We start from the raw sequence: 115,343 nt of genomic DNA on the forward strand, positions 1-115,343 counted from the left end.
ACCTCCTAATTGTTCTCCACTTTTATATGTATGCAAAAAGCGCCCAGGGGTTTCATTTTTATGAAAACTTTACGATTCCCGGTGATGAACACAAAAAAAAACGGCTCCGGGAATGGTATCCCGAAGCCGTAGCGCGTTGAATTATCCCAACACGTGATAACCTGAATCTACATGAAGGTTCTCTCCTGTGATCCCTCTTGAGTAATCACTGAAAAGGAATACCGCCGTATCACCAACCTCTTCTTGTGTTGTATTGCGGCGCAGTGGAGCACGCTCTTCGATTTCTTTCAGAATGCTGTTGAAGTCCCCTACACCTTTCGCGGACAGGGTACGAATCGGACCTGCAGAAATGGCATTCACACGGATGCCATGCTTCCCAAGGTCGCTCGCAAGATATTTCACACTCGCTTCAAGGGAAGCTTTGGCCACACCCATCACGTTATAGTTCTGCATGACTCTCTCTCCACCGAGGTATGTCATGCTAACGATGCTTCCGCCTTCTGTCATTAGATCCTTGGCTACCTTCGCAACCGCAGTCAATGAGTAGGAGCTGATATTGTGAGCAAGCAGGAAACCGTCCCGAGTCGTATTCATATAATCGCCTGCCAGCTCTTCCTTGTTGGCAAACGCGATACAATGAGCCAGTCCATGAATGACACCGACTTCTTCCTTGATTGCTGTGAAGCATTTTTCAATGTCTTCATCACTTGTTACATCACATGGCAGAACGAGTGAATCTTCTCCGCCCTCCAGTGTTCCGGCAAGATCCCTGACACCTTTTTCAAAACGCTCACCTGCATATGTAAAAATCAACCGTGCACCGGATTGATGCAAAGAACGTGCAATCCCCCACGCGATACTGCGCTTATTCGCAACTCCCATCACGACATATGTTTTACCTTTTAATGAAAGAGTCATTATTATCCTCCTAATTAATACATGTTATTAGTACCTACTACTAATTCTACCGCAATCGACTGTAAAAGAAAAGAAGATTCCTACCCAATTCTCTTTTTAACATCTGCAATTTGCAGTAAATGCCTTTGTTCATGCTTCCCGAGCAGCTCAAGCACCTGCCAGATCGGCATCTCCCCAAAGCGGTGATGATGCATGGATTGCCGGTCCAATCCATCTTCTGTGTATTCCTCAAGAAATTGTGTCGTAAGGGAACGGGACTCATCAAGGGCTTTCATCAACTCTTCCCTGGTTTTTGGATCAGAAGAGGGCTCGATGGGTGCTTTTAGTTTTTGGGCTGGATCATCGAATACGGACAAATCGACGTCAGTTCCGCTTCCCCCCGACTGGTTTTCGGCCGATTCAAGGGCAAGGGTCAAAAAGCGGGTTTCCGCACCTGCGAGATGAAGGACGATTTGCGCGATGCTCCATTCCTGTGGTGAAGGTTTTTGGTTCAGTTTTTCAAATGATAAACCCTCGAGACTTTCCTTTACCTTTTCCCTGATCTCCACTATTTTCGTTTCCCACATTTACATTCCCTCCTGAATTTTTTATTTTATAGTATCTATTAAGTGATGAGAGTGAAAACTCCTCTTTAAAATAAAACTTCCCAAGAAAAAGTTTTCTCGGGAAGCAGGGTTCATGTTAGCAGTATTCACAGAATTCGAGTTCTCGTTTGAGTTCGTCCACGTATTCTTTTGAGCCTGTGACGATCAGGCGGTCATTCATGTGAAGCTCTGTATCCCCATGGGGAACGATGGAATCTTTCCCCCTGAAGATCCTGACAAAGATGACATCACCCGTGAACGGGAATTTCCGGAGAGTCATGCCTTCAAACTGGCTGTTCAGCATTCGGATCTCATATAGGGATGTTTCCTGATTCGTCAGGATGCTCATAACGGACGGTGACTCGATGAGCGCACGTAATAAAGCTTTCGTTGATAAGAACACAGAGTATACCTCGATATCCTGTTCACGCAGGCTCTCATGCAGATCAGGGCTTTCCACCCTTACGATCACACGACCTACACCATACTCTTTTGCCGTGACTGCGAGTGTGGCATTCACTTCTTCATCACCTGTGGAGATCACAATGATATCCGACTCAAAGATATTCTTGTCTTCGAGTGTACTCAGTTCATAATCATCGATCTCATTGATCGTGAACAGGGAATCCGTGATGCTCCGATCTGATTTATCCTGCTTGGTATGATAAAGCACAGGTTCATATAAGGAGGATTGAAGTTCCCTGGAAACCGGCATGGTTAATTGATTTGCACCCAGGAACGTGATTTTCAGCTTCTTCTCTTTTGCACTTTCCCTTGGGAAAAGCTTTTTGAAGATGATCGGTGTAATGATACAGGTAATCACGGCAACCAAAATGAGTGTACCACTCATTTGAGGTGTAATAATTTCGATTCTTTCTGCGATTTTTGCAGCAGCAATCACCAAGGATAATGTTGATGTAAGTAAAAATGCTGAGGCAATCGTTGTTTTCGTATCATACCAGTATCTCAGTAAGTATACGGGTATGATTTTGGAAACCAGGAATGCCAGAACCAAAAACGGAATGAGTAAGAGCATCTTCTTGTCACTAAGTAGTGACCCAAGATCCAGCTCCACCCCGATCATCACGAAGAAAATCGGGATGAGAAATCCATATCCAAATGAATCAAGCTTGTGGACCATTTCCTGATTTGGGGCAAGCAAGGATACAAGCACACCAGCCAGGAACGCCCCCAGGATGTTTTCCGCTCCCACCGTTTCAGATACTGCCACAAGCAGCATGATCAGTGTAAAGACAGCACGGGTGCCGATTTGGACGGTCCCCGTCGATAAACTTTTGATGAACGGATTGTTCTTTAATCTCTTTGCCAGGAAGTACAGCATCAGCCCGACCCCGAACAGGATCAGAAGGAGCCACATATTTCCGTGCCCTTCCCCGTAAAGAGACACGAACACAGCAAGCAGGATCATAGTCACAAGGTCTGCAATGACCGCTACGAGCAATATGATCTGCCCGATGGCACTCTTCATGATATGGGCTTCCTTTAGGGTAGGGACCACGACACCAAGGGAGATTGTCGAAATGATCAATGTCATCAAGAATGCATTATCTATGAGTCCAAATAAGACAAATAAATAAGAAAGCCCGAGTGATACAAAGAAAATACCGATAAAAATGATAATGGCCAATTTCAAACGATTCGGTTCTTCTTTCCCACTTGGCAAAATCTCTTTTTTCTTTTTCCCGCCTGAAAAAGCAGTGAAATCAATTTCAAGACCGCTTAAGAACATGAGGAAAATAAACCCCAGGGTAGACAATGTCTCAAGCCACATGTCCTGATGAACGAGATTAAACCCGCTCTTTCCTATAACCAATCCCATTATAATTTCCGCGATGACGACCGGGATAAAATTCAATTTGAACCGATGCAGCAATATGGGAGTTAAAAAAGCTACAAGAATTACAATGACAAGCGATGCAACGGATGCATGTTGTTCCATTCATTCCTCCCCCTCTTCTCTCTATATTAGGTAATTCATAAACATGGTCGCTAAACCAAGATAAATCAATGTACTGATGATGTCATTAATCGTCGTGATAAAAGGACCGGACGCGACAGCCGGATCTACTTTTAGCTTGTGCATAATAAGGGGTACTAATGTACCGGCGAGGGTTGCAACGAATAATGAGATTAAGACGGATACGCCTACAAGGATGCCTAAGAAGAACTCACCCTTCCACACATACACGACGATACTGACAACGACTCCGCAGGTTGTTCCGGTGATAAGACCGGTCCCCGCTTCACGGATGACCAGGGACATCTTGTTTTCTTTTTCCAAATCCCCGGTGGCAATCCCCCTGACGGCAACGGCCAGCGCCTGAGTCCCTGTATTTCCCGCCATCCCGGCAATCAACGGGATGAATACGGCAAGGATCGCAACTTTATCCAAGGTGTCTTCAAACCGGCCGATGAGGCTTGCCGTGAACATCCCAAGAAATAATAAAGCAATGAGCCACGGGAGGCGCTTTTTCGCTGCATTTATGGGGCTTCTGTCAATGGAATCCAAATCGGCGATACCGGCAAGTTTGGAGTAGTCATCGGAAGCCTCTTCTTCCATGACGTCCATGATATCATCGACTGTAATGATCCCGAGTAGATGGTGCTGAAAATCAACAACTGGCAGGGCAAGGAAGTCGTAATCCTTCATTTGCCGTGCCACCGCTTCCTGATCTTCGCTCACGCCCACACTCATCACACGGCCACTCATGATTTCCCCGATCATGACATCATCATGGCTGATGATCAAATCTCTAAGGGAAATGACCCCTACAAGTTTTTTATCATCATCCACAACATATATATAGTAAATCGTTTCCGCATTCGGTGCTTCATTTTTCAATATATACATAGCCGATCGTACGGTCTGATTTTGCGAAATGGCCACGAACTCGGTGGTCATGATACTACCGGCTGTATATTCTTCATAATGCAGTAATTCTTTGATTTCTTTCGCCGATTCATCATCCATGATCGTCAAATAGCTGACAACCTGATCTTTATCGAGTTCATTCAAGACATCCACAGCGTCATCGGCATACATATTGGAAAGCATTTCAGCGGCATATGTAGGGTTCATTTCGGCTAAAATATCCTGATAGTCCTCTTCATCGATATCCAGGCTTTCAAACAGCTCTGCCATTTCTTCCGGAGAAAGATAATGGTACAGACGGCTTCGTAAATCTTCATCTATTTTAGAGAAAAACTTCGCTTGGTCATAAGAGTGTAATTGAACGAATTCTGAACGGAATAAATCCAGATCCTCTTCCTGAAGGGCTCTAATGAGAAGGTCTTCATCGTACATTTCTTTTTCCTGTTTATCTCTGTCTTTTTCCTGATCTTGAGTTACCTCAGACATCAAGTACACCCTCCTTCTTATCGTAAATTGAATATAGTCGTAATAATACTAGCAAATCTCGAGGCGATTGTCTCTTATGAAATCATAACCATTCATGCATTCTTTTGCTTTATACTATACAAAAAACCTTTAATGAATATTTAACCGTCCGATATGAAAGACTGAATCATTAATATGTCATAAAAATCGGGAAAAGAAAAGAAAAAAGGCACGTTGGGAAGGAAGTGCAGGGATGAAAATCGATATAATCGGTGATGTTCATGGCTGTTATGAAGAATTGAGAAAGTTGACGATAAAGCTTGGGTATGATTGGAGTACCGGCCTCCCCGTTCATCCGGAAGAGAGGAAACTTGGATTCGTGGGGGACCTGACCGATCGGGGACATCACTCCCTGCAGACGATATCCATGGTCCACTCTCTCTTTCAAAACAATTCTGTTTATTATGTGCCCGGGAATCATTGCAATAAGCTTTACCGCTATTTCTTAGGGAACAATGTAAAAATCCTTCACGGTCTGGAAACAACCGTCGCAGAACTCAGTGCCCTCACAGAAAAGGAAAGAAACAGATATCGGGATATGTTCATTGAACTGTATGAACAATCCCCCCTGTACCAGGTATTGGATGAGGGCAGGCTCATCCTCGCACACGCAGGCATAAAGGAGGAATTAATCGGAAAAAAGACGAACCGGGTGAAAACCTTCGTCCTGTACGGGGACATTACAGGGGAAAAGAATGAAGACGGAACACCCGTCAGAAAAGATTGGGCCCGTGAATATAAAGGAGACGCCTGGATTGTGTACGGTCACACACCTGTGAAAGAAGCACGCTTCGTCAATAGAACCGCCAACATCGATACGGGGGCTGTGTTCGGCGGAAAGCTTTCTGCGCTGAAATATCCTGAAATGGAGGTCATCAGTGTACCATCGAGTATGCCTTTTGTGGAAGAGAAATTCCGTGGATAATCGTTCTTGATCAATCATAAAAAAAGAGACCCTGATCAAATTGATCAGGGTCTCTTACTGCCTGTCAAGCAGCATCTTCATATCACACGGCATTCCGGCCTCTAACTCCAACCATTCCTTTGTAATAGGATGGAAGAAGTGCAGCTTTTTGCAGTGCAGGGCCTGCCTCCCGATGAGCTCTATACTGCCTCCATATAAATCATCTCCGGCGAGAGGATGCCCGATGAACGACAGATGAACCCGGATCTGATGGGTTCTGCCTGTTGCAAGCTTCAACTCCACGTGGGAAAATTCCGAAAACTGCTTCTTCACTCTGTAATGGGTCAAGGCATATTGTCCGTCTTCTCTCACTTCTCTTTCGATGATGCTGTCGGACTTTCGGCCAATCGGCTCTTCGATCATACCAAACTCATTCATCACACCCTCTGCGAAGGCTTCATACGTCCGCTTGATTTCCCTTCCCTTCTGCTGAAGGCTGAATAGATGATGGACATGCCGGTGTTTCGCCACAAGGACCAAACCGGATGTGTCTTTATCCAATCGGGTAACGATATGAACCGTTGACGAAATGCCCTTTTGAGTGAAATACCCGAGAATGGCATTTGCGAGGCTTCCTGTCGGCTCTTCTTTCGTGGGGATCGTTTTCATTCCCCACGGCTTATCAACGACAAGGACGTCGGCATCTTCATATACGACTGAAAGAGGGGTTTCTTCCGCGATTAACGTTTCACTCGGTTTTTCTTCAGGGAATCTCACCTGTAGCACGTCCCCTTCAGAGAGGGGATAACGGACATTTTCTTCGTTTCCATTGATCGTGATGCTTCCTCCGTCAAATTTGACAGCCGTCAGTGTCCGCTTTGACAATTTTTGATCGATCAAAAACTCCCTCATCAGCTTCCCTTCATAGCTTGACGGAATGGTCCATGTAAGAGTATAGCCTTTCACCTGCAAAACCTTACTCATCCGCTACAAACGAATCATGCACCCGTTTCCAGAACGGGAAAGGGCGGAAGCGGGCAAAGCGGATCTTTTCATCCGCGACACGATATTGAATGCTTTTCACATCTTTGTGAAGGAGTGAAAGATGATCGATCGTCACCAGAAAATCCGGGCCATTTACAGGCTTCAGCATGCATGTATGATGCGCTGGTAATATCAGAGGTGAACCGATGGTACGGAACACCCTATTATTGATGGAAGCCATTTCAGCGAATTGGATGGCGGGTAAAGACGGATGAATGATCGCCCCTCCCAGTGCCTTATTATAGGCGGTACTGCCGGATGGAGTGGATAGGCAGAGTCCATCTCCCCTGAACCGTTCAAAATGTTGACCCCTGATTTCCACGTCCATGACAAGGGTACCCTCCACGCTCTTAACCGTTGATTCATTTAAAGCGAGATATCGGGTTTCCTTTCCTCCATGCTGATAACGGATGATCGTTTCCAATAGAGGATACTCAATGATCTGATAAGGCGTCTTCGCAATGGCAATGACAAGTTTCTCGATCTCTTCAGGCACCCAGTCGGCATAAAAGCCGAGGTGACCCGTATGTACGCCGACAAAAGCCGTCTTATCAAGCCTTGACCTATAGCGATGAAAGGCATAAAGAAGCGTTCCATCCCCTCCTACGGAAATGACGATATCCGGTTGATCTTCATCATAGGTCAGGTTGAAATCCTGCAGATAGGTCCTCATTTTGTGCATTAATGTATTGGACTTTGAATCACCTTTTGATGTAATCGCGAATTTCATTCGTTTACCCCCTTCAAATCACTGTTGTTTTGGGTCGGAGCCCCGCTGATCCTTTTCCTTTTTATTTGTGAAAATGACCTGGGCTTCCTGTATTTCTTCCCTGATCAAACTCATTTCTTCATCGAGCCTGAATGCTGCCTCTGCAGCACTTTGGAGGCGATGACGAATCTGTTCAGGAATTTGTCCACTGTACTTATAATTCAACGAATGCTCGATCGTAGCCCAAAAATTCATCGAAAGCGTACGGATCTGAATTTCGACCAGGATATTCTTTTCACCGTGAATCGTTTGTACCGGATAGTCGATGACCACGTGGTAGGAGCGGTATCCGCTTTGTTTCTTATGGGTCACATAATCTCTCTCTTCAATAATCGTAAAATCCCTGCGACTGCGAAGCTTTTCTACCACCACATGGATGTCTTCCACAAATTGACACATCATCCTGAGTCCGGCAATGTCCTGCAACTCTGTCCCGATATTTGATAGCTTGATCCCTTTTTTATTCGCTTTGTCCAGGATACTCGCGATAGGCTTCACTCTGCCCGTCACGAATTCAATGGGAGAATGGGTATTATGGAGTTCATATTCTCCCCTCATCCCCTTAAGCTTAATCTTTAATTCATCGACCGCCTGCTTGTAGGGAGCTAAAAATTGTTCCCAGTGATTCATTCCCCTCACCTCTACACGCCTACTTTTCAAGAAATACACTCTCTACCTTTTTAACCATTTCGTCACCGTAGTTCCCGTTTCCTTCTATATTATCAACGAGATAGTCGAGTTCCTCAGTGAACTGATTCAATTCAAGGGTATAGTCTTCACTTTTAGCCACGACCGCCGCCTTCTCGTCGAGGGCTTTTTTCAACTCAGGCCAGATGGATTCTTCCAGGTATAAGTATACATATTCCTCTTCATTTTCAGCCAGGTATACGAAAGCATAGCGATCGGAATCTGCAATGATCTGTCCGGCCGCTGTCGTGTCTTGTAAGAGTTCCGTCTGGTCCGTATGTAAGTATAATGTACCGTTTTCGTATGTTGTGTGTTGAAATTGAACAATTTTCCTCATGCGTTTCTTCATCCTTCCATTAAACAATCAGTATCATTTTAACATAACACAACCATTTCATCTAAATATTGAAGTCCTCTTATATTGGGGCTCACTTAATTTATTTTCTGGATAAGTAGTAGTGTGAAAACATAGACCGTTCCTTTCCGCTCCAGGCACTTGCTTTCCGCGGGGAGGAAGTCGAGCCTCCTCGGGCATAGCCCTGTGGGGTCTCGACCTTTCCTCTATATCCCGCAGGAGTCAAGTGCCTTCCGCTACAATCCACTCTTAGCTTCTATTCTATACATTCTGCTTAAACAATTTTTCAAAGTTTTAGTACAGGCTTAATTCAATCAGTAGTTTTTTTAATCTTTAATTTCATTTAATACTATTAAGGTGAGCTGAGAAATGTATTAAATAATGTTTACCTTTTAGCTCTGTCAGAAAACCTCACCCTCCATACACACACTAATTGACAGAGCCAATGTAGACCTTATATCAAAAAAGGATATTTTGCTAAAAGAGTCTATTAAAGAGATAATAGAGACAGTATGCAAGGAAAGGATGCTTGTGATGACACAGGAAATTGAGATAGAATTTAAGAATCTTGTAACAGAAGATGAATTTATCCGCTTAACCTCCCATTTTCATATAAAAGAGGTAGATTTCATTTCTCAGGATAATCACTATTTCGATACGTCTGATTATCGATTAAAAGAAAAACAATCCGCCCTGAGGATACGGGAGAAAAACGGTGGGTATACATTAACGTTAAAGACCCCTTTAAACGAAGACCTCCTGGAGACGAACCAAACCTTATCCAAACAGGAAGCCCATTCCCTACTACACGAAGGTACATTTCCTCAAGGAGAAGTAAGTGATGCACTGGAGTCCCTTTCCATCCCACGCGCATCCCTTCAACACTTTGGAACGCTCTCTACCAGCAGGGCTGAAATCGATTATAGGGACGGACTACTGGTCTTCGACAAAAGCTCTTATTTACAAAAGGAAGACTACGAGCTCGAATATGAAGTGAAAGAACGGACATCTGGTGAAGCGATTTTCCTGGAATTACTGAAGGAACACCACATCCCACTCCGTAAAACGGAAAATAAAATCAAACGTTTTTACTTAGAGAAATTAAAACAGGATGAATCGTGACCGATATACTATAGGAATAACTGTAAAAAAGAGGAGTCATACACATGAATGTTCAGCAGCTGAAAACGATGATGGAGCTTCAGGCCCTGAACAGCCTGGGTTCAGTATCGTCCATGCAAAATACTACTCGTCAATCCAATGACTTGTTTCAACAGCTTCTCAATCAAGCTCTTCACACAAGCCAATATAACGGAGATATGAATCAAACCCTGGGGGCCGTCAATGAAGCATGGAGATCGAACCCTTCTTTACCGGTGACCGCAGGCATCCCGCAGATTTCCAGTATAAACAAGCCGCATTGGAATGCGCCTCAGGAAATCGACGAGATCATCTCCCGTGCAGCGGATCATTATGGCCTGCCTAAAAAGCTGATTCAATCTGTCATTAAACAGGAATCCAATTTCAACCCGGACGCCGTCAGTCCTGCAGGTGCAACAGGGTTGATGCAGCTCATGCCGAGTACAGCAAGGGGGCTTGGTGTGAACAACATCTTTGACCCGGAAGAAAATGTATTCGCCGGCACAAAATACTTAAAGCAAATGCTCGATAAATACAATGGGGATATCCACCTTGCACTGGCAGCCTACAATGCAGGTCCTGGAAATGTCGATAAATATAACGGCATCCCACCGTTCAAGGAAACCACCTCATATGTAAAAAAAGTGACGGATCGCTATTTCGCCTGACGATCCTCTTCTCTATTAAGGCCGGCCGCCCAATTCAGGGCGGTCTTTTTTATTTGGATCCTTGTGAAATGGTCCGATAGACCCCCACCTGTTCCACGGCTCTCAAATCCTTCTTTTCCATGAAATTCAGGATAGAGAAAACAAAGAAGGCAACACTAATTCAGGAATACGCAGGCATTGTAAGGCGATTTGTTTGAGATATGGATGAATGCTTGCTAGAATGAACATACAATCTAAGTAAAAAGGAGTCATTCTTATGGTCGAGAAACCACAATTGCCTTATGATCTTATCGGCGAAAAGAAACTCTCCATGCTCGTTGACGCTTTCTATAATAGAGTATCAAATCATCCCGGATTGGCACCGATATTTCCGGATGATTTAACCGAGACGGCTCGGAAACAAAAACAATTTCTAACGCAATATTTAGGCGGTCCAGCCCTTTACACAGAGGAGCATGGACACCCTATGCTGCGTGCAAGGCATCTGCCCTTTCCGATCACGGAGGACCGGGCCAAGGCCTGGTTAAGCTGTATGCATGAGGCAATGGATGAAGTCAATCTAGAGGGTCCAGTAAGAGATGACTTTTTTCACAGACTCGCATTAACCGCCCATCATATGGTGAATACAGAAACACCTAAGGGTCATACCATTGACTAGAACGAATAGCTGGCATCACCTTAAAGGGTGTGGACGTGACAAGAAACCTCTGGAAATATATATGTTTGTTGACCCTCTCTGCCCGGAATGCTGGGCGCTTGAACCAGTCTTAAAGAAATTGCACATTGAATACGGACAATACTTCCGGATCCGCTATATTCTAAGCGGCCAGCTCTCCTCCCTGAACCTTGCGACGAAACGCAAACAGGAAGATCTGGCTCAGCAATGGGATAAAACAGCGAGCCGCTCCGGAATGTCGTGCGATGGAAGCTTATGGATCGAGAACCCGATTGATTCTCCCTATCTCGCTTCATTCGCCATCAAAGCAGCAGAGCTGCAAGGAAAGCATTCGGGAATCCGCTTTTTACGGTTCTTACAGGAACGATTATTCCTTGAGAAACAGGACATCTCGGACATTGAGGTCCTGAAGGAATGCGCTCGGGCTGCCAAGCTTGATATCAATGAATTCATGAACGATATTAACTCATCTTCTGCATCCAAAGCGTTCCAATGTGATGTCAAGATCACGTCGGAAATGGAAGTGGAAGAAATTCCAACGCTCGTCTTCTTCAATGAGAATATTGAAGATGAAGGCCTGAAGATTACAGGATTGTATTCCTATGAGGTGTATGTTCATATTATTGAAGAAATGCTTGCGGCAAAGCCTGAAAAGCAGCCATTGCCTCCTCTGGAAGTATTCATGAAGTATTATCGCGTGGTCGCATCGAAGGAGATAGCCGTTGTGTACGATCTATCAATAGAAGAAGTAGAAAAGCAGATGAAGAAATGGACACTTCAGCAAAAAGTAAAAAAGCTCCCTGCCAAACACGGAACCTTTTGGAAATATATCAGTCAATAAGTATTTCAATATAATTAAAACCTCATAAAACAAGAAAAGCCGATGTTGTTTCCAACATCGGTTTTTCAATACGAACAAAGGGGATGGGAGAAATTTTTCACGGTCAAACAAAGGGGTATATGTTTGCTTGTGATCAACTTCACACTGATAATATACCATGGGTCCACTTGTATTGGCAAGTTGTTTGTATGGTATTTCACAATATTGTCAAAATCGAAACATGTTATCTCCACCCTCATCATATACATAGGAATAAGACAACTTACGGAGGGAATAGCTATGCTCGTGAAAATGAAATATGGAATCCTCCTCCTTTTGATCCTGATCAGCTTCTTCATCAATATCCTCGGCCTCATGCACCTGGTTCCGGTCTATATCACATCCCCCATCCTCTTTCTCTCGCTCCTCCTCTTCTTCCACTCACTCGGAAACCGAAATCGTTTTAGAGGATTCAAATCGATGAAATGAGGGACGGACCTTAACGATCAACATGCCATAAATATAAAACACCCCGCCTGAAGTATTCAGGCGGGGTGTTTCTTTGAATCCATTTATTGGAGTTTCTCTAAAAGCTCTTCCATTTCATTCAGCTTTTCCTCAAAGACTTTACAAGCGTCTTCCACCGGTTTGGATGTCGTCACATCCACTCCTGCCTTCTTCAACACTTCAATAGGGTAATCTGAACTTCCTGCTTTCAGAAAATCGATGTAGCGCTCGACTGCAGGCTCCCCTTCATCCAATATCTGTTGGCTAAGGGCGGTTGCCGCCGAGAACCCTGTTGCATATTGGTAGACGTAGTAATTGTAATAGAAATGTGGGATACGCGCCCATTCCAAGCCGATTTCTTCATCGATCGAAATATCTTCACCGAAATATTTTTTATTCAATTCATAGTACTCTTTTGTTAAGAATTCTGAAGTCAGGGCTTCTCCTTCTTGTGCTTTCTTGTGGATGAGATGTTCGAATTCTGCAAACATCGTTTGTCGGAAAACGGTTCCTCTGAATCCTTCCAGATAATGATTCAAGAGATACAACCGTTTCTTCTCATCATCGATCGTATTTAACAGGTAATCATTCAATAAAGCTTCATTGCACGTTGATGCCACTTCAGCAACAAAGATGGAATAATGACCATACGTGTACGGTTGGGAACCGCGTGTATAATAGCTGTGAACACTGTGTCCAAATTCATGAGCCAGTGTAAATAGATTGTTTACATTATCCTGCCAGTTCATCAGGATATAAGGGTTTGTGCCGTATGCTCCAGATGAGTAGGCACCGCTTCTCTTCCCCTTATTTTCGACTACATCCACCCAGCGGTTTTCAAATCCCTCTTTCAGGACATTGGCATATTCCTCACCAAGTGGCTTTAATCCATCAAGAATCATGTTCTGTGCTTCGTCATAGCTTATATCCATTTTGACTTCCTTTACAAGGGGCGTATACAAGTCATACATATGGACCTCATCCAACCCCAGCACTTTTTTGCGGAGCTTCACATAACGCTGCAGCAGATGAAGGTTCTTATTGACGGTATCAACGAGGTTGTCATACACTTGTTCCGGGATATTGTTGTTGGACAATGCCGCATGCCTCGCAGAATCGTAGTGTCTGACATTTGCAATGAAATTATCCTTCTTCACTGCACCGCTTAAAGTGGAAGCAAATGTGTTTTCAAATTTACCGTACGTCTCGTATACCTTTTTAAAGGCTTCTTCCCGGACACGGCGATCGCTGCTCTCCAGGAATCGGATAAAACGGCCGTGGGTAATATCCACTTCTTCCCCGTTCTCGTCTTTAATGCTCGGAAACTCGAGATCCGCATTGTTCAGCATCCCGAACGTATTACTTGCAGCACTGAACACTTCAGATGCCTGCGCCAAGAGCGCCTCTTCTTCAGCTGAAAGAACATGGGGACGCTGCAGATTGATTTCCTCCAAAGCATGCTTATACTTCTTCAGTTCTTCCTTCTCCTCAAGAAACGTTTGAAGCTTCTTCTCTTCAATGGAAAGCACTTCAGGCACCAGGTAAGCAAACTTACTTCCTAATTGTGTATAAAGACTTTTGGCACGGTCGTCGAGTCCCTGATAATAGGAATTGGTTGTATCCTGGTCATAGCGCATATGAGAATATGTATACACCTTCCCCATACGTTCCATCATTTCGTCTTGAAAGGCAAATGCTTTGTAAAGCTGATCCGCACTATCACCCAATGTTCCCTTGAATTCATCTGCTTTCTTTGTTAACTCTTTGATTTCTTTATATTCTTCTTCCCATGCATCATCACTTGCGAAGATATCTTCCAATCTCCACGTTAACTTCTCCTCTACCTCTTTTCTACCAGGCAGACTTTTAGTAGCTGTATCTTTTGACATATATATCCTCCATTCTGAAATCCACAGAAAATTCCTTATAGTTACATTCTCTCTTATCTAAGAATTTCCTGCAACAATACAATCTTAGTTATAGCTTTTTTAATATATGCTTCCATACAGGAAAAAAATCCTCCCGATGCTGTTCAAAGGCAGAGAAATGATCCGGGCAGCTCCAAGGCTCAGAAAGCTGAAATTGATTCTTACTCACTCTGCTAAGCACTTTCATCTCTTCAAGAATCCATACATATCCCCTTGCGATTCTCATCATCACTTCATCCTCCTTCACGAACGGTAAAGGACGGAGCTCGATATGTCCTTTAGTAAGTCTTCTATTCAACGCCATGTACACACTCTCTTCAGAGAAAAAGCGATCCCTTTTCAAGCAGTCTTTCCATATATAGTATTGCCATTCCACCACATGATTTTTAATATGAATTCCATGAGGGATGAGGGGGAGACCAATATAAAGAGGCAGATACAGGAACGTGTCCCCAGACCCATACACTTCCCGTAGAAATCCATCTTTTCTTGGCTGTTGATAATGTAGTTTATTGTATATCCACTTGGTTCTATAGTAGTTCCAGTTCTTAAATTGGTATGGTTGATGGAATGTGGTGTCAGGAATGGAGGGCGGCAGGGTAAATCGCCCAAGGGGAATGGTAATGGGTGCTGGACTCATAAATGTCGAAGCTGTAAGGGGCAGCAGATGGTGGAATAATTGAAAACTGCCCTTCTCAGGGAGAAATTGGAGCAGATGATAGTCTAAATGCGGTGAGTACCGGATGAAAGACTGTTGAAAGGAAGATAGAGTCAGAAGATCATTGTACTTTACGGGCTGAGTCAAGATCCAAAACGGGATGATCTTCCGGCTATGATAACCCCGTGTCCGATTTTGGATTTCAGGGAGCGGGATGGTAGAACACTGGATTTCGATGGCAATTTCCCTGGTAGCTGTTTTCACATAAATATCAGCGATCTGCTTAAGCTCTTTTACATAATGCTCTAGCTTTACGTCTGTATAGAGGGAGTTTATCCTGTCATATAAGAGCTGTTTACCTAACAGATGTTCTGGGGACTCATGCTTCACCACCTCACAATCAGAGTGGGACACATGGGCAAAATGGGGTATGTTTTGACTTCCGATGCGCAATCGTAACCTGGAAGAACAATGGGGACAATGAAAAGCGTGCCCCTTACTTCTTAACACCTTCAATTCTTCCCTGCTATAATGGATCGTTGTAAAGGCCTGCTGATTGAATAAAGCTGTTAACATAGAACACCTCCTTAAAGAATCATTCGCTATAAATCGGGAAATTCCTGCAAAAAAAAGCCTTCAAGCAAAAAATCACTTGATGGCCCTTTTTTATAATAGAGGGGACATTAACCGCGAAGTGGACTCAAGAATCCTGTATCCAAGATGTCTCTTTTGGAACTCTTCCAGCTGTAGTTCTTCTGAATCATCTAAATCATGGAGATATTCCTTCACAATCGACGAAGTACTTTCCGTTTTATACAGGAATGCATTCACTTCAAAATTCAAATGAAAGCTTCTCATATCCATATTCGATGTCCCGATCGAAGCCATTTCTTCATCGACGATCACGATTTTACTATGCATGAACCCCTTCTGGTACTCAAAGATACGGGCCCCTGCCTCAAGGAGATCAGGGAAATAGGAACGGGAAGCATGAAAAACAATTCGCTTATCAGGTTTATGAGGAACGAGCAACCTTACATCCACACCACTTAAAGCTGCAATCTTGAGAGCTGAGAAAATGTCTTCATCCGGAACGAAATAAGGGGAGGCAACCCACACACTCTTTCTCGCCGAGGTGATCATCGAGAAGAAAATATTCTTCAATACGCTCAACTCATTGTCCGGTCCCCCTGCAATCATCTGAACTCCGCCGTCATGTGTATTTTCAAGGGGGTCAGGACTTAAGTATCCAGGGGTGAGAAAATCATCGTTCGTCATATAATACCAATCCTGAAGAAAGATCAACTGCAATGTGCGCACCGCTTCTCCCCTGACAAATAGATGCGTGTCCCGCCAAAAACCGAAATGTGGATTCTTGCCCAAATATTCATCCCCGATATTAAGACCTCCCACAAATCCGATACTGCCATCGATCACAATGATCTTTCGATGATTTCGAAAGTTGAACTTGTTATTTAGAACGGGGATTTTCACAGGACCGAACGCAACCACTTCGATCCCCGCATCCTTAAGTTCAGTTATATAATCCTTTGATAATTGCCAGGCACCGACCGCATCGTACAGGAAACGGATTTTGACACCGTTATTGGCTCGTTCAATGAGGATATCCTTAATCTGATTTCCTATTTCATCATGACGTACAATATAGTACTCCATATGGATATGATGCTTCGCAGTCTTTAACCACTTTAGTATTTCTCCAAATGTTTCCGTACCATTTGTCAGCAATTTCGTTTCACTTGAAAACGATATGGCGCTGTTCCCGATTCTCTGCGCAAGCTGAAAATGCTTCTCCTGAAATAAGCCAAACATATCGGCGTTTATCTCCTTTGGACCGGGCTCAAATCTATTATAGGTTTCCTGATCCAATATGTACTTCTTCTTATACATCTTTTCTTTACGATAATTTCGGCCAAATAATAAGTAAAAAATGAATCCCAGAAACGGAAAAGCGCCCAACACGACCAGCCATGTCAAGGTTTGGGTAGGATGGCGATTTTCAAAGAAAATGAGAAACCCAATGACAATGACGGAGAATGTAAATACAATACTTATGTATTTCACCATCCCGGAAAGATATTGATCAAAATAGAAAATATAGCTTAGTACAAGAACGGCAATAAATAATAGGACCCTTACTGTGTTTTTCATACGTTTAACACCTTCCACCGGCTTAATGATTCCTAAATTATGAAGCTTTGTCATAGATGAATGAAAATCGTCCCCTGTCACGATAAGGGACAAGGCGGTTTAACTGAGAAATAAATATAAAAAAATACCGATTTCTAATTGAAACCGGTATTGATCCTTACGAGAAGTGTTCACTTAATGTCTCAAAGACATGTTCGTGAATGACCACTTTTCCATACTCTTCAAGGCGATGAACGGTCATTCGTGACTCATCGGCATATTCAAGCAGTATGCTTAACGTATTGTCGATATCTTCTTCTGTGAAGTGCTCTTCAGAAAATTTAACATAAATAAAATATTTATTTTCGAATGCAAGCAGCTTCGTTTCCAGATGCTCCATAGGCATGTCTTTCATTCGATGGGATAGGGAAATCGCATCTTCAAAATCATTGAATTTCAGCGTGAAATCCAATACCACTTCTGCTTCCCCATCCTGATCCTGTTTGATCTGGAAGTGCTGATCCAGAAGCTCCTCTATACGTTCATCGACTGGAAGTTCTTTAAGCTTATCCTCTGGAATAGGAAGCTCAAATCGCTGACCATCCTTTGAAACCTGAGCTCTTGTAACAAGTACTTCAAGCCCTTTATCTAACGCCTGAACTTGAATCCACAGCGGTCCTTCAATTCCGAAATCTTCTTCCTGATGAACTTCATCCATCATTTCCCAGAAGAGTTCTTCACTTCTTTCGCGATTATACCAGATTTCCTCACGGTCAAAGCCGCGATCCTCTATATCCCCATAAGAAATATAGAACTTGACGGTATTTTCATTAATGCGTTCGATTTCCAATTAACACCTCTCCCTTCTTGCATGATGTTAGTGAAGGGACTACACCCTCTGAGCATGAATGCTCTATTGCTGGTGAAGATAGAAGATACATTTAGGTTAGTTTGTACCTTGTACTTCTATTTTATGATAAAACCGTAGAAAATGGAATTAAACTAACACCCATTTTTTTCTCACAAATCCCACTAGGTGTTTTTGACATTTTAGCGAATATTTGCAGAAAATTCAAGTGATAATACTTAATCTAATATAAAAGGGGTTGACCCGAAAGGATACGCAACGTTCCTTGAAGGGTCAGCCCCTTTTACTTATATATTCCCAAACATGAAAGCCTGAGAATGTAAGAATACTTTAGTTTACCATTCTTTGAGCTTCTAGAAGTTGGAATGTGCGAACTTTTCTTGGAAGGAATCGTCTGATTTCATCCTCATTGTACCCTACTTGAAGACGCTTTTCATCCAGGATGATTGGACGTCTTAAAAGCCCGGGGTTTTTTTGAATAAGCTCGAACAACTCTTGAAGTGGTAAGGTTTCTAAATCTACATTAAGCTTTTGGAATGTTTTAGAACGGGTAGAAATGATTTCATCTGTTCCATCCTCAGTCATACGAAGGATTTCCTTGATTTCATCAATGCTTAATGGCTCAGAAAATACGTTGCGTTCTGTATATGGAATCTCATGCTCTTCTAACCAAGCTTTTGCCTTGCGACAAGATGTACAACTAGGTGAAGTGAATAATGTAACCACGAATCATTCACACTCCCTTAAGGATTTTTTATAATATAGAGTTTATTTAAACGCCCTTAATTAAAATTAGTTTAAATAAGAAATCTCTATTATGTATTATACATGAATTACTGTCCCTTGAACATAGTTTTAACTAATTTGTCAAATTTCCTATACATAGGTTTAACATAGCTATATCTTCTGTATTCTATTATGGGTTTACCCGGTACAGCTTGAGTTTAAACATGATATTGCATTTCCATTTTTTCATTTAGAAAACCTTATTGCGAATAGACAATAAGGTTCTTTTAGCTTAAAGATTTTTAAGTACATCCCCGTCACGATCTTCATCTTTCTTTAAGACCTCTTCAACGGGCTGATAAGAAGCACCATAGAATTTCTGATCATTATAGGTGTGGATCAGTTCATAGGTTTTTTTCATGGACTCGAAGATAAGATCTTCAGATTCATGTTGCGGAGCCCAATATAGAATTTCCATTTCATTTATTTCGTTCGTGGCAAGTGAACGACGGGCATATCCGATACTGACAGCGTGTTCAAAGCCTTCACGCTTATAGAATTTCAAGCGCTTTTCCGTGTCCGTGTCATCATAGTCCACCGGCTCAACTTCCAGAATGATCGCTTTCTTCTTCTCCTTCAACTTATCAAGCAGTTTATGACCGAGGCCTTGACCGCGGGCATCCTTTGAAACAAAGAGGTAATCGATAAAGATGAAGTCTTCAAGTTCAGCGTACATAAGCACATGATGAGGCCCCTCATCCTTATGATAGATGTCGCTTCTTTCTTTAAGCAGTGATTCAAGATGTTCTTTTGATTTCATTTCCTCTACAGGGAAATACTGATTTAATTTTTCATACCAGTGCATGGATCTACTCCTTTAAATAAGATTTATGTGCCATTGACTAACGTGATACCATTATGATTCTCAAGAATGATTTGATTATGTTGGATGTTAGTCTTATCCGTGGGATTGATCATACGGAATCACAGGCGAGTGCCTATGAAGAGGGTATTGTGGTTGAAAGCGGTTAATCTTACCAATAATTTAATGATAACAATATCTGATCCCTTTTTCAAATGGAAAGCTATGTTTAGGGGGGAGAATTCCTTTTTACGTAAAAAGACTGACCTGCTTGTTTACAGGTCAGTCTCTTCTATCAAGGCGTATAATCTACGCCTTCAGTGTATGAATTACCGGCATCCCACAGAAGGAATTCATTGACTCCTTGATCATTCAAAGCTCTGATCTGGGCTTCTACTTCAGCTTTTCCATACGGTTTATAGTTCCCGCTTCCCAACCATGTTGCAGTGAAATCCTGCAGCCATGGCCTTGAAATCGGCTTGTTTTTCAATTGTGCTATTTTGGCTTTTTCCACCTTGGTATATTCAGTGACTAATTCATAAGGCTGTAAATCCGGTTTTGCAATACCGAAATAAGGGGTCCAGTGACTCGGATAAATCATAGATGAGATGACATCTACATTCTCGGAGATCTTCGAGAAATTCTGGCCGATCCCGGGTGCTTCCGGTAATGTTGCCGTGTAGCCGAAAATGTCAACCGACACTTTCACGCCATATGGTTCAAGCTTTTTATGAGCATATTCCACAAAGTCAGTAACGGCGTGCACGCGTTTTTGTACATTATCGGAGTCTTCTTTGGCATATTCCCCTCCGTTATAAGTAAGTTCATTATCCCTTTTCTCAAATCCTTCAGGGAAACGCACATAATCGAACTGAATTTCCTGGAAGCCCATTTTTGCTGCTTCTATGGCAATGCCCACATTGTAATCCCAAACTTCTTTCAGGAATGGGTTAACGAATGAGTCTCCTCCGCCATTTGACCAAACCTTATCACCCTCCTTAAAACTCAAATCGGGTCTTTGATTTGCAAGTACCGTATCCTTAAACACAACAACCCTGGCAATCGGATAAATTTTCTTTTCTTCCAACGTCTTTAACATCGCTTCGGGATCTTTAATATATGGCTGACCCACTTTGGCATATGGAGAGGACTCTTCCGGTACATAGGTTACATTCCCGACGTCATCTTTAATATCAATGACCATCGCATTTAAATCTGTCGTATCCATTAATTTTGTGAGCGTTTCGAACCTATCCCCACCGGCTGAATGAGCCGTGACATAAACTCCCCTTACCGCATCCGGATATTCGAAGCTGAGACCGGAATCATACACGAACCGTGGAACCGGGCTTGTTATCTCTTTCTTGCTCATCGAAATTGTTCTCTTCCCGTGACTCTTAGCCGATCCACTCTCAGCAGCGATTGCTGATTGAAACGGCATGACGCACATTGTGACTAAACAGAATGATGTCGCTACCTTACTCCATTTCAAAATAAACCTCTCCTCTTAAGCAAGCTATCTAGTAAATTATGTAACTCCCTCTTCTATTCTAACAAGGAAATTACTTGAAAGAAAAGGGTGAATCCACCTAGTCTGTCGAAATTTCCAAGGAAATGAATAATCTTCTATTTATTTTATGACTTTCTTCTAATATAAGACGGTATCCATGAAAAAAACTCCCCTCATTGAAGGGAGCTTTTTCCTGCTTAGTTTTTATATTGAGCTTTGTATTGCGCAAATTCTTTTTCAGAACAGTAAACGAAATGTCCTGGTACCACTTCACGCATTTCAAGGTTATCATCCTCTGTATAGTTATGAACAGACGGATTATACTCTTTTCTTCTGCGTGTGCGCTCATACTCGGGATCCGGTAACGGAATCGCAGATAGAAGCGATTGAGTATAAGGATGAAGCGGATTTTTATATAGTGCATCACTCGTTGTTAATTCAACCAGCTTTCCATAATACATTACGCCGATGCGGTCACTGATGTACTTCACCATGGAAAGGTCATGGGCAATGAATAAATAGGTTAAACCTTTCTCTTTTTGAAGTTCCTGCATCAGATTGACAACCTGTGCTTGAATCGAAACATCAAGGGCGGAAATAGGCTCATCGGCAATGATGAAGTCAGGATCCACAGCAAGGGCACGGGCAATCCCGATACGCTGACGCTGTCCACCGGAGAATTCATGCGGATAACGTCCGGCATGCTCTTTGTTCAATCCAACTGTCTCAAGGAGGTCGTGAACCCTTTTCAGGCGTTCTTCCTTTGAAGTAGCCAACCCATGAATATCGATACCTTCCGCAATGATATCGGCTACCTTCATACGTGGATTCAGACTTGCATACGGATCCTGGAAGATCATTTGCATTTTACGGTTGAATTTTTTCAACTGAGAACGTGATTTTTTGCCGTGAACGTCCTCACCGTTAAAGAGGACCTGACCGTCTGTTGCGTCATATAAACGGATGATCGTACGCCCTGTCGTTGATTTTCCGCAGCCGGATTCCCCAACAAGACCCAGGGTTTCCCCTTTATAAATATCAAAGCTGATATCGTCAACCGCTTTAACCATATTCGGTTTACCAGGGTTGAAATATTGTTTAAGATTCTTAATTTCCAGTAATTTTTCTGCCATTATAGACGAACCCCCTCAACAAGTACCGGTTCTTTGAAGTTTGACGGCATTTGTCTTTGTCTTGCTTTTACTGCTTCCGGTGGCTCTACCTGTGGAGCACTCGGGTGGAGCAGCCAGGATTTCACATAGTGAGTGTCTGACACCTGGTAATATGGCGGCTCTTGTTCAAAGTCCACTTTAAGGGCATATTCACTGCGTAGAGCGAAGGCATCGCCTTTTGGTGGATGCAATAAATCAGGAGGAGTACCAGGAATCGCCACTAACTCCTGCTCACCTTCCGTATCGGTTGTAGGCATGGAACCGATCAGTCCCCATGTGTACGGGTGACGCGGATCATAGAAGATTTCGTCTACTGTACCCGTTTCTACAATCTGTCCACCATACATGACGGCTACACGATCAGCTACGTTCGCCACAACGCCAAGGTCATGGGTGATGAAAATGATGGACGTTTCAATTTTATTTTGGAGGTCCTTCATCAACTCGAGAATTTGCGCCTGTATCGTCACATCCAAAGCCGTTGTCGGTTCATCGGCAATAAGGATCTTCGGATTACAAGCAAGTGCAATCGCGATGACGACACGCTGACGCTGACCGCCGGAAAATTGATGTGGATACTGTTTAAAGCGGGTTTCAGGGCTTGGAAGACCAACCAGTTTAAGCAATTCAATCGCGCGTTTTTTCGCGTCATTTTTACTCATATTTTGATGTTTCACAAGGGGTTCCATGATTTGTTTACCAATCGTCATGGTTGGGTTTAAAGACGTCATTGGATCCTGGAAGATCATAGAAATATCTTTTCCTCGGATCTTTTGCATATCTTTCTCTGGAAGCTTTGCTAAATCTTTTCCTTCAAAAAGGATCTCTCCACCTTTGATGAATCCCGGCGGGTTTGGAATCAATCTCATAAGTGCTTTCGTGGTAACCGATTTACCGGAACCTGATTCTCCCACGATTGCTAATGTTTCACCTTTATCTAAATGGAAATCTACACCGCGCACAGCCTGTACTTCTCCTCCATGCGTATTGAAGGAGACGTGTAGATCTTTCACTTCTAGTATTTTTGACATAATATTATCTCCCTTCGATTACTTTCGCATTTTTGGATCTAGTGCGTCACGTAAGCCATCGGCCATTAGGTTAAAGCTTAGGATGACTAATGAAATGACTGCAGAAGGTACTAGCATCATATGAGGGAATGATTGAATAGATTTATATCCATCATTCACTAATGATCCCAGAGACGCTCGTGGTGGAGCAATTCCCAATCCGATAAAGCTCAAGAATGCTTCAACATAGATTGCAGATGGGACTGTAAACATAGTAGTGATGATAACAGGCCCCATAACATTCGGAAGTAAGTGTTTAAAGATTAATCTGTTGCTGGTTGCGCCTAGTGTTCTAGAAGCCAGAACAAATTCCTGGTTCTTTAACTGGAGCACTTGACCGCGAACAATACGTGCCATACCAGTCCAACCAGTTATTACCATCGCCATCGTGATCGAGAATATTCCCGGCTCAAAAATCAAGATAAAGAGGATCACAACAATCAAGTTAGGAATTCCAACAAGGATTTCAATGATACGTTGCATGATATCATCGACTTTACCACCATAATAAGCAGATATTCCACCGTATGAAATACCAATCAAAAAGTCAATGACGGCAGCAAGTATACCAATATAAAGGGAAATACGAGTACCATTCCAAGTACGCGTCCATAGGTCTCGCCCTAAATCGTCCGTACCAAACCAATAGGTTTCCTTGATTTGTCTAGCTTCATAGACATCAAAGCCATCTGCATCCTTACCATCGAACGGAAGCCAACTAATCCCTGAAAGCGCTTCAATTTTAGGAGGTAATTTTGCATGTCGAATATTTTGATCACTAAATTTATAGTCGTTCATCATTGGCCCAAAAATCGCGAAGAATATAATGATCGCCGTAATTACCATCCCGACAAGGGCACCTTTATTCTTCCGTAAGCGAATCCATGAATCCTGCCAAAAATTTAGGCTCGGACGTGAAATTTTCTCTGACTCATCTCCACTAGCCTGTTGGGGTTGGAAGAGGTCTGGACTGAGTTGTTCTAATTTCTTTTTGTTTGCTTCCATTATTTCTTCCCTCCAGCTAAGCGAATACGTGGATCAATGATTCCGTACAGAATATCTACCAAGAAAATAACACCGATGAATAAAGCACTGAAGAAAAGGGTGATACCCATAATAACGGTGTAGTCATTTGTATTGATTGATAATACGAATTGTTCCCCTAATCCAGGAACCGCAAATATCCGTTCAACTACTAATGATCCTGTCATAACGGATACTGTCATTGGCCCAAGAATCGTAACAATTGGAATCATTGCGTTTCTTACAGCATGCTTCACAATGGTTCCTGTTTTTGAAATACCTTTAGCAGTCGCAAGTAAAATGTAATCAGAGTTTAAAATCTCTAACATTTCTGTTCTCATAAAACGTGCAATAGTAGCCACTACACCAACCGTAAGAGCCAGTGTAGGAAGAATGGTATGCTTGTATTCACCCCATAGGGCTACAGGCAGCCACTCAAGCTTTACACCCACATAATATTGAAGTAATCCCGCGAATACGAAGGATGGAATTGAAATACCTAATACAGCCAAAAAGGTAGAACCATAATCTAACCATGTATTATGTCTGATTGCTGCTATTATTCCAACCAAGAGTCCTAAAAATGTTCCTAATACCATTGCTTGAAATCCTAGAAGTGAGGAAGGACCAATACGATCTCCAAGTATTTGTGTAACTGGACGATTATCATATTGGAAGGACAACCCTAAATCTCCTTTAGCCAGCCCAACCATATAGTTGATATATTGCTCAGGCAGCGGGTCGTTCAGACCATATTTATCCAGGATGATTTGTTGTTGTTCCGGAGTCAGCCTTTCTGTGTTTTGCAGTGGAGATCCAGGCAGGAGCTTCATCAGAAAGAAAGTGGCGGTTGCAATGATAAGCAAAGTGATGATCATATAGACGATACGTTGAATTGTATATCTGACCATTCTTTAGCCCCCCTTTTTTTATCTTATTTTTTCTACATTTTTTATTATAGCGATTTTCGACAAATTTTCAATGTATTTTTACTTTTTTGATAATTATCGACACTCACTGGAAAAGGAGAGCATATGCCTATGCATACGCTCTCCCCCCTAAGGTTTGTCGAATGAGTTAACTTCTACTCAATGTAAGCCCATTTGTATGATGCATCTGCACCAAATGAGTGACGTAACAGACCTTTAACATATGGACGCTGTAAGTAAGCAGATCCACGTTGGTACATTGGACTGATCGCTTGATCTTCGAAAAGGATCTTTTCAGCGTCAATCATTGCCTGCCAGCGAGCTTCAGGATCATCAAGAAGTTCACCTTTAGCTTGTTCGATTAACTTGTCATATTCAGGATTTGAGTAACCCATTTGGTTATGAGCACCGTCAGTAACGAACATGTCAACGAATGTCATCGGATCTGGATAGTCAGGACCCCAACCAGCGAATGAGAAGTCATATTGACCTTTAGATTCTAATTCAAGCTTTTGCTTGAATGGTTGTGCTTTGATGTTGACCGTTAACCCTTCAAGGTTTTGCTCAAGTTGTTCTTTTAAGAATTCACCGATTTTCTTAGAGCTGTCAGAGTCATAGTTTAATAATTCTAATTCAATAGAATCTTTACCTAACTCTTCTTTAGCCTTAGCCCAGTAGTCTGCCGCTTTTTTAGCGTCAAATCCACCGAAATCGCCAACCGCTTCACGGTATTCAGTTCCATCAGGACCAGTTACGAAATCTTTTGGTACTAAGTAGTAAGCAGGAAGGGATCCGTTGTTAAGAAGGACATCAACCATACCTTTCTTATCATACGCAGCATCGATTGCTTTACGTGCATTTACGTTGTTCAATACTTCGTTCTTTTGGTTCAAACGAAGGAAGAATACAGAAGTTTCAGCAAGTGTCTTGAAGTTCTCATCTGATTTGTATTTATCTACAAATTCAGCTGATAGACCCGCAACATCTACTTTGTTTGTTTCATAAAGGTTTACACCTGTAGCAGTATCTTTAACAACGTTAAAGTTTACTTCATCTAACTTAACAGTATCTTTATCCCAGTAGTTATCATTTTTCGATAATTTGTAGCTTTGCTCATGCTTCCACTCAGAAAGTGTGAATGGACCATTGTAAAGAGCCGTGTCAGCTTCAAGACCGTATTTGTCGCCTTGAGACTCAACGAATTTTTGGTTTTGTGGATAGAAAGTCGCGAAAGAAAGTAAAGCTTTGAAATATGGTACAGCTGTTTCAAGCTGAACTTCTAGAGTTTTATCATCAACAGCTTTAACACCTAATTCTTCAACTGGTACTTCACCAGCATTCACTTTAGCAGCGTTTTTGATATCGTACATGATGTACGCATACTCTGCACCAGTGTCAGGGTTTAAAGCTTTTTGCCAAGCGTAAACGAAGTCGTTAGCTGTAACGGGATCTCCGTTAGACCATTTCGCATCACGGATCTTGAACGTGTATGTTTTACCGTCTTCACTGATCTGTGGTTCTTCAGCAGCCATACCTAGTACAGCTTTGTCATCTTCACCCAAACGGTAAAGACCTTCATAAACGTTGTTCATGATTTTGAATGAAACAGAGTCAGTTGCTAGAGTAGAGTCCATTGATGGGATCTCAGAACCCTCAAGTAAGTTAAGTACTTGTTCTTTCTTTTCTGTCTTGTCACCGTCGTCTCCAGAACTTCCGTTGTCGCTAGTCTTATCATTACCACCACAGGCAGCAAGGAACGTACTTAGCGCCAGAAGAAGAACCAGCAAGAATGAAAACTTTTTCTTCATCTTGAAATTGACCTCCTCGTAAATCTCATATTTATTTATCTTCTAATTTTCAGAAGATTTGTTACTTATTATACATGATAGAGAAATTATTGCAATATGAATTTAACAGTTTTTTTGCTAAATTATCAGATTAGTAGGTATATTGTTGGTAAAACCCTGTTATATCAGTGTTTAACTTAAACATTTTAGAGAGTTTGTCCCATTACAATTGTTACAATTGTAAATTTCAGGTTTATGACGGCTATTTACAAGTGGGATGATTTTTCCCCTCTCAACACTCGCTGATATTATAAATATTAAATCTGTAGACTAAATATAAATAATAGAATTCATACTTAACTTCTCTTCCACTACTGTTTGAATTTAGATTCCTTCACTTGTACGCCGTGCACGGATGTTTGTTGTCACTGCCCATACACTTCAGGGCGGATTGAATATATATGTACGAGGATTGAATTCTCCTTTATCCTTCATGTATACTTTTGATAAAAACATCTTAAGGAGCATTATGAAACGAATCAGACTATTCCATATATTTACATCACTTTTATTCGTCATCGCTGTTGTGGTGGCATTACTGCAGAAGAAAAATCTGCTTCTTTCTATTATAGACAGCTTGTTTATTATCGGAATTACGTATGTCGGTCTTGGGGCCCTCCTTTATATTTTTCAGAAAGGATTTTTTAATGGGATCGTGTATGCTTTTAAAAGATTCCGAAACAGCACCAAACAGGGGAAGTATATTTCTCAGTTCGATGATTTGGATGAAATGAAAGAAGCTCATGAGGAGTTCGGGGTCCAACGCTCCTATTCCGTTACAACGTCCTTTTTGACGATAGGTGCCCTGACACTCGTTCTATCCATTGTTCTGACGTATCTTTTGTACACTTGAATTATCAATCGTTTTTTCATATAATAAAACTATATAAATCGAGTGTAGAAGCGCAGATGAAGAGTAGTACTTTTCTTATTGATTTAAAGAGAGCTTGTGAATGGTGCGAACAAGCAGTCATGTGAAAAGGAATGGACTTCGGAGCTTTATTTGTGAACTGATAGTAGCATTTAACGGACTAACCTCACGTTAAAGGGGTTCCATGCACGCATGGACTAAGCTGACTCATTCGAGTACTTAGGGTGGCACCGCGGAAATGATCCCATTCGTCCCTATTTTTCATAGGACGGGTGGGTTTTTATTTTGTGTAAATATAGGAGGAAATGAGATGAAAACGATTTTTAGCGGCATTCAGCCGAGTGGAACGATCACCCTCGGTAATTACATCGGGGCGATGAAGCAATTCACCGAGCTCCAGGAAGAATATAATTGTTATTTTTGTGTGGTTGACCAGCACGCCATCACGGTGGCGCAGGATAAAATGGAACTGCGTAAAAACATCCGCAGTCTTGCTGCCCTATATATCGCATGTGGCATCGATCCTGAGAAATCAACTTTATTCATTCAATCGGAGGTCCCTGCACACGCGCAGGCAGGCTGGATCTTACAGTGTGTCACATATATAGGCGAGCTTGAAAGAATGACACAGTTCAAGGATAAGTCGCATGGTAAAGAAGCCGTATCGGCAGGATTATTAACGTATCCACCGTTAATGGCGGCTGACATCCTGTTATATGGAACGGACCTTGTACCGGTCGGGGAGGATCAGAAGCAGCATCTGGAATTGACGAGAAATCTTGCGGAACGCTTCAACAATAAGTACAACAATATCTTCACTGTACCCCAAGTCCGTATTCCTAAAGTCGGTGCCCGGGTGATGTCCCTTCAGGACCCGTTAAAGAAGATGAGTAAATCCGACCCTAATCAGAAAGCGTTCATCACACTGCTTGACGATCCAAAGCAGATCGAGAAAAAAATCAAAAGTGCCGTGACCGATTCGGATGGCATTGTAAAATACGACAAAGAAAACAAACCGGGAGTGTCGAACCTTCTTTCCATCTACTCGATCCTTGAAGGCACTTCAATAGAAGAACTTGAAGAGAAGTATGAGGGTAAAGGATATGGGGAGTTCAAAGGAGACCTTGCCCAAGTGGTTGTCAACGCCATCAAGCCGGTACAGGACCGCTATTATGAATTGATCGACTCCGATGAATTGGATGATATTCTGGACCGCGGTGCTGAGAAAGCAAACTTCACGGCAAACAAAATGCTGAAGAAGATGGAAAAAGCCATGGGATTGGGAAGAAAAGAAAGAAAGAGAAAATAATGATATCGACCAGGAGCTGCCAGGGTAGTTCCTGGTCTTTTTATTTAGGTTTAGTCCAAACAAAAAACCTCAAGTCCTTTATAGGACTCAAGGTTTATCACTGACCATTAATTCACCTTTGGACGATTTTCAACTTCCCACAGTTTTTCAAAAAACGGCTGTCCCTTGATTAAATTCTCACAGAGAGTCAGATGCTTGTCCGACCAACCGTACTGGATTTCTTCATATAGCATCTGCCATATGTCCTCGAAATCCATTTCCTGTATGGTGCGGTAGCGCTCCGGTGCCCATTCGGTGTACCAGTAACGTATTTCCGCTGTGTTGTTGGAACTGTGAAGTTGATCGAGCGCCATGAACAACAGCTGTTTCAATTGTCTTTCCTTTCTGGTCAGTCCACTCATTATATAAGGACTCGGGGAAAGGATGTGATAGGCACCCTCCCTTTTAGAATCGGTCTCAACGGAGTACTGTGATACTTCATGACTTTCGACCATTTCATATACCAATTGTTCCTGTCTGGGAATGAGCCTGCTCTTTCTGATCGGTACGGTATAGCCGATTGTATCCACTGCCATTATCCCCGTCCCATCGGTTACGATGAAGCAATAATCCAATTGAATCCGTTCGTGGTTTTTTCGCAAGTATGCTTTCTGGTAGACATTATTGAGCAGTTGTTGAGGTAACTCTGATAAATCATTCTCGATGTAATGAAACAGTACCGTGTCCACTTTAATCAGAGGAACCTGATCCAGTAATTCAATAACGTCCTCTTTTCTCCATTCATGAAAATGGCAGACATTATAACCATTTTCTTCGCCTTCGAACCAATTTACCCATACATCATGAAGATATAACATGATTGACCCCTCGCTTTGCTTCAATCTTATTTGTCAATCAGTATAGGCTAATCGGTGTAAATTTATTCCTATCATTCAGGGGTTTTATGGATAGTCACTATATTTTTCTGCGGGGTATATAGATTGAGAGCGTGATGATGAGGATTCCCAAAAGGAATAAATAACATTCGACCCGGTTGGATACAAAGAATAGATAGTCTATAAACGACATTCCGGTCGTAAGCAGATTTAAATACATAATCAGGCTTACCCCTCCTGAAACAGCCAGTCCAAATCCGATAAAGAGCCCGAACAATTGTACCACCATACCTTCCGCCTCTATCCTTGCATTAAGATAATGAAGCTCGTCCATGCTTACTATAGTTTATGAACGTTGTGGGAAGATATGACGAAACCCGGGCCTATTTTTCAAAGATCTGTCCCAGAATTGCCTGACCCCATAATCTTAGGGCAAAAATACTGACGAAGGTTCCCCTAAGAGGGAGATCGTTGATGTATCATGCTTATTCAAATAGTTTTGCACCAATCTATATCCGGAGGAATACCCCAGCATTTTAGGATAGGATTTCTGACCAAGAAGAAGCTGATCATGAAGGGGACTGCTTCGTTTCACCTCCAGATTGGGTTCTATCCATTTTTTGTAGTAACGTGACATTTCTTTCTCTTCATAGGCTATTGTCCAAGTTGCCACATACTTTTCACCGCAGTATTCTTTTACGGCATTTTCTGCCAGTCCTTCAAAGATGATGGAGTCAAGCAGTGTGTACTGATCATCGTTTTTCCTTAATCGCTTCATCCTGACACAGTGATGGTATTCATGAACAAATAAAGCTTCATATTCTTTAGGGTCTTCCTGGTCCGTGACAAAGAAAAAGATTTCATCTTTAAAGCATACCCCTGATTTCTTCATTGAGGTTTGGAACATTCCCCTTTTTTCCTGTACGGGGAATAAATAAATTGGGACGCTCGGTCCATTCCATTTTCGCTTATACTTTTTTTCATAAAGGGTAAATCGTTCCCAGAGGTTCTTTTCTTTCATTTTTTCATAAATATCCCCGGCATGGTGTGCTGACCGGTACATTCCGTGTTTCATGAGATATTGATAAAACGATGGTTGATCGTCTTTTCCATTGATCGTTTTTTTCAGCAGCTCCAATGGCTTATCGATCAAGTTCCCTAACCACTCATCAGTAGGAGCAACGGCCACCTTCATCCCTCTTTTCCATCTTTTTTATTATGTATATGTAAAGAAAAGAGGGCTCACAACCTAAAAGCACCAGCAATTTGGCCCGCCGGGGGAGCTGGAATGAACAAACGGGCCTGCCAATTGCTTGGCAGGCCCGTTTGTTTATGATTAGTCGTTGTATTTTTTAAATACGATGGTCGCATTGTGGCCACCGAAGCCCAATGAATTACTCATTGCTACATTTACCTCTTGTTTTCTTGCTTCGTTCGCTACATAGTCAAGATCACAATCAGGGTCTGGCGTTTCAATATTGATCGTCGGAGGAAGGACACTGTCTTTCATCGCGAGTACGGTGAAAATGGCTTCCACACCGCCGGCTGCACCAAGAAGGTGACCGGTCATCGATTTCGTTGAGCTCATGGCCAATTTATAAGCGTGTTCTCCAAACACTTCTTTCACGGCCATCGTTTCGTACTTATCGTTATATGGAGTGCTTGTTCCATGGGCATTGATGTAATCCATCTGTTCAGGAAGGATTCCGCCGTCTTCAAGGGCCATTTTCATCGCTCTTGCCCCACCTTCTCCCGCCGGAGCTGGAGCCGTGATATGATATGCATCTCCCGTACAGCCATACCCGACGATTTCAGCATAAATCGGTGCTCCCCGTTTCAGGGCATGCTCAAGCTCTTCAAGAACCACGATCCCCGCTCCTTCTCCCATTACAAATCCGTCACGGTTTGCATCGAATGGTCTGGAAGCTTTTTCAGGATCAGTGTTTGTGGAAAGGGCCGTGTTTGCACAGAAGCCGGCAACGGACATTTTCGTGATAGGTGCTTCCGCTCCACCCGAAACCATCACATCAGCGTCTCCCCGCTGAATGACTTTAAAGGCATCTCCGATTGAGTTCGTACCCGTTGCACATGCGGTTACGGTACAGGAGTTGAATCCTTTCGCGCCAAGCATGATGGACACCTGCCCAGCTGCCATATCCGGAATGATCATCGGCACGAAGAATGGGCTTACTCGGCGATAACCGCGTTTTTGGAATGTTTCATATTGCTGTTCGAATGTTTCCATCCCTCCGATACCTGAACCGATCCATACGCCGACCCGGTGGGCATTTTCGTCTGTGATGGAAAGCTTGGAATCTTTTACAGCCATTAATGACGCCGCAATCGCATAGTGAGTGAAGCGGTCCATCTTTCTTGCTTCTTTTCTTTCCACACCGAATTCTTCGATATTAAAGTCTTTTAATTCTGCCGCTACTTTTGCAGGGTACTCATCGGCATTCAAGCGCGTCAAAGGCCCAACACCCGTTTTTCCGGCTAAAATATTCGACCAGGTCGATTCAACATCATTCCCCAAAGGCGTGACGCTTCCCAGTCCTGTAACTACTACACGCTTTTTATTCATATATATCCATCTCCTTTATCTGCAAGTTGTAGATAAGCTTGTGATTTCTTATTTATTTACCCCAGCGCATGATGATCGCGCCCCATGTCAAGCCGCCACCGAAACCTACCATGACAACGACATCGTTCTCTTTCACTCTTCCCGCTTCCAGGTCCTCGATTAGGGACACCGGAATGGAAGCCGCTGAAGTATTTCCATATTTATTTACAGTCTTAGACATCTTTTCCACCGGCAGCTCCAGTCTTTGCCTTGCTGCTTCCATGATGCGGATATTTGCCTGGTGAGGAATCAGAAAATCAACATCCTCTTTTTTCAAACCTGCTTTTTCAATGACATTGATACTGGATTCACCCATTTGACGAACCGCAAACTTAAACACTTCACGCCCGTTCATAACCAGCTTTTCTTCTTGATATAAGTGCTTGGCTCCGGATCCATCCGATCCCAATTCAAAGGCAAGGATCCCTTTACCGTCCGGAACCGGTCCAAGAACGGCCGCACCGGCAGCATCCCCAAACAGAACAGCCGTATTCCGGTCTTCCCAATCCGTGATTTTGGATAGTTTCTCCACGCCGACCACAAGGACATTCTTGTACGCACCATTATCGATGAACTGCTTTGCCGTAATCATACCATACATAAAACCTGCACAAGCGGCACTGATATCCATTGCAGCAGCCTTTTTTGCTCCCAGGCGTTCTTGAAGGAGGCAGGCAACCGAAGGAAACGGATAATCGGGGGTAACTGTCGCAACCATGATCAAATCGATTTCCTCGGGCGTGATTTCAGCATCAGCGATCGCTTTCTTCGCAGCTTCATAAGCCATATCAGAGGTATTCGTTTCATTATTTGCTATTCTTCTCTCTTCAATCCCTGTTCTTGTACGTATCCATTCATCCGAAGTATCCACCATTTTCTCCAGGTCCGCGTTTGTTAAGATCTTTTCAGGAAGATAACGTCCAATTCCAATAATACCTGTATTCATACTGGCGTTCCCTACTTTCGTTTATAATTTTTTCATATACTCTTCGATTATTATCAATTATTATGACTTGGTACTAATTTTATCGAAGATTTCTACTTTCTGCAATTATTTTTTACTTCTTCCTACCTTCTACACGTTTGACCATACTCGTACAACCCTGTCATACATAGGTTAATTAGTAGGCAGAGGGGGTGAGAATATGTCTGAAGAAAAGAGGCAGCATCCATTTGATCAAATGATGTATGGAGGAAGGGAAAGGAAAAAAGAAGATTCTCCTTCTCGGGAAGAATATAACATGAAGGCAGACGGGCCATCATTGCTGGATGGGGTTCATTCCATCATGAATTCCATCGATGAATTAAAACCGCTCTATAAAAAAATCAGTCCCTTTCTAAAACAATTGAATAGTAAATAATCGTTCAGTTCGATTGTATAATGAAAATATATAAAAAAACGGATCATCGAACGTGCGATGATCCGTCTTTTTATCCACTTACTCTTTATGTAAGGCATCCTGTTTGCCTAATTCATAAGCTTCACTCATGACTTGGGTGAAAAGCGTCATGAAAGGCTGCAGCATTTCCGGGGAAAACTCGATACCTGCTTGATCGAGTTGTTCCTTCGCCTCTGGGAGATACTTCATGGCAATCTGCATAAATTCCATTGTTTTGTCTTGATTCATTGCTTCGATTCCTTTCCATTGGGCAATTTGCCTGTGTCAATATAGTCCTGAATATGTTTCTTCATTTCAGCTTGAAAATCTTTCGGAATGACCGGACTGAATTTCCCCATGGATATCACGCCGTCTTCAAAATCAAATTCCAGGTTGCCGGACTCAAGCTCGCCCTTTGCGAACCTGTCTGCCACTATTCCATACACCTTATCTGCATGCTGAACCGTGCTGGTTAAGACCGTTGATTCCCCGAGATCTGATTGATCGGATACATACCCTATGGCATAAAGTCCATTTTCCTTCAGCTTTTCGATTACAGCTACATTATAGCCGTCACCTGCAGGATATACAACATCGATATCCTCGTTCATTAAAAGGTCCAACTCTTTTAGAGCCGCGGCTTGATCATCCCAGTGATGGGTATATTCTACCTTTAATTCGGTGTCACTGTTTTGGTATTTAGCCCCGTCTATAAAGCCTTGTACTTCAGGCTGCCAATCAAAGGCAGCAATCACACCGATCTTTTTTGTCTTTGAGTGAAAGGCTGCTGTCATACCTCCAAAAAAGCCCATTGCATAGCCCTTGAATTGTAGGCTTGTCGTGTTTTTCTCCGTGGCATTACCGTTAAAGCTGACAAAGTGAATGGCGGGATACTCCTCTGCCAAGTCGTTAAAGACTTCCGCATATTCACTGCCATGGCCAAATAACAGCGTAACGTCCTTATCATTGAATTCATCCACAGCCTGCTTGATTGATGTATCGCTTTTCATACCCTCTTTATAGAAAACGTCTGCATGATAATCGGATTGTATTTTTAATAATCCCTTGTATCCTTTTGTTCCCCATACCCCATCATTAACCGCTTCCGGAACCAGTAAACCTGCCTTTTCTATTTCTGTGCTGTCTCCCGTCGAGCAACCGCTCAGCCCTGTCAGGAAGACAATCAAGAAAATCGTGTACCATTTCTTACTCATGTGCAGCAACTCCTTTAAAGCCCGTGCAGCATCTATAAAAAGTCTAATAGATCATCATTACATCATCCCTATTTTACCCTCACCTGCATCTCAAAGAAAAGAAAAAGTTTTCTCACTCCTGATTTTCATGGATGCGTATTCCTTCTTTTTGCTCCTCAATAATGCTCTTGTGGGACTTGGAAGGCCTGACAATCACCTCTTCACCCCCGCGTGCGGAATTTACGGGAACATCTGAAAATGTTTCATTTGTTATATACGATAGAGCTTCTTTCCAACTCTGATTGGAGAGAGGCTTGAGGGAGAATCGTTCTTTCTTCATTGAAAGATTGACTATCGTTCTGGCAGCATCTTTTACATAAATAGCTCCTGAAGGGTCATCTACATATTCGGAAATTTCCTCCCTTCCGGTCAAAAGCTGAGCAAACAGAAATTCCTCCGGTTGATGGATGCCGTATAACGTAGGGAGGTAAAAGGAGGTCCCGTCCTCTTTCACATCTTCATTCCCTTTCTCATTCGGATAGATCCGGATCACATGGAAGGGTTGGTTCTTTTTTGAAACCAGTGTCTCTACCTCTGATAAGTAACTGACTTTGTCCCCTCGCAGCTGGTCGTAATATGGAAGGAATACATTGGACCCCGCTCGCACGTCCCTATCCCATTCCCCATAGGGTACGTACTCAAGGTTTGCATTCCTTCCTATTTCCATCCATTTATCCTTTGTACCTTTGTCCTCGTCGATGGCGGTCACGGTCCACCCTTCTTCCAGGAGGGCATCACAGAGCTCAAATCCCAAAAACTGTTGAGCAGCAAATACGAATGCATGATTCAACTCAATCACTCCAATTTATTCGTTATAACTCTTTTTCATGTAAGGAAAAGTAAGAGGCAAACTTCCCTCCAAGAGATCCTCGTTTTTCAGGAAGAACAAAGAATAGATCCGTAGATGATCCTTTTTCTAAACGCTCCGTATATATATCTTTTATGAGAGTGAATTGATTTTTATAACGATTTAGAGTCATTGACTGAACAATATATAAGGGAATGGACATCGTTTTGAACACGTTAAAGTCCTGTGATTGTTTTGAGATGAAGGCTTCACATTCCTCTTCCTTGACATTAAGCATTTGTGAAAGTTCTTTTATGACTTTTTTATAAAAAAATTTCTGCTCCTTTTCTTGTTCGAAGTGGTCATATAATGACACGCATGGTGAAAGCAAGACGGCGCTTCTAATATCATGTTCCAATTTCGGATAGAGATTTTTTAACACCAATGCTCCCATTCCTTCAGCCAGTATGTGGATCTTTCCATTGATGATTTCATTCCGCTTTACATGCTGATAGAGTCGTTTTGCCAGTTGCACGGCTTGATCGCTACCCCAATTCGCTCCATAAAGATTACTATAAAAGACGATATATCCCTTAACAGTAAGCTCTTGAATCCACTTATAGCGTGCTTCATGCTGGACCCAAAAGCTACTGTTCCCATCTACATAATGATGGGAATCTCCTATAATCATTACAGCGAATCCATTTGGTCGTTCAGGATAATGAATCATGCACCACTCTTGCTCTAATTGAAACAATCGCTGATTCATTTGAATTTCTCCTTTTTACATAGTAAGTCACTATAGTTTATGTAAGAAAGCAGCAATGGTAAGGGAGATAGCCCAATGCCTCTCTTTTATTTTAAAATGATGCCTTTTGAGGTAAGGATGAGAGGGTTTACATTTCACATATTCGCCATTTATTAATTGATAAAGCTATGGTAAAATAAAAAAGATTGAAATGGGTTACAACATACGATTAAGCTGATTACATAGGAATGAGGTGACTTGGCGTGAGATTTTTCTGGATGATCTTCTGGGCTTTCGCACTGTCTGAAATGTTGACTTACGTTGTAAGTTCGATGAATGGAATTAAATTTCACTTCGAAACAGGATTAATCCTTACCGTTTGTTTTGCGGTATTGGTATTCCTCATCACGCTTGTTATTCCAAACGAGCCTGTCGAAAACCATTAAAAAAAGCAGCCAAATCCGGCTGCTTTTTTTTGATTTAATGAATCGATAGACCATTTTCACCTGCACCAATCGTGATGGTTTGACCTTGTCGTATATTTCCTGATATGAGCTCTCTTGCAAGCTTGGTTTCTACTTCCCTTTGGAGATACCTTTTTAAAGGCCGTGCTCCGTAAACGGGATCATAGGCGGATTGGGCGATGAATTCTTTCGCCCCATCAGTAAGAGAGAGGGTGATTTGCTGTTCTTCTACCCGTTGCTGAAGGTCGTCCATGAGTTTCTCAATAATCCCCTTGATATTTTGAATGCTCAACGGTTTGAATAGAATAATGTCATCCACCCGGTTTAAAAACTCAGGGCGGAATGCCGAACGCAACTGACCCATCACGAGATCCTTCGTTTGTGTATCGATCTCTTCTTCCCCTTTATTCCGCTCAAGGAGATGAGCCGACCCGATATTGGAAGTCATGATGATCACGGTATTCTTACAATCAATGGTCCTGCCCTGGGAATCGGTGATCCGGCCGTCGTCCAGCATTTGCAGGAGGATGTTGAATACCTCCGGGTGGGCTTTTTCAATTTCATCCAGTAATATGACAGAATACGGTTTACGCCTGATGGCTTCCGTCAGCTGGCCGCCCTCTTCATACCCTACATAACCCGGAGGTGCACCGATCAATCGGGAAACCGCATGCTTCTCCATATATTCTGACATATCGATGCGGATCATCTGCTCCTCACTGTCAAACAGTGTCTGGGCGAGCGTTTTCGCAAGCTCTGTCTTCCCTACCCCGGTTGGTCCCAAAAATATAAAGGAACCAATCGGCCTGTTCGGATCCTTGATTCCGGCCCTTGCCCGTATGACCGCATCACTGACCAATTGAACAGCCTCGTCCTGGCCGATCACCCGTTCATGAAGAATGTGATCGAGTTTTAATAGCTTTTCCCTTTCACCTTCCACGAGTTTTGTCACAGGAATACCCGTCCACCTTGCTACGATGTTCGCCACTTCTTCTTCCGTTACTTCTTCCCTGAGGAGGCGTCCTTCCTGTTCCTTCATCATTTCCTGTTCAATGGCCTCAAGCTCTTTTTCCATAGCCGGGATCCGTCCGTGTCTGAGCTCTGCTGCTTTATTCAGGTCATAATCGCCCTCGGCTTCTTCCAACAGGCGCCTGAGCTTCTCCAATTCCTCCCGTTTCTCCTGTACGATCCCGATGCTTTCTTTCTCTTGCTGCCACTTTAATTTCATGCTATTGGCTTTTTCCTTCAGATTACTAAGGTCTTCACGGATACGGTCGAGTCGCTCAAGACTTGCTGCGTCTTTTTCCTTATTCAGTGCTGCTTCTTCAATTTCAAGCTGCATCACTTTACGTGTGACTTCATCGAGTTCCGACGGCATGGAGTCGATTTCTGTCCTGATCATGGCACATGCCTCATCGATCAAGTCGATGGCTTTGTCCGGCAGGAACCGATCGGATAAATAGCGATCGGACAACCTGGATGCAGCGACGATCGCCCGGTCATGAATATTGACCCCGTGATGGATTTCAAACCGTTCCTTTAACCCCCTCAGGATGGAAATCGTATCCTCCACATTTGGCTCCTGGACGAGCACCTGTTGAAAGCGTCTTTCCAAGGCGGGATCCTTTTCGATATATTTTCTGTATTCATTCAGGGTCGTCGCCCCGATACAGTGTAGCTCTCCCCTTGCCAGCATCGGTTTCAGGATATTCCCGGCATCCATGGCTCCCTCGGTTTTCCCTGCACCGACAATCGTATGAAGCTCATCAATGAACAAGAGAATGCGTCCTTCACTCTTTTTCACCTCTTGCAGTACCGCCTTCAAGCGCTCCTCGAACTCACCCCTGAATTTGGCTCCGGCCACTAAAGAACTCATGTCCAGCTCAAATATCGTCTTATCCTTCAAGCCTTCGGGAACATCCTTACGAACGATCCTCTGGGCAAGACCTTCCACGATGGCAGTCTTCCCGACACCCGGCTCACCGATCAAGACGGGATTATTCTTTGTTTTACGTGACAGGATCCTGATGACGTGTCGGATTTCACTGTCCCTTCCGATGACCGGGTCGATTCTTCCTGACCGGACGTCTGCTACAAGATCCCGTCCATATTTTTTAAGCGCTTCATATTTCACTTCGGGGTTTTGAGTCGTCACCCTGTTCCCTCCTCTGATCTCTTCAATGATTTCTTTTACATCCTTTTCTGTCACTTGCTGTTGTGTCAAGTATACGATAACCGGATGCTTCTTTTGCTTCCACAACGATAGGGCAAGATGTTCGATGGAAATATAGTCATCTTCCCACTTGTTCTTCAGACTCTCGCTATCCTGCAGGAGCTGCTGGATATCCCTTGAAAAATACTGACCGTATTGGATTCCTTCCCCTTCCACAGCAGGGATATCATTCAGCTTTTCATCCATCCACTCCGTAAAGACCTGAACGTCTACCCCGACCCGATCGTATATAGTGCGAAGAAAACTATCTTCCGACATGAGCAGGGACTTCCATAAATGAAGGATGCCGACATCTGTATGTAGCTTTTCTTTAGCCAATTGCCCCGCCGAGACCAGCCCTTCTTGAATGCTGTAAGTCATATGTTCAAAATTCACAGTGTTCCACCTCGCATTTTGACCTTTGTTGACCATTACTTATAGTATATCCCTTTGTCAGGAAAAATGGAAAGAAAAAGGAACAAGGAATGCCGGACGGGGCACCCTTGTTCCTGATGGGTCATGGTTTTCTCATATACGACCAAAGACGATTGTGATTGGAGTTCTCAGGAAACCTGTCCCCTGCCTTCAAACGCAGTTTCTGCGGATTCTTCACCATGCTCCCGGTTTCACCTATTTCTATATATTCGCCATTGTTCGGTGCTTTTTCTCCGGCCCTGAATTGTCGTGACTGTCCCATTCTTACCCCTCCTTTTTCGAAGCGATGCTTCCTTCCTATTTTTCTACAAGCTGGATCTTTCATGCATGCCAGATGAAGGATAAATATGATAAAGACGTTACGGTTCGGTTAACATTTGGAAAAAGGCTTTACAGTCTTTCCCTTTATGGTGTTAAATTAAAAAATGTGGAGAAAAAAAGCTTGGAGGATACACAATGGATTTTTATCTGATTATGAAATACTTATTTTTAGGGATATTTCAAGGGTTCACTGAACCGATCCCGATCTCATCGAGTGGACATCTATTGCTCGCTCAGCATTTCTTGGGAATCGAGGATGCAACCCTGACCTTTGAAATACTCGTCAATACGGCTTCTTTACTCGCCGTACTCATTATTTACCGTGAAGACATCATGCGTCTGATCGTAAATGGATTGGGCTATTTCAAACATAAAACACCGGAAACAAAACGTGATTTTCATTTCATTATATACTTACTGATCGGTACCATCCCTGCAGGGGTGATTGGTGTGTTATTCGGAGATGTCATCGAGGAACATCTCACTTCTGTCGTCACGGTCGGCATTACACTCATCATTACAGGTATCGCCCTCTGGTTGATCCGTAACCTGAGAGGAAGAAAAAATGACGGGGACTTGAATCTGAAGGACGCCATCGTCATCGGTCTTGCTCAGGCAGTTGCCCTCATCCCTGGCATCAGTCGTTCAGGTGCAACCATCGTAGCCGCGATGGCGAGCGGCATGAAGGCTGAAACAGCACTGCGCTTCTCATTCCTTCTTTACATCCCCGTCAGCGTGGGTGTCATGGTATTCGGAATCAGCGACATGATGGACGACCCGAATCTTGCCTCCATGGCAGTTCCTTATGTAGTTGCCTTCATTGCATCCCTGATCGCTTCTTACTTCTCTTTGAAGTGGTTCATGAATATTATGGCGAAGGGGAACTTAAAATATTTTGCGATTTACTGCGCCGTGGTCGGAGCTGCCGTCCTGATTTTCGCTTAAACCCTTTTATCCATCCGGTTCCTTTGTTAAGCTTGTAAGAATAAGACATTTTGATGGAAACGATGTGATGGCATGAGTGAAATGACTGAAGTTCCTTCCGAGATAAAACAACTATTCATTGAGAAAAATACGGTAAGAACCGTGAAAAAAGGAACGTTTTTGTTTCAAGAAGGAAAAAATGCCCGCGAGTTGTATTTAATCAAAAGCGGTCGTGTTCAAATTAGCAAAGTCATTCCTGATGGACGTGAATTATCTCTGCGTATCTGTTCAAAGGATGATGTCATAGGGGAATTGACGCTATTCACTAAAGAGGCCTATTACATGCTCAGCGCGAGGATCATCGAGGATACGGACGTTTACGTCTTGCCGAAAGAAGCATTTGAAGAAAGGCTTTCCCAAAACGGGGACCTGACGATTAAATGGCTGAAATGGATTCAACTTCAAAACCAGCAGAATCAGACAAAATTTCGCGACCTTATCCTTCATGGAAAAAAAGGAGCCCTGTACTCTACCTTGATCCGCATGACCAATAGCTACGGAAAATCCGTTGAACACGGCATCCTAATTGATCTTCCCTTGACCAATCAGGAATTGGCCAACTTTTGTGGATCCTCCAGGGAAGTCGTGAACCGGTTATTGAGTGAATTGAAGAAAGAGAACGTGTTGGTGTCGGATAGAGGATATATCACGATCCTTGATCTGGATTATCTGAAGGATGAAATCGACTGTGAAAACTGTCCGGTATCCATTTGCCGGATCGATTGAATGACGTTTCACTAAAAAAATCCCCCGGAGGCAAATTTTGCCACTCCGGGGGATTTTTCATGCATCTTGAGGATTATCGAATCCCCAATGCGATTTTCGCATAGCGGGACATATTGTCTTTGCTCCATGGCGGATTCCAGACGATATCTACTTCTGTTTCCTTGACTTCGGGAATATCCCTCAGTGCTGTCTTCACTTGATCAACGATGGTTCCAGCGAGGGGGCAGCCCATTGACGTCAATGTCATGGTGACCGTCGCTTTCCCTTCGTCGTCCAGCTCCACATCATATACTAAACCTAAATTAACAATGTCTATGCCTAATTCAGGGTCGACTACCTGTTCTAAAGCACCCATCATATTGTCTTTAAGATCTTGATCCATGCTCATCTCTCCTTTCCGAACTTAATGCTTGTTTCATATCCCATTTCAATACCCATCTTAACAAACAAACGGGTATAAAACAAAAGGTTAGGCTGATAAATGCTTCTCAAACCACTCTACGAGTCCCAACACGCCTTCCCTCGTCACTTTATGATCGGCTTTATCATCTTCTATGAAGAGCAGATGGTCTTGCTGCTTCTCGTAATAAGGTAAAATGCTTTCATAGAAATCCCTGGTAAGATTGAACGGTACGACTTTGTCCCGTTTTCCATGCCAGAACATAAGGGGCCTTCCTCCAAGCTTTTCCGGTTGAAGACTTAAGTCGTAATGGGAAAGCTCACTCATCATGCTTTCGATTTCCTCTTCACTGAACGGAATTTCATACCCTAACGATTCCACCTGTGACAGCTGTGCCTCAGCAAACCTTACATAGGTAGGGTTTCCCATCAGCGATACGGCTGCAGAGATCCAATCGTATTGTGTCAGGGCACCCAATGTCACGATCCCACCCATGGAGGTTCCGGCAACACCGATACCGCCGGGTTGGATCAGGTCTTTTCCTTCAAAGTGCTCTTTCAATATCGATAATTCATGAATCGTATTCAATACGATCTTCCAGAACACTTCCCCTAATTGATATTCTGATTTTCCAGAGGATCGTTCTCCGTGCTCCAAACAATCGGGGAGGATCACCCTGAATCCCTTTTCAGCAAGAAGGTAGGCGTAGTGAAGATTATGTTCTTTGGCACTGGTGAAGCCATGAATGAAGAAACATGTAGGCAATGGTTTATCAATGTCCTCTTCCTTCACAAGATGAAGGAATGGAATGGTTTGAATGGATGATTTATCTACTAGAATCATGCTGATTGTCTCCCTCCTGATTGCAATTTACTTTACTATGATATCCTAGATTTGGTAGGATGTATAATATTTAAATCAAAAGCGTTTGTAAACATTTCTTAAAATGTATAAGCAGGAGATGGACAATTTTCACCCTGTAACGCTACACTGGAATAGCCTTAATACCACAAAGATTGGGGATTTGAATTCATGAACTCACAAGAAAAACATCTGATTGTTCTGGATCTGGACGGAACACTATTAACTGATGAGAAGAAAATCTCGTCCAAAACACACGATATATTAAAAAAAGCACGCCATAAAGGGCATGAAGTGATGATTGCAACAGGGAGGCCGTTCCGTGCAAGTGAATTGTATTATCAACAATTACAGTTGACCACTCCCATCGTCAACTTCAATGGAGCATTCGTTCACCACCCAACCGATTCATCATGGGGTGTGTACCATGAACCGATGGATTTAAAAGTGGCCAAACAAATCATCGATGCATGTGATGATTTTCCATTTCGCAACATTGTCGCTGAAGTAATGGATGATGTCTATCTCCATTATCATGATGAAAAGATCATCGATGTCTTCATGATGGGTAACCCCTCCATTTCAACAGGTGATATTAGAAACGTACTGACCGATCATCCTACATCCATGCTTATCCATGCGGAGGAAGAAGATGTGGCTGAAATCCGTGCACACTTAGATGATGTTCATGCAGAATTGATTGATCATCGCAGGTGGGCTGCTCCATGGCATATCATTGAAATTGTTAAAACAGGATTGAACAAAGCAGTGGGAATAGAACGTGTGGCTTCCTCTTTAAATATCCCACAAGAACGGATCATCGCATTCGGAGATGAAGATAACGATTTGGAAATGCTTGATTACGCGGGAACAGGTGTTGCGATGGGGAATGCCATTGACCCATTGAAAGACATTGCCAATGAAGTGACACTTTCGAATGAAGAAGACGGCATCGGCCGCTACCTGCAAAAACGCTTTGACCTTTAGTTCTAGGCATTGATGGGAATGGTGGGTATATCTTCTTACTGTACAATCCCCCTTAGACAGCCATACTAGGAAGGAACGCATCATGCGTTCCAACTTGCAAAAGGGGTGGTTAGTGATGGGTAGAAATAAATCAAAACGATTTGTACAACAAGGTAAGATTGCTGTATCAAAACATGACGAACGTATCCCGTATCATCTTACGTATGCTGAAGCCGAGGCTAAAAAACTTGCTTCCAACGAATCAGGAGGAGTGGAATAATGAGCAATCCATTATTTCAACAGGCGAAGAGTGCTGTATCTTCAGCCAAACAGGCAAGTTCGGGAGAAAACGCTCAAATGTCCATTGATAAAGCGAAGAATGCTTTGTCATCTGCTTACGCTAACTCAAATGTTGAAGAACAAAAGCAGCTCCACGCTCTTCAAGATGAGTTAAACCGCCTTTCGTAATCAGCATCAAATCAAAACAGGGCTGCCCTTTCCGGACAGCCCTGTTTTTTCATGGAATGGTGATGACATATGGATGAATGATCTTCCCGTCCCCATCATCCCGCTCATATAGATTGAGGAAGAGTTTGCCGCTCCTCCCTTTCATCTCTGGAAGGATGATGGAAAAGTCCGTCCAGTTAGGCGCTTCTTTATTCACCTTCATGAATGTTTCTTGCAGAAGCACCCTATGTCCGTCCTCCACTGAATAATAAAAACATCCACTGGACACCCGGGCTTGTCCACTGACTGTATAGCGCCCCTTGACCTCCATTACCTTCACGTTTCTGAAGGAAGGATTTTCCTGAGGAGCGGTCTCAACCCCCCGCAAAGGATGATTGGCTGTTATTGTAAGCAGTGTTGCTTCCGCAGTTTCGGGTGCACTGAAAATCAACATGGAACCGGTAAGTAAATACATGATGGCCTTCAAGGTGATACCCCTTTCTATCTAGGTTCACCTATAGTATTTGTTAAATAGGAGAATCTAGTCTTTTCGAAAGAACCCGAATATCCCGGTTGTCTGAACGATATTGGTGAACGCATTAGGATCCACATCCTTGATTGTATGTTCCAGCTCATACAATTCATAGCGTGAAATCACGATGATCAGCATTTCCTTGTCTTCACCGGAGAATGCCCCTTTAGCCGGTAAGGTCGTAATACCCCTCACCAGCTTTGAATGGATGGCTTCACGTAATTCATTCGATTTCTTGGTGACGATCATCGCTGTCAGCTTCTCGTGCCGTGTATGAATCGCGTCGATGACACGTGTGGAAGCGTATAACGTGACTAACGTATACAAGGCTTTTTCCCAGCCGTAAAGAAATCCTGCAGACGTGATGATCACCGCATTCATCAGGAAGAAATAAGATCCTACAGGCTTATCCTTCATTCTGGACAGGATCATGGCGATGATGTCCATCCCGCCGGTGGAGGCCCCCCATTTCAAGGTGATTCCGACGCCGACAGCTGCGATGACCCCACCGAATACCGCATTGAGCAGGATATCGGGTGATAATTTAATAACAGGAATCACTTCCAGGAAAAAGGAAGTCAGGAATACCGAAATAAAGCTATACACAGTAAAGGAACGGCCAACCTTCAGCCACCCCAGTATAGTTACCGGAATATTAAGGATGAATAATAAAATACCCGTTGAAATATTGAATGGTGCAAACTCCTTCAGTACGCTTGACAGCAGCTGGGCAAGTCCCGTAAAGCCGCTCGCATACACATTTGCCGGAATAAGAAAGAAATTCATGGCGATGGCCCCTAACAGCGAGCCGATAAGGACTACGATGAATTTCTTCGCTTCTAACTGAACATGATCTTTCGACATACACATTCCTCCTCGTATCTTGTTGTTATTTTCTATGTTCCACATCTCATCTTAACTAAACTACCTTTACTATTCACGCTTTTAAGATAAATTCTTGTTCTATCGATTGTTATTTTCACTGAAAATAGCTAGACTAAAGCTATAAGATAAGTCAAAGGATGATGAGAATGACAGTAAAATTATTTGCAGATAGTGCAAGCGACCTTCCTGCTGCCTATTTCACAGAACACAACATAGAGCTTTTGCCACTTAAAGTACATATAGATGGTCACGACTACGAGGACCTGATCACCATTGAACCGAAAACCGTATTCAATAAAATCAGGGACGGACATATGCCGAAGACGTCTCAAGTCTCACCGGACCTATTCCTGAAAAAATTCACAGAGCTCGCAGAATCGAATCAATCCGGCATATACGTTGCCTTCTCTTCCCAGTTATCAGGGACGTATCAAACGGCCGTCATGATCCGTGATCAGGTAAAAGAGGAGCATCCTGACCTTGACCTGACGATCATCGACTCGAAATGTGCTTCACTTGGTTACGGGTTAGTCGTCATGAAAGCGGCAGAACTCCTGAAGGACGGAGCAACAAAGGAAGAAATCATCGAAGCGTCCCGGTTTCATGCAGAGCACATGGAACATCTCTTCACCGTGGAAGACCTGGAATACCTCGCCAAAGGCGGCAGGGTCTCCAAAGCATCAGCCTTTCTTGGCGGGCTCCTGAATATCAAGCCCCTTCTGCATGTCGAAGATGGAAAGCTTGTTCCAATCGAGAAATTGCGCGGGAAAAAGAAGCTTCTTAAACGCATTTTGGATCTAATGGAAGAGCGCGGTGAAGTCCTGTCCGACCAGGTCATCGCCATCAGTCATGGTGACGATGAAGAACTTGCTCTTGAAATGAAAAAGCTCATCGAGGAAAAATTCTCACCAAAAGATGTATACATCAGTATTATTGGATGCGCCATAGGATCTCATACAGGCACAGGCACTCTAGCCATATTTTTCTTAAACCAGCGCTCATAAACTCCCCTCCTCTTCCCCATACTAAGAGGGATATCCAATATGGAAGGGAGAATCACCATGCCACATACATCTGATAATGAAAAAAAGGCGAAAGACAACAATGCCCTGCGCCAGGAAAAAAATAAGATCAAAGAAGTGAACCGGAAAGCCGGAAAAAATCAATACTCCAAAAAGACGGATCATCTGTAAGGGATGGACCTGATGAATGCACTGGTTCTGTACTTGAACCGGTGCTTTTTTTGTACTAAACATACTAAAAAACCTCCCCATTTCCAACCAAAGAAGTTGTATGTACCATCACAGCTTGTCTATAATGAAAAGAGAAAAGAGTATGGAGGGGTTACATATGGCAAAAGAAAGTTCATTCGACATCGTATCCAAGGTGGATATGTCTGAAGTGAGCAACGCGATTCAAATTGCGTTGAAAGAGGTGCAAACGCGTTACGACTTCAAAGGAAGCAAGAGCGATATCAAGTTAGATGGTGAGGAAATTGTCCTTGTCTCGGATGATGAATTCAAAATGAATCAATTAAAGGACGTCCTCCTAAGCAAGCTTATCAAGCGTAACGTCCCGGTTAAGAATCTGGATTACAGCAAACTTGAAGGTGCATCCGGCGGCACGGTCCGTCAGCGTGCGAAGCTTGTCCAGGGCATCGATAAAGAAAATGCGAAGAAAATCAACACCATCATCAAGAATTCAGGTGTAAAAGTAAAAAGTCAGGTTCAGGATGATCAGGTCCGTGTCACTGGTAAAAGTAAGGATGATCTTCAAAAGATCATCGCGGCCATCCGTGAAGCCGATCTTTCCATTGATGTACAATACGTCAACTTCCGTTAATTCAGTTTTTCAAAGAAGTCTATTGGGTACAATAACTCCATTGGACTTCTTTTATTTAGGAGGAAAAACATGAAGAAAAAAGTCATCATCATAGGAGCTGTCGGCGGTGGAGCCACGACTGCCTCCCAGATCAGGAAGGTCGACAGCGACATCGAGATTGTCCTGCTCGAGAAAACTTCCTACTTATCCTACGGTGCATGCGGCATGCCTTATTATTTAGGAGATGTGATCAAGGATCGGGAAAGCCTATTCGCCGCCACTCCCGAACAATTACATACGAAAAAAAATATCGATGTCAGAATGCATCATGAAGCACTACAAATCGAGCGGGAGAAAAAATCTTTACGGATAAGGGACCATGACCGAAACCGGGATTACGAAGAAGCATATGACTATCTTGTGATTGCAACGGGTGCATCCCCCTTTCTCCCTGACATACCTGGTCTTGATCAAATCCCTCACTTCCATCTCAGGACCGTTGAAGACATGGACAGAATCAAGCAGTTTGTAGAAACCTCGAAGCCTAAAAGCTGCACCATCATCGGGGGAGGCTTCATCGGGGTCGAAATGGCTGAAAATTTCACTCATCTCGGAATGAACGTGAATATCGTCGAACGATCGGATCATGTCATCAGCATTATTGATGAAGAGACCGCTCTTTCGCTACAGGACCATATCACGGGGAAAGGCGTTACATTGTATACAAATGACGGCCTGAAAGAAGTGTTGCCAGAGTGTACCTTAAAGCTCGATAGCGGTGAAACGTTTCAGTCGGACTTCATCCTTCTATCAGTCGGGGTGAAGCCCCGGAATCAACTGGCAAAGCAAGCTGGATTATCGATTGGAGAGTCAGGAGGGATCGTAAGTAACAAGTTCATGCTAACGGACGATGACTCCATTTATGCGGTAGGGGATGTCGTCGAGTCCATCGATCTCATTGATGGCACATCGAAGCAGGTGCCCCTTGCCTGGCCGGCTCACCGCCAAGCCTACATCATCGCAAAGCATCTATCGGGAAACCCCGTCCCATTTAAGGGGATGCTTGGAACCGCGATTGCCAAAGTATTCGATCTTTCCATCGCTTCAACGGGACTGGGAGAGAAAGAGTTAAAGGAAAAGGGATATGCCTATGAAACGGCCGTGCATGAAGGAAAATCCCATGCGGGTTACTATCCCGGGGCTCAAGACGTATATGTACGCGTCCATTTTTGTCCTAAAACCGGTAAGATCTTTGGAGGTAATGTGGTAGGCGGCGAGGGTGTCGACAAACAAATCGATACCCTGGCAACCGCCATTTACGGTGGATTGTCGATTATCGATCTCCAGGAAATCGAAACCTGCTACGCCCCTCCCTTTTCTTCACCAAAAGGATTGTTGAATATGATCGGATATAAAGCTGCAGGGCTCATGAATAAGGAATAAATGAAGGCAGGCTTCTCTTGGGAGGAGCCTGTTTTGGTTTGGGGTTGGGATGCGGTTGTGTTAGTGTAAGGGGATTTGTATGAGGATCCGCGAGTGGAAGTGGAATTATGCCTATAAGGATATGGATAAATTTGTAATTCGGCTGGATTTCAGGGGATTCTGGCCTGATTATTCATGAAAACGGCTGGATTACACTCTAATTCGGCTGGATCTCATCCTTAAACAGACTGAATTCTCCTCTAAACCGACTACTCCAACCATCCCCTACTCATTCGAATCAAGGTATCAACCAATTCACCAAAAAACACGTTAATAATTATTTTTTCCGGGTAAACACTATCCTAAGATAACCTAAACCTTAAAAGGAGTGTTTTCATTGTCTCAACCACAAAATCAGAAACAAACATTTCCGCCGCAGCATCAGGATCATCAGCCTGGTACGGTGGATGAGATGAACCCCCAACCCATTCATACGGATCAAAACTATAAAGGCAGTGGCAAGTTAGACGGGAAGGTTGCTCTCATTACCGGTGGCGACAGCGGGATCGGCCGTTCGGTTGCCTGGTACTTTGCAAGGGAAGGAGCCCATGTGGCGATTTCATACTTGGATGAGCATGAGGATGCCAATAAGACGAAGGAACTCGTAGAAGCGGAAGGAGTCAGATGCATCCTGTTACCAGGTGACGTCGGAAGTTCGACATTTTGCAAAGATATCGTGGGTAAAACGATATCCGAGTTCGGCAAGCTTGATATACTCGTGAATAACGCCGCTGAACAGCATCCACAACAAGGCCTGACGGATATTAGCGACGAACAGCTGGAGCGTACCTTCAAGACGAATGTATTCTCCATGTTCTACTTGACCCGGGCCGCACTGCCTCACCTGAAAAAAGGAGCTTCGATCATTAATACGGCTTCGATTACAGCGTATAAAGGCAATAAGGATCTCATCGACTACTCCTCTACCAAGGGGGCCATTGTCAGCTTCACCCGTTCACTGGCAGAAAATATTGCTTCTGATGGCATCAGAGTGAACGGAGTCGCTCCGGGACCGATCTGGACACCTCTGATCCCGTCAACCTTCAGTTCACAAAAAGTGGCTGAATTCGGTGGGAACACACCTCTTGGACGGGCAGGGCAACCATTTGAATTGGGGCCTGCCTATGTGTATCTCGCAAGCGACGATTCGAGCTATGTGTCAGGACAGATGATCCATATTAATGGCGGTACAGTCATCAACGGATAAAACAAAAAAGCGACTGAAGCTTATGATTCCCCTTAGCAGGGGCGTATCGTATGCATCAGTCGCTTTTCATTATGATTTTACTTTTCGTTCACTACAGGAGCATCTTTTCACCAGCTGATGTGGCACAATGATCCTCTTGATCGGCTCTTTCGGGTTTTCAATCTTTTGGATCAGGCTTTTCGCTGCCTCATTCCCGAGATTAAATATGTTGATGTCCACTGACGTAAGTGGTGGCCTGGACATTTCAGCAAGCAGTACGTTATTGAAGCTGACAATGGATATGTCTTCCGGTACACGGATGTCCATTTCATCCAGTGTGTTCAAAACACCAAGCGCCATAAGGTCATCGGCTACAACCAGTGCAGTCGGGGGATCTTCCAGCTGCATGAGCTCATTGATGGCTTCACGGCCTCCTTCACGAAGAAATTCTTCATGAATGATGTATTCGTCCTTCATATCGATTCCCGCATTGCGAAGGGATTTTTCGTAACCCAATAAACGCTCGACCGTCACCACAAGATTCAGGTCCCCACCGATAAAGCCGATGCATTCATGACCGAGCTCCAGAAGATAATCGGTTACTTCCTTCGTCGCCCGGTAGTTGTCATTATCCACATGTGTGATTTCTTCACAATATTTATACGGCTTCCCGACAACGACAAATGGGAAATTGCGATCCTTCAAGTAGTTCATCACTTTATCTTCTACCTTTGAGTAAAGCAGGATGATCCCGTCCACCCGTCCACCTTGGACCATTTGGACGACACCTTCATATATTTCATCTTCGGATTGACCCGTAGACATTTGGAGGGCATACTGTTTTTCCTGTGCCCCTTCACTTAACCCTCTTAATACTGTAGGAAAGAATGGATTTTGTGAAAAAGTACTGGCCGAACCTGGTAAAACAAGCCCCAACACCTGAGTGGACTGGTTTGCCAGACTCCTTGCAATGAAATTAGGGTGATACCCCAGCTCCTCCATGGCTTCCCGTACTTTTTGTTTTGTTTTTTCGCTTATTCTTGGATTATTTGCTATCACACGCGAAACTGTAGACGGCGCTACGTTTGCAAGCTTTGCAACATCCTTTATGGTGACCGCCATTCATTCCACCCCCTCTTTTTCAAAAAGCGAACCTCTTAGGCGGGCTCTCTTCCTTTAGATTAAAACGCTTCCAATTCTTTTAAAAAAATAGCTGCAGGGCGCGGCTTAACGGCCCTGCTATTTTTGTTTTTTCTTACTTTTTCCCCTTTTCCATACAAGATAAAGGAAGAGAAGGAATAGGAAATACATCGTTCCCAAGGCGAATAGGTAAGGATAATTCAGGCCGCTCTTGTTTTTAAGCATATAAACCTCTGCTTCTTCACGATCCACGACGAGTCGATAATTTCCATCCTTATCACTGCGGACGAGATCATCACTGATTAAGCCTTTTAATTCATGATTTTCCGCTAAATCTTCACTTGTTAATTGAACATTTTGGGTTTCGCTCGTATTGTTGATTGCAATGACGATGGTTTGATCCTTAGACGTTCGTTTAAAGATCCCCATGCCATCTTTGTTATAGATGGGTTCGATATCCCCTCTGGTCAGTGCGGGATATTCCTTTCGAAGTTCACCTAATCGACTGATATAATCAATCAGTTCTTCATCCGCCCTGAAGTTCATAAAGCGGCGGTTGTCCGGGTCATTGCCCCCGTCCATCGCTATTTCCGAGCCGTAATACACGATTGGGATCCCGGGTGTCGTGTACATATACGTCAGGGCAAGCTTCCACCTTGTTCCTGGGAAAAGTTTCTCCTGAACAATCATTCTCGTAAATCGTTCCATATCGTGATTATCAATGAAAGATCCCATCAAATATGGGTTATCATAATAGGTTTCATTATATTTCCAAAAGTTAAACAATCGTTCCATGGAGGTATCCGGCTTTTGGAAGACGGTGCGCATTTCTTCTGCCTGAGGGACATTGACGAAACCATCGATCCCTACATCATTGTACGCAGCAATCTTTTGGGGATCACGGTCGAACACTTCTCCCAACAGGTAAAAGTCATCCTTGACCGACTTCACCTCTTCACTGAACTCGTCCCAGAACTCTTGAGGGACATGACGCACTGTGTCAAGGCGATACCCATCGATGTCGGTTTCTTTGATCCACCATTTGGCAGCATCGAAGAGGTAGTTTTTCACTTCGGGATTTTCTGTATTTAAATCAGGAAGGTCATATAACCAAGCATTCTGAAGACTTTCTTCATTATTAAAGTTCATCGGCTGCTTGTCATGGAACCAATCCTCTTTATCCGGGTCATTCACCCAAGGATGCTCAGGTCCGACATGGTTCACCACAAAATCCAGCATGATTTTCATATCACGCTTGTGGGCTTCGTCCACCAGCTTCTTGAATGTTTTCATCGAGCCGAAATGTTCTTCGGTCTTATAAAAATCTGTGATCCAGTAACCATGATAGCCCATGGGTTGATTATCAAAGATCGGAGTCAGCCAAATGGCGGTGAATCCCATATCCTTAATATAATCCAGCTTATCGATGATGCCTTGGAAATCCCCGCCCTGATAGGCCTTCGGGTCCTCTGTGTTTACATTTTTATCATTGCTCATATCCCCATTATTAAAGCGATCGACCATTAAAAAGTAAATGGTTTCATCCTGCCATTTTCGTTCTTCTTTTTCAACTGCTCCTACCGGAAGGGCGTAAAAAAGAAGAAACGGGACTAAAATGAGAGATAATACTCTTCTTTTCATCTCCGCTCCTCCTAAAATTGTTAGTAACGCCTATAAGATTATCCTTTTGTACCCCCTGCCGTCAATCCTGAAACGAAGTATTTCTGGAAGAACAGGAATAATAGAGCAATTGGTACTGCGATCAATACAGATCCGGCAGCAAATGTCGTAAATTCGGCTCCGAATTGTTTTGCCACCATATCATAAAGGGCAACCGGTAATGTGTACATTTTTTCTGAACGCAACAGGATGCTTGCAATAATAAAGTCCGCGAAAGGTGCAATGAATGAAAACAGTGCTACAACCGCAATGATCGGTTTTGCAAGAGGCATGACGATCTGGAAGAAAATCCGCAGATGTCCTGCTCCGTCCATTTTCGCTGATTCATCAAGCTCTTTCGGGATCGTATCCAGATATCCTTTCATCAACCATGTATTCATAGGGATTTGACCACCTACGTATACAAGGATCAATCCGATATGGGTATCCAATAGTCCTGTTAGAAGTGCTAAAACGAAAATGGCGATCAATGCGGCAAAGTTCGGAATCATTTGCAGGATCAGGAATGTCATCAATCCATTTTTACGACCGGCAAAGCGGTAACGTGAAAATGAATAAGCCGTCAGACTGACCAGTAAAACCGTAAGGACCATCGTAGATAAGCTGACCTTCAATGAATTCCAATACCAAAGCATATAATTACTTTGCTCAAGATCGAATAGTTCCTTGTAATGGGCCAAGGTTGCATTCTTCGGGATGATGGATGAACCGGATAAACTTTGACCCGGGTTGAATGAAGATCCGATGATCCATGCAACCGGATAAAGGATGATGGCAAACATGATTCCGATGGCTGCGTATGAAAGTGTTAAACGTATGAGTTTCTGTCTCTTCATATTCATATTACATCATATCCTCTTCTTGGAATGATTTCGTTCTCTTGAACTGCCAGATCGCTACTGTGATCACGATGATGGACAATAACAATGTGATGGCAGCAGCTTTCGAATACTGTGCGGAGGTCATCGTCAGACTATAAATCCATGAGATCAGGATGTCCGTTCCGCCGGCATTTTGTCCTGTCAGGGCAGGTCCACCACCATTGAACAGGTAAATCACGTTGAAGTTATTAAAGTTAAACGTATATTGCGTAATGATGATCGGTGCCGTTGCAAACAGGACAAGCGGCAGGGTGATGTTCTTGAACTTCTGGAAAGCTGATGCCCCGTCTACAGTGGCTGCTTCATACAGTTCATCAGGAATGGATTGAAGCACCCCCGTTGTCATGGCAAAGATGAACGGGAAGCCAAGCCAGGCCTGTATTCCAATCAGGGCAAGCCGTGTGTACATCGGTTCAGTCATCCAAGGTAATCCTTCAATACCGAAGAAACCTAAGATGTCCCTGTTGATCGTTCCGAATGATTCATTGAACATACCGGCGAAAACGAGTATGGAAACGAAAGCCGGAATGGCCCAAGGCAGGATGAACACAGTACGAATGATGGCTTTTCCTTTTAAATCCTTTTGATTGACCAGTATCGCCAGGAAGACACCAAGCGCCACTTGAAGCGTTGTCGCACCAAATGTCCAAACGAGTGTCCAGGCGAGTACCGTGATGAATGTTTCTCTCCATATATCAATCTTGAAGATATCAACAAAGTTTTGAATCCCTACCCAGTCGACCAATTTAGCCGGTGGAGAGTGATATAAATCATAGTTTGTAAACGCCAGTAAAACCACAAAGATGATCGGGAAGATGACCACGAAGACGAGTAGTAAAAACCCTGGAGACATAATGAGATACGGGAACCCATTGTCGATCAGATTTCTGTACTGCTCGCGGATCGTGCTGAGCTTCTCTCCCCTGTCCCTCTTTTCTCCGTTTTTATAGGCGTCCCGCAGATTAAACAGATAAAAGCCGATTCCGAAAATAGATACGATGATGGCAAGGATACCGTATACCATTAAGAAAATGGAATGATCTCCGTATGAGACGTCCGTCCCAAGTGTTGTGATCCCCCATAATCCGTAGCCGATCAAATCTCTGAAGACAAGGATAAAAGCGGCTGTCATGATCAGGAAGAATCCGCCTTTTAGAAACTGTCTATGATACATCTGACCTAATCCAGGGATTAGGGAAAGGGCCAGTGCTGTTTTTCTATGTTTTGATTGATAGGATTGTTGCTCCATCCTATATTCCCCTTTCTACGTTCACGATTTTAATAAGCTTCAAGAGCTTTTTAAGAAAAGAAATCTTTATTTCCTTAAAAAGCCCTTGAATGGGTCTTTAAAAGGATAGCAGTACCTCTCAAGATGAGAAGGTACCGCTATGGTTAGGATTAGTTAGAATGATTCGCATCAATGTTTTGTTCGATTTGCTTAACCGCTGCATCAAGAGCCGCTTTCGGTTCTTGCTTACCGGTTACAACCGTTTGAAGTGAATCAGCCATTGGTCCCCAAACTTCTCCCATCTCAGGGATGTTCGGCATTGGAACCGCAAATTGAGATTGCTCGGCAACCGCTTTTGCACCAGGGTTGTCAGCGATCGCAGGATCGTCGATCAGACCTTGGTTAGTTGGAACTTCTTGTGTTTGTTCAAAGCGTAATTTCGCATACTCGTCTTGAGTGATGAATTCGATGAATTTTTGAGCCCACTCTTTATTTTTAGAGTAGCCTGACACGTGCCAGCCTTTCACACCCATGAATGTCTTCATCGGCTCTCCATTTGGAAGCTTAGGCATAGCAGCAATACCGATGTCGATACCGGCATCTTTATATCCTTGGAAAGACCAAGGTCCGTTCATGACAGAAGCAACTTTTCCTTCACCGAATAGCCCGTCAAGTGCAGATCCTCCGTTTTCCCCGATGATTCCTTTAGGGAATAAACCTTCTGTGTACCAGTTTTGAATATATTCTGTACCTTTTACAGCACCTTCATTGTTTAAGCCAAGGTCTGTAGGTACTAAAGATCCATTTTCTTCACCAAATACATATCCGCCGAATCCACCGATCGGTGCATGTGCGAAATAGAAGTTATCCCATAGTGCCAAGAAACCGTAGTTTCCGTCTTTCGTGAAATCTTTAGCGAATGTGTATACTTCATCCATTGTTTTTGGTGCTTCTTCCATCAGCGCTTTGTTGTAGATGAATACAGGCGTTTCTGAAGATTTTGGAAGACCATATAGTTTCCCATCATATGTCTCAGCCGACATTGAAGACTCAGTGAATCGATCCTTCACTTCCGACTCGACTTCTAAAGGAGCGATATGCCCTGCAAGAGCAAGCTCACCGATTTGGTCATGTGGTAATGTCAATACGTCAGGACCGGTTCCAGCAGGTCCGTCCAAACGTAATTGTTCTTTCATCTTAGTAGCCATTTCGACTTCTTTCACTTCTACTTTGATGCCAGTTTCTTCTTCGAACTTGGCACCTACTTCATCCAGCCATCCAGTTTTCTCTTGATCTTCCCAGACAACTAGTTTTTCAGGTTTGTTTGCATCGTCCGCTTTTTTCTCTCCGCTGTCGCTTCCCGATCCTTCTTCACGGTTTGGACCACAAGCAGCGAGCGCCCCTAACACAAGCATGATTACCATCAATAATGATAACGCTTTCTTCATATTGACCCCTCCTAAGTATGGTAAAAACTATTGTTTCTTGTTTTAGATTGAACAAACGTTTGCATAAACTGAGACTTAGACTAGAAGATATCGCTTACATATTTTTGTGAAAACGATTGCACAACCTAACTCTTATTATACAAACTATAATTCTTTTGACAATACTTTTTTGAAAATTTTTTATCGTTAGGCGAAAAAAAGAAAACGCTTCACCCTTCTATCCTCGTTTTATTGACATAGTCGCTTGTTTGGAATACTCTTTAATTGAAATCATAACGAGGAGGAACCACAATGCTGCTGGAAGCTGTTTATCATAGACCGAAAGATAATTATGCATACGCTTGCACAACGAATGAATTACACATACGTTTACGCACGAAGAAGAATGATGTAGACCAAGTCACTCTCCTGCATGGAGACCCTTATCAATGGGAAGACGGAAATTGGATGTACGATCGCAAGGAAATGGTGTTAACCGGAACCGACCATCTGTTTGATTATTGGTTCGCGCCCATCTCCCCTCCTTTCAGGCGTCTTCGGTATGGGTTTCTTCTCCAAGATGAATCGGAAGAAATATTCTATGGGGAAAAAGGGTTCAATGAATCCCCTTCTGCTGATATAGGAGATTATTTCTGTTTCCCGTTTTTAAACTCCATCGATGTCTTCGCCCCCCCTTCATGGGTGAAGGATACAGTTTGGTACCAAATCTTCCCGGAACGTTTCGCAAACGGGAATACTGAAAATGATCCTGAAGGGACTCTCCCATGGAATAGTGCAGATCCGACCCCTACCAACTTCTTCGGGGGAGACCTGGACGGTGTGATTCAAAACATTTCTTATCTGAAAGAACTGGGGATTTCAGGAATCTATTTCACACCTATCTTTAAAGCCCATTCCAATCACAAATATGACACCATCGATTATTTCGAGATCGATCCACAGTTTGGCACGAAAGAGACATTAAAGGAATTGATCAAGGTCTGTCATGAGAATGGAATCAAGGTGATGTTGGATGCGGTGTTCAATCATAGTGGATTCTACTTCGACCAGTTCCAGGATGTGCTTGAAAAAGGGGAAAAATCACCTTATCATAACTGGTTCCATGTGCATGAGTTCCCTCTCGATATCGAAAGCAAGCCGCCTAATTACGATACCTTTGCCTTCGAGCCCTCCATGCCGAAGCTGAATACAGAAAATGAAGAGGTAAGGAATTATCTCCTAGAGGTTGGGCGCTATTGGGTAAAAGAATTTGATATCGACGGATGGCGCCTGGATGTTGCCAACGAGGTCGACCATCATTTCTGGCGTGAATTCAGGAAAGAGGTGAAGCGCATTAAACCTGACCTGTATATCCTCGGAGAAATCTGGCATGATTCCATGCCGTGGCTAAGAGGAGACCAGTTCGATGCGGTCATGAACTACCCATTCACCACCAACCTTTTGAATCTGTTCGCCAATCAAACCATCACGGCGTCCCAATTCGTTGAAAATATGACGTCTGTCGTCCATATGTATCCGAAAAATGTCAATGAAGTGAATTTCAATCTTGTAGGAAGCCACGATACACCCCGAGTGTTGACTGAATGCGGTGAAGATATCCGTCGCGCTAAACAAATTTACACCTTCATGCTCACGTTCACAGGCACACCTTGCATTTATTACGGAGATGAAATCGGCCTGACAGGAGAACAGGATCCCGGATGCAGGAAGTGCTTCCCATGGGAGGAAGAGGAGCACAACGAAGATCTTTTCGAGCATATCAGGAAGCATATCTCACTCAGAAAGCAGTACCCATTATTAAGGAATGAGGGGAATCTCTCCTTCTTACCAGGCGACCTGCATGAACATTGTCTCTCCTTTACTAAGTCTGACGGAGAGGAAACGATCATCGTGCTATTAAACTGCAGCGAAGAATCGACCACCTACTCACTGCCGTTTGAATTAAAAGGGAAGAAAATCACGAATCTGTGGAGTGGCGAGGAATTTGCCGCCGAAGCAGACTCCATCGAGGTGGCGCTGGAAGGTTATGATTTTGCCATTCTACAATTTTAATGAAGTACATTTAAAAAATACGGGACTATACCTTAAGTGGTTAGTCCCCTTATCTGTTTAAGAAGACTGGCCGAGCGTTGGCCTGATAAAGGAGAAACCCTATGAGTAAGCACCAAAAGAATATGACCCTCTTCGCCTTGACTTGGCCGATTTTTATTGAAATCTTTCTTCATATGCTGATGGGCAATGCCGATACGCTGATGCTCAGTCAATACTCGGATGACTCGGTTGCAGCGGTCGGGGTATCCAACCAGATCCTTTCTCTCATCATCGTTATGTTCGGGTTTGTGGCGACGGGAACAGCCATCCTCGTAGCTCAGCATTTAGGGGCAGATGAGAATCGGTTGGCCGAGGAAGTCTCCATCGTTTCCATTGCGGTCAATCTTCTATTCGGTCTCTTCCTGAGTATCGCCCTTGTGTTTTTCAGCAAACCGATCCTATTATCGATGGATCTTCCTCCTTCCCTTATGAATGAAGCTTCTTCTTATTTAAAAATCGTAGGGGGCTTCGCTTTCATACAGGCACTGATCATGACGGCAGGAGCGATCATGAGAAGCTACGGGTATACGAAGGATGCCATGTATATCACCATCGGGATGAATATCATCAATGTAATCGGAAACTACTTATTTATTTTCGGACCCTTCGGCATCCCTGTACTAGGTGTGGAAGGGGTGGCCATATCCACCATCGCCTCAAGGCTGATCGGATTCATCGTAAGCATGATCGTGATATGGAAACGAATTCCTGATGCTCTTCCAATCAGGAGATTATTCCGGCTGCCCGTTTCCCACGTGAAAAATTTGTTGCGCATCGGGATCCCCTCGGCAGGAGAGCATCTATCCTACAACGGTTCCCAAATGGTCATAACCTACTTCATTGCAAGTATCGGCACGAACGCACTGACGACAAAGGTGTATGCACAGAATCTGATGATGTTCATTTTCTTGTTCAGCGTCGCCATCAGCCAGGGAACGCAGATCCTCATCGGCCACATGATTGGAGCAAGAGAATTTGACAGTGCTTATGAACGGTGCTTGAAAAGCTTAAAGATCGCCATTATCATCTCTCTCATCATGGCAGGGATCTTCTCCGTTGCAGCAGAACCGCTTCTCCGCATCTTTACAAGCAACGAGGAAATCATCTCCCTGGGCAAGACGCTGATCTACCTTACCATCATTCTTGAGCCGGGAAGAAGCTTCAACCTTGTTGTCATCAATTCGCTCAGAGCCGCGGGAGATGTACGCTTCCCTGTGTATATGGGGATCTTATCCATGTGGGGAGTGAGCGTCACCCTCTCCTATATACTCGGCATCTGGTTTGGGCTTGGGCTCGTCGGAATCTGGATATCATTCATAGCCGACGAATGGCTGCGAGGCATCATCATGCTCAAACGCTGGCGCTCCAAAGCCTGGATCCACAAACGATTCACCCAACGTGACGAAAGCGCCATATAGAGGGACGGCCCTCCCGCAAACAAGCAGTCAGCTCAAACGATGAGCTGGCTCTTTTTTTATGTTGTGAGAAAGCCCATTTTTAATTAATGTTAACTTTTTTTACATAAAAACGCTTTCAATGCAAATTAACACTTGAACTTTTATTATTTTCTGAATATGATAAATAATATAACTAATTCATGTTACATTTTCTAACATCAAAGAAGCGTTTTATCGAAAGACTGAAAAATAAAAGGAGGAAACATCCATGAAAAAAGTAGAAGCGATCATCCGGGCAGAAGCATTTTTATCTTTACGGGAAGCATTGTGCCTGCGCGGCTTCAGCGGCCTGACTGTATCCGAAGCAGCAGGCTGCGGGAAACAAAAAGGAAAACAAGGAATCTTCAGGGGGAACAAATTCGAACTTCAATTGGTCCCGCGCATCAAAGTGGAAATGATTGTGGACGATGGGCAGGTGGAAGATATCATCGACCTCATCGTTGAGCATTGCAGTACTGAGACCGTGGGAGACGGAAAGATCTTCATCTATCCTGTTGAGGATGTCATTCGAATTCGGACAGGTGAAAGAGGAAAAAAAGCAGTACTATAGTTGAACAGTCCATAGATTCATTCCAACCGTCACGGCCATACCAATTTTGGAGGGATATCATTGATTAAAAAAATTTCTGCTTTATTACTTCTGTCATTGTTCGTGAGCACTCACGCATTCGCAGCCGCTCCTACGGCGGAATCTGTTCAAGCTTCCGTTGACTCCCTTTGGGTCATGATCGCAGCTGTACTTGTATTCTTCATGCATGCAGGATTCGCCATGGTCGAAACAGGATTCACCCGAGCGAAAAACTCACTCAATATCTTAATGAAAAACTTCTTGACCGTCGCGATTGCATCCGTTCTGTATTTCATCGTTGGTTTCGGCTTCATGTTCGGTGGAACAACAGGTGGAATCATCGGCACGGATAGCTTTTTCCTTACAGGACGGGAAGATATCGGCTTCTTTTTATTCCAATCCGTATTTGCCGCAACTTGCGCAACGATCATTTCCGGTGCCGTGGCAGAACGAATGAAGCTTAAAAGCTATATCCTGCTGACCGTTGCCATGACGGGAATCATCTATCCGATCGTCGGTCATTGGGTCTGGGGAGGAGGATGGCTTTCAGAACTCGGATTTGTTGATTTCGCCGGTTCTACTGTTGTCCATCTGACTGGTGCTGTCGGTGCCTTCATCACAGTCCTATTCCTCGGGGCACGCGTAGGTAAATACAGTAAAGGAAAAGTGAATGTCATTCCTGGTCATAATATACCGATCGGGGCACTTGGCGTATTCATTCTATGGTTCGGCTGGTTCGGATTTAACGGAGGCAGCAGCCTGGCAGCCGATCCGACCCTCGTCCCTCAGGTCATCACGACGACGTTGTTCTCAGCATCTGCCGCCATTCTTTCTTCCGCGTTTTACACGTTGATCCGCTTCAAACGTATTGATCCATCCCTTACACTGAACGGTGCTCTTGGAGGTCTTGTCGGGATCACGGCAGGCTGTGCCAATGTATCACTGGCCGGCTCTCTCATCATCGGCCTGATCGCCGGAATCATCCTTGTCGAGGCCGTTACGTTCATCGATTCGAAATTGAAAGTCGATGATCCAGTCGGCGCCATCGCCGTTCATGGAATTTGCGGTGTGTGGGGAACGGTTGCTGTAGGATTATTCGATGTTCAAAACGGGTTACTATATGGCGGCGGGGCAGCCTTGCTTGCCATTCAGGCCCTAGGGGTGTTGGCGGTCATTGCCTGGACGTCCGTCACCGTTGGAGGTTTCCTTTACATCGTCACACGAGTATCAAGCATTCGTGTTTCCCGTGAAGAAGAGCTTTCAGGACTTGATTTTACAGAGCACGGGTCCAATGCTTATGAATTAAAGGATACGGTGCTTGAGTCAAACGTCTCTTCCGCTTCCCCATTCGGAGCTGATCTGGTCGAACGTTTGAACTCGATCGGTACCGGGAAAGTGAGCGACATGAATCAGCGAAACACCATCTGATCCCAGTAAGAGCTGCATGATGCGGCTCTTTTTTTGCAATCTGAATCCCAAAACATAAATAAGCTCATATGGATGGCTTCCCTTACAGCCTCCATACGAGCTTATTTAGGATATGGTCGAAATGATTTTCTCTTTTGCATCTTTTGATACAAAGTGCTTCTTGGAAAAAACATTGTAGTGGTTATTTCTCACTTCACCCAGAATCGCACGGTATAGTAAGGCAGCGCCCTTTACAGGCGTTCTCGAATATACTGGATAGAGGTTCATCGTACGGAAGGCTTTTTCGTAGTATTCTTCGGCAAGCTCCGCCATTTCTTCCCATATGGATTGAAAGGCCTCGTTGACTCGATGGTCCATTAAATCGGTTACGGTATATTCATATTTCACCAATAGATCCTGAGGGATATATAATCTTCCTCTCTCAAGATCCTCTCCGATATCTCTCAATATATTGGTAAGCTGCATAGCATACCCAAGATAGATGCCGTCTTCCCTTAATTGCTGCTCTTTACCGGGGGCAAGAATGGGCAGGAGCATTAAACCTACAGTACTTGCTACGTGATAGGAGTAGTCAAGGACATCTGCCATTTTCACGTAGTTCATTTCCCTAAGGTCCATCCTTTGGCCCTTTATCATGTCCCTGAAGGCCTGAACATCCATGTTGAACCGGTTAAACACATCATCCAATGCCACCCATATCGGCTCATCCTGACGATAATAACCGTTTAGAAACGATTCGAACTCCATCTCGAATTGGCGTAATTCCTCAGAAGGGCTCGTGCCCTCGTCAACGATATCATCTACCCTCCGGCAAAATGCATAAACAGCCCAGACAGCCTTCTTCTGGTCTTTCGGTAAAAGCGAAAATGCTCTGTAAAACGTTTTGGAATGAAGTTTAATGATATTTTCACAATGATCGTATGCTTCCAAGATCCTGTTCATGTAAGGACACATCCTTCCTTTCTGATTCTGTTTTGAACTGTTCTTTAAAGGCTTCGGCCACGAGCTTCGCACCCTGCATGACAATCGGTACCCCTCCACCTGGATGGATCGAAGCCCCGACGGCAAAGATGTTCTTCTCGGAAAACGGTTGTACCTGGGGTCTGAACGGACCGGACTGTCCTAAACTTGGCGCAATACCGAAACTGCCACCTGAATATAGCCCTTCTTGCATTGCCTCTTCAGGCGTCCGGACCTTCATCCATGTGATCCGTTTTCTCAGCTCTTCGAATCCCCTTTCTTCCATTCTATCCAATACGAGATTAGAAAGAAATTCTGAAGCTTCCTTCCAGTCCAATTTATCCGAAACAGGAACCGGAATGAGGACATAAAGGACACTCTTACCCTCTGGTGCAAGGGAAGAATCGACCTTGGTAGGATTAAACACATAAAATGAAGGTTCCTTAGGAATTCTCTCATTCTTGAAAATATCCTCCATATTCGCAGAGAAATCTTCATTTAAATAAAATTGATGCATTTCCTTGTCTTCAAATTCCCCATCGACTCCCATATATAAAAGCACGCACCCTGAGGAAGGCTTATATGGTTTAGGTGCTTTCTTCTTTACTAATTTTGATGCTGCGGGAAAATCCCCGTTGATGATGACTGAATCGATTGGTTCCCTGCGGTCACCGACGACGATATGAGTCGCTTTCCCACCTGCCGTTTCGATTTCAGAGACAGGAGAGGAGGTATTGATGGTGACGCCATTCCGGTCGCACGCCTTCTTGACATGGTCCAGTAAACCCGCATATCCGCCTTTGATATAGTAAATACCATGTTTGTGCTCACTGAAGGATACCAGGCTGTAAATGGCCGGGGTCGTGTAAGGATTCCCTCCGATGTAAAGTGTTTGAAGACCATACGCCGTCTGGAGTTTCCCGTGATGGAAATAATGCTTTAAGTTCCCCATTACATTTCGATAGGCCTTTAACTTCAGCAGGGATCCCATCGTTTGACGGTTAAGATAATCCCGCGGCTTCAGAAAGGAGGATTCAAGGAATTGCGGTTTCCCGATGGTAAAGCGTTCATCCATATCATTCATGAATTGAAGAAACCCTTCTTCATCCCCGGGGAACTTTTCTTTGATTTCCTCATATTGCCTGTCGATATCAGCATACTTCGTATATGTCTGCCCATCTGCAAAATGGACGTCATAGAGGGGATCACAACGGACAAATTCTATTTCGTCCGTGTCGATGCCTGCCTCCGAGAGGATTGATAGGAGCATATCCGGCAGGAGGACAATGGTCGGCCCCTTATCAATTTTGTAATCCCCTTCCTGAACGAATGCAAGACGCCCGCCGATCGTCGCCTCTTTCTCATAGATCGTGACGTCGTGACCCTCCTTCGCCAGTAACAATCCCGATATCAATCCACCGATTCCAGACCCTACGATTGCTGTTTTCATAAAGCTTCCTCCATCGTCCGTTCGTTGGTGAATGAGTAAGACGGATCTTCGTTCATCAGCATATTGGTCGTGATCCTCGCCGATTCCAATATCGTAGGCAGCCCGCTTCCCGGATGCGTGCCCCCTCCGACTAACCAGCAATGTTCCAACTCTTCAAATTTATTATGGGGACGGAGGGCCATCATCTGTGTCAATTGGTGACCAAGATTGAAGGTCGCCCCTTCATAGATATTAAAGTCGGTCTCCCAATGATGGGGAGAGATGATTTTTTCGACCATGATGTGATCACGGATGTTTTCCAAGCCCGTCTTTTGCTCAACAGCATCCAGTACGAGGTCCCGGAAGGTTTGTTCATTTTCTGTCCAATCTATTCCACTCACATTATTCGGGACCGGGGCAAGGATATATAAGGTGGAATGCCCGGGGGGCGCAAGTGTCGGATCTGTCACTGATGCATTTTGTATATAGATAGAGGGATCTTCCGAAAGAGTATATGTTTTCGTTATTTCCTCGACGTTTCTCTTATAATCTTCTGCGAACACGATACTGTGGTGCGGAAGATCATATTGCTTATCAATTCCCAGATAGATCATAAATGTGGAACAGGAATATTTTTTCTTTTTCAATTTTGCTTTACTGTATTTTTTTAAGACTCCTTCGTCCACCAGGTTGCTCATGACATGAGCAAAATCCCCGTTGATGATGACTTCGTCTGCTGCGATCTTCTCCCCGGCTTCCGTCATGATTCCCTTCACGACGTGACCATCTTCGATCCACAATTTCCCGACACCCTGACCGAGATGGATCGACCCGCCATGTTCCTTCACGACTTTCGCCATGGCTTTCGATAGTTGATTCAAGCCTCCGATCGGGTGAAAGACCCCGTATTCATGCTCCATGAATGACAGGATGGAGAATGCACCCGGGCACTCCCAAGGGGACATTCCTAAGTATTTAGACTGGAAGGTGAACGCCAAACGCAGCTCATGCTCTGTAAAATAATCACTCAACACACTGTATAAGGATTTACCCAGGGATAATTGAGGAAGCGCCCTCAAAACCTTCCAGCTGATATATTGATAATATCGGTCCATCGGGCTTTGCAAAATCGGCTTTAACCTCTCCATTTTTTTACGTGTATCATTCATGAAACGCGTATACCCTTCTGCATTCCCCGGGTAGTGCCGTTCGATTTCCTGAGACAACGCTTCAGGATCCTTAAACATCCGCACTTTTTTATCTTTAAAAATGAGTTCGTACATCATGGAAAGTTCCTGTAAATCTACATAGTCATGAAGATTTCTCCCTGATGCCTCAAATAATTCTTCGGCTATTTCCGGCATACTCAAGAATGTCGGCCCGATATCGAATGTATAACCATCCATCGTGACAGAACCATTTCGTCCGCCAACAAATGATTGCTTCTCATATACCTCTACTTTGTACCCTTTACTGGCAAGAAGCATTGCCGCGGCCAAGCCTCCGGGACCTGCGCCGATGACGATTATTTTTTTGGCCATCGTTATAGCCTCCAATGCATTTTTATTTGTACATTTATTATACAATACTTATACAACTCTTTTCCACTAGAAAGAAATAGATAAACTCTATTTTTCCAAATAAATATGTTTTTTATAATGGATGAGCTTGTCCTATATATAATAAACTCTTAAAAACCGCATACGGCAACTGCACCATGTTGCTATTCAGCCACAGCGACTTCTCCTGTACTACATAGGGAAAAGGCATAGGTAAGAGTTCTTCCCTCTTTACTATGCCTCTTTTATCTAATCATTATTACTTAAATCTATGTTTGTACCGGTCTCTTAATTCTTATTGCTTTATTCCACGATCTCAATATTATAATCCTTGAACCATACATGGATCTGGGCGAGATGGGCAAGAAGCTGAGGTCCGGTCATGAGCTGGCCGTACCAGGGGACTTCAAAGGCTGCTCCGCCGGTTGAGACAATTTCCTTCAGCTTCTCTTCATCAAACAATTCATAGAGAATGCTTGACTTGTCTTCGAGTATTTCATTCAGCCAGTCGCTGACGAGTTTCGTATACACAGGGTGATGGGTTTTTGGATAAGGACTTTTCTTTCGATAAAGCACCTCATGGGGCAGTACTCCCTCCAGGGCCTTTCTCAGGATGCCTTTTTCCCTGCCTTCATGCATTTTCATCTCCCACGGAATGTTCCACACATATTCTACAAGTCTATGGTCTGCAAATGGAACCCTGACCTCAAGACTCGCCCCCATGCTCATACGATCCTTCCGATCCAGCAATGTTGTCATGAACCACAGCAAATTCAAATAGAATAATTGTCTCCTTTGGGTCTCGACTTCACTCTCCCCATCTAAAAGAGGGGTTTCTGCCACCGTGCGGTCATATTGCTCCAGCACATATTCTTCCAGGTTTAATTTCTTGCTCCACTCTTCCTTCAGGAGCCCCTGGCGTTCAGCTGTGGAACGCATCCACGGAAACCCTCTGCGATTAAAGTCTTCAGGACGGTGAAACCATGGATATCCCCCAAAGATTTCATCTGCACACTCCCCGGAAAGCCCCACGGTAAAGTCCTCTTTGATTTCACGGCAAAACCATAAGAGAGATGAATCCACATCGGCCATCCCCGGCAGATCCCGTACATGGACGGCCTCGATCAGATGGTCCTTCAGATCTTGTTGGCTGATCTCACAGCGATGATGGATCGTATCGAATTCCGATGTCATCTTTTCGATCCAAGGGGCATCTGAGTTCGGCTGGAAATCATTCGCTTTGAAATACTGATCGTTTTCTTCATAGTCAATGGAATACGTATGAAGATTCCCTTTTCCTTCTTCTTTATAACGGTTCGCCGCCACAGCAGTAATGGCACTGGAATCAAGTCCTCCCGATAAGAATGTACAGAGGGGCACATCGGAAACAAGCTGTCTCTGTATGGCATCGGTAAGGAGATATCGCACTTTTGAGACCGTTTCGATAAACGAATCGGTATGTTTCTCACTTTTCACATTCCAGTATCTCCAGATGTTCAAGCCTTTTTTCGTGAAGAGCATGGCGTGGGCGGGTCGCAATTCCTTCACCCCTTTGAATACACCATTGCCGGGGGTACGGGATGGTCCGAGCCCAAGCACTTCCGCTAACCCTTGAAGGTCTACCTGCGCGGGGACATCGGGATGTGCCAACAGTGCTTTAATTTCGGAACCGAACAGGATCCCCTCATCCTTTTCAAAATAAAATAAAGGCTTTACGCCCATTCTGTCCCTGCCTATAAACACCTGCTCCTTCTCACTGTCCCATACACCAAAGGCGAAAATGCCATTCAAGTGGTGAACGCATTCTTCCCGCCACTCAATATAAGAAGTTAACAGGACCTCCGTATCTGAGTGACCCTTGAACGTATAGCCCTTTTCAATAAGTACTTGCCGCAAATCCTCTGTATTGTAAAGCTCACCATTATAGCAGATGGTGAACAGGTGGCCGTTATGATGGATGCTCATAGGCTGTCTGCCACCTGCAGGGTCGACGACGATTAATCGTTTATGACCGAATGCAACGTGTTGATCAATCCATACATTCGTTTCATCAGGCCCTCTTTTAGAAAGGGTTTCTGCCATTTTTTCCACTACTTCTTTTTGATTGGACAAATCTCGTTTATAATGGATCCAACCTGTAATTCCGCACATAGTGATCATCCTCACTTTCTAGTCAAACAAACTGGGCTCACTGACACATAAATTATTCTATGCCCGGAGCCGGAAATGGTTGATTGTCTCAATCAATCTTTACATGAATGAAATATGATAATTATGACAAGAAATGTAGTTAAGGAGGGATATTCACTTGAGCAACATATTTCGATCAAACATTTTAAAATCCCAAAAAAGATCCTATTCCGAAGGTACGGCTTTATTCGAAGACGATACTTGGTTCTTTTTCGAAATCGATGCCGAGGAAGAATCTGAGCTTGAATTTTACCTCAATCATGAAGTGAAAGTGTATAGAGATGGGGATTGGCTTTCAGGTGTGTTGTTAGAAGATGGCATCATTGTCACACCGTATGAGCGAATAAGAATCGAGAATGGCGATCGAATCCAAATAAAGAAGAATATATTGTATTCGTTGGAGAATTTATTAGAAGAGATTTCTGATGATGCCTTTCATCAGTTTACAACCGCCCTGAACAACCTGGGCTATTCTATTTATGATAGTATCTTTTGCCACAACCACCTTGTTTTCCTAGGAAACCAAAAAATCAAGGAAGGCGTGAACTTCATCACCTTCGATAACGGTGTGGAAGTTTGTGCTGTTCAGCATCACTTCACCTATTACAAAAAGAAACGGGACCGCTTTGAATTCACGTTGAGTACCGGCAGACGGATTGTGATAGAAAGTTTCAATGTCTGATCAACGCAAAATAAAAAAACCAATGCCTGTAGCTGAGCAACTCTAAAGGCATTGGTTTTTTTTATTGCTCCTGATTCGTCACGAGGTGCATCCCACTTAAAAATGTGTTCATTTTATCCAGTGGCATCGGTCTTTCAATGAGAAACCCCTGGGCAAAATCACAGCCAAGCTGCTTGAGTAATTCCATTTGTCCCTCGGTTTCCACCCCTTCAGCCACTACCTTCATATTCAACCCCTTGCCCATGGTGGAAATGGATTGGACGATCGCTACATCCGGTGTATAGTCACCCATGTTCTGAACAAATGTGCGGTCGATTTTCAGAATGTGAAGGGGCAGATGCTTCAGGTAACTCAACGAAGAGTAGCCCGTCCCGAAATCATCCATCGCAAGCTTCACCCCGAGATCAGCAAGTGACTTCATGACGTCGATTGTATGAGCCGAGTCCTGCAGCATGATGGTTTCCGTCAACTCCAGACAGAGGTATTCCGCCGGCAGCCCGGATACCTGCAGCGCTTCCTTCACTTCACATAGAAATGTAGGGTGCTGGAATTGCTGTGCAGAAACATTCACTGAGATATAGAATTCCCCACATTCAGCATCCATCCATTCCTTCAACTGGATGCAGGATTCGACCAGAACCCATTTTCCGATATCATGGATCAGCCCTGTCTCTTCTGCGAGGGGAATGAATTCTCCCGGCGAGATCAATCCCCAAACCGGATGCCGCCATCTTAGCAGTGACTCACACCCAATGAGGGATTGATTTGCTATGTGAATGATCGGCTGAAAAGCGATGAATAGCTCCTGCCTTTCAACGGCTCTCCGCAGATGGGCTTCCATTTCAACCTTTCTCGTAATCTCTTCTTCCATGTCCCTTGAAAAATAAACGGTGTTATTCCCACCCTTTGATTTCGCCCAATTAAGGGCTGAATCGGCATTTCGCAACAAATCGCCTGATTCTTCCCCATCCCGGGGATATAGACTCGCGCCGATACTGACTGACATGTAAAACTCTTTCCCCTGATACGTGAATGGTGCCTGGATAGTATCCAATATCGCCTGTGTCACGCCTGATATGGTGGATTCATTTACCTCTTTCGTGAGCAGCACGGTAAATTTATCCCCGCTGAAACGCCCCATGTACGCACCTTTAGGAAGAATGCCCTGAATCCTCTGGGAAAGTTCTTTAATGATTAAATCTCCCGCCCAATGACCAAGAGTGTCATTGATCATCTTAAAACGATCCATGTCCAGAAATAGTACCGCGAGTTCCCGTTTTTTCTTATGGGCCCTCTGGATATGCTCATCGACGATTTCCTTGAATTTCGTCTTATTAGGCAGATCGGTTTCACCGTCGTAATAAGCAAGCTGTGTGATTTTCTTCTCGAATTGACGCTCTTTCGTGACATTCCTTCCGATCCCGAAGATTCCCACACATTCTCCATCAACGGTGATGGGGATGTTCTTGATCTGAAAAAAATTCACTTCACCGTTCTTGGATGCAATGGGCAGATCATAATACTGCTCCCTTCCATCCATGGCACGGTAAAAATGCCTCCTGACCCTCCCCACGTCCTCTTCCCTGATAAATTGGAGGGCGGATTTCCCAAGGATTTCTTCCCTCGTAAATCCAAACGTTTTCATGAAGGAAGGGTTCAGGGAATTGAATCTGCCTTTCAAATCGGTACTGTAGACAAAATCCGTATTATTATCAAACAGTGACCGGTAATACTCCTCGGAGACCTGGATATTCTGTGTTAATTCTTTAATATCCTTTTCAGCTGTATTGATTAAATGAGTTAAACTCATCATGGCATCGGCTTCAGGCGTTAATTGAAAATCAATTTTCATATCCTTGACGGGTTCCCGTCCCCCCTCGGACAATCCAAGATACGTCAAGGAATGAGCCATTAGTTTGGGCTTGGTCCCGCTTCGGCCGAATTCTCCATAAGAGAAAAACCCGCTCACAGGAGAAATATGGTTGAAATAGGAGAGCTCTTGATCCGTCACGTCTCGTATGTACCTTCTCCTTGCTACACAATTGTACACAAAATGGGTTTCAACCGGATGACGTTTCAATCGGGTCAGGAGCTTCGTGGTGGAATCGATCAGATCCTGCACGCTGACAAATCCAAATGACACCCCCTCCCCCTCCGTCACTGCCTGACTGAGTTCAACGCTTCCATTCGGCAATACCTTGGTGATATAGACCGCCACCTTGTCATCCTTACCCTGTAAAAGAAATGGGAATTCGATTGATGAGTCAGGCAGCTCCTTGACAAATCGGTTCCCTAAATAGGTCTCAAGGATCCGGACGGGTTTCATATGATTGATTTCCTCAAGGACATTCCCTTGGGCTTTGGTGATGGTGAAGGCAGGCCCGACTTCCTGCCATTCTTCTATGGCGCATGACTGAATCGTCAACTCCTCCCCATTCAATGAGGCAGTCACGAATCCTTCACTTGAAATCCTGCGATTGGTGAATACGTAAGTCGGTCTCTTAGAAGGCAGATCAGAAGACACACCACCGATGATGTGGATTTCACCGCTTCCACCGGATGCTCCTTCCAAAAATTCCTGAACCCCAAGATGTAAGTGACTCGCAAAGATGATGAATGCTTTCGTTCCGGGTGTCCCCATCTTCTCGTACACTTGTTTACCGAGTGTGTAGCTTGAATCTGATTTCTCTTGTAAGAGAGCCTGGATCACCGTTTTTTCAAATACTGTAAATGATAAGACCATCTCCTTTACGGTCCTGCCATCCATCACTTGCCCGTTTGAACTGCAGCCAATGAGGGTTCCTTGTGGCAATAGCCGGTTTATGTGGGTTTGCAGCCCCTCTATGACCGCAAGGGGTGAATCTCCGACAAAGGCCTGGATCAGAAGGGAAGGATGTTGATCGATACCGTTCTCTTTAATAAATTGCTTGAGGGCACGTTCCCCTTGATATATGCATTGAAAGGACTTAACCATTTTCTACACCTACTTGAAAGTCATCGTTTCTATCAAAATACCACAATTCGACAGATTTGGATATCCATTTGTATGAAAATGATACTGTGCAAGATCCGACAACGGATTGAAAAGAAAAAAAGTTGACCCCCTTAAAGAGCCAACTTTTTTATACATTATGCAAATGGACGCCACCCCAGCGGCAAACGTAATCCGAGATACAGAACAAGTAGTAAAGAGACGACCATTAATATCCATAAAACATTGGTGCTCTTCCCTTTATTCGTTCGGACCAGAATCATTTCAAACATTCCGATCACCCAAATCCCCACTAATCCTTTGATGCCATAAAGGGCCGGATTGATTCCCTGATGCTTCCAGAATAATAGAGCACCGGTCAAAATGATCAGCAAGTAGAATAACCGTAAAATCATATGTACAATTTTCATGCCTTTTTTCTTTCCTGCACTATGCAAGCCAAACGCTACAAAGAAAAGAATGATGGCAACGACCCACGTTGTAATATGGGCATGTGTAGTATCAAACATATTGAACCTCCTACAGGTAGATAGTTTACGCTCATAATATTACCACAGTCTGTACAACAACAGAAATTTTAACTAGGCCTGTAACGGATTTGTCAATATTCCAAGTCCTTCGATCTCGATTTCCACCACATCTCCCTTTCTAAGGAAACGTGGAGGCTTGAACCCTTTTCCTACTCCCGAAGGGGTCCCTGTTGCAATGACATCCCCAGGTTCCAGGGTCATCCCTTTTGATAGAGTGGAAATAATCGTCGGGATGGAGAAAATCATTTCTCCCGTATTGGAAGATTGTCGGATCTCACCATTGACCCTGGTCGTGATGGACAGGTTTTGGGGATCTTCCACTTCATCCTTTGTCACAAGATAGGGTCCCATCGGGCATGTTGTATCCAGGCTTTTCCCAATAAAGAATTGGCCATGCTTTTTCTGAAGGTCACGGGCAGTAATATCATTAAGGATCGAGTAACCAAATACGTACTCCAACGCTTCATCAGGAGTGATTCCTCTCCCCTTCTTTCCGATGATGACGGCCAGTTCCCCTTCGTAATCAAGTTCTTCCGTTATTTGACCGTGATGAAGCACCGTTTCCTGGTGACCGACGACGGTATTGGTCGCTTTCGTGAACACCATGATTTCCTTGGGGATATCCTGTTCCCCACCCATTTCAATGGCATGATCACGATAGTTTTTCCCTACACACATAATATTTCTCTTCACTTCCGGGATGGGTGAGAGCCATTTCACTTCCTCCTGTGTATAGGAGCGGATGGCCCCATCATCCTCTTCAACGACACGTGCCACCTTCTGAAGAAACGCTTCCCCGCCTTCTATTCCCCTCAGTAAATCAACGGGTAAGTCACGGGCTCCGGCTAAATCAAGGATACGGCCATCCCTTTCCACCCCATATGTTTCTTTTCCTCCAACCTGAAAACTAACGAATTTCATCCTACCCATCTCCTTTTTCTGTCTTATCCCTTTTGAACAGTGTTGTTTCTTCCATAACTTAATACACGCCAGAGCTTTTCCACAGGACCGTATCGAAACTTGGATAACCAAATCTCAGAAACAATCACCTGTATCACATAAACACCCACTGCGAGCATCGTTCCTGTCGTTAGCGTAACTTCTCCGTAAAGTCCCAAACCATAAGAATAGAATATAAGGGTTCCGATGATCGATTGCATCAGATAGTTCGAAAGGGACATCCTCCCCACTGAAGCCAATGGCTTGCTCCATTTCATGATTTTTTCATTCAACAATAATAATGAAAGGATTACTGCATAAGATACTGATAAGAACGGACCTCCCAAAAAGTCCTGGATATAGGAATAAGCAAAATTAGGCTCAATGAAGAGCGGCAGCGACTTAATGATGATGCCGGCAAGCATCGTACCCGCACCGATCAGGAGCCATATGTTCTTCTTATCACGAACTTTCTCCAACAGCTGCAGTTTACTTGCTCCTGCCCCGATCATCATCATGGGAAGGATGGAAAGTAACAAGAATATAAGATTGTCAGGTGAATTGACTGTATACCAGTCCTGAAAACGCTGCGTCATGATAGAGCTGAAGCTTCCTGATGCATAGGCAGCGACTGAATTCTGCAGTGCGGCAATATTCGTATATTGCGTCACGCCCGTCGGATCGGCAAAGGTCATCAATACTAGTAAAATACTGAAGAAAGTTTGCGGCAACAGAAATAACATCCCTCCCAGCCACATCAACCCTTTTCCGGACATCCGCATAAATACAAGAAGAATCAAACCAAATACGGCGTAATTGATCAGGATATCCCCCGACCAGATCAGGAAGGCATGGATACATCCGATTCCCAATAAGATAAGAAGTCTTCTGATACCAAACAGGTAGAAGGAAGTCCCCTTTTCCGTTGCCCTTTGCTGCTGGATTCCTAACCCATATCCAAACATCATGGCAAACAGGGGGTAGAAACTGGCTTGTACCAGCACATCGATCCAAGGATACAACGCGGTATCTTCAGGTGTTTTCCACCAGGTGTATGGATCAAGATAAAGAAATGGTGAATGAAAAGAAATCATATTGATGATAAAGATGCCAAGCAGCGAGAATCCCCTGATCACATCAAGGGTCACAATACGTTCTGAATGTTCAATTGGCGACATGGTGTTCATTTCGTTTCCTCCGAAAAAAGTTTCATGATTCTATTCTAACCCGAAATGGAAAATTAGGCGATTATCACCTATTCCGTTCCTTAACATAGAATAACAATAATTAACTTTGTCTTAAAGGTGTGAGTCACAATGCCCGCAATCGTAGGAATTGCACAAGTCGTAAATGTCGGTTCCAGTGCCGTTTTTCATATCGGGGATGTCTTTAATATCAGCCCCATTTCCACAGCCAAGACCTTTGCCGGGGCGGGTTCATTCATCACCGGTAAGGGGATTTCGGTCTATAATGAAAGCTCCTTGACCTACACCATCGATGACGATGGAATGGATCAGGGAATAAACTTAAATTTATGAGTGTGATGCCGAATGTCGAATTATTATATTCAACAGTCCATACAGATTCAATTTATTAAAATCGGGGGGATGTCGAATTCTTCCATCCTTCAGATCGGAACATGCGGTCAGATCACAACCAATGACTTCCTCTATAATACAGGGGGCTATACAGAGCCTGCCCCGGAAGCCGAGAAGAACGGATCCACCACACCCTCTGTCACACCGCTCGTTCCACTCCAGACGCCAAGATAAAAAGAAAACGCGACAAAAGAAAGAGGTGGCAGGATGAATAATTACTATATGACCCCCCAACAACTCTATCAATATATCGAAATGCTCAACTCGAAAATTGTCGCGCTGGAAAAAAAAGTGAATGACCTTTCACAGGAGCTGACCACTCTCAGGGATACGCCGAAAATCAATGTTGAAAAAATCGAATACAAATTCGACCAGCTCAAAGTGGAGTCCCTGGACGGAACGCTGAATATCGGTCTGAATCCGAGTAACCTGAAAGAAACGATTGAAGATTTGGCCGTCGAGCCCAATATCGACGTCAAATCCATAAAGAACATTGAACCTTATAAGGAGAGAATATCCGCGGAAATCAAAGCGTATATCGATTCAGAACTGCCCGGTCTCATCCAGGACAATGAAATGCAATTCCAGCGTACACTTGATTCATCCTATTACGAAATGATCAAGCAGGATTTATTGAATCAGATGCCGCAGAGGATCGAATTTTATTTACAAAACATCCCGTATATCGAATCGAAACAGCAGGAAGGAGAATGGGAGCGGAAAATCATCGACAAAATCAAAAAAGACATCCAGACCGCCCTTTTCTCCTTTATGTCTCAAATCCCAGATCATATGGAAGGAATGAAGAACAATGAACCTCCAGGTAATCAATCGTGAATTATCCGTCGGAAATATCGATATTGCAGGAGTGGCCAGCTCCTCTCTTGTGCTCGTCGGGGATGCAGATATCATTCAACTCGCCTCGGCATTCGATACCCCGCCTGAATCACTGATCATCGGTCCATTCGTTCCACTCACCCCTAAGTGATTTATGCTTAAGAGATACTCGATTGTGAATTCATTAGAAGGTATCACTCTGGCCTTTAGCTCGCTTTACCAAATTGGGGATTCCCAGAACATCAACGCTTTATCAAAAGCGTATGCCGTTCAACGTGAGAAGGAATTCTTCTTAACGAGCGAGGGGAACTTTGATTCCGAAGTGTTTACCAGTCCGATCGAATTGCCCCGCATTAACCCGGACATCCGGGTTAACCGTTTAAATCTGTGCCCGATCAAAGTGAATAATATCTATATACGCGCTACCGCCTTTTCATCCATCATCCATATCGGTAACACATCGAATGTGTATATGGAGGCAAGGGTGAAAAACATACGTCAGTTGGAAAGTAAAGAAGGTGGAGAGCCGCCTCAAACCATCGAAACAATCGAATCCCCTGATTGATTCCTACCTCTCTTGTATGAACGTTACTGTTAAATTCACATAGCCTGATAATATAGACCAAAGAAAAGAGGATGTTGATTATGCCCGCATTAGTAGGTCCTGTTGCGATTCTTAACGTGGGAGGTGGGAATGTCCAATTTGGTGATACAGCCATTATTTCCCCTAAATCCGCTTCAAAAACGTTCGGTGGGGCAGGTGGTTTCAATACCGGTCCCTTTCAGTTAAGCTACAATGTCTTCAGTGTAAACACCACTTTTGACTGCAACGTCGTAGATCAGCCAATAACAGGAAATAACTAAAAAAAACAAAAAGCCCTTTCGCAGGCTTTTTGTTTTTTTTATGGTACCGGCTATCGTTTCTTCCTGCGCTCATGGCTTTTCTTTGTTTTGATTAATTTGGTGGGCGGCTGCTTTCGGACCCATTTAATGAAGGCACGGATCTTATCGTCTTTTCTTAAATCTTCAATTGTGTTTAACCTCACTCCCAATTCATCGTTTGTATATAGGGAGTGGATCTGTTTATGACATGGAATGCAAAGCTGTGCCGTGGGCAGGAAAGTGCCCCCCACCTCTTTAGGTGTCAGGTGATGGATTGTGGTTTCGACATTCTGCCTGGAGCATAATTCACACGTACCGACCGTTTTTTTACTCATCTTCCACCATTCCTCGAAAAGTGATTAGTATAGCTATTCCCCCTATCACCTAAAAAAAACACTTCGAAGCCTGGCTTCGAAGTGTTCTCTCTTTACAACTCCAGTACATGTCCCCCATCAAAGAAGTATAGATATTTTTCTGATACTGGTTCTTTCCAGATGGATTCCAAAGCCCGGGTATATAATTCGATCTGCACTTTATATCTTTCAAGGAGGACTGGCCTTGCTTCAGGGAAGCCGCCTGTATAACGGTCATGGATACCGTCTGTCTTGTAATCGAGCAGGACGACTCCCGACTCATCCCTGAAGACACAGTCGATGACCCCTTGAACGAGGATCGTTTCTTCAGGGGCACCTTCACCTGTTTCCGATATTTCACTCAAAGGAACACTCATACTGAATGGGATTTCCCGCTGGATTTCCCTGGCACTTGCCATTCGCTTGCCGAGTCCCGTTTCGAAGAACCCGACGATGTGATCGACTGAGATCGCCTGTTTCTGTTCTTCCGTCATGATTTCTTTATGGACCAGCGTCGATAACAACTCTTCCACCTTCTCCACAGACGGTACCCCGTCTGTAAAAGAGATATGCTGCATGACTGTATGCATGGCGGTTCCTTTTTCAGCAGGAGACAGTTCTTTGGATTGCATGAATTGAGGTCGATTGTAGACCGGCTTCTGATGTCGCCTCAGAATATCGATCCCTGCTGCTTCATCCCTTATTTCAACCATCCGCTTCAGCTCGGAAACCGACTGCTTCGAACGTAGATTTGTCGCACGCATGTGAGGATACTTCCAAGACAGGCGGTGCAGGACCTCATCTTTATGGACGGACTCCACTTCCACTTCCGCTCCATTTTTCACCTGCTCTTTCCAATTGTCGCTTTCACTCGATGACTCTTCATCATCAGCAACAAGCTCAGACTTATGAATCGTCGTGATTTGAAAGCAGGATGGATGATTCAGAATCTCTTCATTGATTCCTCTCTCCTCTTGCATACCTTCTTCCAAAAGCTCACCGCAATGGGGATGACGCATGAGGGACGGACCTACCCAATCAAGGTAGGAACTCGCCGCGGCACGGTCATAGTCAGATAATAACCATTCTGTCTGACTCAGGGCACCCCGCCATTTCTTGAGCGATTTCTCCAGGCTCTTCACGGTCCCCACCAGGAACAACTTCTCCTTGGCACGGGTCAATGCCACATAAAGCACCCGCATTTCCTCGGAGATCGCCTCCATCCGCTTCTTCCGCTTGAATGCCAATTGGGGCAGGGAAGGGTAGCTGATCCGTTTATCTGCATCGGTATATTTCACAGCCAAACCGAGATCTTTATCCAATAAGTAAGATGCATTCAAGTCCATGAGGTTGAATTGCTTAGACGTCCCCGCAACAAATACAATGGGGAACTCAAGGCCCTTACTGGAGTGGATGGTCATTAAACGCACCACATCTTCCTGTTCACTCAGGGCCCTCGCGACTCCGAGGTCGTCCCCACGTTCCCTCATCCGGTCGATGAATCGCAGGAAGCGGAATAATCCCCTGAAGGAAGTTTCTTCATATTGCCGGGCACGGTCATAAAGGGCTCTTAGATTAGCCTGACGCTGCTTTCCTCCGGCCATTCCCCCTACATAATCATAGAATCTTGTATCCCGGTACAGCTGCCAGATCAATTCCGTCACCGACCCCTGCCGCGCTTTCGTCCGCCAATTCTCAAGGTGATACAGGAACACTTTGATCTTTTCAAAGGTTTCCTCTTCACGGGGATTCCCCGGCTTTTCACCGGCGAATTTCTTCACGGCTTCATAATACGTCCCCGCCCGTGAATGAATCCGGATACTCGCAAGACCCTGCTCATCCAGTCCCACAATCGGGGACCTGAGAACGGAGGCGAGGGGGATATCCTGGTACGGGTTATCGATCACTTTCAACAGTGAGAGCATGATGGCAATTTCGGTCGCCTCGAAATACCCTGTAGATAAATTCGCATAAATCGGTATTCCCTGGCGCTTGAACTCTTCCATGATTTCAGCAGCCCAAGGCATGGAGCGAAGCAGGATCACGACATCACGGTATTGAATCGGGCGCTCCGTCTTCGTCTTCGCATCATAGATCGGTGTGCGTCCCTCGATCATGCTTTTCACTTTATTAGCCATATAGCGGGCTTCAAGGACGGATTTCTCGATATCTCCTTCATCAAAGATGGACAGTTCCTCTTCCCCGGCACTTGAAGAAGGTTCCTCCCCTTCCTGATCGATGATGGCCATTTCAATGGGATACTCCTTCTCTTCCGGATACGCAGCACCCTTTACAAGCTCGGCTTCCTGGTTATATTCCATTTCCCCGACGGATGTGCCCATGATTTGCTTAAATAAGAAGTTCGTCCCTTCTAATACTTCTTTCCGGCTTCTGAAGTTCTGGGAAAGGTCGATCTTCAACCCTGCTTCCCCGCTGACAGGAAGGAACCGCGTATACTTGCCTAAAAACAGATTCGGTTCCGCTAATCGGAAGCGGTAGATGGATTGCTTCACATCTCCCACCATAAAGCGGTTCCCGGCTGCCTCTCGTTCTTCTGTAATGAGGAGGAGAATGGATTCCTGAACCATATTCGTATCCTGGTATTCGTCGACCAGTACTTCTTTGAATTTATCTTTATAAAGATTGGCTGCCGCTGAAGGGACTAACCTATCGGATGAAGGGTCTCTTAATATATCGAGGCAGAAATGCTCCAAATCGGCAAAGTCGACGAGCCCCTTCTCCTCTTTCACTTGTCTGAAACGTTTTCCGAATTCGATCACCACTTCTGCCAGGGTGTGGATCACGTCCTTCATTTTCTTCATATCTTCAAGGAATGACGCGGGCCTTCTGGAGAAGTAATCCTCCTGAAGCTTTTCCAGGGTCTTCTTTCCCTGATCCCGCAGCTTCTTCGCCTCATCCACTATTTCTTTATTGTAGTCGTCCCCCCGACACGCTTTTAGCTTTGTGAAGGGAAGGGTTTGAATGCTTTCATATAAATCGTTCCAGGAAATGGACAGACTTTCCTCCAGGCTCTCGACGATCTCGATATCGCTTAGGAAATTCTCAGCTCTCGGGCCCGGTCCCCCGGGCACACGGGTGAGCTCCAATGCGCGCTGAAATAAGCTTTTCGCACCATGCAGCTGTAACCGGATATCTGTCAATAGAGGCTGGATGAAGGATAGCCCGTCAATTTCTGCCCCATCTTCGACCTCGTACATTTCTTCCAACCCAAGAAGCCATCCATCAGGATTCGGGTGGGACCTGGAAAAGTCATACAGCCTGCGGATCATATCCTGCAGGGCTCCATCACTTCGATCGTTCGTAAACGTATCCACAAGCTTAAAGAAGTCATGATTATCCTCTTTGCCATACTCTTCTTCAAACAGATCATCAAGTACCTCGTCCCGAAGCAGATCACCTTCTGTTTCATCCGCGATCCTGAAACCCGGATCGATATCGATGAGGTAGTAATATTTACGTATCACTTCAAGGCAAAAGGAATGAAGGGTGGATATGGACGCCCGGTTCAGGAGGCTCAGCTGCTTCCTTAAATGATGGGAATGGGGATCCTCATCGATTGCCTTCTCGAGTGCACTCCCGATCCGATGCCTCATTTCAGCAGCAGAAGCATTGGTAAAGGTAACAACCAATAACTCATCCACATCGATTCTGTCCTCTTCTGAGAGGATCTTCTGAATGATCCTCTCTACCAATACAGCCGTCTTCCCTGATCCCGCGGCTGCAGCCACAAGAATATCCTGCCCCTTCGCCCAAATCGCATTCCACTGATCATCTGTCCATGTTACATGATCCGGTTTCGCCGGAATCGTCCCATTACTCATTGGATTCTACCTCCCCTCTCACTTTCGCCAATAAATCTTCCGGTTTTGCCGTCGGCAGCACCCTGTACTCATTTTCTTCCAATGACTGATCAAATTGACAGACAGACCGGAACGAACAGAATTGACAAGGTGTCCTGTCTTTCAGCTTGTATGGAGCAATGTCCGTCTCACCAGAGATGATCCTGTTCCCTGACGTTTCATAGAGCTTTCTGACATGTTGACGCATATAATGAAAGTCTTCCTGCGTGGCCGCTTTTGAACGGGAGGATAACGAGCCATCCTTCTTGATCCCTGCTGAGATGATATCTGAATTCCCCGTGTCGAGGGTTTGATCCATCAACCGGACGATGTCTGAATCCCCAAGGACGAGTCCCTTCATTTTAAAGCTCTTGAAAATTTCTTTTTCGATTTGATCCAGGGTCAGGATCTTCTTACTGTTGATCATAGGGTTGTGAACATGGAAATAGAGCACGCCGGCAGGCTTCGCTTCCTTCCCGACGAATTGTTTCGAGTTCGTCAATACGATATCCAAATACGTCAGCATTTGAAGGGCCAAACCATAATAAACTTCAGTCATATCGAGATCCCTTGCGCTCGATTTGTAATCGACGATTCTAAGATACACGCCGCTTGCGTCCTCCGCCTTGTCCACCCGGTCGATCCTTCCCTGCAGTTCCATTTTTGTCCCGTTTCTCAATTGGAACTGAAACGGCGGCAGGGTCGCATGAGGACCGAAACCAAGCTCGACACCCACAGGCACAAATCCGCTCGCCTTCGCATGTTCACTCAGGATCAGGCTCGCACGGCTTATGATTTGCTCAAGTTTCTGCGCGATATAATAATGGCGGTTCGAGCTTAATAAGATCTGGTGCTGAAGCTTCGGTGCCAGCATCAAAACCGCTTCCTTCGCCAACTGCACACACTGGGCTTTCGAAAGTGACGCCCACGTCAAACCATGACGCTCCACTTCCTCCGATATCCACTTTAATGCCGAGTGGAACATTTCACCGATATCCGGTGCCTCTAATTTGAAGAAATCGCGCTCCCTGAGCTTTAGTCCATGGCTGGCAAAATGAGAAAACGGGCAGCTGTGAAACAGCTCCATCCGGGAAACACTCGCCAGGATATGGTCCCCGTACAGCTCTTTGCTCGTGTCCTCTGACAGCTGATTTCCCCGATTTTCATAAAAAAGACTGGAGAGGATATGGCGGGAATGCCATTTCCAGTCATTGGACGCCGTATAGAAGTTATACACGTCCCACCAGAAATCATGAATCGGATAGTCCCGCTTCTTTAACTGGAGCTGAGACGTCAGATGGGAAATCGTCACATTCGGATGGCAGACATAATGAAGCTGATCTTCTTCAGACAATTCCGATGGCTCGTTGATAAGAAGTTTTGTATGTGCTCCCGGGAACATTTCATTCAATCTTTTGATAAACGAAGAAGGCAAGAGAGCCTTTCCTTCCTCATTGGCGATCGGATAGCTGATGAAGAGGCGTTCGCTCGGGGTCGTAAAGGCTTTATATGCCACAAACTCCTCATCCAACAGCTTCGTCCTGTTACTCGGTGCGATCTTGAATCCTCTCCTGATCAACGACTCACGGTCTTCATCAGACAGGACCCCGTCTTCATTCATTTTCGCCGGTAGGATCCCATCGTTCACTCCGATGATGAACGCGGCTTTGATATCGCCAAGCCTTGATTTTTCCAGGTCGGCAATAATGACCTGGTCAATGGCAGGCGGGACAAGCGAGAATTCCATCGTTTCGATCCCTGCATCAAGGATGGATGAGAATCTTTTCATGGTCGTTTCTTCATCACCAAGCATCTCTACATATTGATCAAGCAGATCCATCACCGCGGACCACGCCTGATCATGTTCCCTCGCTGCGATCAAGTCGCCTTTTTCCTCTGCTTCCATACGCATGCGTTCGAGCTTTGCGGGTATATCCAACTCTTCCAGATACAGATAAAGGGCCTCACAGAATTCCCGGCCCGTGGACCGCTTTTTTAATCGTTTTCCAAGACGGATGATCGGTGCCGAGATAAATAACCTCAGCTCATTGATCTCATGTTCAAGCTCCCTTTCCCGGTCGGTCTGTGGCGCGTCCACATGTTCAAGTCCGCGGAAACGACGGTATTTCCAACGGTCCTTCTTCGTCCATCGGTCTCCCTTTATGCCATAAGCCAGCACATAGTTCTCCAGCCGGTCCATCTTTTCACGCAGATCGGTGGGATTCTTCTGATAAGGAAATAAGAGATCTGTTTTCACCGCCCGGAAGACAGGCTCATATCTCCAGTTGGTATTCATGATTTCAAGCGTTGAACGAATAAGCTCGATGAGGGGATGGTTCAGCATCGTCCGTTTCTGATCAAGGAAAAACGGAATCGAATGATCCTGAAAGATCGTTTCGACCTTATCACGATAATCCTGGCTGTTTCTCACCAATACAGCGATATCCTTGTACCGGTACCCTTCTTCCCTGGCAAGCTTACGGATCTCCCTTGCGATCCCCTCGACCTCTGCACGACGGTTGGAGGCTTCCAGAAATTCGATGGAGCTCTTCCCTTCATTAAAAGGAACCGTTGGCCGGTCTTCAAAATGACGTTCTAAATGAAGCATCGTTTCATGACGGAAACGAATCGGTTTAGTCATCACTTCTTCTTCCACCGACTCGCCTGCAGCACGGCACATATCCTGAAGAGTATGATAGGTTTCATTCGTCATCCGATACAGGCTCAACTCGTTCATCGCCCCCATCGGCTGCTCGGGATCCGCTGTAAGGGCGACCGTTACTTTTTTCGTATGCTGAATGAGCTGATCGATGATGAGATACTCCTGCGGCGTGAAGCTATGAAAGCCGTCTATGTAAATTTCCGCTTCTTTCAGAAGCCCGGAGTTTTTCACATGATCAGCCAGCAATTGAAAATAATCTTCTGAATCAATGTATTTGCCAAGGAGCTTTTCCTCGAATTTCCCATAAATCAGTTCAAGGTCATGAAGCTTATCCTTCAATACCTTGGACCGCTCACTGTCCCCTTCAAATCCTTGGAGGTCAAGAGGGGAAATACAGTATCGTTTGAATTCCTTCACAATCGTTTCCACATGATGAATGAACCCCGGCTTTTCCGAGGCTTTGGAGAAAATATGCAGATGTTCCTTGTTTTCATCTATAATCTTACGGATCATCATATTCAAACCGACATCTGACAGATGATAACGGCTTATCCCACCCGTCTCCTGGAGGATCTTCCATGCAAGACGCGTGAAGCTGAACACCTGTCCACGGATCATACCGTTCAATCCAGGCGTGTTCACAAGCTCATATTCCGATATAAAGGACATTTGATCCGGTACGACATAGATGATGGGATCCCCATTCGGCGCTTCCAACAGGCTCTGTTTCATCTCACCCAATATGCGATGGGTTTTCCCCGTACCTGAGCGTCCGAGAATAAAACGTACAGACATCCTCTCACTCCTTTTCTTATACTCTATCTATTCTAACCCAGAGGGTCTATGATTTTTTGTATAGGTTCATTATAGTACACAAGCCCAAATCTTTCCCGTCTCAATCTTGATTGAAAAAATTTGGAACATCTGCATACAGTAAAGAGAGGCAGGTGATTTCATCATGAATCAACATTTTATCAGGACCTCGGCTGTTCTTGTTGTAATGGCCGTGATGGTGGCTTGTAATATCTACACATTCGTCCCCATCTACGGGAACATCGCTTCCTCCCTTTCGATTACGCAGAGTGAAGCCGTCATGGCCGGGACTTCGTTTATCTTTTTTTACGCATGTGGCCTATTGACCTTCGCAAACGCCGCAGACCACTTCGGTAAAAAAAGGATCCTCGTCTGGGGAATGCTTGCATCTGCTGTCACATCGGCATTCGTGGGTTTTTCGGTTGACTTTTGGAGTCTATTTTTCACCAGGGGACTTCAGGGATTTTGTCTTGGGAGCTTTGCCCCTGTCGCCTTTAGTTATACGTATGATCTTTTCACGGGGAAAAAGAGGACCCTGCTTCTTGCCTTTATCAATTCCGGTTTTCTCTTCGCCGGCATCCTTGGTCAATTACTCAGTGAAGGAATCACACAATTCAGTGACTGGACGATCGTTTTTTTCTTTTTCGCTGTGGTGTATGCTTCCCTCTTTTTAGTAGGAAACCAAACGCTGCCACCCACAAAAATCAGATCGGTTTCTCCCTCACAACAGGTCGCCGCCATCGTGAAACTTCTCAAGAGAAAGGAACTTCTTTACTGCTACGGAATCGTGTTCACCCTTCTTGCTTCGTTCATTGCCTATTATGACAGCCTGACCCGCTACTTGTCAGGAGAGCCGGACCTGCTATTCTTCACCCGTGCAGTGGGACTGATCGGAGCCGGTTTATCCCTCTTTACAGGCCGACTCATCGAAGACATGGGAATCTATAAAACATTGTTCATCGGTGTCTGCCTATCGATCGTCAGTGTGGCGGCCGCTTTCCTGTATGCCTATATGAACGCGCCTTTCACCATCATCCTTTCCTCCATCCTATTTGTCTCGGCCATTTCTTTATTAATTCCGACCGTGATCACCCTGATCGGGGACATGAGCGGAGAAGGACGGAGCCAGGCCCTCAGCCTGTACTCTTTTCTATTATTAGGCGGAACAAGCGTGGCCCCGCTGGTCATCATGCAGCTTACTTACGTTCAATCCCTGCTTCTGCTTCTGGGCTGCTTTTTCTTTCATGCATGGATGGGGTGTTTATTGTATATGGGGCGGAGAAGATGGGAAGCGGGAAATTAGCTCCACACCTCCATCCTTTCCTCCAGATTCGAGGTGTGGAGTTCGAATTGTACATCATCCGGTGCCAGGAAATTGATGCTCCACCCTTTCCCTCTTTTCAAAGGTCCCCTTACAATAGGCACTTCCTTTTCCTTCAATCGTTTAACAGCTTCAAGAAACCCTTCCTCATCGATGGAAAAGGCAATGTGATGGATCCCATATCCCCTGGATGTTTCAAGGCTGTCTTTTTCCTGGAGACAGATCCATATGGGACCCCATTCCAAATAAACATCCCTCCGCCCCTTATGTATCAGCTTGGCTTGCATGATATTCAGATAAAAAGGGAGTGATTCTTCTAAACTGCCAGTATTGATTGTCAGGTGATTGAAGCCGGATATGTTCACTTTCAATCCCTCCTAGTGGTATATTCATTGTTTTACAGGGAAGCATACGTTTTCCCTTAAAATGACTCTGATGACTTGACTTGCTGCCACGGTAATTGCGTCGCTTTTGATGAATTGATTGCTCATTATGGGCCGCGACTGCTTCGTCTGTGATGAATTGCGACCGATCAGGGCCATGACCCTGGGTCGTTTTTTGATTAATTGCGTCATTCCTGACCGTGATTGCGTCGTTTTTTGATTAATTGCGTCATTCCTGACGGTTATTGCGTCATTTAACAAATAAAGGAATTCGACTGAGCGCTCGTCCCCCTCCCCTCCCCCACATCCCCACTAAAAAAGTTCATAACATAAAAAAAGAAGGACCCCATCATCCTTCTTTCCCACTACACTTCCATTCATCTGCTAATAACCCATACAACAGCATGTCATAACGAGTACCGTCTCTTTGGAGGAATTGCCGGTAGTTTCCTTCTTTCATGAATCCAAGAGATTCATATAAGCGGATCGCCCTTTCATTATACGAAAATACCGTTAATTGAAGACGGTATAAATTCAACTCATGAAAGGCATATGCCAGGAGACATTCCATCGCTTCCCTGCCGTATCCCTTCCCCCATGCCTCCCCGTCACCGATGGATATGGCTATCCATCCCACGCGATGGGTCCAGAGAATGCCGTCCAATTCAACGAATCCGATGATCCTGCCATCGTCCTTCAGTCGGATCGCAAAACGAAAAGCGTTGTCCCCGGGATTTTCCATCCATTTTTTAATCTCTTCTTCTGATTTCGGCTTGTGGGGAAGGGCGTCCAATAGCCTCTGCACTTCTTCATTTTGATTCCAAACCCTTATGGCCGTTATATCTTCTTCCTGAAAGCCTGATAAATATATTCTCGTGCCGGTCAATAACCGTTTCATTCTTTTTCACCTCGACATATGTATTTCGAGGCTGGCCATTCCTTTTCCTTTATTGACTTTGAAAAAGTTTTGTCAGTACTGATTTACTGACCTACCCTGCTCTTGAACGAATGCTTACTATATAGACACTTCGAATCATTTATAAGATTTTTTGCTGCGCTATATTTCTTTATGAACTAAAAAAAAAGACCTGGAGGCCTCCAGGTCTGATCTCTTTCTACCAAATCATTTCTGCCCATTCAGGATGGTCAATGAATGGGTTCCGGTTTCCCTGATATTGTTCAAAAATAATGTTATTTCGACGGATTTCCCTTGCATCCACGGGGTCCTGTTCGTTCCACTCCAAAAGGACGGACATTTTGCCCATATAAGGAGCACTTCCGTTGTTGACATTGTTGTTCATCTCGAGATCCACTTCGCCGCTGTCTCCTTCATAGCGGACATCCATATAGAAGATCATGCGGGCAACATCGCCCTTCACTTCATCACGCGGCTCCCATGAATCACTATCATAGTAGTTGCCCGGCGCTTCATTCTGTTCATTTCCGCCATTATCGAAATCCAGATTCCCTCTTGTTGAATTGACGGTCACATCCGTTGGTCTCAAATGATGAAGGTCCGTCCCTGGACCCTGGGCCGTACCGAAGTCGCCGTGGGATTTTGCCCATACGTGCTCACGGTTCCAATCGTCCACTCCGCCGCCGTTTGTCGTTTTTGATTGTGAGCGGCCTGAGTAGAGGAGAATGACGTTATTCGGATTATTGGGATCTTCATCCGTGTTGCGAAGCGCTCCCCATACCGCATCATACGAAAGGGTTCGATGGTCGTCGATAATGTTATGTAATGTCGTTTTCAGCGCCTCACCCGTTTTTCCTTCAGCTGAGTTGTAGTATTCTTCGTAAGTCGGCGGATCGGTTGGTTCGGTTGGTGGATCGGCAGGATCCGTTTCGCCACTTTCCAATAATTCAAACGCCGAAGCCGATTTCACACCCGGATGGGAAAAATAGGCCGTCAAGCTGCCCGTCACCTTGATTTTTTCACCCATCAGTCCCGGGTTGCTCTCAAGACCAAAGGTTGATCGGTATGAAGATGGAATTTGAATATACACCATCTTACCGGTATTGGATTCTGACGGTGAAGATGCCAGCGCCAAAGCATAATCGTTCGGAAAGTTACTCGTGACAACGGATGACGTGGAGGTTGGCTGTCCGACCACATATCCTTCCACGGTCTGGGTGGATCCATTTTGATTGGTGATGGCCTGATCCACTGTGTAAGGGGAACTCCACGTCCCATTACCGGCAGCACTCATTTGAGTGGGAGATACCTGACTGCATGCAATCGTAAAAAGAAATACAACAGCAAAAATACCGATGACTTTCTTATGGACACTTCTCAAACTGCTTCGCCTCCTCTTTCTATCATACATATTCAGCGTACAACACCGATTGTCATAATAGGGTAAATTTTGTGTAAATAAGGAAAAATGAGTCTATCTGCATTGATTCCAACTACCTATTTTCGAACAAAAAAAAGCACCGGCCCCTTCTAAGGACCAGCACTTTCCCCCTTACATACCTTCGACGAGAACCGATGCTCCCATGCCTCCTCCCACGCATAATGACGCAATTCCTTTTTTCAATTGTCGGCGTTTCATTTCATGGAGCAATGACACGACCAGACGTGCACCGGTGCAGCCCACTGGATGACCGATGCTGATTCCGCTCCCGTTGACATTGACCTTTTCCCGGTCCAGTCCAAGTTCTTTTTCCACCGCTAAATATTGAGCAGCGAATGCCTCATTGATTTCGAATAGATCCATCTCATTCAGAGACCAGTTTTCCGTCGTATGTAACCCTTTTTGAATGGCCGGAACCGGCCCGATTCCCATCACTTTTGGATCGACACCCGCTACTGAGTATCCTACGATTCTTCCAAGAGGCTGCAACCCTCTTCTTCGTGCTTCTTCTTCACTCATTAAAATCAAGGCCGCTCCCCCGTCATTCAAGCTGGATGAGTTCCCTGCGGTAACGGAACCACCTTCACGAAACGCCGGTTTTAATTTCTGAAGTTTACCGGTCTCAAGTCCGGCCCGTGGACTTTCATCCTGATCGATGACCTTCTCGCCTTTCCGCTCCTTGACTGTAATCGGCACGATTTGCGAATTGAAATATCCACTTTCCATGGCGTTCACTGCACGACTATGGCTTAATACCGCATACTCATCCTGTTCTTCACGGGAGATGGAATGGATTTCCGCAAGGTTTTCGGCGGTTTCCCCCATCATGATGCCGTGGATGGGATCTTCAAGCACTTCCCAAACGGAATCGCGGATTTCTCCGTGCTGTAGTCTTTGACCGAAGCGGTGCTGCTTTAAAATATAAGGACTCGAGCTCATCGCTTCCACACCGCCTGCCAGGACGATATCGGATAAACCCGTCTGAATTTGCATGGCTGCTGAAATAATGGCCTGCATGCCGCTTGCACACTGACGCTGAACCGTGAAGCCCGTCGTTGTGTCGTCAAAACCGGCCAGTAATGCAGCCGTCCTGGCCGTATTCGGCTGATCGGTCCGTTGGATGCAATGACCCAAAATGACTTCATCAATGTCACTTGCCGATAACCCGCTTTCTTTCGCTGCTTCTTTCATAACGGGCACGATTAAATCTGTCGGGAGCAGATCCCTGAATGCTCCCCCAAATGCGCCAACCGGCGTACGCAGAGCCGTTGTAATCACTACATTTCTCATCTAGTCACTTCCCTTTCTTTTCTATCTACATTGTGATTCCATCACTACCAGGGCATATAACCGGCTCTCAATCCAGAGAGATCTTCCCTTGTCTTTGGTGGGTGAATTCGCCATCATACCCGGTAAAAGGGCGCACCCGTTCTGAGGAAGTCGATTCAATTCTCGATGAGTGGTGAAGATCCACTATTCTTTCATTCTACAAATAAAGCGTTTTCTCCTATAATTTCAATAAATTTCTTTACGCATTTTCACAAAACTCTGAGAAACAACATGTTCCCCCTTTATCTTTTCCTATATAATGAATCTACTAAATGTTAGTGAAATTGGAGGATTCATCCTTGAATACTTTTCAGCAATTTCAACGCACAATCATTAAAAATTACTTGTTAGGCAGCCTTATAGCCGTTTTCGGTGTTGGTTCTGTTTTCATTTTCCAAACCCTTGCGCTGAGGCAGCTCGAATTGATCGCCATGGGGAGCATCATTTTCTTATCGCTAGTTACGATGTTCAGTTTTGAATTCCTTGTTTATAAGAACCATATTCGCCCAATGAAAGAGGTTTATAACAAAGAGAAAGAATCTATAGGCATGGATTCTCTTCTTTCTGCCTATCAACAAGCAGAAATGTTTCCGCTGTTAACGGTCAAAAGGATTATGATACCTCACTTTCTAGGTCTCGCACTCCCATCGACCGCTCTGACGGTCATCTTCATCAAGAGCGGCTTTCTTTCCTTTCCTTATTTCTATATTTTTTATGCTTGGTGCGGTGCCTTTTTAGTAGCAATCCTTCATGCTTTAATTGAATTTTTCTTAACCTTCAAAGCTTGTCACAGGCTGCAGAAGGACTTGATTTGGAGATCCGTGGAACACTTTGGCGTCGACCCTTCCAACCATTCCATTTTATTTATCAGTTTGAAACAGAAGATCCTGGCAGCTTCACTCTTTCTTGCCTTGTTTCCGATCCTGTTGTTTTCACTGGCATCACAGATCCGCTTATCAATTGCCGACCCTACTCTTTTGGTTGACTATTGGAAATGGGCAGGGATCCTGATTCTCATTATTGCTTTACTTGCCTTTTACGGAGCGGTCCTTATTTTTAAAAGTATCGAAGAACCCGTCAAGGAGCTTGTTAGTCGTTTTGAAAAGGTGGAACAAGGGCAAGTTGTCCCTGCTGTGAATACGTATACAGATGAGTTCTCCCATCTCTTCTCAGGGTTTAACCATATGATTGAAGCCATCAATCTCCGGGATCGGAAGAACCAGAAGCTCCTCGACCAATTTTTCGCAGTGGTAGCCGCCACATTGGATGCCCGTGATCCTTATACGGCAGGTCATAGCAAACGGGTGGCGGAATATTCCGTTTTGATTGCCAGACAGTGTAAATGGCCTATTGATGATATTGATTTACTCAAAAAGTCTGCCCTCCTTCATGACATCGGAAAGATTGGTATCCGTGATGACGTGTTGTTAAAAGAAGGCAAACTGACAGATGACGAGTTTGCCCAGATCAAGAGGTACCCAGTGATTGGTGAAGAAATTGTGAAAGGGGTCGAAATCACGGAAGAATTGCTTCCAATCTTACCCGGGATCAAACATCATCACGAGCGGATAGATGGATTGGGGTATCCCGATCGGTTGAGCGGTGAGAACATTCCAGTGTTCGGGCGTTTGATTGCGGTCGCCGATGCTTTTGACGCCATGACCTCTGATCGCCCTTACCGCAGGGGAATGCCTTATGAGAAGGCGTTCTCCATCTTAAAAGAAGGAAAAGGGACCCAGTGGGACCAGACCTTCGTAGATGCGTTTATTAGAGGGATGGATGCTAAGCTAAAACAGACGGAACTATAAAAAAAGAAGGCAAACTCTGTCATGAGTCGCCTTCTTTTTTATAGTCTCGTCATTTTCTAAATTGCACATCCCATTCATTGATCGGCCAGTAACGAAGATCCACTTTCCCGACAATCTGCTCCCTGTCGACAAATCCGAAATAACGGCTGTCCATGCTTCCCCGGCGATTATCACCGAGAACGAATATCTTGCCTTTCGGAACGATTTTTTCCCCCGTGATTTCCTGAAGGGTGAAGTCTCCCGTCAGCTTACTGCCGATGTATTCCTGTTTGAATTTTTTTAAATAGGGTTCAGGATAATACTCCCCATTCACATATAGCTTATCGTCTTTATAAACGATCTTATCACCGGGCAGGCCGATGATCCGCTTCACATAGTCCTCTTCTTCATTTGCATGGAACACCACTACATCAAAGCGGTCCAGTTCCCCGATATGATAGCCGATTTTATTGACGACCAGTTTATTTCCATCCTGCAGTGTCGGCATCATGGATTCACCTTCCACCACATAGTTGGAGAAGAGAAAGGTCCGAATGATGATGAAGATGATTAATCCAATTCCCAAGGCTTTGATCCATTCAAGTCCTTCTCTTTTTACCTCTTCTCTCAATTTGATTCCTCCTGCTTCTTGCGTTCAATTCGTTGGTCTAATTCCATTTTCTTATTCAGATGTATCTCAATTCGTTTTCCTACAAGCCATAACACGAAAATAATGGCCACCACGATTACTGTACGTATAGGTTGTTTAACTAATGATATAATATCATATCCAATAAAGCTTATGGTGAATATCATCACCATTTTTCCGGTTACCACCGCCAGCATATATTGAGCAATGCTGATCGAGGACAAGCCGGCCACTACATTTACTACTGCAGACGGGGTAAATGGGAAACATAACAGAATGAACAATGGTCCAAATCCATGCTTGTCTACCCATTTCGTCAGCCGGTTCACCTGGCGGCTCTTTCTCAAGAAGCGAAAGACCCTCGCCTCCCCGTATCTCCTGACCAATAGAAATACAATCAGGGCGCCCAGGGTAGCGCCGATCCATGAAAACAGGAATCCCCACCATAACCCGAAGGCATTTGCATTGGCCGTCACAAACACAACCAGTGGAAGGAACGGAAGGAACGCCTCCAACAATGGCAGCAGGATTCCCGGAATCGGTCCAAACGAACGATATTGCTGAATCAAATCCATCATATTTTCAAGCGTAAACCACTCTTTTATCGTATTGATATTCATATTATATGTTTCCCCTCAAACGACCATGAACAGATATACTCATTTCGTCTTCACTACTTACTATTTTCATCATATCATACCAGAACAGGATTTCCATATTGTAATTTCCCGGGTCGTTTTTATTATTACAAGGTTGCCTAAAGTGAGGGATTGTAAACCTGTTGAGAGAGGATGATTTTTGGGGACTTCTCCCAATATTTTATCGACTCCCCTCTTCTCCTTCATTCAACACCAAAAAAACTGCCATCCCCAGGCGGAAATGACAGCTCTCCCTTTTTTTCTATAAATATTCACCAAACCAATCCACGATCTCCTGTAATCGGGCTTCCCGCAAGGAAGGCTTCCCGGTCCGGGACAGATTATGGTTGGATTCCGGGAAGCGGACGAATCTCGCCTCTTTTCCCTCCCGTTTCAGAGCGATGAACAGCTGCTCGGCCTGTTCGACCGGACAGCGGTAGTCGTTTTCACTGTGAAGAATCAAAAGCGGCGTATTCATATTCTTCACGTAGGCGAGCGGGGAGTGCTTCCAAAGTGTCCCTATGTCATGGAGGCCACTTTGGATTTGCCACTCGGAGAAGTAGTAGCCGATATCACTCACTCCGTAAAAGCTGATCCAGTTACTGATGGAGCGCTGGGTTGCCGCCGCTTTGAACCGATCGGTGTGACCGATGATCCAGTTGGTCATGAAGCCCCCGTAGCTCCCGCCGGTTACGCCGAGACGGGATTCATCTATGAAAGGAAATTCCTTCAGTGCAAAGTCCACTGCCCTCATGATATCTTCGTAATCCCCGCCGCCGTAGTCGCCTCTGACGGCATCGACGAACTCCTGTCCGTAGCCGTGGCTGCCCCGCGGATTGACGTACAGTACAGCATAACCCCTGCTTGAGAGCACCTGGAACTCATGAAAGAACGTGTTCCCGTACATCGTGTGCGGGCCGCCGTGGATTTCGACGATAAGCGGATATTTCTTTCCATCCTCGTATCCAGCAGGTTTCATGATCCAGCCTTGAACCGGCCATTCATCCGCCCCGGTGTACATGAACGATTGAGGGGTGGACAATTCACGACCGGCAAGAAAGTCCCCGTTCAGGCTGGTAATGCTGGTCAGTTCTCCGGTCGGGACATGGAGAGTAAACAATTCACCGGGCTCTGTCGGTCTGCTCATGGCCAGCAGGATGGTTTGGCGATCGGAATCAAGGTCGAATCCATAGACATGCTGCTCTTCCTGTAGGAGTGCAGGATAGATGGCTCCTTCGATATGAGCATAATAGAGGACCGTATTTCCCGCATCCGATGCCAGAAAGTAAAAGCTTTCATTGTCCTTTGACCATTGGATCCCCGTCCCTGACGACCCCTGGATACTGTCGCTGTTAAGGTAATCCCCTACCGGAACGTCCATCCCCTCTGTCAGGCAAACTGAATGACCCGTCTGAAGTTCATGGATCCATACCTCATTATGCGTAGCGTTCTCATATTCCCGATTATGGCCGATATAGGCAAGGTGAGTGCCGTCTGGAGACCAACTTGCTTCCCCGTAGTATCCCGGCTCCCCGTTCATTTGCCTGCAGGTTTCCGTTTCAATGTGAAAAAGATATAAATCGGATTGGAATGAGAAATCCCTGTCTTTATTCTTATCTGTTGAAAAGGCAAGGTGCTTTCCATCCGGGGAGAATGAGTGAAGTGCATAATCATGCTCATCATCCGTGACCCTTCTCATTTCCTTCGTTCCCGCATTCACGATGGCGATCTGTGCATAACAGTCATCGTGGAAGCCTCGATCATCAGTTTTGTATTTCATGCTTGTTGTAACAAATGGCTTTCGTTTCCCGTCTTCCCCTTCCTTTTGATCGAACGTCCCGCCTTTTTCCATTCGGACCCCGACAGCAATCTTTTCACCGCATGGAGACCAGACTGGATTCGAAACACCTCTATGGAAGTCTGTGATGAGCTCCGCTTCCCCGCCATCCCGACTGATGAGATAAAGCTGATTGACACCGGACCGATTCGAGATGAAAGCGATCCTCCTTCCATCAGGTGACCATCTTGGGGATGAAATCCTTTCGTCGCCGAAGGTCCATTGACGGATGGACCTGTCTTGAAGACTGATACTATGTAGGGTTGAAATATAATCATCTTTCTCTTCACACATGACAGTTTGAACAAACACAGCCTCTTCCCCGTTCGGCGAGAGCCTTGGATCCGATACAGCCTTTATTTCGTAGAGGTCCTTTATCGTAATGCTTTCTTTCATGTTCCGCACCTTCCTTTCTTTCTGTACCCTTTCTTATTTCGACACTAGAAATACTATTCCCTTCACGGATAAAAACCTGCATTCCCCTTCATAATAGAAACAAATTCAAATTCTACAATTTTCCCTATTGAAAGTAAATTGAAATCAACGTAAAATAAACATACGAACGTATGTTCTGTACCGAAGTGAAAAGGAGGCTTTTCATATGACAAGAATTCCGGAGAATGATCGAAATATTTTAGAGCAGGCGATCTATCTGCCCATGGTGCTGACGATATTGAATCGCGACCTGCAAGTCGTCGACAGCAGCCCGTTTAAATTGAAGCGGCCGTACTTAGAAATGATCGAGGAGACGATGAAGGTCATTCAAGGGGAACTCGCCCATGTTAAGAAGTATATGAGGACGAATAAGATGAAGGTAGAACGGATTCAAACGGATGATGCTTTTACAATGTATATGTTTTTGTATAAGGGATACGAAGAGCACCATAATTACTTCAATCCACGCCTTCGGAACCGGGTGGAGGATTTAATGAGACATTATTTGTACCGCCGCTTCACCGAAACGAAGTCTGATACAACAAAAGAAGCGTGATGCTTTGCTCACGCGTCGGTTTTGTGGATATGTCGATTAAGGTAGAACGTTTTTACTTTATTCTTTTCAGTTTGGATCTTCGTATTATATTTACTTTCCATTTCTGCAATTCGCTGTGTATAGGCGATACGTAAATCCGAGGTGCGGAGCATTTGATTTTCAAAGGAGCTGTATGAGATGGGAACCGTGCAGGATTCATTGTTTTGAAGGAAGATCCGTGTTGATCCATTTGTCAATCGTTCATATCCCCGGACATGGGAGTGGGAAATCCAGGAACATTCCTGCTTCACTGGAGATGATGTCGGAAATAGATAAATGGACATATCAGGGTTAACCATGATGGGGGCTTTGTAGATGATACCCGTAAGTTTCTTCGTTCCTTCTTTTCTGCCTTCATAAGAGCAGCCGAAGAATTCACAACTTTTTTTAAGAATATCAAAGGGTTTGAACGGAGAAATCAATACGTCATCCACCTCTATTATTTTCGTAAAAGTCCTGGCGCCGTACTCCATGGGCTGAAGGATCATTGTATGGGGATTCACTTCATATTCTTCTATAATTCGAGATTTTCCTCTCATTTCATCGCCTCCATTTACATTTTTCACCAAAATAATACCATAAATCTCGACGATTGTCTCCTATATTTTTAAAAATTCTGATATTTTTCCCCCTCCACTCGTTTACGAATAAAAAAATTATCAGAATATTTAATTTTTTGGTTGAATTTTTACTACTTACCCCATATACTAATAAAAAGAATTCAGGGGTGACGTATATGGAAAGCAAAAAGTCCTATACAGAAATGATGAAAGCCGCTGCCATGACCCGGAAGAAAGCCGCTGAAAGAAGCGTAATGGAAATCTATATCGATATGGTGTTGCATGAAAGCATTCTGATGACACAGAAAACCAAACTTCTAACCGACATTGATGCCGCCCTGGATACAAAAGATAAAGGTTTGTTCATGAAATTAACCAAAGAATTAAATGAACTGAATGTAAGCTACGGATAACCATACATGGCTGACTCTACCTCTTTGAGTCAGCCATTCCCTTTTTAATGGACGGGCCTTTAGTCCATCTTCATGCATGACTTCCGCTCCAAAGGCAAATGCTAATAGCTAATCTACACACGATGGAGCGAATCATCATGATCCTACTGATAAAAGTTCTTGTCCTCTACCTGATCACCATTGCGGCTATGAGACTGATGGGAAAATCAACGATCGTCCAGATGACCCCGTATGACCTCGTCGCAATCATCATCGTCGGGACGATTGCCTCTGAGCCATTGATCTCCACAAAGTTCTGGCCAACCATCACGGCCCTCGTCTTTCTGGTGGGACTTCACGTTCTTTTCTCATTTATGACGTTAAGTCAATGGGGGAACCGTTTCTTCTTAGGAGAGCCGACTTTACTGATTAAAAACGGGGAAATATTAGAAGATAACCTGGAGAAATCAAAAATCTCACTCATTCAATTAACGTCCATCCTCAGGTCCCGGGGGTACCCTAAAATTTCTGACGTGGATTATGCCATGCTTGAACCCATCGGAGAAGTGAGCATCATTCCAAAGGTAGAGAATACACCGGTTACCGTGGAACACCTCAACTTAAGGATTGATGACGAAGGACTGCCGATTTCCGTCATTGTGGACGGTAAAATCCAAACCAGGAACCTGAAGCTTCTGGGAAAATCGCAAGAATGGCTGGAGTCTCAATTAACCAATTCAAACCTGCACCACAAAGATGTCATCTTTGCCTATATGACGGAAAAAGCAAAAAATCTCGTCATCAGCAAAAGAGAAAAGGCCTAAACAAGGCCTTTTCTCTTTATGCCACTTCAAGAGTTCAATAGAAAATGTTCCCGTAAGCCTTTACCGTTAAATAGAATACCACTACAGTATAAATTAAGGCTGTCCAGAACGAAATCGAGTGATAAAATCTCTTCTGTTTCCCTTTTATCATGTGTTGGATCCTTTGATACCGATAACCATCTCCGTAAGCATAAATGATGGTCAAAGTGATCAATATTCCAATGATCAATGACCATTCCATCATGGGGCGGCCCGTTTCAAGATAACTCCAAAATGGCAATCCCACTAACACCAACATAGTAAAAGCAACCTTGCAAAAAAACAACAACAGTTTTTGGTTTATGAGTACTTCCATCCCCAACCGCCTCTCCATCCAATGTTAATGATCCAGCTTTAATAATATTACTTATTTTACCATAATAGTTATAATTTGGCGATGATTAATTCACTTAGCCCCTCTGTTTTCAAGTAATAGCTGGTTGCGTATCCATTCCCCCTTTTATTCAAAAGGCTCTTTTCGCAAAGATTGTTGCTTTTTAACATATGTTGTGCCTAGGCTCTGTCAATTAGTGTGTGCAGGGATGGTGAGGGGAAATCAACTAGCACTTTCTTCTCTAAGATAGCAACAAACCTTAAGAAAAGAGCTATTCAAAAATAAAAAAGCCAAGTCAATTTAGATTTGACTCGGCCTTTTCTCTTTACTCTTCTTTCTTTTCTGCTTCATATTCCTCAAGCATCGACAGACGCTCAAGCATGGTCGGGTGTCCGTAACGGAAAATTTTCACCAAAAGAGGCGGATTCACTTGGGATAGTCCTACCTTTGACAACTTCTGGAAGGAGGAGATGGCTGGTTCTTTATCCCCTGTCATTTCGATGGCATAGCGGTCTGCCCTTGTTTCCTGATACCGGGAAATCCAGTTGCTGAGAGGGCTGACTGTGAACAACAGCATAGACGTGATCATTAAGAACAATGGTAAGGAGCTGAGATTCGAGACGCTCGATACTTTCAGATGATCTTTATGATTTGCCACGATCCCCCTCATCAGCTTAGCCGTCAGGAATAGTCCGAAGAAGGATAGAACGAGATAGATCCCGATTCCTATATAGATGTGCTTCTCTACGTAATGAGCCATTTCATGGGCCATGACGAAGAGGATTTCTTTGTCTGTCAACTTCTCAAGGGTCGTATCCCAAAGGACGATCCGCGAGTTGGAGCCTACCCCGGTGACGTAGGCATTGAGTGAATTTGTTTTTTCCGACATATCGACTTCAAACACGTGGTCTGCAGGGATATCGGCCCTGTCTGCAAGAGTGAGGATCTGATCTTCCAATGCTTTATCCTTCAAAGGATAAAAGTCATTGTACAGAGGATCGATCAGGACAGGCTGCACAAACATCATGAAAATCGTGAACGGGACGGACAAAGCCCAGGCAGCAAGCCACCAGCGCTCTTTAAAGCGTTTCATCAGGGCATAGAGGACCGATACGATGATGAACATGATCAGATAATTCACCCAGAAATCCGTGATTTCGTCTTTCATCCACATAGAAAAGGTCTGGGTGGAAATATTGTAGCTCTTTGAAATCTTATATGAAATATACTGCAGCGGAAAAATCGCAACAAAAGAAGCGATCGATAACCAGAACAAGTAAATGGCCGTTTGAAGGAATCCATTCTTCACCGTTCCCCTCGCCCATTTCTCAAATACACGGGAAACACCGAAAATCAAAATCAAGAAATAGAATAACCATTCATACGGAGTGGATAAGAAGAACAGGAGATTCTTGATTTTCGAAAAGTCCTCACTCAACAGAATTTCTTTATGATTCATGAAAGTGGCCGGGTCCGCACTGCTTCCCTTATACATATCAGGTAAAGTGGAATCCGCCAGGAAAAATAAGTACACATATAAAAATAAGCCTAATAGCAAATAAGCTGATATCGATCTGAACGCCCATTTTCCAGCCAACATACTTCCTCCCTTCTCGTCTTCACTACTATATGTAATACCCTGTCCAAAGTTTTAGAACCTAAACGCATCTGACTGGATTACATGAAAAATCGTTGATTTCCTTTTTTCCCATTCCAGACTCCTTTCCCTCCAACAAAAAAAGCCCCGATCAGGATCGCGACTCATTTGCTTCTACATTAAGAATACCGAATACAGTGATAAAACGGAAATTGCCCCGATTACCACGAGGATGACATTCGCACCGAGAAAGGCAATGACAAAGGCAGCAACCGTCCCCACCACCCCAAACAGGAAATTCCCTTCCTGTATCAGCAGGATGCTCGGGAAAATCAACGCCCCCAATACGGCAAATGGAACATTTTTCAATACGCCTTGAAGAAATGGCGGGAGCTCTTTCCCCTTAAATACGAGGAAAGGGAGCATTCTCGGGATATAGGTGACCACGGCCATCCCAAGGATCATCCACACTATCGGACTATTCATTTGCTTTTTCCCTCCCCTTAATCATGACCACTACCTCCACGATAACGGCTGACACAATCGTAGCCGCCACAATCGACCAGCCATTTGAAAGGTTCGTGGTAAATAGCAGGATGCTATTCAGAGCCCCTGCCACCACGGCCAAAAATGTGACCTTGACGCTTTTTTTCATGGAAGGGACGAGAAGTCCGACAAACATGGCGTACAGGGCAATCGTCATACTTGCCTGCAGGAATTCAGGGAGGATTTCCCCGATAAAATATCCCACCCCTGAATTCACAACCCAGCTCCCATATGAGATGAGCATGACGCCAACGGCAAACCCCGTCCGTACCTTGCCCTCTTTCACACTGATGACCGTGAACGTTTCATCCGTGATGCCAAATGCATAAAAAAGCTTTTTAAACAAACGGTCTTCCTCAAGCTTTTCACTTAACGAAGCAGACATGAGAAAGTGGCGGATGTTTACAATGAAAGTGGTGAGGATGATTTCAATGATCCCGGTACCAACCGCAATCAGACTCAATGATATGTATTGAGCGGCCCCTGCAAACACGAGCATGCTCATCAGGATCGTCTCTGTCACCGTTAGTCCGGTTGTCCGTGCCAGTAACCCAAACGTGAGGGCGACAGGCATATACCCGATCGCGATACTGAGCCCACCCTGCAGCCCGAGACGAAAATCACTCACTTTTTTCGTCGAAAGGAGTGCCTCCATTCTTTCACATCCTTTATAATAGGAATCATCTACTATTTTAATTTTTTGATAATTTATTATATTATACATATAGACGTTATAGTATACAAGAGGAGTTTTATACATGGAGAATTTCCCGATCCAAATTGGCGACAATATCAGAAAGTTGCGCAGAGAACGCGGCTTGAGCCTGGAACAAATGGCTGAGCGGACAGGAGTGAGCAAAGCGATGATCGGTCAGATTGAACGGGGGGATTCCAATCCGACGGTCGCCATTTTATGGAAGATCGCCAACGGCTTGAAGGTTTCTTTTTCATCCCTGATCGAGAAACCGGCCAATCAAGTGTCCATCATCCATTATGAAGACGTTCAGCCGGTCCTTGAAGATGAAGGCAACTATATCGTGTATCCGATCTTCCCTTTTGATCCCTTGAAAAAATGGGAAAGCTATCGCGTGGAAATGAAGCCTGGATGCGCCTATCGGAATGAAGGGCATACAAAGGGTGTAGAGGAATATATCACAGTCCTCTCAGGAAGCATCGTCATCAAAATCGCCGAAGAAAGGTATGAACTGCCTTCCGGAAGCTCGATCCGCTTTGCCGCTGACTCCGGTCATGAATATTCCAATGAGTCGATTCAAGATGCAGTCTGCCAGATGGTCATTTATTACGGAGAAGAATAGAGCTGTCATGGAGGGGAATCCCTTCCATGACAGCTTTTTTTCTTTATCCGTGTCAATCCGCGGAACGGACCAATATACTATTACATCTTATAAAAGTTGAGGGGAGAAAAATGAACATGACTCCTTCCTTACCATCATTTGACCTCCAATTGGATCATGACGATATTCGGAAACTGGAACGGGATGTTTGGAGCAATTCATCTGTCCCGGCAGAATTAAAAATAAACGATACCCTCTATGACATCAATATCCGGTACAGGGGTTCCTATACGCGGGGGTTGGAAAAAAAGTCCTATCAAATCGAATTTGTCAATTCCCCTGAATGGGATGGTTCCACAGAAATACACCTGAATGCAGAATCATTCGATCCTTCCCACTTCCGAAACAAACTTTCCCTCGATTTCATGGGGGAACTCGGGATTCACACTCCGGATAGTCAGCATGTCTTTCTCACTCAGGATGGAATCCCCCTTGGTTTATACCTTCAGCTGGAGTCAGTGGATGAGATGTATCTGAAAAAGAGGGACCTTCCCCCCGGGACGATTTATTATGCCGTCAACGACCAGGCTGATTTCTCCGTCAAGAGAAAAAGGGGGCTGACATCAGGGTATCAACGAAAACTGGGGAACATGCAGGATGATCATCATCTCATTCACTTCATCAGGAGTATCAATGCACCAGCAACCTTCCAACATGAAATCCACCGGCTGTTGGACATCGAGAACTACCTGAGGTGGCTTGCAGGCGCTGTCTGTACGATGAATAATGATGGATTCACCCATAACTATGCCCTGTATCTCAACAGGAGCGACCAGCGATTTTCCATCATTCCATGGGATTACGACGCTACATTTGGACGACGTGTGAATGGGGACGTCATGGAATGGGATTACGTACCGATCACGGGAAAAGCGAAAAACAAACTGACCACACAGCTGATGAAACGATCCGGCTTCCGGAGATTATATAAGGATATATTGGGAGACATTCTTGATACGAAGTTCACTGTCAAATACTTTGAAGAGAAAGTGATGAACTTTCATTCTTCCCTCAGGCCCTATGTTCTGATGGACCCACATTTCAAGGATAATATTGATGTATATGACAAAGAGCCTTCCTATATCTTTCAGTTCATCGAAGATCGCAGTGCTTTCCTGAGACGGGAATTAAAGTATCTCTAAAGAAAAAACCTGCTTGGGAACAAAAAGTTCCCAGGCAGGTTTAACAGAAGGTATCCTTCGGTTTCGGAACGGACAAGCCGAACAGAGGACGGAGATAAAGGGCAAGGAAGGTACCGGCAAGGGCCAGGACTCCCCAGATGTAACCGTGAAGACTGAAGGAAGCAATTCCTCCGAAGTAAGCACCGATGTTACATCCGAATGCCAGGCGGGCACCGTATCCCATGAGTAGTCCCCCGATGACGGAGGCCATGGCATTCTTTCCGTTGATTTTATTGAACCGGAACAATCCACCTGCCGCGGAGGCAAGAAAGGCTCCAAGGATCACACCGAAATTCAATACGGTGGTGGAATCAGCAAAAATTGACGCTTGAAGGGCCTCTGCATTGGCACCCGACCAATAGCCCCAGCTTGCAACATCGACTCCAAATATCCCGGCAACCTTTGATCCCCACAGGGCAAATGCCGATGTGATCCCCCATGGATTCCCCCTCGTCATGAGAGTGAGGGCATTCAATACCGCCAGCACGATGGCAGCTGCGATTAGGGGCCAGGACCCACGCAAGATCCGTTTCCACCCTTTTGCTGACGGAAGCTGTGCCATACGTGGTGGATTCTTCTTCTTTTCGATTCTCAATGTGACCCACGCAACCAGACCAAAGAATAACATGGAAACCACCCATGCCCCGAAATAACCCAAACCAGTGGATGTCGCCAAGGAAATCGGCTTAAAGGAAGGAAGTTCTTCGGTCCAAAATGGAAGGTGAGCCGCCCCCACTGTTGCACCTACAATAAAGAATAACAGCGTGATGAACATCACGGAACGCCCTCCGCCGATCGCGTAAAGGGTTCCCGAGGCACATCCTCCCCCAAGCTGCATGCCGATCCCGAACAGGAAGGAACCAACAATCAAACTGACACCGACTGGTGATACATATCCTGTCGCTTCCCCGCCGAAAAAGGTGTATCCTGTGGCAAGGATCGGTGCAAACAAGGTCACGGCAACGGCAAGCATCACCATATGTGCCCTCATCGCCTGACCGTTCCCGACAGACATCACCCTGCGGAAGGCAGAGGTAAACCCGAATCGTGCATGAAACAATGTATATCCTAATAATAGTCCGAGAACGAGAAGTACGGTCTGGGCAATATCTTGTGTAAAGAGCAGATAAAGACCAAGAACCGCTGTAACGATGAGCCCGCCAGCCACTAATGACGTCTGTGGAGGGTTCAATTCGGTACTCTTTTTCTCCGGACCTTTTTGTTCATTAATTGGTTGAACATAGTCAGCCATGACAAATCCTCCTTAATCTTATTGATTTGGTTGGAATTCATTTTACAATAGTAATGGATTCTTCAGATTCTGTCAAAAGATGAGCTTCCATAAAAAAACCACCTGAGCGAAAACGAACGGGTTCGGTTTAAAATACAAAATTTGAAGCAGCAGTGCTTTTCGCACAGCGAACTTAAGTAGAATCAGTAGAACATTTCAGAAGTGAAATGAACACGTAAAAAAGCTCGGAGCCTTATGCTTCGAGCTTTTTTATGTTGAATCAGGAAAGCCGTTTCCCTGGCGTTTGAAAATAAGCGGAAAAATTCCGTCTAAATCAGAAAATGCAGCTATTTCACGAAAATTAGCCGGAGTTTTTCCGCTTATGAGTCGTTAAGCGGAATTTCTCCGCTTAATTCAGCGATGTATCTCTACTCCAGCTGCCTTAGCCGGAATTTCTCCGCTTATACATCTCTCACCATCATCTAAGCAGTATGCTTCATGGCTAGTTCACTTTAACAAACATCATTTCCCTCAAAATCAAAAACAGACTGATTAATAGGTAAATAAGCCTGCATGCCATTTAACATACCAATTCGCTTAGCCATGCGCACTAACATCCGCACGCTGACAATCACTCCTGTCACCTTGCTAAAAGGACTGCGAATTCGGGTGCTAAAATCCTATAAACTCATGAAATCCTCTAGGTATCACCAAAAAGAAGCAGTCCAATTCAGTTACGAATAGGGTTGTTAATTGACGGGCGATTCAAGTTTTTGTGCTCGAAAACCGAACCCGTTGAGCGAAAACACTCAAGTGGTTTTACATCATGAAACAAGTGCCAACATGATCGGGATCGTCACGATACTCAAAATGGTCGTGACCAATGTGCTTGCTGATACGAGATCAGGTTCTGTATTGAATTGCAGGGAAAACATCGTCGTATTCGCAGCGGTCGGCATGCTGGCGAGGATGATGAGGATCGAACCCAAGGTCTGTGATATCGGCAGCACGGAGACGATCGTGAGTGCCAGGATGGGTGATGCCACCATCCTCATGATCACAATGAATGATAATGCGCTTTTCTCCACCTTCTTCCCTCCAAGGGTGGCGAGCTGCATCCCGAGAACGACCATGATCGTAGGAATCGTCGCTTGTGAAATCAAATCAATCGTTTGATTCAAGAATAAAGGAACATCGAGGTGAAAGATCTGGAAGAAGAGTCCGATGACCGCCCCGTGCAGAATCGGCATCTTAGCGATCTTCATCCAGATTTCCTTTGAATCCCTCGCTTTATCACTTCCACTGATGGCGTAGTATAAGCCGATCGTATTCATAAGGAAGGACTGGATCACCATCATGATGACCGCATAGCGAAAACCGAGCTCCCCAAACCCGAACAGGATGATCGGTACGCCGTAATTGCCGGAATTCATGAACACACCGGAAAGGATCATGGCCGATACTTTCGGCTTTGAATAGTTCCTGATCCCGGCTACAATCTTTATAGTAAGAATCAATATCACACAAAGGGTGATACAAAAGAGAAAAATATAAAGATAGTCCATATTCATCTCATTCTCGTAAAAGGTCTTAAATGCGAGAAATGGATACATCAAATAGATGGCCATCTTTGAGATCGAGTTGATCTCGAATCCCAGCTTCTTTTGGCCGATGAACCCGACGAGAAAGACCAGTAATGCCGGCAGTACAATCAATATTACGTCCATTTATGTCACCACAATCCATTAAAATAAAAGATAGGCTTGACTGTTACAGTCAAGCCTAAGTGTATCATATTTACAACAATGGGATGATCAATCCGGCCAAGAGCAGGATCAGTGCACCGCCAAGGCGTGAAGAAATCTGGGCGAAGGGCATTAGCTCCATTCGTTTGGAGGCTGACAAGACGGCAACATCCCCCGTTCCCCCCATATTCGCCATGCATAGCCCAGCAGTGATGGCTGCTTCAATTGGATAAAAACCTACCAGTTTTCCAAGGATCGCAGCACCGATGATCGCCCCTAATACTACTCCGAATACGGTCAGGATATACTGAAGGGTCAACGCTTCAAGGACCGTATTTAAATCCGTATAGGCGACACCGATCCCAAATAACAAAGCGAAGGTCCAGTTACTGGCTACAAATTGATACCACTGACTTGCCCCTTCTACTACATTTTGTGGAATGATATTTGAGATCTTAGCCACAGCCACCAGAATGATCATGATCGCATAGGGATGGAGTGGAAGAAAGGAGCCCAGCAAGGTCCCGACCGTAAAGAATGTAAGGGCAGCAAGTAATCCTACCCCCATCTTTTCAATGTTATACTTCTGCTTTGTTTTCTCATAAGTGAAACCTTTCATAAGCTGACCGTTTCCACTTAGGGAAGGCACTTTTTTCCCGATAATATCAAGAACCGATGCTAAAATGATGGCAAATACATTCCCTAACGCCAGTGCAGGCACAAGCATTGAAATATAATAGCTCGGATCATTCCCCATCATTTCCGAATAGATTTGACTCATGGGGACGGCTCCGGCTCCCATTCCCCCTCCCATGATCGGCATGGTAATGACAAGGATGGCTTCTTTAAGGGTAAATCCGACAAGTGAGCCAAAAATCCCTGCTACAATCACAGCTCCGGCTACCGCTCCAAAAATAGGAAGAAAATAGCGCAGTCCCACTTTGACCAAAACCTTTGAATTCATCCCTAAAATACTTCCCGTAATTAATGCCGCAATATAAAAATTCAGGAACCCGCCTGTTTTCATGAAATCGGTCATAGACGTCACCGTTGCCTCCGGAAGTAAGCCTGCATAGACCATAAAAGCAGATCCGAATATCGCAATGATCGCTCCCCCACCGAGAAATGTTTTCACAATCGGTGTACGATCGCCTACCCATCCAAATAATTCACCAAGCACCATCATGACGAGAAGACTCCCGATCATTCCCCCTGGAAGATTCCCCGTATACAAGCTGGCTAGCGTGATTCCCGTAAAAATAAGGAACCATAGGATCGGCATATTAAAAATCCGAAGTGAACCTTCTTTCGTAAAAGTACCGTTCTCTTTTGCTTTCTCCCCCTTATAAGAGAGTGTTGATGCTGCTTGTCCCATCTCGTTCATCCCCTTTGTCGTTTTTAAATAACGAAAACGCTTACACTATATGCCTATTTTATGAAAGCTCCTTCCCATTTCAAAGGTTATGAAACTATTATTTATTTTTTGAAATTAAAAAAAGCAGCCTAAAGGAGCTGCTTATAAATAGGGTTGAAGCCGGGGGCTATTCCTTTTATTCAACGTATATTGATAGACCGGCCTTCCGATTCCATACATCAAAGTCTCATCCACCACGCCGATATCTTTCAGAAACCTGAGGTACTTTCTGATCGACACCCGTGAAATGGAAGTCACCTCTGCAATATCATCCGTTGTAAAAGACTCGTCTTTAAAACTCTTCATTTCGTCGTAGATGGATGATAACGTACTCCTCGTCAACCCTTTCGGAAGAAGTGCTCTTTCTCCCGGATCCTGTCCATCCCTGAGTAATAGTAAATCCAGGTCACTCTGATCGATGGTAGATTTTGTTTGCAGCATTCTATTATTCTCCCGATATGACGTCAACGCTTTTTTAAACCTTTCAAATTCAAAAGGCTTAATTAAATAGTCCACAATTCCCATCCGGAGGGCACTTTGGATCTGTTCGACTTCTGATGCCGCTGTGATGAGGATAACGTCTGTCTCCCGTTGTTCCTTCCGTATTTGTTCTAACAAATCCATCCCCGTTCGTTTACCGGGCATATAAACATCCAATAAAACGAGGTCAATCCTACACTCATTTACTTTCACCATTGCATCTTCAATCGAATTAGAAGTCCCGATTAAATGAAACCCTTTGATTTCTTCCAGATACCTTTGGTTAAACTGGGCCACCATCGGATCATCTTCCACGATCAATACATTAATCACCCGGATTCCCCTCCTTATATGAAGCTTGAACAATCATGGTCGTGCCTGAGCCTTCCTTGGACTCAACATGCAGGGTCCCATTCAATTTACCGAGACTCTCTTTTACTAAGAAAAGTCCGTAGCCCCGTCCATCCCCCTTGGAAGAATACCCTTTAGTGAAAATATCTTTCACCATATCATCCGGCATCCCTATACCTGTATCCGTCACAACCATTTCAAACTGATCCTCCTGATAAAACAACTCCACCAGTACTTCCTTTTCATTACGGTCCATGGTTGCTTCAATACTATTATCCAAGAGGTTTCCAATCACGGTAATCAGCTCATGGGTAACGGAAGGGTCCTTAGGTTCTGGAATGAAGTCGTGGCATTCAACCGTTAATGATACGCTCTTTTCCCTCGCATAGCTTAGTTTTCCCATGATAAAACCGGCAAGGGCAGGGTCTTTCACTTTCGACGTCACCGTGCTCACTTCATCGAAACGTAAGGAAACAAGCTCTTTCACATACCGTTCCAGATGGTTGTAATCGTTCATCTTGACCAATCCCAGGATCACATGCATCTTATTCATGAACTCATGTGACTGGGCCCGGAGCGCCTCCGCATATGATTTCACACCTGTCAGCTGTTCCGCTAATTGATTCACTTCCGTCTTATCACGGAAGGTGGAAATGGCACCTACTACTTCATCATTCACGAATAATGGAACCCGGTTCACGAGGATAGACACACCATTGATCGTCTGCTCCTCGTCAAGCTCGGGTTTTCCTGTCTCCATGACGCGTTTTAGCCTTGTATGAGGCATGTATTTCTCAATCGGCACCCCAATCGGATCAGAGCTCAATCCTGCTTTATTGAAAATTTTGAGTGCTGACTTATTTACCAGGGAGATGGTTGAATCTTTGTTCACAGCCACCACTCCTTCATGGACCGACTGAAGCATCGTATTACGCTCTTCCAGGACTTTCGCAATTGCGATGGGCTCAAGCCCGAATAAAATTTTCTTAATGTACCTGGCAATGATCACCGCGCCAACAACTCCTACAACGATTCCGATGCCAGTCCCCAATAAAATATTCGAGTGACTTTGATCCAGGGCTTCCTCTACGCTATTTAAGGAAATCCCGACCGACACGGCTCCGATCTGTTCATGTTGCTCATTATATACAGGGGAAAAGGCTCTGACAGACTTGCCCAAAGTGCCTTCGGAAATGGACAAGCTTTCTTTCCCTTCCAACACATCTTTTTCATCCCCGCCGACAAAGTGCTTGCCGATTCGATCAGGATCAGGATGAGATTTCCGTATGCCCTTCATATCCATCACTACAACAAACAGAACCTCTGCCGATTCCTGGATATCCAGAGTGTATTCTTGTATGCTATCTTCATTTTCTTTATTCTCAAGTCCATTCTTCACAATCGTCGAGTGAGCCACCGTCCTTGAAACGATCTTTGCCTTGTCTTCAATATTTGTCTCAATATTATCGTTGATCGTCCTTGAAATAAGCAGATCGGTCATGACAAGGGAGACGAGGACTACGACACAGACGAAGAGGATGATAAGGGTACTTAATCTAAGCTTTTTCTTTTTCAAGGGAGTCACTCCAGAGTTTTTTGGTATGATTATTCATTTTACATGATTTTCGGTGTTTAAAAAGGGGGATGTGTAAAAGAGGCTCCATGAGGAACCTCTCGTGAGGGGTTCTAGAAGTATGTCACTAGAACCTTTATGGGGGAAACCTTTCCTGAATCCAACTCTTCAAAACACTTTGGCAGCTCCTTGAACTTGATTGTCTTTTCAAACAGCCTGCCCAAGCCGGCATCTTTATCTTTCATTTGTTCAAAATACCATTTGGAATGCTGATGGTAATCCCAGCCATCACTTGAACCAACAATCTTAAGCTCTTTGCGGTAAAAGTCTGGTTGCAAATGAAACGTTTCCTTATTCCCATCGGATAATATGCACATTTCGCCTTCAGGCTTGAGCGCTTTTTGCACTGTCTTGAATGCATCATTAAAGCCCGAGCACTCTAATCCATAATCATAGAAATCAACTGGGCAATCACTTTGATTTTCAATGACGGTTTCCGCACCCAATTTCCTTGCTAATTCGCCTCTCGTGCTGCAGGGTTCTACCATATCAATATGACGAACTTTCATATACTCTTTCAAAAAGTAGACCGTCAACAGCCCCATCGTTCCTGAACCAGTCACCAACACTCGATCGTTCTCTTCAGGTTTCAATTTCAGTACGCCTTTTGCTGCATCACAAGAAAGTATTACGAGCAATGCGTCTCGATAATCTACTTCCTTTGGCACGAAGATAGCCTTATTCTCTTTTACAATCCCATAGTCTTTATGCCCGTAAAAGGCAACAACCCGGTCACCAATAGTAAAGCCTTTTACTGCTTCCCCCTTGGCCATCACTTCACCATAGCTTTCATAACCGGTTTCTTTCGGATAGGACGGCGGATGATCAGTGGAATCCGTTTCATTGTATTGAGGTAATTCAGCCCCAACGCTGATGGCTCCTGAGACAGTTTTGATTAGAATCTCATCTTCTTTTATTGGAGGTAGGGATTTAGTTGTCCACCGTAATGTCTTTTTTTCTCTTAATTCAAGTGATGTTTGTATCATGGTATTTCCTCTCTTTCGCAATTCATCTTCTCAGGAGTGTATTTAGGATTGATCAATACCCTTCTTCTTTTCTTTTTAGCAATGCACCCAGCCAACATAGCGATCCATATAAAGTTAATATCCCAACCACAAGATTTATGAAGAAGGCTATATCGGGGGCGTATAGATTGATTGAATGCCAGGGAGTGTAGAAGAAGTAAGTTATTGAAGGAATCAGTCCAAACGCGAAGATTACGGAGAACGTTCCTGTAAAAATCCATCTCCTCTTCTTTATGGAGGTTTTTGTTCTGAGTCGATATAAATTCCAACAACATAACATAAGAAGAAAAACCGTTATAAGCAATGCGCTCCATTGCAAGTGGTGATCCATCGTCTTCACATCGGGCATTTTCCCTTCCTCTAGAATAGTCCTGATGCCGTCTCTCATCCATACGGTTGAAAGAACTTCTGAAAAGTTATTTTTGTTTGTGAGTAAAATAAACCCATAGTTTTGTTTGGGATTAATGAATAATTCCGACCGGTAGTCTGGTGTTTCACCACCATGAAAGTAATAAGGTTCATCTTTACTTGCTGAGATCCTCCAGCCATAGCCGTAATACATATCTTCTTTTCTATGAACTTGTGGAGAAGTATACATTGAGAAAGTTTTATGTGAGAGCCATTTATCGTCACCGTCCATCATAAATCTTATGAACTTGGACATATCACCTGAAGTAGAGACCAGATACCCGTAAGGTACACCGCTATCATCCATAAACCCTTTACTTTTTATAGGTTTGCCAAGCCATGATTGAAAACCGGGCTGATATCCTAATGCTTGTGCCTCTTCAAAATTTGACGCCGTCCTTTTCATGCCGATTCTATTAAAAATCTCAGAATCCATGAACGAAGAAAATGTTTGATTTGTTACATTCTCAATTATTCTTCCCAGAAGAAGATAATTTGCAGGGCTATATTCATGCACTGTACCAGGTTCATGGCTCAAAGGAACATTATTGAGTTCTTGAACGGCTGTGTCAATTGCAGCTTCTCCCCGTAAATTACGATCAGCAAGGGCCAATCCATCATAAGAACTGATTCCGCTTGTATGGGTCAGCAAGTGCCTTATGGTGATTTCTTTGTTGGATTCAGTTTGATTGTAATGAAAATCAGGTAAATAACGGGATATCTCTTGGTCAAGCTCAATCTTCCCATCCTCCAATAGCTTCATGATAGCCAGGCTGGTTAAGGGCTTACTGATGGAGCCAATCGCAAACGTGGTTTCGTCAGTAACCCGGTTCCCATTACTCTGTTTTCCATAGCTCTGCTGAAATAGAAGTTTCCCATCCTGCACAATAGCCAGAGAAGCACCTGGAATTTCATACTCTTTCATCGAATCTTTCATAAATTGATTGATGAGTTCTTCTTTTTGATTAATCCCTTCTGCATGAACGTGGGAATGAAAAAGAATAGCCATACAACAAATCAACCCTATAGTCAGCACTGCTTTTCTCAAAGACTCCAGTCCCCTTTCTCGAAGGAAAGCCTGTAGAATAATTCATTTACATAAAATTACCAATAAATAAATCACCTTACTAACGGCTTGGGAACTATCTTATAGTAAGACTAGAGGAGTACTAAAGGGTAATCTTTGGAGGAGAAAATTTATTTTCAAAAATGATTTCCACAATCATTCCCCATAAAAAAGACCCGCCACCAGAGCCAAACCGCTCCATCAGCAGATCTCCAACCTACACAAAACAACCATCACTCAATCCCACTGCAATAGCAGCAGAGCAACGATTCTTATTATTTCCCCTTGAATTCCGGCTTTCGCTTCTGACTGAATGCCAATAATGCTTCCACCCGGTCTTCAGTCGGGATCGTGATTTCGTATGCTTTCCTTTCAATCTGCAACCCGGTCTGCAGGTCCACATTCATCCCATTCTTCACGGCGAACTTCGCCTGTTGCAGGGCAATCGGTCCGTTAGCCAGCATAGGGTCCACGAATGAATGAACTTCTCCCAAGAAATTCTCTTTTTCTACTACCTTTGTAACAAGTCCGATGTCCATTGCTTCTTCAGAAGTTAATCGTTTAGCGGTCAGGATAAGCTCCAGCGCTTTCGATTCCCCGACCAATCGCGGCAGGCGCTGTGTTCCGCCCGCTCCCGGAATGATGGCCAGGCTTGTTTCAGTCAGACCCATGGTGGTTCCTGCTACAGCGATGCGGAAATCGCAGGCAAGGGCAAGTTCCATCCCTCCTCCAAATGCATAACCGTTCATGGCAGCGATGGTCGGCTGCGGAAGGGTGGCGACAGATTGGAAAACTTCGCCTATTTTGTATACGTTGCGGATGACCTGCTGTTCGGTCAGGGTTTTGCGTTCTTTGAGATCGGCTCCGACCGAGAATGCTTTTTCCCCGCTTCCTGTGAAGATGACGACCCGGACATCCGGATTGATGCGTAGTGCTTCCACTACTTGTTGAAGTTCGTTCAGTGTATCGTAATTAAAGGCGTTCATCGCGTCAGCCCGGTTGATGGTGACCGTTGCAACGTTGCCCTTTTGTTCAAGTAAAATGGATTCCATGTTTGTTCTCCCCTTTGTATAAGTGTTTCCTCCATATGTATGATTCGACACGAATCGAGAAAACCCTTTCATTTTTTATTTAGGATGAACACATCCCGTTCAGATGAATACACTATTCGTGACATCCACCTATAAAGGAGCTGTATCGTATTATGTATCATCCTTCCAGTCAAAACCATTACTTTCAACAACAACAGGTGAACCAATACGTCAATCCTTACTATCGTGAAACGAAAAGCCTTCCGGATCAGTGGGTTGAGTATATCCAACCACTGGTGACCCGTGCCTTATCGGAAGTGGAGGAAGGGATCAACCTTACCCATCTCTTCCAGGAATTTATTCTATCGGGTGTATTGGTTGGCCAAGGTTTCACTCCAGACCAGGCGATCGAGCAAGTAGAAAAGTGGGAAAAAGGTGAATCCAAACTCTTACAGGCGAGTAAAGCAATGAAATGAAACAAAAAGATGCCCAGTGATCACCTGAGCATCTTCTTTTTTATGATTGAAGCACTTGCTCCTTCAGCGCTCTTCGTAAAATTTTCCCCGTTGTGTTTTTCGGCAGTTCATCCAGGAACTCGATGGATGCCGGAAGCTTATATTTCGCAAGATGCTCTTTACAATACTCCAGTACATCTTGTTCTGTCAGGGATGGATCGCTTTTCACAACATAGCTGCTGACGGCTTCACCCTGTTCGGGATGCGGCACACCGATGACTGCTGCTTCCACGATGCCGGGATGATTATACAGCACTTCTTCGACCTCACGCGGATAAACGTTATACCCTCCGACGATGATCAGCTCTTTTTTACGGTCCACGATATAGAAATAGCCTTCTTCATCCATACGGGCAAGGTCTCCGGTATATAACCAGCCGTCACGGATCGTGGCTGAGGTTTCTTCTTCCATCTTGTAATAGCCCTTCATGACATTCGGGCCTTTGACAATCAGTTCACCGACTTGTCCGACGGGCACTTCTTCTCCCATTTCATCGACGACTTTATTCTCCAGGTTCATGATCGATGTACCGATCGATCCCGGTTTTCTTGGTCGATCCAGCGGGTTGAAGCATGTCACAGGTGACGCTTCGGACAATCCATACCCTTCAGAAATCATGACGTTGAACTTCTTTTCAAAGTTTTTCAAGAGGGCCACCGGCAGGGAAGCGCCGCCTGAAATACAGAGACGAAGTGATGATAGATCTTCGGGGTTTCCTTCTGAATACTGGAACAGGAAGTTGTACATGGTCGGTACCCCGGCGAATACGGTAGGCTGATACGTCTTCGATAACTCAAAGATGGCTCTTGGGCTGAAGCGGGGAACGATTAACAATGTCGCTCCTCTCAATAGCGGTGCATTGAGGACCACTGTCAAACAAAAGACATGGAACATTGGCAGAGCCGTGATGACGGTGTCGTCTTCATTCATTCTCAGGTAGCTGCCGACATCGGTTGCATTGGAGTAAATATTTTTATGTGTCAGCATGGCGCCTTTCGGTTTCCCTGTCGTTCCCGAGGTGTAGAGAATGATGGCTACTTCATCTTCATCCACTGACTCACCCTTAAACCCTGGATCCCCTTTTCCAAGTACAGTTGTAAACGATTTCATTTTAGGGTATGCAAGAGACATCTTTTCTAAGTCGATATCCTTTGCCCGTTCATCCCCCGATTCACACAGGATGAAGTGCTCCACATCCGATAACAGATGCTGCATCTTCTCAATTAATGGCACAAGTAAATCAAGTGTGACGATGGCCTTCACGTCACCATTTCTCAGA

111 protein-coding genes and 1 other annotated feature (1 of these 112 only partly in view) are annotated in these 115,343 nt (G+C 44.4%); of the genes, 39 read left to right on the top strand and 72 right to left on the bottom strand.

Annotation, left to right across the window (positions count from 1 at the left end; all coding sequences use genetic code 11):
- Window positions 1-141: 141 nt before the first annotated feature.
- The 4 genes from fabI to mgtE all read right to left on the bottom strand — a co-directional run bounded on the left by fabI (window position 142) and on the right by mgtE (window position 4,827).
- Window positions 142-918, bottom strand: coding sequence for an enoyl-ACP reductase FabI (fabI, locus tag CN378_RS13875; RefSeq protein WP_098352847.1), 777 nt, complete (start codon window positions 916-918; stop codon window positions 142-144).
- A gap of 80 nt (window positions 919-998) precedes the next feature.
- The gene (locus CN378_RS13880) at window positions 999-1,484 is read right to left on the bottom strand and encodes a DinB family protein (RefSeq protein ID WP_098352849.1); all 486 of its coding nucleotides are present in this window, start codon (window positions 1,482-1,484) and stop codon (window positions 999-1,001) included.
- A 115-nt stretch (window positions 1,485-1,599) separates the two neighbouring features.
- The gene (locus tag CN378_RS13885) at window positions 1,600-3,462 is read right to left on the bottom strand and encodes a monovalent cation:proton antiporter family protein (RefSeq protein ID WP_098352850.1); all 1,863 of its coding nucleotides are present in this window, start codon (window positions 3,460-3,462) and stop codon (window positions 1,600-1,602) included.
- A gap of 21 nt (window positions 3,463-3,483) precedes the next feature.
- Complete coding sequence (gene mgtE / locus CN378_RS13890) at window positions 3,484-4,827, bottom strand: magnesium transporter (RefSeq protein ID WP_098353047.1); 1,344 nt, start codon at window positions 4,825-4,827, stop codon at window positions 3,484-3,486.
- A 286-nt stretch (window positions 4,828-5,113) separates the two neighbouring features.
- On the opposite strand from mgtE, the gene prpE reads away from it, so the two are divergent.
- Complete coding sequence (prpE, locus tag CN378_RS13895; RefSeq protein WP_098352852.1) at window positions 5,114-5,845, top strand: bis(5'-nucleosyl)-tetraphosphatase PrpE; 732 nt, start codon at window positions 5,114-5,116, stop codon at window positions 5,843-5,845.
- A gap of 54 nt (window positions 5,846-5,899) precedes the next feature.
- Here the strand turns inward: prpE and CN378_RS13900 are convergent, their stop codons facing one another.
- The 4 genes from CN378_RS13900 to CN378_RS13915 are packed head-to-tail and all read right to left on the bottom strand — an operon-like array spanning window position 5,900 to window position 8,661.
- Window positions 5,900-6,790, bottom strand: coding sequence for an RluA family pseudouridine synthase (locus CN378_RS13900; protein WP_306471874.1), 891 nt, complete (start codon window positions 6,788-6,790; stop codon window positions 5,900-5,902).
- Window positions 6,791-6,800: 10 nt separating this feature from the next.
- The gene (locus CN378_RS13905; RefSeq protein ID WP_098352856.1) at window positions 6,801-7,598 is read right to left on the bottom strand and encodes an NAD kinase; all 798 of its coding nucleotides are present in this window, start codon (window positions 7,596-7,598) and stop codon (window positions 6,801-6,803) included.
- Window positions 7,599-7,616: 18 nt separating this feature from the next.
- Window positions 7,617-8,267, bottom strand: coding sequence for a GTP diphosphokinase (gene yjbM, locus CN378_RS13910; RefSeq protein WP_098352858.1), 651 nt, complete (start codon window positions 8,265-8,267; stop codon window positions 7,617-7,619).
- Window positions 8,268-8,286: 19 nt separating this feature from the next.
- Window positions 8,287-8,661, bottom strand: a complete 375-nt coding sequence (locus tag CN378_RS13915; protein ID WP_098352860.1) for a UPF0738 family protein — start codon at window positions 8,659-8,661, stop codon at window positions 8,287-8,289.
- A 552-nt stretch (window positions 8,662-9,213) separates the two neighbouring features.
- Here CN378_RS13915 and CN378_RS13920 point away from each other — a divergent pair.
- The 5 genes from CN378_RS13920 (at window position 9,214) to CN378_RS13940 (ending at window position 12,472) form a co-directional block, all read left to right on the top strand.
- The gene (locus CN378_RS13920; RefSeq protein WP_098352862.1) at window positions 9,214-9,801 is read left to right on the top strand and encodes a CYTH domain-containing protein; all 588 of its coding nucleotides are present in this window, start codon (window positions 9,214-9,216) and stop codon (window positions 9,799-9,801) included.
- 44 nt (window positions 9,802-9,845) lie between these two features.
- A complete protein-coding gene (locus CN378_RS13925; protein ID WP_098352863.1) occupies window positions 9,846-10,487 on the top strand; it encodes a lytic transglycosylase domain-containing protein in 642 nt (213 codons plus the stop codon).
- 256 nt (window positions 10,488-10,743) lie between these two features.
- Window positions 10,744-11,145 carry a globin domain-containing protein gene (locus CN378_RS13930; protein ID WP_098352865.1) on the top strand — a complete coding sequence of 134 codons (402 nt, stop codon included), beginning with the start codon at window positions 10,744-10,746 and terminating at the stop codon, window positions 11,143-11,145.
- A complete protein-coding gene (locus CN378_RS13935; RefSeq protein WP_257141149.1) occupies window positions 11,138-12,004 on the top strand; it encodes a ClpXP adapter SpxH family protein in 867 nt (288 codons plus the stop codon). Before CN378_RS13930 ends, CN378_RS13935 begins: the two co-directional genes overlap by 8 nt.
- A gap of 279 nt (window positions 12,005-12,283) precedes the next feature.
- Window positions 12,284-12,472, top strand: coding sequence for a hypothetical protein (locus CN378_RS13940; protein WP_098352869.1), 189 nt, complete (start codon window positions 12,284-12,286; stop codon window positions 12,470-12,472).
- An 83-nt stretch (window positions 12,473-12,555) separates the two neighbouring features.
- Here CN378_RS13940 and pepF read toward each other — a convergent pair whose 3' ends face one another.
- From pepF to CN378_RS14000, 12 genes are all read right to left on the bottom strand, one after another.
- On the bottom strand, window positions 12,556-14,379 hold the full coding sequence (gene pepF, locus CN378_RS13945) for an oligoendopeptidase F (protein ID WP_098352871.1): 1,824 nt from the start codon (window positions 14,377-14,379) through the stop codon (window positions 12,556-12,558).
- A gap of 88 nt (window positions 14,380-14,467) precedes the next feature.
- Window positions 14,468-15,652: a competence protein CoiA gene (locus CN378_RS13950; RefSeq protein ID WP_098352872.1), complete on the bottom strand. Its 1,185-nt coding sequence runs from the start codon at window positions 15,650-15,652 to the stop codon at window positions 14,468-14,470.
- 90 nt (window positions 15,653-15,742) lie between these two features.
- Window positions 15,743-17,248, bottom strand: coding sequence for a cardiolipin synthase (gene cls, locus CN378_RS13955; RefSeq protein WP_098353049.1), 1,506 nt, complete (start codon window positions 17,246-17,248; stop codon window positions 15,743-15,745).
- A gap of 157 nt (window positions 17,249-17,405) precedes the next feature.
- Window positions 17,406-18,077 (bottom strand): adaptor protein MecA, encoded by a 672-nt coding sequence (gene mecA, locus CN378_RS13960; RefSeq protein WP_098352874.1) that lies wholly within the window; start codon window positions 18,075-18,077, stop codon window positions 17,406-17,408.
- 348 nt (window positions 18,078-18,425) lie between these two features.
- Window positions 18,426-18,821, bottom strand: a complete 396-nt coding sequence (gene spxA / locus CN378_RS13965; protein WP_032089161.1) for a transcriptional regulator SpxA — start codon at window positions 18,819-18,821, stop codon at window positions 18,426-18,428.
- Between the two features lie 292 nt (window positions 18,822-19,113).
- Window positions 19,114-19,686 carry a GNAT family N-acetyltransferase gene (locus tag CN378_RS13970; RefSeq protein ID WP_098352876.1) on the bottom strand — a complete coding sequence of 191 codons (573 nt, stop codon included), beginning with the start codon at window positions 19,684-19,686 and terminating at the stop codon, window positions 19,114-19,116.
- 292 nt (window positions 19,687-19,978) lie between these two features.
- Entirely contained in the window at window positions 19,979-21,178 is a 1,200-nt protein-coding gene (locus CN378_RS13975) for a putative glycoside hydrolase (RefSeq protein WP_483295087.1), read from the bottom strand.
- 212 nt (window positions 21,179-21,390) lie between these two features.
- Window positions 21,391-22,326 (bottom strand): ABC transporter ATP-binding protein, encoded by a 936-nt coding sequence (locus CN378_RS13980; RefSeq protein ID WP_098352878.1) that lies wholly within the window; start codon window positions 22,324-22,326, stop codon window positions 21,391-21,393.
- A complete protein-coding gene (locus tag CN378_RS13985) occupies window positions 22,326-23,396 on the bottom strand; it encodes an ABC transporter ATP-binding protein (RefSeq protein WP_098352880.1) in 1,071 nt (356 codons plus the stop codon). Before CN378_RS13985 ends, CN378_RS13980 begins: the two co-directional genes overlap by 1 nt.
- An 18-nt stretch (window positions 23,397-23,414) precedes the next feature.
- The gene (gene opp3C / locus CN378_RS13990) at window positions 23,415-24,440 is read right to left on the bottom strand and encodes an oligopeptide ABC transporter permease (RefSeq protein ID WP_098352882.1); all 1,026 of its coding nucleotides are present in this window, start codon (window positions 24,438-24,440) and stop codon (window positions 23,415-23,417) included.
- Window positions 24,440-25,369: an oligopeptide ABC transporter permease gene (opp3b, locus tag CN378_RS13995; protein ID WP_098352883.1), complete on the bottom strand. Its 930-nt coding sequence runs from the start codon at window positions 25,367-25,369 to the stop codon at window positions 24,440-24,442. The genes opp3C and opp3b overlap by 1 nt, the downstream gene beginning before the upstream one ends.
- Before the next feature lie 173 nt (window positions 25,370-25,542).
- Window positions 25,543-27,195 carry a peptide ABC transporter substrate-binding protein gene (locus CN378_RS14000; protein WP_098352885.1) on the bottom strand — a complete coding sequence of 551 codons (1,653 nt, stop codon included), beginning with the start codon at window positions 27,193-27,195 and terminating at the stop codon, window positions 25,543-25,545.
- A gap of 508 nt (window positions 27,196-27,703) precedes the next feature.
- On the opposite strand from CN378_RS14000, the gene CN378_RS14005 reads away from it, so the two are divergent.
- Both CN378_RS14005 and trpS read left to right on the top strand, forming a co-directional pair.
- Window positions 27,704-28,087 carry a DUF3899 domain-containing protein gene (locus CN378_RS14005; protein ID WP_179884927.1) on the top strand — a complete coding sequence of 128 codons (384 nt, stop codon included), beginning with the start codon at window positions 27,704-27,706 and terminating at the stop codon, window positions 28,085-28,087.
- 44 nt (window positions 28,088-28,131) lie between these two features.
- Window positions 28,132-28,364: a binding site (T-box leader), on the top strand.
- A 51-nt stretch (window positions 28,365-28,415) separates the two neighbouring features.
- Complete coding sequence (gene trpS, locus CN378_RS14010) at window positions 28,416-29,414, top strand: tryptophan--tRNA ligase (RefSeq protein WP_098352889.1); 999 nt, start codon at window positions 28,416-28,418, stop codon at window positions 29,412-29,414.
- 107 nt (window positions 29,415-29,521) lie between these two features.
- Here the strand turns inward: trpS and CN378_RS14015 are convergent, their stop codons facing one another.
- The 5 genes from CN378_RS14015 to CN378_RS14035 all read right to left on the bottom strand — a co-directional run bounded on the left by CN378_RS14015 (window position 29,522) and on the right by CN378_RS14035 (window position 33,855).
- Window positions 29,522-30,271 carry a YjbA family protein gene (locus CN378_RS14015; RefSeq protein WP_098352891.1) on the bottom strand — a complete coding sequence of 250 codons (750 nt, stop codon included), beginning with the start codon at window positions 30,269-30,271 and terminating at the stop codon, window positions 29,522-29,524.
- Between the two features lie 97 nt (window positions 30,272-30,368).
- Entirely contained in the window at window positions 30,369-30,578 is a 210-nt protein-coding gene (locus tag CN378_RS14020) for a YuzI family membrane protein (protein ID WP_098352893.1), read from the bottom strand.
- Window positions 30,579-30,716: 138 nt separating this feature from the next.
- Window positions 30,717-31,484: a DUF2268 domain-containing putative Zn-dependent protease gene (locus CN378_RS14025; protein WP_098352895.1), complete on the bottom strand. Its 768-nt coding sequence runs from the start codon at window positions 31,482-31,484 to the stop codon at window positions 30,717-30,719.
- Window positions 31,485-31,625: 141 nt separating this feature from the next.
- Window positions 31,626-32,870, bottom strand: coding sequence for a beta-ketoacyl-ACP synthase II (fabF, locus tag CN378_RS14030; RefSeq protein WP_098352896.1), 1,245 nt, complete (start codon window positions 32,868-32,870; stop codon window positions 31,626-31,628).
- Between the two features lie 52 nt (window positions 32,871-32,922).
- On the bottom strand, window positions 32,923-33,855 hold the full coding sequence (locus tag CN378_RS14035; protein WP_098352898.1) for a beta-ketoacyl-ACP synthase III: 933 nt from the start codon (window positions 33,853-33,855) through the stop codon (window positions 32,923-32,925).
- 199 nt (window positions 33,856-34,054) lie between these two features.
- Here CN378_RS14035 and CN378_RS14040 point away from each other — a divergent pair, with 199 nt between their 5' ends.
- Window positions 34,055-34,270, top strand: coding sequence for a hypothetical protein (locus CN378_RS14040; RefSeq protein WP_098352900.1), 216 nt, complete (start codon window positions 34,055-34,057; stop codon window positions 34,268-34,270).
- A gap of 78 nt (window positions 34,271-34,348) precedes the next feature.
- Here CN378_RS14040 and CN378_RS14045 read toward each other — a convergent pair whose 3' ends face one another.
- From CN378_RS14045 to CN378_RS14060, 4 genes are all read right to left on the bottom strand, one after another.
- Window positions 34,349-34,537 (bottom strand): ComZ family protein, encoded by a 189-nt coding sequence (locus CN378_RS14045; protein ID WP_098352902.1) that lies wholly within the window; start codon window positions 34,535-34,537, stop codon window positions 34,349-34,351.
- A complete protein-coding gene (locus CN378_RS14050; RefSeq protein ID WP_098352904.1) occupies window positions 34,534-35,502 on the bottom strand; it encodes a BMP family ABC transporter substrate-binding protein in 969 nt (322 codons plus the stop codon). The genes CN378_RS14045 and CN378_RS14050 overlap by 4 nt, the downstream gene beginning before the upstream one ends.
- A 112-nt stretch (window positions 35,503-35,614) precedes the next feature.
- Window positions 35,615-36,331 carry a hypothetical protein gene (locus CN378_RS14055; RefSeq protein WP_098352906.1) on the bottom strand — a complete coding sequence of 239 codons (717 nt, stop codon included), beginning with the start codon at window positions 36,329-36,331 and terminating at the stop codon, window positions 35,615-35,617.
- A 22-nt stretch (window positions 36,332-36,353) separates the two neighbouring features.
- Window positions 36,354-37,097: a hydrolase gene (locus tag CN378_RS14060; protein WP_098352908.1), complete on the bottom strand. Its 744-nt coding sequence runs from the start codon at window positions 37,095-37,097 to the stop codon at window positions 36,354-36,356.
- Window positions 37,098-37,354: 257 nt separating this feature from the next.
- Between CN378_RS14060 and CN378_RS14065 the strand changes: the two genes are divergently transcribed.
- The gene (locus CN378_RS14065) at window positions 37,355-37,522 is read left to right on the top strand and encodes a YjzD family protein (RefSeq protein WP_306471875.1); all 168 of its coding nucleotides are present in this window, start codon (window positions 37,355-37,357) and stop codon (window positions 37,520-37,522) included.
- A gap of 34 nt (window positions 37,523-37,556) precedes the next feature.
- Here CN378_RS14065 and clpB read toward each other — a convergent pair whose 3' ends face one another.
- Together clpB and CN378_RS14075 are read right to left on the bottom strand one after the other, a co-directional pair.
- A complete protein-coding gene (gene clpB, locus CN378_RS14070; protein WP_483295085.1) occupies window positions 37,557-40,148 on the bottom strand; it encodes an ATP-dependent chaperone ClpB in 2,592 nt (863 codons plus the stop codon).
- 121 nt (window positions 40,149-40,269) lie between these two features.
- The gene (locus CN378_RS14075) at window positions 40,270-40,449 is read right to left on the bottom strand and encodes a YjzC family protein (protein ID WP_034763424.1); all 180 of its coding nucleotides are present in this window, start codon (window positions 40,447-40,449) and stop codon (window positions 40,270-40,272) included.
- 194 nt (window positions 40,450-40,643) lie between these two features.
- Here CN378_RS14075 and CN378_RS14080 point away from each other — a divergent pair, with 194 nt between their 5' ends.
- Window positions 40,644-41,453, top strand: coding sequence for an undecaprenyl-diphosphate phosphatase (locus CN378_RS14080; RefSeq protein WP_098352912.1), 810 nt, complete (start codon window positions 40,644-40,646; stop codon window positions 41,451-41,453).
- A gap of 72 nt (window positions 41,454-41,525) precedes the next feature.
- Entirely contained in the window at window positions 41,526-42,218 is a 693-nt protein-coding gene (locus tag CN378_RS14085) for a Crp/Fnr family transcriptional regulator (protein ID WP_098352914.1), read from the top strand.
- A 73-nt stretch (window positions 42,219-42,291) separates the two neighbouring features.
- Here CN378_RS14085 and CN378_RS14090 read toward each other — a convergent pair whose 3' ends face one another.
- Together CN378_RS14090 and CN378_RS14095 are read right to left on the bottom strand one after the other, a co-directional pair.
- Window positions 42,292-42,600 (bottom strand): metal-sulfur cluster assembly factor, encoded by a 309-nt coding sequence (locus tag CN378_RS14090; protein ID WP_098352916.1) that lies wholly within the window; start codon window positions 42,598-42,600, stop codon window positions 42,292-42,294.
- A gap of 87 nt (window positions 42,601-42,687) precedes the next feature.
- Window positions 42,688-43,461 carry a prolyl oligopeptidase family serine peptidase gene (locus CN378_RS14095; RefSeq protein ID WP_098352918.1) on the bottom strand — a complete coding sequence of 258 codons (774 nt, stop codon included), beginning with the start codon at window positions 43,459-43,461 and terminating at the stop codon, window positions 42,688-42,690.
- A gap of 189 nt (window positions 43,462-43,650) precedes the next feature.
- Here CN378_RS14095 and CN378_RS14100 point away from each other — a divergent pair, with 189 nt between their 5' ends.
- From CN378_RS14100 to CN378_RS14105, 3 genes are all read left to right on the top strand, one after another.
- Window positions 43,651-44,466 carry a Cof-type HAD-IIB family hydrolase gene (locus CN378_RS14100; RefSeq protein ID WP_098352919.1) on the top strand — a complete coding sequence of 272 codons (816 nt, stop codon included), beginning with the start codon at window positions 43,651-43,653 and terminating at the stop codon, window positions 44,464-44,466.
- Between the two features lie 115 nt (window positions 44,467-44,581).
- The gene (locus tag CN378_RS22675; RefSeq protein WP_179884928.1) at window positions 44,582-44,725 is read left to right on the top strand and encodes a hypothetical protein; all 144 of its coding nucleotides are present in this window, start codon (window positions 44,582-44,584) and stop codon (window positions 44,723-44,725) included.
- Entirely contained in the window at window positions 44,725-44,913 is a 189-nt protein-coding gene (locus CN378_RS14105) for a DUF3813 domain-containing protein (RefSeq protein ID WP_098352921.1), read from the top strand. The genes CN378_RS22675 and CN378_RS14105 overlap by 1 nt, the downstream gene beginning before the upstream one ends.
- Window positions 44,914-44,962: 49 nt before the next feature.
- Here CN378_RS14105 and CN378_RS14110 read toward each other — a convergent pair whose 3' ends face one another.
- Complete coding sequence (locus CN378_RS14110; protein WP_179884929.1) at window positions 44,963-45,379, bottom strand: Gmad2 immunoglobulin-like domain-containing protein; 417 nt, start codon at window positions 45,377-45,379, stop codon at window positions 44,963-44,965.
- Between the two features lie 54 nt (window positions 45,380-45,433).
- Complete coding sequence (locus tag CN378_RS14115) at window positions 45,434-46,288, bottom strand: YitT family protein (RefSeq protein ID WP_098352923.1); 855 nt, start codon at window positions 46,286-46,288, stop codon at window positions 45,434-45,436.
- A 167-nt stretch (window positions 46,289-46,455) separates the two neighbouring features.
- On the opposite strand from CN378_RS14115, the gene CN378_RS14120 reads away from it, so the two are divergent.
- The 5 genes from CN378_RS14120 (at window position 46,456) to CN378_RS14140 (ending at window position 50,819) form a co-directional block, all read left to right on the top strand.
- Window positions 46,456-47,313: a DegV family protein gene (locus tag CN378_RS14120; protein ID WP_098352925.1), complete on the top strand. Its 858-nt coding sequence runs from the start codon at window positions 46,456-46,458 to the stop codon at window positions 47,311-47,313.
- A 57-nt stretch (window positions 47,314-47,370) separates the two neighbouring features.
- Window positions 47,371-47,502 (top strand): DUF3941 domain-containing protein, encoded by a 132-nt coding sequence (locus tag CN378_RS14125; RefSeq protein ID WP_098353057.1) that lies wholly within the window; start codon window positions 47,371-47,373, stop codon window positions 47,500-47,502.
- A 157-nt stretch (window positions 47,503-47,659) separates the two neighbouring features.
- Entirely contained in the window at window positions 47,660-48,151 is a 492-nt protein-coding gene (locus CN378_RS14130) for a YajQ family cyclic di-GMP-binding protein (protein WP_044337711.1), read from the top strand.
- A 69-nt stretch (window positions 48,152-48,220) separates the two neighbouring features.
- Window positions 48,221-49,573: a CoA-disulfide reductase gene (locus tag CN378_RS14135; RefSeq protein ID WP_098352927.1), complete on the top strand. Its 1,353-nt coding sequence runs from the start codon at window positions 48,221-48,223 to the stop codon at window positions 49,571-49,573.
- Between the two features lie 376 nt (window positions 49,574-49,949).
- Complete coding sequence (locus CN378_RS14140) at window positions 49,950-50,819, top strand: SDR family oxidoreductase (RefSeq protein WP_098352929.1); 870 nt, start codon at window positions 49,950-49,952, stop codon at window positions 50,817-50,819.
- 69 nt (window positions 50,820-50,888) lie between these two features.
- Here CN378_RS14140 and CN378_RS14145 read toward each other — a convergent pair whose 3' ends face one another.
- The 5 genes from CN378_RS14145 to CN378_RS14165 all read right to left on the bottom strand — a co-directional run bounded on the left by CN378_RS14145 (window position 50,889) and on the right by CN378_RS14165 (window position 57,175).
- On the bottom strand, window positions 50,889-51,920 hold the full coding sequence (locus tag CN378_RS14145) for a LacI family DNA-binding transcriptional regulator (protein ID WP_098352931.1): 1,032 nt from the start codon (window positions 51,918-51,920) through the stop codon (window positions 50,889-50,891).
- Between the two features lie 117 nt (window positions 51,921-52,037).
- Window positions 52,038-53,579: an alpha-amylase family glycosyl hydrolase gene (locus CN378_RS14150; RefSeq protein WP_098352933.1), complete on the bottom strand. Its 1,542-nt coding sequence runs from the start codon at window positions 53,577-53,579 to the stop codon at window positions 52,038-52,040.
- Between the two features lie 38 nt (window positions 53,580-53,617).
- Window positions 53,618-54,460, bottom strand: coding sequence for a sugar ABC transporter permease (locus CN378_RS14155; RefSeq protein ID WP_098352935.1), 843 nt, complete (start codon window positions 54,458-54,460; stop codon window positions 53,618-53,620).
- Between the two features lies 1 nt (window position 54,461).
- Window positions 54,462-55,748, bottom strand: a complete 1,287-nt coding sequence (locus tag CN378_RS14160) for a carbohydrate ABC transporter permease (RefSeq protein WP_098352937.1) — start codon at window positions 55,746-55,748, stop codon at window positions 54,462-54,464.
- A gap of 149 nt (window positions 55,749-55,897) precedes the next feature.
- Window positions 55,898-57,175, bottom strand: a complete 1,278-nt coding sequence (locus CN378_RS14165) for an extracellular solute-binding protein (RefSeq protein ID WP_098352939.1) — start codon at window positions 57,173-57,175, stop codon at window positions 55,898-55,900.
- Between the two features lie 291 nt (window positions 57,176-57,466).
- Here CN378_RS14165 and CN378_RS14170 point away from each other — a divergent pair, with 291 nt between their 5' ends.
- The 4 genes from CN378_RS14170 to CN378_RS14185 all read left to right on the top strand — a co-directional run bounded on the left by CN378_RS14170 (window position 57,467) and on the right by CN378_RS14185 (window position 62,719).
- Entirely contained in the window at window positions 57,467-59,227 is a 1,761-nt protein-coding gene (locus CN378_RS14170; RefSeq protein ID WP_098352941.1) for an alpha-glycosidase, read from the top strand.
- 101 nt (window positions 59,228-59,328) lie between these two features.
- Complete coding sequence (locus CN378_RS14175; RefSeq protein ID WP_098352943.1) at window positions 59,329-60,684, top strand: MATE family efflux transporter; 1,356 nt, start codon at window positions 59,329-59,331, stop codon at window positions 60,682-60,684.
- Window positions 60,685-60,931: 247 nt separating this feature from the next.
- On the top strand, window positions 60,932-61,273 hold the full coding sequence (locus tag CN378_RS14180) for a P-II family nitrogen regulator (protein WP_098352945.1): 342 nt from the start codon (window positions 60,932-60,934) through the stop codon (window positions 61,271-61,273).
- 60 nt (window positions 61,274-61,333) lie between these two features.
- Complete coding sequence (locus tag CN378_RS14185; protein ID WP_098352947.1) at window positions 61,334-62,719, top strand: ammonium transporter; 1,386 nt, start codon at window positions 61,334-61,336, stop codon at window positions 62,717-62,719.
- Window positions 62,720-62,824: 105 nt separating this feature from the next.
- On the opposite strand, the gene CN378_RS14190 is transcribed toward CN378_RS14185, so the two are convergent.
- The 4 genes from CN378_RS14190 to asnB form a co-directional block, all read right to left on the bottom strand.
- Window positions 62,825-63,661, bottom strand: a complete 837-nt coding sequence (locus CN378_RS14190; RefSeq protein WP_098352949.1) for a phytoene/squalene synthase family protein — start codon at window positions 63,659-63,661, stop codon at window positions 62,825-62,827.
- Window positions 63,627-65,129: a phytoene desaturase family protein gene (locus CN378_RS14195; RefSeq protein ID WP_098352951.1), complete on the bottom strand. Its 1,503-nt coding sequence runs from the start codon at window positions 65,127-65,129 to the stop codon at window positions 63,627-63,629. Before CN378_RS14195 ends, CN378_RS14190 begins: the two co-directional genes overlap by 35 nt.
- Window positions 65,126-66,649 carry a phytoene desaturase family protein gene (locus CN378_RS14200; RefSeq protein WP_098352953.1) on the bottom strand — a complete coding sequence of 508 codons (1,524 nt, stop codon included), beginning with the start codon at window positions 66,647-66,649 and terminating at the stop codon, window positions 65,126-65,128. The genes CN378_RS14195 and CN378_RS14200 overlap by 4 nt, the downstream gene beginning before the upstream one ends.
- Window positions 66,650-66,970: 321 nt before the next feature.
- Window positions 66,971-68,827 (bottom strand): asparagine synthase (glutamine-hydrolyzing), encoded by a 1,857-nt coding sequence (asnB, locus tag CN378_RS14205; RefSeq protein WP_179884930.1) that lies wholly within the window; start codon window positions 68,825-68,827, stop codon window positions 66,971-66,973.
- A 148-nt stretch (window positions 68,828-68,975) separates the two neighbouring features.
- On the opposite strand from asnB, the gene CN378_RS14210 reads away from it, so the two are divergent.
- A complete protein-coding gene (locus tag CN378_RS14210; RefSeq protein ID WP_098352957.1) occupies window positions 68,976-69,539 on the top strand; it encodes a DUF2777 family protein in 564 nt (187 codons plus the stop codon).
- 61 nt (window positions 69,540-69,600) lie between these two features.
- On the opposite strand, the gene CN378_RS14215 is transcribed toward CN378_RS14210, so the two are convergent.
- From CN378_RS14215 to CN378_RS14230, 4 genes are all read right to left on the bottom strand, one after another.
- Window positions 69,601-72,513: a bifunctional diguanylate cyclase/phosphodiesterase gene (locus CN378_RS14215; protein WP_098352959.1), complete on the bottom strand. Its 2,913-nt coding sequence runs from the start codon at window positions 72,511-72,513 to the stop codon at window positions 69,601-69,603.
- 155 nt (window positions 72,514-72,668) lie between these two features.
- Window positions 72,669-73,040, bottom strand: coding sequence for a YisL family protein (locus tag CN378_RS14220; protein WP_098352961.1), 372 nt, complete (start codon window positions 73,038-73,040; stop codon window positions 72,669-72,671).
- A 72-nt stretch (window positions 73,041-73,112) separates the two neighbouring features.
- The gene (locus CN378_RS14225) at window positions 73,113-73,982 is read right to left on the bottom strand and encodes a fumarylacetoacetate hydrolase family protein (protein ID WP_098352963.1); all 870 of its coding nucleotides are present in this window, start codon (window positions 73,980-73,982) and stop codon (window positions 73,113-73,115) included.
- 23 nt (window positions 73,983-74,005) lie between these two features.
- Window positions 74,006-75,187, bottom strand: coding sequence for a DUF418 domain-containing protein (locus tag CN378_RS14230; RefSeq protein ID WP_098352964.1), 1,182 nt, complete (start codon window positions 75,185-75,187; stop codon window positions 74,006-74,008).
- Window positions 75,188-75,316: 129 nt separating this feature from the next.
- On the opposite strand from CN378_RS14230, the gene CN378_RS14235 reads away from it, so the two are divergent.
- From CN378_RS14235 to CN378_RS14260, 6 genes are all read left to right on the top strand, one after another.
- Window positions 75,317-75,538, top strand: a complete 222-nt coding sequence (locus tag CN378_RS14235; protein WP_098352966.1) for a spore germination protein — start codon at window positions 75,317-75,319, stop codon at window positions 75,536-75,538.
- Window positions 75,539-75,550: 12 nt separating this feature from the next.
- Entirely contained in the window at window positions 75,551-75,772 is a 222-nt protein-coding gene (locus tag CN378_RS14240; RefSeq protein ID WP_098352968.1) for a spore germination protein GerPB, read from the top strand.
- A 33-nt stretch (window positions 75,773-75,805) separates the two neighbouring features.
- Window positions 75,806-76,435: a spore germination protein GerPC gene (gene gerPC / locus CN378_RS14245; protein ID WP_098352970.1), complete on the top strand. Its 630-nt coding sequence runs from the start codon at window positions 75,806-75,808 to the stop codon at window positions 76,433-76,435.
- Window positions 76,410-76,586: a spore gernimation protein GerPD gene (locus CN378_RS14250; protein WP_098352972.1), complete on the top strand. Its 177-nt coding sequence runs from the start codon at window positions 76,410-76,412 to the stop codon at window positions 76,584-76,586. The genes gerPC and CN378_RS14250 overlap by 26 nt, the downstream gene beginning before the upstream one ends.
- A gap of 24 nt (window positions 76,587-76,610) precedes the next feature.
- A complete protein-coding gene (locus tag CN378_RS14255; protein ID WP_257141152.1) occupies window positions 76,611-77,000 on the top strand; it encodes a spore germination protein GerPE in 390 nt (129 codons plus the stop codon).
- An 80-nt stretch (window positions 77,001-77,080) separates the two neighbouring features.
- On the top strand, window positions 77,081-77,299 hold the full coding sequence (locus CN378_RS14260; protein WP_098352976.1) for a spore germination protein: 219 nt from the start codon (window positions 77,081-77,083) through the stop codon (window positions 77,297-77,299).
- Window positions 77,300-77,349: 50 nt separating this feature from the next.
- On the opposite strand, the gene CN378_RS14265 is transcribed toward CN378_RS14260, so the two are convergent.
- The 3 genes from CN378_RS14265 to addB all read right to left on the bottom strand — a co-directional run bounded on the left by CN378_RS14265 (window position 77,350) and on the right by addB (window position 84,987).
- Window positions 77,350-77,652 carry a hypothetical protein gene (locus tag CN378_RS14265; RefSeq protein WP_098352978.1) on the bottom strand — a complete coding sequence of 101 codons (303 nt, stop codon included), beginning with the start codon at window positions 77,650-77,652 and terminating at the stop codon, window positions 77,350-77,352.
- A gap of 92 nt (window positions 77,653-77,744) precedes the next feature.
- Complete coding sequence (addA, locus tag CN378_RS14270) at window positions 77,745-81,512, bottom strand: helicase-exonuclease AddAB subunit AddA (RefSeq protein ID WP_098352980.1); 3,768 nt, start codon at window positions 81,510-81,512, stop codon at window positions 77,745-77,747.
- Window positions 81,505-84,987 (bottom strand): helicase-exonuclease AddAB subunit AddB, encoded by a 3,483-nt coding sequence (addB, locus tag CN378_RS14275; RefSeq protein WP_098352982.1) that lies wholly within the window; start codon window positions 84,985-84,987, stop codon window positions 81,505-81,507. Before addB ends, addA begins: the two co-directional genes overlap by 8 nt.
- Window positions 84,988-85,150: 163 nt before the next feature.
- Here addB and CN378_RS14280 point away from each other — a divergent pair, with 163 nt between their 5' ends.
- A complete protein-coding gene (locus CN378_RS14280) occupies window positions 85,151-86,308 on the top strand; it encodes an MFS transporter (protein ID WP_098352984.1) in 1,158 nt (385 codons plus the stop codon).
- Here CN378_RS14280 and CN378_RS14285 read toward each other — a convergent pair.
- The 4 genes from CN378_RS14285 to CN378_RS14305 form a co-directional block, all read right to left on the bottom strand.
- The gene (locus tag CN378_RS14285) at window positions 86,305-86,691 is read right to left on the bottom strand and encodes a VOC family protein (RefSeq protein ID WP_098352986.1); all 387 of its coding nucleotides are present in this window, start codon (window positions 86,689-86,691) and stop codon (window positions 86,305-86,307) included. The two genes, CN378_RS14280 and CN378_RS14285, sit on opposite strands and share 4 nt — an antisense overlap.
- 367 nt (window positions 86,692-87,058) lie before the next feature.
- The gene (locus tag CN378_RS14295; protein WP_098352990.1) at window positions 87,059-87,607 is read right to left on the bottom strand and encodes a GNAT family N-acetyltransferase; all 549 of its coding nucleotides are present in this window, start codon (window positions 87,605-87,607) and stop codon (window positions 87,059-87,061) included.
- A 217-nt stretch (window positions 87,608-87,824) separates the two neighbouring features.
- The gene (locus CN378_RS14300; RefSeq protein WP_483295086.1) at window positions 87,825-89,006 is read right to left on the bottom strand and encodes an endonuclease; all 1,182 of its coding nucleotides are present in this window, start codon (window positions 89,004-89,006) and stop codon (window positions 87,825-87,827) included.
- A 171-nt stretch (window positions 89,007-89,177) separates the two neighbouring features.
- Window positions 89,178-90,356, bottom strand: a complete 1,179-nt coding sequence (locus tag CN378_RS14305; RefSeq protein ID WP_098352992.1) for a thiolase family protein — start codon at window positions 90,354-90,356, stop codon at window positions 89,178-89,180.
- Between the two features lie 338 nt (window positions 90,357-90,694).
- Here CN378_RS14305 and CN378_RS14310 point away from each other — a divergent pair, with 338 nt between their 5' ends.
- Entirely contained in the window at window positions 90,695-92,203 is a 1,509-nt protein-coding gene (locus tag CN378_RS14310) for an HD domain-containing phosphohydrolase (protein ID WP_098352994.1), read from the top strand.
- Between the two features lie 49 nt (window positions 92,204-92,252).
- On the opposite strand, the gene lepB is transcribed toward CN378_RS14310, so the two are convergent.
- The 3 genes from lepB to CN378_RS14325 form a co-directional block, all read right to left on the bottom strand.
- Window positions 92,253-92,813 (bottom strand): signal peptidase I, encoded by a 561-nt coding sequence (gene lepB, locus CN378_RS14315; RefSeq protein ID WP_098352996.1) that lies wholly within the window; start codon window positions 92,811-92,813, stop codon window positions 92,253-92,255.
- On the bottom strand, window positions 92,810-93,451 hold the full coding sequence (locus CN378_RS14320) for a TVP38/TMEM64 family protein (RefSeq protein ID WP_098352998.1): 642 nt from the start codon (window positions 93,449-93,451) through the stop codon (window positions 92,810-92,812). Before CN378_RS14320 ends, lepB begins: the two co-directional genes overlap by 4 nt.
- Before the next feature lie 280 nt (window positions 93,452-93,731).
- A complete protein-coding gene (locus tag CN378_RS14325; RefSeq protein ID WP_098353000.1) occupies window positions 93,732-95,702 on the bottom strand; it encodes a S9 family peptidase in 1,971 nt (656 codons plus the stop codon).
- A gap of 205 nt (window positions 95,703-95,907) precedes the next feature.
- On the opposite strand from CN378_RS14325, the gene CN378_RS14330 reads away from it, so the two are divergent.
- The gene (locus CN378_RS14330) at window positions 95,908-96,297 is read left to right on the top strand and encodes a YhjD family protein (protein ID WP_098353002.1); all 390 of its coding nucleotides are present in this window, start codon (window positions 95,908-95,910) and stop codon (window positions 96,295-96,297) included.
- 8 nt (window positions 96,298-96,305) lie between these two features.
- Here the strand turns inward: CN378_RS14330 and CN378_RS14335 are convergent, their stop codons facing one another.
- Window positions 96,306-96,875 (bottom strand): competence protein ComK, encoded by a 570-nt coding sequence (locus CN378_RS14335; protein WP_098353004.1) that lies wholly within the window; start codon window positions 96,873-96,875, stop codon window positions 96,306-96,308.
- 197 nt (window positions 96,876-97,072) lie between these two features.
- Between CN378_RS14335 and CN378_RS14340 the strand changes: the two genes are divergently transcribed.
- Window positions 97,073-97,309 (top strand): IDEAL domain-containing protein, encoded by a 237-nt coding sequence (locus tag CN378_RS14340; RefSeq protein ID WP_098353006.1) that lies wholly within the window; start codon window positions 97,073-97,075, stop codon window positions 97,307-97,309.
- Window positions 97,310-97,446: 137 nt separating this feature from the next.
- The gene (locus CN378_RS14345) at window positions 97,447-98,112 is read left to right on the top strand and encodes a DUF421 domain-containing protein (protein ID WP_098353008.1); all 666 of its coding nucleotides are present in this window, start codon (window positions 97,447-97,449) and stop codon (window positions 98,110-98,112) included.
- A gap of 34 nt (window positions 98,113-98,146) precedes the next feature.
- On the opposite strand, the gene CN378_RS14350 is transcribed toward CN378_RS14345, so the two are convergent.
- The 4 genes from CN378_RS14350 to CN378_RS14365 form a co-directional block, all read right to left on the bottom strand.
- Entirely contained in the window at window positions 98,147-98,410 is a 264-nt protein-coding gene (locus tag CN378_RS14350; RefSeq protein WP_098353010.1) for a hypothetical protein, read from the bottom strand.
- Between the two features lie 400 nt (window positions 98,411-98,810).
- Window positions 98,811-100,082 (bottom strand): M48 family metallopeptidase, encoded by a 1,272-nt coding sequence (locus CN378_RS14355; RefSeq protein WP_257141153.1) that lies wholly within the window; start codon window positions 100,080-100,082, stop codon window positions 98,811-98,813.
- Window positions 100,083-100,256: 174 nt separating this feature from the next.
- The gene (locus CN378_RS14360) at window positions 100,257-100,568 is read right to left on the bottom strand and encodes an AzlD domain-containing protein (RefSeq protein ID WP_098353013.1); all 312 of its coding nucleotides are present in this window, start codon (window positions 100,566-100,568) and stop codon (window positions 100,257-100,259) included.
- Window positions 100,561-101,283 (bottom strand): AzlC family ABC transporter permease, encoded by a 723-nt coding sequence (locus CN378_RS14365; protein ID WP_098353014.1) that lies wholly within the window; start codon window positions 101,281-101,283, stop codon window positions 100,561-100,563. Before CN378_RS14365 ends, CN378_RS14360 begins: the two co-directional genes overlap by 8 nt.
- A 103-nt stretch (window positions 101,284-101,386) precedes the next feature.
- Here CN378_RS14365 and CN378_RS14370 point away from each other — a divergent pair, with 103 nt between their 5' ends.
- A complete protein-coding gene (locus CN378_RS14370; protein WP_098353016.1) occupies window positions 101,387-101,944 on the top strand; it encodes a helix-turn-helix domain-containing protein in 558 nt (185 codons plus the stop codon).
- A 116-nt stretch (window positions 101,945-102,060) separates the two neighbouring features.
- Window positions 102,061-103,125 (top strand): CotH kinase family protein, encoded by a 1,065-nt coding sequence (locus CN378_RS14375; protein WP_098353061.1) that lies wholly within the window; start codon window positions 102,061-102,063, stop codon window positions 103,123-103,125.
- A gap of 40 nt (window positions 103,126-103,165) precedes the next feature.
- Here CN378_RS14375 and CN378_RS14380 read toward each other — a convergent pair whose 3' ends face one another.
- From CN378_RS14380 to CN378_RS14415, 8 genes are all read right to left on the bottom strand, one after another.
- On the bottom strand, window positions 103,166-104,416 hold the full coding sequence (locus CN378_RS14380; protein ID WP_098353018.1) for a YeeE/YedE family protein: 1,251 nt from the start codon (window positions 104,414-104,416) through the stop codon (window positions 103,166-103,168).
- Window positions 104,417-105,219: 803 nt separating this feature from the next.
- The gene (locus tag CN378_RS14385) at window positions 105,220-106,122 is read right to left on the bottom strand and encodes an AEC family transporter (RefSeq protein WP_098353019.1); all 903 of its coding nucleotides are present in this window, start codon (window positions 106,120-106,122) and stop codon (window positions 105,220-105,222) included.
- Between the two features lie 70 nt (window positions 106,123-106,192).
- Window positions 106,193-107,515 (bottom strand): 2-hydroxycarboxylate transporter family protein, encoded by a 1,323-nt coding sequence (locus CN378_RS14390; protein WP_098353021.1) that lies wholly within the window; start codon window positions 107,513-107,515, stop codon window positions 106,193-106,195.
- A gap of 141 nt (window positions 107,516-107,656) precedes the next feature.
- A complete protein-coding gene (locus tag CN378_RS14395; RefSeq protein WP_098353023.1) occupies window positions 107,657-108,367 on the bottom strand; it encodes a response regulator in 711 nt (236 codons plus the stop codon).
- On the bottom strand, window positions 108,360-109,961 hold the full coding sequence (gene dcuS / locus CN378_RS14400; protein WP_098353025.1) for a DcuS/MalK family sensor histidine kinase: 1,602 nt from the start codon (window positions 109,959-109,961) through the stop codon (window positions 108,360-108,362). Before dcuS ends, CN378_RS14395 begins: the two co-directional genes overlap by 8 nt.
- A 110-nt stretch (window positions 109,962-110,071) precedes the next feature.
- Entirely contained in the window at window positions 110,072-111,004 is a 933-nt protein-coding gene (locus tag CN378_RS14405) for an alcohol dehydrogenase catalytic domain-containing protein (protein ID WP_098353027.1), read from the bottom strand.
- Between the two features lie 52 nt (window positions 111,005-111,056).
- Window positions 111,057-112,499 carry a serine hydrolase domain-containing protein gene (locus CN378_RS14410; protein WP_098353029.1) on the bottom strand — a complete coding sequence of 481 codons (1,443 nt, stop codon included), beginning with the start codon at window positions 112,497-112,499 and terminating at the stop codon, window positions 111,057-111,059.
- A gap of 293 nt (window positions 112,500-112,792) precedes the next feature.
- Window positions 112,793-113,569 carry an enoyl-CoA hydratase-related protein gene (locus CN378_RS14415; RefSeq protein ID WP_098353031.1) on the bottom strand — a complete coding sequence of 259 codons (777 nt, stop codon included), beginning with the start codon at window positions 113,567-113,569 and terminating at the stop codon, window positions 112,793-112,795.
- 152 nt (window positions 113,570-113,721) lie between these two features.
- On the opposite strand from CN378_RS14415, the gene CN378_RS14420 reads away from it, so the two are divergent.
- Complete coding sequence (locus CN378_RS14420) at window positions 113,722-114,024, top strand: hypothetical protein (protein ID WP_218924822.1); 303 nt, start codon at window positions 113,722-113,724, stop codon at window positions 114,022-114,024.
- 40 nt (window positions 114,025-114,064) lie between these two features.
- Here CN378_RS14420 and CN378_RS14425 read toward each other — a convergent pair whose 3' ends face one another.
- Window positions 114,065-115,343, bottom strand: the 3' portion of a protein-coding gene (locus CN378_RS14425) for a fatty acid--CoA ligase family protein (RefSeq protein ID WP_098353033.1). It continues 278 nt past the right edge of the window; 1,279 of the gene's 1,557 nt are visible here — the last part of the coding sequence; its start codon lies beyond the right edge, outside the window; its stop codon occupies window positions 114,065-114,067.

This window comes from Bacillus sp. AFS015802 (assembly GCF_002561455.1).
In the GTDB taxonomy this organism is placed as follows: Bacteria; Bacillota; Bacilli; order Bacillales; family Bacillaceae_B; genus Rossellomorea.

Excerpts from the sequence above, each read along its gene's own strand:
- CN378_RS14025 (WP_098352895.1), bottom strand. The coding sequence starts at position 31,484 with ATGAAGGTGGCCGTTGCTCCTACTGATGAGTGGTTAGGGAACTTGATC.
- CN378_RS14020 (WP_098352893.1), bottom strand. The coding sequence starts at position 30,578 with ATGGTGGTACAATTGTTCGGGCTCTTTATCGGATTTGGACTGGCTGTT.
- CN378_RS14380 (WP_098353018.1), bottom strand. The coding sequence starts at position 104,416 with ATGGCTGACTATGTTCAACCAATTAATGAACAAAAAGGTCCGGAGAAA.
- CN378_RS14175 (WP_098352943.1), top strand. The coding sequence starts at position 59,329 with ATGAGTAAGCACCAAAAGAATATGACCCTCTTCGCCTTGACTTGGCCG.
- CN378_RS14120 (WP_098352925.1), top strand. The coding sequence starts at position 46,456 with ATGACAGTAAAATTATTTGCAGATAGTGCAAGCGACCTTCCTGCTGCC.
- CN378_RS14420 (WP_218924822.1), top strand. The coding sequence starts at position 113,722 with ATGTATCATCCTTCCAGTCAAAACCATTACTTTCAACAACAACAGGTG.
- CN378_RS14320 (WP_098352998.1), bottom strand. The coding sequence starts at position 93,451 with ATGAATATCAATACGATAAAAGAGTGGTTTACGCTTGAAAATATGATG.
- CN378_RS14085 (WP_098352914.1), top strand. The coding sequence starts at position 41,526 with ATGAGTGAAATGACTGAAGTTCCTTCCGAGATAAAACAACTATTCATT.
- CN378_RS14225 (WP_098352963.1), bottom strand. The coding sequence starts at position 73,982 with ATGAAATTCGTTAGTTTTCAGGTTGGAGGAAAAGAAACATATGGGGTG.
- yjbM (WP_098352858.1), bottom strand. The coding sequence starts at position 8,267 with ATGAATCACTGGGAACAATTTTTAGCTCCCTACAAGCAGGCGGTCGAT.
- CN378_RS14365 (WP_098353014.1), bottom strand. The coding sequence starts at position 101,283 with ATGGAGGCACTCCTTTCGACGAAAAAAGTGAGTGATTTTCGTCTCGGG.
- CN378_RS14280 (WP_098352984.1), top strand. The coding sequence starts at position 85,151 with ATGAATCAACATTTTATCAGGACCTCGGCTGTTCTTGTTGTAATGGCC.
- CN378_RS14080 (WP_098352912.1), top strand. The coding sequence starts at position 40,644 with ATGGATTTTTATCTGATTATGAAATACTTATTTTTAGGGATATTTCAA.
- CN378_RS14295 (WP_098352990.1), bottom strand. The coding sequence starts at position 87,607 with ATGAAACGGTTATTGACCGGCACGAGAATATATTTATCAGGCTTTCAG.
- CN378_RS14235 (WP_098352966.1), top strand. The coding sequence starts at position 75,317 with ATGCCCGCAATCGTAGGAATTGCACAAGTCGTAAATGTCGGTTCCAGT.
- addB (WP_098352982.1), bottom strand. The coding sequence starts at position 84,987 with ATGTCTGTACGTTTTATTCTCGGACGCTCAGGTACGGGGAAAACCCAT.
- CN378_RS14390 (WP_098353021.1), bottom strand. The coding sequence starts at position 107,515 with ATGGGACAAGCAGCATCAACACTCTCTTATAAGGGGGAGAAAGCAAAA.
- CN378_RS13930 (WP_098352865.1), top strand. The coding sequence starts at position 10,744 with ATGGTCGAGAAACCACAATTGCCTTATGATCTTATCGGCGAAAAGAAA.
- opp3b (WP_098352883.1), bottom strand. The coding sequence starts at position 25,369 with ATGGTCAGATATACAATTCAACGTATCGTCTATATGATCATCACTTTG.
- CN378_RS14180 (WP_098352945.1), top strand. The coding sequence starts at position 60,932 with ATGAAAAAAGTAGAAGCGATCATCCGGGCAGAAGCATTTTTATCTTTA.
- fabI (WP_098352847.1), bottom strand. The coding sequence starts at position 918 with ATGACTCTTTCATTAAAAGGTAAAACATATGTCGTGATGGGAGTTGCG.
- CN378_RS13925 (WP_098352863.1), top strand. The coding sequence starts at position 9,846 with ATGAATGTTCAGCAGCTGAAAACGATGATGGAGCTTCAGGCCCTGAAC.
- CN378_RS14230 (WP_098352964.1), bottom strand. The coding sequence starts at position 75,187 with ATGAACACCATGTCGCCAATTGAACATTCAGAACGTATTGTGACCCTT.
- CN378_RS14325 (WP_098353000.1), bottom strand. The coding sequence starts at position 95,702 with ATGAAAGAAAGCATTACGATAAAGGACCTCTACGAAATAAAGGCTGTA.
- CN378_RS14220 (WP_098352961.1), bottom strand. The coding sequence starts at position 73,040 with ATGTTTGATACTACACATGCCCATATTACAACGTGGGTCGTTGCCATC.
- CN378_RS13980 (WP_098352878.1), bottom strand. The coding sequence starts at position 22,326 with ATGGCAGAAAAATTACTGGAAATTAAGAATCTTAAACAATATTTCAAC.
- prpE (WP_098352852.1), top strand. The coding sequence starts at position 5,114 with ATGAAAATCGATATAATCGGTGATGTTCATGGCTGTTATGAAGAATTG.
- opp3C (WP_098352882.1), bottom strand. The coding sequence starts at position 24,440 with ATGGAAGCAAACAAAAAGAAATTAGAACAACTCAGTCCAGACCTCTTC.
- CN378_RS14060 (WP_098352908.1), bottom strand. The coding sequence starts at position 37,097 with ATGAATCAGCGATTGTTTCAATTAGAGCAAGAGTGGTGCATGATTCAT.
- CN378_RS14005 (WP_179884927.1), top strand. The coding sequence starts at position 27,704 with ATGAAACGAATCAGACTATTCCATATATTTACATCACTTTTATTCGTC.
- CN378_RS14340 (WP_098353006.1), top strand. The coding sequence starts at position 97,073 with ATGGAAAGCAAAAAGTCCTATACAGAAATGATGAAAGCCGCTGCCATG.
- CN378_RS14345 (WP_098353008.1), top strand. The coding sequence starts at position 97,447 with ATGATCCTACTGATAAAAGTTCTTGTCCTCTACCTGATCACCATTGCG.
- CN378_RS14195 (WP_098352951.1), bottom strand. The coding sequence starts at position 65,129 with ATGAAAACAGCAATCGTAGGGTCTGGAATCGGTGGATTGATATCGGGA.
- CN378_RS14265 (WP_098352978.1), bottom strand. The coding sequence starts at position 77,652 with ATGAGTAAAAAAACGGTCGGTACGTGTGAATTATGCTCCAGGCAGAAT.
- CN378_RS14035 (WP_098352898.1), bottom strand. The coding sequence starts at position 33,855 with ATGAATACAGGTATTATTGGAATTGGACGTTATCTTCCTGAAAAGATC.
- CN378_RS14350 (WP_098353010.1), bottom strand. The coding sequence starts at position 98,410 with ATGTTGGTGTTAGTGGGATTGCCATTTTGGAGTTATCTTGAAACGGGC.
- CN378_RS14385 (WP_098353019.1), bottom strand. The coding sequence starts at position 106,122 with ATGGACGTAATATTGATTGTACTGCCGGCATTACTGGTCTTTCTCGTC.
- CN378_RS22675 (WP_179884928.1), top strand. The coding sequence starts at position 44,582 with ATGGGTAGAAATAAATCAAAACGATTTGTACAACAAGGTAAGATTGCT.
- asnB (WP_179884930.1), bottom strand. The coding sequence starts at position 68,827 with ATGATCACTATGTGCGGAATTACAGGTTGGATCCATTATAAACGAGAT.
- CN378_RS14305 (WP_098352992.1), bottom strand. The coding sequence starts at position 90,356 with ATGAGAAATGTAGTGATTACAACGGCTCTGCGTACGCCGGTTGGCGCA.
- CN378_RS14260 (WP_098352976.1), top strand. The coding sequence starts at position 77,081 with ATGCCCGCATTAGTAGGTCCTGTTGCGATTCTTAACGTGGGAGGTGGG.
- CN378_RS13920 (WP_098352862.1), top strand. The coding sequence starts at position 9,214 with ATGACACAGGAAATTGAGATAGAATTTAAGAATCTTGTAACAGAAGAT.
- addA (WP_098352980.1), bottom strand. The coding sequence starts at position 81,512 with ATGAGTAATGGGACGATTCCGGCGAAACCGGATCATGTAACATGGACA.
- CN378_RS14335 (WP_098353004.1), bottom strand. The coding sequence starts at position 96,875 with ATGAGAGGAAAATCTCGAATTATAGAAGAATATGAAGTGAATCCCCAT.
- CN378_RS14360 (WP_098353013.1), bottom strand. The coding sequence starts at position 100,568 with ATGAATAGTCCGATAGTGTGGATGATCCTTGGGATGGCCGTGGTCACC.
- CN378_RS14150 (WP_098352933.1), bottom strand. The coding sequence starts at position 53,579 with ATGAAAAGAAGAGTATTATCTCTCATTTTAGTCCCGTTTCTTCTTTTT.
- CN378_RS14045 (WP_098352902.1), bottom strand. The coding sequence starts at position 34,537 with ATGAATCAAGACAAAACAATGGAATTTATGCAGATTGCCATGAAGTAT.
- trpS (WP_098352889.1), top strand. The coding sequence starts at position 28,416 with ATGAAAACGATTTTTAGCGGCATTCAGCCGAGTGGAACGATCACCCTC.
- CN378_RS14115 (WP_098352923.1), bottom strand. The coding sequence starts at position 46,288 with ATGTCGAAAGATCATGTTCAGTTAGAAGCGAAGAAATTCATCGTAGTC.
- CN378_RS14015 (WP_098352891.1), bottom strand. The coding sequence starts at position 30,271 with ATGTTATATCTTCATGATGTATGGGTAAATTGGTTCGAAGGCGAAGAA.
- CN378_RS13950 (WP_098352872.1), bottom strand. The coding sequence starts at position 15,652 with ATGTTAACAGCTTTATTCAATCAGCAGGCCTTTACAACGATCCATTAT.
- CN378_RS14215 (WP_098352959.1), bottom strand. The coding sequence starts at position 72,513 with ATGGTTAAGTCCTTTCAATGCATATATCAAGGGGAACGTGCCCTCAAG.
- CN378_RS14170 (WP_098352941.1), top strand. The coding sequence starts at position 57,467 with ATGCTGCTGGAAGCTGTTTATCATAGACCGAAAGATAATTATGCATAC.
- CN378_RS14050 (WP_098352904.1), bottom strand. The coding sequence starts at position 35,502 with ATGAGTAAGAAATGGTACACGATTTTCTTGATTGTCTTCCTGACAGGG.
- mgtE (WP_098353047.1), bottom strand. The coding sequence starts at position 4,827 with ATGTACGATGAAGACCTTCTCATTAGAGCCCTTCAGGAAGAGGATCTG.
- CN378_RS13885 (WP_098352850.1), bottom strand. The coding sequence starts at position 3,462 with ATGGAACAACATGCATCCGTTGCATCGCTTGTCATTGTAATTCTTGTA.
- CN378_RS14200 (WP_098352953.1), bottom strand. The coding sequence starts at position 66,649 with ATGGCCAAAAAAATAATCGTCATCGGCGCAGGTCCCGGAGGCTTGGCC.
- CN378_RS14370 (WP_098353016.1), top strand. The coding sequence starts at position 101,387 with ATGGAGAATTTCCCGATCCAAATTGGCGACAATATCAGAAAGTTGCGC.
- CN378_RS14145 (WP_098352931.1), bottom strand. The coding sequence starts at position 51,920 with ATGGCGGTCACCATAAAGGATGTTGCAAAGCTTGCAAACGTAGCGCCG.
- CN378_RS14090 (WP_098352916.1), bottom strand. The coding sequence starts at position 42,600 with ATGGATCAAGATCTTAAAGACAATATGATGGGTGCTTTAGAACAGGTA.
- CN378_RS13985 (WP_098352880.1), bottom strand. The coding sequence starts at position 23,396 with ATGTCAAAAATACTAGAAGTGAAAGATCTACACGTCTCCTTCAATACG.
- CN378_RS14415 (WP_098353031.1), bottom strand. The coding sequence starts at position 113,569 with ATGGAATCCATTTTACTTGAACAAAAGGGCAACGTTGCAACGGTCACC.
- pepF (WP_098352871.1), bottom strand. The coding sequence starts at position 14,379 with ATGTCAAAAGATACAGCTACTAAAAGTCTGCCTGGTAGAAAAGAGGTA.
- CN378_RS14330 (WP_098353002.1), top strand. The coding sequence starts at position 95,908 with ATGACAAGAATTCCGGAGAATGATCGAAATATTTTAGAGCAGGCGATC.
- CN378_RS14065 (WP_306471875.1), top strand. The coding sequence starts at position 37,355 with ATGATCTTCTGGGCTTTCGCACTGTCTGAAATGTTGACTTACGTTGTA.
- cls (WP_098353049.1), bottom strand. The coding sequence starts at position 17,248 with ATGAAAAACACAGTAAGGGTCCTATTATTTATTGCCGTTCTTGTACTA.
- CN378_RS14155 (WP_098352935.1), bottom strand. The coding sequence starts at position 54,460 with ATGAATATGAAGAGACAGAAACTCATACGTTTAACACTTTCATACGCA.
- fabF (WP_098352896.1), bottom strand. The coding sequence starts at position 32,870 with ATGAATAAAAAGCGTGTAGTAGTTACAGGACTGGGAAGCGTCACGCCT.
- CN378_RS14075 (WP_034763424.1), bottom strand. The coding sequence starts at position 40,449 with ATGGGACAGTCACGACAATTCAGGGCCGGAGAAAAAGCACCGAACAAT.
- CN378_RS14095 (WP_098352918.1), bottom strand. The coding sequence starts at position 43,461 with ATGATTCTAGTAGATAAATCATCCATTCAAACCATTCCATTCCTTCAT.
- CN378_RS14125 (WP_098353057.1), top strand. The coding sequence starts at position 47,371 with ATGCCACATACATCTGATAATGAAAAAAAGGCGAAAGACAACAATGCC.
- CN378_RS14190 (WP_098352949.1), bottom strand. The coding sequence starts at position 63,661 with ATGAACAGGATCTTGGAAGCATACGATCATTGTGAAAATATCATTAAA.
- CN378_RS14105 (WP_098352921.1), top strand. The coding sequence starts at position 44,725 with ATGAGCAATCCATTATTTCAACAGGCGAAGAGTGCTGTATCTTCAGCC.
- CN378_RS14250 (WP_098352972.1), top strand. The coding sequence starts at position 76,410 with ATGAACCTCCAGGTAATCAATCGTGAATTATCCGTCGGAAATATCGAT.
- CN378_RS13915 (WP_098352860.1), bottom strand. The coding sequence starts at position 8,661 with ATGAGGAAAATTGTTCAATTTCAACACACAACATACGAAAACGGTACA.
- CN378_RS13905 (WP_098352856.1), bottom strand. The coding sequence starts at position 7,598 with ATGAAATTCGCGATTACATCAAAAGGTGATTCAAAGTCCAATACATTA.
- CN378_RS14405 (WP_098353027.1), bottom strand. The coding sequence starts at position 111,004 with ATGATACAAACATCACTTGAATTAAGAGAAAAAAAGACATTACGGTGG.
- CN378_RS13880 (WP_098352849.1), bottom strand. The coding sequence starts at position 1,484 with ATGTGGGAAACGAAAATAGTGGAGATCAGGGAAAAGGTAAAGGAAAGT.
- CN378_RS14160 (WP_098352937.1), bottom strand. The coding sequence starts at position 55,748 with ATGGAGCAACAATCCTATCAATCAAAACATAGAAAAACAGCACTGGCC.
- CN378_RS13940 (WP_098352869.1), top strand. The coding sequence starts at position 12,284 with ATGCTCGTGAAAATGAAATATGGAATCCTCCTCCTTTTGATCCTGATC.
- CN378_RS14040 (WP_098352900.1), top strand. The coding sequence starts at position 34,055 with ATGTCTGAAGAAAAGAGGCAGCATCCATTTGATCAAATGATGTATGGA.
- CN378_RS14135 (WP_098352927.1), top strand. The coding sequence starts at position 48,221 with ATGAAGAAAAAAGTCATCATCATAGGAGCTGTCGGCGGTGGAGCCACG.
- CN378_RS14100 (WP_098352919.1), top strand. The coding sequence starts at position 43,651 with ATGAACTCACAAGAAAAACATCTGATTGTTCTGGATCTGGACGGAACA.
- CN378_RS14240 (WP_098352968.1), top strand. The coding sequence starts at position 75,551 with ATGTCGAATTATTATATTCAACAGTCCATACAGATTCAATTTATTAAA.
- CN378_RS14000 (WP_098352885.1), bottom strand. The coding sequence starts at position 27,195 with ATGAAGAAAAAGTTTTCATTCTTGCTGGTTCTTCTTCTGGCGCTAAGT.
- gerPC (WP_098352970.1), top strand. The coding sequence starts at position 75,806 with ATGAATAATTACTATATGACCCCCCAACAACTCTATCAATATATCGAA.
- CN378_RS13970 (WP_098352876.1), bottom strand. The coding sequence starts at position 19,686 with ATGCACTGGTATGAAAAATTAAATCAGTATTTCCCTGTAGAGGAAATG.
- CN378_RS14375 (WP_098353061.1), top strand. The coding sequence starts at position 102,061 with ATGACTCCTTCCTTACCATCATTTGACCTCCAATTGGATCATGACGAT.
- CN378_RS14130 (WP_044337711.1), top strand. The coding sequence starts at position 47,660 with ATGGCAAAAGAAAGTTCATTCGACATCGTATCCAAGGTGGATATGTCT.
- CN378_RS14165 (WP_098352939.1), bottom strand. The coding sequence starts at position 57,175 with ATGAAGAAAGCGTTATCATTATTGATGGTAATCATGCTTGTGTTAGGG.